The following is an 87,767-nucleotide window of genomic DNA, read 5'->3' as shown; positions in this document are numbered from 1 at the left end:
GCACTTGCACTCACCGCGCGTCCTCGTCGAACAGTCCGAACCATTTCGCTGCGGTATCCATATCCTTGTCGCCGCGACCGGACAGGTTCACCAGGATGACCGCGCCCTCGCCCAGTTCGCGGCCCAGGGTCAGCGCGCCCGCCACGGCGTGCGCGGATTCGACGGCCGGGATGATGCCCTCTCGGCGGGACAACAGCAGCAGCGCGTCCATCGCCTCGGTATCGGTGATGGGGCGGTACTCGGCGCGGCCGATGTCCTTGAGGTAGGCGTGCTCCGGGCCGACACCCGGATAGTCCAGCCCGGCGGAGATCGAGTGCGACTCGATCGTCTGCCCGTCCTCGTCCTGCAGCAGATACGAGTACGCGCCCTGGAACGCGCCCGGCGTGCCGCCGGTGAATGTGGCCGCGTGCCTTCCGGTTTCGACACCGTCACCGGCGGCCTCGTAACCGATCAGGCGTACGCCCGCATCGTCGATGAAGGGGTGGAAGATGCCGATCGCATTGGATCCGCCACCCACGCAGGCCGCGACAGCGTCGGGCAGACGCCCGGCCTGCGCCTGGATCTGTGCCCGCGCCTCGAGTCCGACCACGCGCTGGAAATCGCGCACCAGCAGCGGGAACGGGTGCGGACCGGCGGCGGTACCGAACGCGTAGTAGGTCTCGTCCGCGTTGGTGACCCAGTCGCGCAGCGCCTCGTTGATGGCGTCCTTGAGAGTTTGCGAACCGGTGGTCACCGAGACGACCTTCGCGCCGAGCAGCCGCATCCGGGCGACGTTGAGCGCCTGGCGTGCGGTGTCCACCGCGCCCATGTAGATGACGCAGTCCAGCCCCAGCAGGGCGCAGGCGGTCGCGGCGGCGACGCCGTGCTGACCCGCGCCGGTTTCGGCGATGACGCGGGTCTTGCCCATCCGCTGGGCCAGCAGGGCTTGGCCCAGCACATTGTTGATCTTGTGCGAGCCGGTGTGGTTCAGATCCTCGCGCTTGAGGAAAATGCGCGCTCCCCCGGCGAATTCGGCCAGGCGCACACATTCGAACAGTGGCGAGGGACGTCCGGCGTAGTCGCGCTGCAACCGGTCCAACTCACCGAGGAAATCCGGATCGATACGGCACTTGTCGTACTGGGCGGTGACCTCCTCGATCACGGCCATCAGCGCCTCTGGTACGTGCCGCCCGCCGTAGACCCCGAAATGCCCGCTCGCATCGGGTTCGTGGCTGCGCTGCGCCACGCCCTCGCTGGCCTGGGGCAACAGCGGTTCCTGGGTCCGGCTCATCGCGCCGCACCCCGGCGCAGCGGGCGCGGGCACGACGGGTGGGTTCCGGCGGTCGCCAGTTCGGATACGGCCGCACGCGGATCACCGCTGGTCACCAGGCTCTCGCCGACCAGGACGGCATCCGCGCCCGCACCGGCGTAGGCCAGCAGATCGGCGGTACCGTTGACACCGGACTCCGCGATGCGGATCACCTCGGTGGGCAGACCGGGCGCGATCCGCGCGAATACGTCGCGATCCACCTCGAGCGTCTTGAGATTGCGGGCGTTCACACCGATCACCGAGGCTCCCGCCTCGAGCGCGCGGTCGGCCTCCTCCTCGGTGTGCACCTCGACCAGCGCGGTCATCCCCAGCGATTCGGTGCGATCGATGAGCGAGGAGAGCACGTCCTGTTCCAGGGCGGCCACGATCAGCAGGATCACATCCGCGCCGTGCGCGCGCGCCTCATGGATCTGATAAGGGCCGACGACGAAATCCTTACGCAGGATGGGCAGGTCGACGACCGCGCGGACCGCGTCGAGGTCGTCCAGGGAGCCGTTGAACCGGCGGCCCTCGGTGAGCACGCTGATGATCCGCGCACCACCGTCCTCGTACGACTTGGCCAGGCTGGCGGGGTCCGGGATGGCGGCCAGATCACCTCTGGAGGGGCTGGACCGCTTCACCTCGGCGATCACTCCGACACCGTCCTGATGCAACGCGGCGAGCGCGTTGCGCGGGGACGGGGCCGCCGCGGCGGCCTTCTTGACGGCCTGGAAATCCAGGTGGGCTTCCCGTGCGGCCACATCCGCGCGGACCCCGTCGAGAATCGAGTCGAGTACCGTCATCTGGCTCGAATCCTTTCTGGGGAGACGGAGTTGATGCCTGAGAATCCCCCCAGGCCGTTGTCTCTCACCGAACTTGATAAAGAGTAAATGGCTATGTTCGCGACGCCGACGGCGGGGTGTTCCGCGTCGCACCTGGGCGGATATGACTCACCGGTCACGTTCGGCCCCGTCGTCGGTGGGGTCCGCGCCGGCGTCCAGCGCGTCCCACAGCACACGTTCGGACAAGGGCTCGTTCGAGGCGGAATCCGCTTGTGCGGAGCCGGTTTCCGTCGCCCCGGCCGAGGTGTACCCGGAAGTTGCGGACGCGGAGTCCGCGCCGACGCCGCGCTGCCGGGCGACCTGCTCGGCCGCGGCCGCTCGCCGGAACACCGGATTGTCGTACTTGCCGGACATCTTCGCCGTGGCCTCAGGCATCCGCGCGAGCAGCACCCCAGCGGCGAAGGCCAGCACCGCACCGATCAGGCTCAGCGCCGCGGGAAATGCCGCGGTGGTGACGTGATCGACGTGCGCGCGGGCCGGTAGCTGAGCCAGCGTGGCGGCGCGTTCGGCCGTTCTCCCGTGCTGGGTCAGCAAGGCGAAACCGGGCACCGCGGCCACCGCGGCCAGCAGGGCGACCACGACCCCGACCAGTCGCCGCAGCCAACCGCGGGTCGCGAAGACGGCCGCCACACCGGCCAGCAACACGAGCGCCACCGGGGTCAGCGCGCCGAACCACACGCCGCCGTCGAGCCGATGGGTGGCCGGATCGGTGAGCCCGTCGGAGGACACGATCGTCACCCACGTCATCCGCGACGCGGCCCACAGCGCCGCCGCCGCCGACACCAGCAACACCACCGGCCCGATCGGATTCTTCCGCCGCCCGGGTGCCTGCGGCTGCCAGGGAGCGTCGTCAGCCGAACGGTCGGCGCGCTCGGCGCCGGACGGGGCCGGCTCGACGCGGGTCTCGCCGGCCCCGGAGCGCACGCCGTCCGCACGGGCCTGCGCGGAGTCCGCTCGCGCCTCGGCCGCCTCCGCTCGCGCCTGCTGGGCGTCGGACCGCGCCTGCGCCGCATCGGCGTCCGCGCCGGACGCCGACGCGGAGTTTTCGGGGGCCGAATTCGACTGGGCCGGTTCGGATTCCGCGGAACTCATCTCAGCTCGCCGTGCCCTGTTCCGGGGCGAAGGCGCGGACCGTGCGGGCGGCCGCGACGGCCTTGAGCACCGCCATCGCCTTGTTGCGGGACTCGGTGTCCTCGTATTCGGGTTCGGAGTCGGCGACGATGCCACCGCCTGCCTGCACATAGGCGATGCCGTCCTTGAGCACCGCGGTGCGGATGGCGATCGCGGTATCGGCGTCACCGGCGAAGTCGAGATATCCCACCACGCCGGCGTACACCCCGCGACGCGTCGGCTCCAACTCCTCGATCAACTCCATCGCCCGCACCTTGGGCGCACCGGACAGCGTGCCCGCCGGGAAACACGCCTGCACCGCGTCCAGGGCGATACGGCCCTCGGCCAGCTGCGCGGAGACGGTGGAGACCAGATGCATCACGTGGCTGTACCGCTCGACGTGGCGATAATCGGTGACGCGGACCGTCCCGGGGCGGCACACCCGGCCCAGATCGTTGCGACCGAGGTCGACGAGCATGAGATGCTCCGCATTCTCCTTCTCGTCGGCCAGCAGATCCTTCTCGAGCAGCAGATCCTCCTCGGTGGTGGCCCCGCGCCACCGGGTGCCCGCGATCGGGTGGGTGGTCGCGACACCGTCCTTGACGGTCACCAGCGCTTCCGGGCTCGACCCCACGATCGTGAACGCGGTCTCACCCGAAGCGTCCGGAACGTGCATCAGATACATATACGGGCTCGGATTCGATGCCCGCAGCATCCGGTACAGATCCAGCGGTTTGCCGTCGTAGTCCATCTCGAACCGCTGCGAGAGCACCACCTGGAACGCCTCGCCGGCCTCGATCTCCTTGACCAGCCGCCGCACGCCGGCATGATGTTCCGCGCTGCTGCGCTGACGCCGGAACTCCGGTTCCGGACGGTCGAACACCGAGACCGTGGATTCGGCCGGTTCGGCCAGGGCGACGGTCATCCGGTCCAGCCGGGCGACCGCGTCGTCGTACGCCTCGTCGACGCGCTCGTCGGTGCCGTTCCAGTTGACCGCGTTGGCGATCAGGGTGATCGCGCCCTCGTGGTGGTCGAAGGCCGCCAGGTCGGTGGCCAGCAACATCACCATCTCCGGAACGTGCAGATCGTCGGTAGCCAGCGAGGGCAGCCGCTCCAGCCGGCGCACGATGTCATAGCCGAGGTAGCCGACCAACCCGCCGGTCAGCGGCGGCAGATCCGGGAACCGTTCGGTGCGCAGCAGCTCGAGCGTGTCCCGCAGGGCGCGCAGCGGATCACCGCCGGACGGGGCGTCGGCGGGGGTCGCGCCGTACCACGCCGCCTCGCCGTCCACGACCGTCAGCGCGGCCGGACTGCCGGCGCCGATGAAGGACCATCGCGACCATGATCTCCCGTTCTCGGCGGACTCGAGCAGGAAGGTGCCCGCCCGGTCGCCGGCCAGCTTGCGGTAGGCCGAGAGCGGAGTCTCCGAGTCCGCCAGCACCTTTCGAGTCACCGGTACCACACGGTGCTCGGCCGCGAGCGCACGGAAGTGTTCGCGGGTGGTGGTGGTCGATGTCCCCGGACGATCGGTTGCGCCGTGCATACCGTCCATCATTTCAGGGACGGGCAACCGAGATTCCCGCGGCCCATGTGCGGACTGCCCGGTTCGCACCCTACGCGGGCGTCCCGGGCGTTACCCTTACGAACGCCGTTCGCGGCCGAACGAGGTCATCGGCGGCGGATGCGCCGAACCCGCACCCCACGAAGTCCGCTCGCCGAGCTCTTCCGGGCGGGCCATCGGACGCAGTCGAACCCTGGGCAGCACCGAGTTCCAGGAAATGCTCTACCGGACCGGGCCGATCGGCGATCGATGCCGAGAGGCTCCCGGCCCCGTTCCACCAGCAGCTAGACCAAGCGGATATTTCATGCCCTGCGCGATGCGCGAGCCTGATCAGCGCTGCGCGGCAGGGCACACGAGACAGAGCGGAGTTCGTAGACCGATGTACCCCTCGCAACCGATCGCACCGGAGGCCCCCCGGTACCCGTCGCAGCCGCTGGGCGCAATGCCCGGCCAGGCGCCTCGGACGATGCCGCGCAGCCCGCAGACCGGCGGTACCCGGTCCGACGCCCTGGCTTCCTTCGTCACCTACGCCAAGGCTCTGGAGAGCCTGGACCGTCGCAAATTCCCGGACGAATACGCCGAGCACGCCGATCGCATCAAGGAACTCAGGCCGTTCCTGAAGGCGCACGGCATCCTGGACGTCATGCAGATCAAGAATCCGGAAGTGGCCACGCTGCTCGGAGTCTGACCGGCTTTTCGTACCGGGCGTGTGCCGCGCCCGGTACTTCGGCAAATTCCACCTACGCTGGTCATATGACCTCGCAAAGTGCGGAGCAATCATCCAGCACCAACACGTGGCGAAATCGGATCATCGGCATTGCCGCCGTGATCGTGGCGCTGGTCGCGGCCTATTTCATTCTGGCCTCATTCATTCCGCGCTGGTGGGCGCAGCGCATCGCGAGCATGTCCGGGCACGGCAGTTTCGCCAAGGGCATCTGGTCCGGGCTGGGGCTGGGCTTCTTCTGTACGGCGATCCCGCTGTTCCTGCTGATGGCCGCCGTCGCGGTCTGGCGGCGCAAGGGCGGGCGGTTCATGGCCGGATGTGCGGCCGTGCTGGCACTCGTGGTGGCACTGCCCAATCTGATGACGCTCACCATCGTCTGGGGCGGCAGCGGCGCGGCCCATGCCGGGGAGCGCGTGCTGGACGTCCAGGCGCCGGGTTTTCGAGGCGCTACATTGATCGGCGCCATCGTCGCCGCGATCCTGTTCCTTCTCGCGTTGTTCCTGCGGATGCGCGGGCGCTGGCGCACGCGCCGCGCCGGGCGGCATCGCAAGACTCCCAGCTCACCGCCACCCCCGGCCCAGCCCGCCGACGTGGAGCGCAACGGGTGAGAGATGTCACGTCATTCACAACACTCGTGACCATCGAGCGAAATCATGGCAAACTACGAGTCTGCAGGTGACCGTGGATTGACCGTTCAAGACCAACCAGTTTCGCTAACCAGATCACGTCACTTGGCTGCAAGAAAGGCTCGAAGTGACGAAGTGGCTGAACCCCACCGAACAGCGAGCGTGGCGAATTCTGGTCGCGCTCACAACCCGGCTGCCCGCCGCCATGGATACGCAGATGCAGCGCGAATCGGGCGTCACCCACTTCGAGTACTTCGTCCTCGAGCTACTGGCCGCCGAACCCGAACGCCGACTTCAGCTCAGCGAACTGGCCTCACGGGCAAACGCCTCGCTATCTCGCCTGTCCCATGTGGTGACCAAATTGGAGCGGCTCGGCTGGGCCGAGCGGGAGACTTCCACGGGTCGTCGGGGCGCGGACGCGGTACTCACCGAAACCGGATATCTGAAGGTGCAGCAGGCCACCCCCGGCTATCTGGAGGCCGTACGCGGACTGGTCCTGGACGGACTCGACGAGCAGCAGACCGAACAGCTCGCGGAACTCGGCGAGGCCATGGTCGCGCAACTAGAGAAGGGGCTCACCCGCGGGCTCGGGCGAACCAACGGACGCCCGTCGGCGGTCGAGCACAGCGAACCCGCCCCGGAGTGAGACTCGCTTCGCCCGGACGAGCCTGGGACCGGCTCAGCTCTGATCGCTGAGCAGGACGTCCGAGTCCCAGCAGGTGTGCGTACCGGTGTGGCAGGCCGCGCCCTCCTGATCGACGATCAGCAGCACGGTGTCACCATCGCAGTCCAGACGCACCTCGTGTACGTACTGGGTGTGCCCGGAGGTCTCGCCCTTGACCCAGTACTGCTGACGCGAGCGCGAATAGTAGGTGGCCTTGCGGGTCGCAAGAGTGCGGGCCAGGGCCTCGTCGTCCATCCACGCCAGCATCAGCACATCGCCACTGCCCCGCTCCTGCGCGACGGCGGCGACCAGTCCGGCCTCGTTGCGTTTGAGGCGGGCGGCGATGGCGGGATCCAGACTCACACTCACCACGCTAGCGGACGGTGATGCCCTCGCCGCGCATGGCGTCCTTGACCTGTCCGATGGTGAGATCGCCGAAGTGGAATACGCTCGCGGCCAATACCGCATCGGCGCCGGCCCGCACCGCAGGCGCGAAATCCGCCACCTTGCCCGCACCGCCGCTGGCGATGACCGGAACCGAGACCGCGGCACGCACCGCCCGCAGCATCCGCAGATCGAAACCCGCCTTGGTGCCGTCGGCGTCCATCGAATTCAGCAGGATCTCCCCGACACCCAGTTCGGCGCCGCGCACGGCCCACTCGACCGCGTCGATCCCGGTGCCGCGCTTACCCCCGTGCGTGGTGACCTCCCAGCCCGAGGGGGTGGGTTCGGTGCCTTCGGGCACCGTCCGGGCATCCACCGACAGCACGATGCACTGCGAGCCGAACCGCTCGGACATCTGCCGCAGGATCTCCGGATTGGCGATGGCGGCGGTGTTCACCGACACCTTGTCCGCGCCGGCGCGCAGCAGCCGATCCACATCGTCGACGGTGCGCACACCGCCACCCACGGTGAGCGGGATGAAGATCTGCTCGGCGGTGCGGGTCACCACATCGATCATGGTGCCGCGATCGCCGGTGGAGGCGGTGACGTCCAGGAAGGTCAGCTCGTCCGCGCCCTGGGCGTCATAGGCGGCGGCCAGTTCCACGGGATCGCCCGCGTCGCGCAGGTTCTCGAAGTTCACGCCCTTCACGACGCGTCCGGCGTCGACATCCAGGCACGGAATCACTCGTACGGCCAGCGTCATCGGTTCGCCTCCCCGGCGGCCTCGTCGACCGCGGTATTGATCATCTCCAGCAATTCCTCGTGCACCCCCGGCGCGGCCGCGAGCACCGACCGCGAGGTGAGGGTCCACGCCTGGCCGCGCAGGTCGGTCACCACTCCCCCCGCGGCACGCACCAGTGCGACCCCGGCGGCGTTGTCCCACGGATGATGTCCGAATACGACGGCGCCGCCCAGTACCCCGGATGCGGTGAAGGCCAGATCGATTCCGGTGGAGCCGTGCATGCGCACCCGGCCGGACAACCGGCTCAGCGCACCCAGCAGGTCGAAGCGGAATCGGCCCGGAATGCGCCCCCGCGAGTCCACGTTGAACGCGCCGAAACCGATCATCGATTCGGCGAGGGTCCCGGATGCCAAGGGGGGCATCGGTTTTCCGTCCAGCAGTAGTGGGCCGTCGATCGCGGCGGCATAGCGGCGGCCCAGTAGCGGCAGCCAGGTCAGGCCGAGCACCGGCGTCCCCTCGTGCACCAGCGACAGCAGGATGCCCGAGAGCGGATGCCCCGCGGAGTAATTGAACGTCCCGTCGATCGGGTCCAGCACCCACGCGGTACCCGATTCGAGTGAGGGGCCGCCGAATTCCTCACCGTGCACACCGATTCCGGTGCGCTCGAGCAGTGCGTCGGACAGCGTCCGCTCGAGTTCCAGATCCAGCGCGGTGGCGAAATCGCCGCGCCCCTTCTCGACCGCGCTCGGTGCGCCGAGCCCCTGGACGAAACGCGGTGCGGCCGAATCCAATATCTCGCTCGCGGTGGCGAGCAGCGCCTGGCGGTCCGGTTGAGCGGTTACCACCTCAGTGTCCATCGGGCGTGCTCGTGCGGCCTACGTGGTGACGCTCCGTTACCGCCTCCGAACCCGGACCGCTCGCGCCGTGCACCGCGTGCAACGCCTCGGGCAGGGTGAATCGCCCGGCGTACAAGGCTTTTCCGACGATCGCGCCCTCGACCCCCTCGGTGACCAGGCCGGCGATAGCACGCAGATCGTCCAGGGTGGACACGCCACCGGAGGCGATCACCGGCGCATCGGTGGCCTGGCAAACCTCGCGCAGCAGATCCAGATTCGGTCCGGTGAGGGTGCCGTCCTTGGTGACGTCGGTGACGACGTAGCGCGTGCACCCGTCCCGCTCGAGCCGTTCGAGTACCTCCCACAGATCGCCGCCGTCGCTGACCCAGCCGCGCCCGCGCAGCCGGTATTCGCCCTCGGTCAGCCGCACATCCAGGCCGACGGCGATCCGGTCGCCGTATTCGCCGATCGCGCGGGCGGCCCATGCCGGATCCTCCAGCGCGGCGGTGCCCAGATTCACCCGGGCGCATCCGGTCGCCAGGACCGCCTTCAGCGATTCGTCGTCACGGATGCCGCCGGACAGTTCGACCTTCACATCGAGCTCACCGACAACCTGGGCGATCAGATCGCGATTGGAGCCGCGCCCGAAGGCCGCGTCCAGATCGACCAGATGGACCCATTCGGCCCCGGCCTGCTGCCAGGACAGCGCGGCCTCGCGCGGCGATCCGTAACTCGTTTCACTGCCCGCCTCCCCTTGGACCAGGCGAACGGCCTCACCATTGGCGACATCGACGGCGGGGAGCAGCACAAGATTCACGGCAGTAGCCTACTGGGCAACCCCGCCGCTCCCGGCCCCGGCCCGGACCCGCCGCAGGCCCGGGGCACCGAGCGGACCCCGCGCCCGGACCGGAACGCCCCGCGCGACGGCGGGGCACTCGACGCGGCGGGCCGATGTCCGCGAACCGGACGACACGCCCGCGCGGCAAATAGGACCGGCGATCAGGTTTGCCGAGCCGTCCATTGGGCAATATGAAATGGGCGCGTGTCATTGCATGCGCGAGATCCGCACCAACGGTCGGATCTCGTGCGCCGGGGGCGAGGACACGGGTTCCGCAAACCATCGTCGAGCAACAAGGGGTGCGGTCATGTCCCGGAAAACGCTGCGACACAGGTGCCTGCCGCGCCCGGCAACGGGTATCGGCATGGTCGCGCTGGCCGCGTCGGGTATCGGCGTGATTCCCGTCGGCGGCCTACTGGCCGGACCTGCCGCCGCCGATGCGACCGATCCGGCGCAGATGGCCGCCTGCGAATTCGGCCGCCAGCTCACGACCTACACCTTCACCGATTACGACGCATACAACCAGCGCGTCCTGGACAACTCGACCGGCACGTTCCACGACGAGTTCCAGAACTCCAGCACGGACCGGCGCAATCGCGTGCTCGGGACGCACACCAGCTCCGATGTGCTGTCGATCGAGTGCAGCACACAGACCTCCGACCCTGCCCACGCTCAGATCGTGGTGTCGGTGGACCAGACCACGCGCAGCGACGCGACCCTCGGCCTGCCCCGCCCCGAACGCACCGTGATGCACGTGAGCCTGGACAACGTCGACGGCCACTGGCTGGCCGAACGCGTCGATCCGGTACCGCCGCGCTGAGCCGGATCCGCTAACTGGACCCGGCCGCCGCCGAACCCGAGGCCGAACCGCTCAGCAGCGGAATCCCCGCCGAGCCGGTGTTGATGTAGCCCAGCCACATCGGCAGGTCGAGTGCCGTGGCCAGGATGTTCACGACGCCACCACGCTCATGCCGGAAACGCTCTCGAGATCACTCACAGCAGCCCCTTTCGCCACATGGGTCCCCGACCGATTCCGACCCTAACCGGAGTCGGTCGGCGAACCTACGAACCGGACCGGGGATTACAGCGAGTTCACCCAGTTGCGCAGCAGTTGTGCGCCGGCGTCACCGGATTTCTCCGGATGGAACTGCGTCGCGCTGAGCGGCCCGTTCTCGACCGCGGCCAGGAATGGGCCGCCGTGCTCGGCCCAGGTGAGCTTCGCGGCGGGAATCGCGCTGTCCGCATCGTTCCAGGCCCACTTCTGGGCGGCATAGGAGTGCACGAAGTAGAACCGGGTCTGCTCGTCCATACCCGCGAACAGCACACTGTCCGCGGGGGTGCGTACGGTGTTCCAGCCCATGTGCGGCAGCACCGGGGCGGCCAACCGCTCGACCGTGCCGGGCCATTGGCCGCAGCCCTCGGTCTCCACGCCGAATTCCACGCCGCGTTCGAACAGGATCTGCATTCCGACGCAGATACCCAGCACCGGACGACCGCCGGCGAGACGCTTGCCGATGATCCGTTCACCGCGCACCGCGTGCAGTCCGGCCATGCAGGCGGCGAATGCGCCGACTCCCGGCACCACCAAACCGTCTGCGGCCAAGGCGGTTTCGGCATCGACTGTGACGGTGACCTCGGCGCCGGCGCGGATCAGGGCACGGTTGGCCGAATGCAGATTGCCCGAACCGTAGTCCAGGAGCACGACACTGGGCGCGCGGCGGCCCGAAGAACTCGTCACAGCGTCCCCTTCGTCGAGGGCACACCGCTGACCCGCGCGTCCAATTCGACCGCGGCGCGCAAAGCCCGTGCCACAGCCTTGAATTCGGCCTCGGTGACGTGATGTTGATCGCGGCCGTACAGCACCCGCACGTGCAGAGCGATGCGCGCGTTGAGCGCGATGGATTCGAACACGTGACGATTCAGCACCGTGGAATACGGTGCACCGGGGCGCGGCGCCGAACCCGCCGCACCGGCGGTCGCCGAACCGGGAATGATCGTGTGCAGCAGGTGATCCGGCTCACCGGTGTGCACACAGTACGGCCGGCCGGACACGTCCACCACCGCATGCGCCAGCGTCTCGTCCATCGGGATGTACGCGTCGCCGAACCGGCGGATGCCCTTCTTGTCGCCCAGCGCCTGCCCGAGCGCCTGCCCGAGCACGATCGCGGTGTCCTCGACGGTGTGGTGCGCCTCGATCTCGATATCGCCCTGCGAGCGCACGGTGAGATCGAAACTGGCGTGCGCGCCCAGCGCGGTCAGCATGTGGTCGTAGAAGGGGACGCCCGTGGATATCTCGGTGCGGCCGGTGCCGTCCAGATCCAGCTCGACGACGATGCTGGACTCCTTGGTGGTGCGCTCCACCCGCGCGGTTCGGTGCATACTCGCTCTCGCCTCGGGACTGAGATCCGCCGACGTATCGGCGGCCGGATCGGTATTCACGGTCACCGGATCACCCGCTCGGTGTCCGCCAGAATCGCACTGACGCGCAGGAATTCGTCGTTCTCGGCAGTGAGACCGATGGTGACGCGCAGATGTGCGGGAATGCCGACATCGCGAATCAGCACGCCCTCGTCCAGATACCGCTGCCAGGCGCGCGGCGCATCGGCGAACGAACCGAACAGCAGGAAGTTGGCATCGCTCGGCGCGACCCGGAAGCCCATCTCCCCCAGGGCTTTCGCGACCCGGTCGCGCTGTACCGCCAACCGCGCGACACTGGCCAGGGTTTCGTCCGCATGCCGCAGCGCGGCCCGCGCGGCCGCCTGGGTGACCACCGACAGGTGGTAGGGCAGGCGTACCAGCAGCATCGCGTCGATGACCGCGGGTGCGGCGGCCAGATAGCCGAGACGGCCACCGGCGAAGGCGAACGCCTTGGACATCGTCCGGCTGACCACCAGCTTGGCCGGGAACCGATCGATCAGCTCGATCGCGCTGGGAGCACTGGAGAATTCGGCGTACGCCTCGTCCACGATGACGATGCCCGGCGCCGCCTCGAGGATCCGGACCAGATCACCCTGGACGATGCTGTGCCCGGTCGGATTGTTCGGACTCGTCACGAACACCACATCGGGACGACGTTCGGCGATGTGCGCGACCGCGTAGTCGACGTCGAGGGTGAAGTCGGCGTCGCGCTTTGCCTCCACCCATTCGGTGTCGATGCCCTCGGAGATGATCGGGTGCATCGAATACGACGGCACGAAACCCATTGCGGTGCGGCCGGGTCCGCCGAATGCCTGCAGCAACTGCTGCAGGACCTCGTTGGAACCGTTGGCGGCCCACACATTCGACACGTCCAGGGCGACACCGGTCTGCCGGGTCAGATAGGCGGCCAGGTCGGTGCGCAGCGCGACCGCGTCGCGGTCGGGGTAGCGATGCAGATCCGCGGCCGCGGCCCGGATCGATTCGGCCACGTCGTCGACCAGCGCCCGGCTCGGCGGATGCGGGTTCTCATTGGTGTTCAGCTGGACCGGCACGGTCAACTGCGGTGCGCCGTAAGGGGATTTACCGCGCAGGTTCTCCCGCAGCGGCAGATCGTCCAGGGATACGGCCGAACCCGGGATGTTCGCCACACTCGTCATGACAACGCCTCGAATCGAACCTGCACGGCCTGTCCGTGTGCGGGCAGATCCTCGGCCTTGGACAGCGCGACCACATGGCCCGCGACATCTTTCAGCGCGGCCTCGGAGTACTCCACGACGTGGATGCCGCGCAGGAAGGTCTGCACGCTCAAACCCGAGGAGTGCCGGGCGCATCCGGCCGTCGGCAGGACGTGATTGGATCCGGCGCAGTAGTCGCCCAGGCTCACCGGCGACCACGCGCCGACGAAAATCGCTCCGGCACTGCGCACTCGGGCCGCCACCGCGGGCGCGTCGGCGGTCTGGATCTCGAGGTGTTCGGCGGCGTAGGCGTCCACCACGCGCAGGCCCTGATCGATATCGTCGACCAGCACGATGCCGGACTGCCTGCCCGACAACGCCTCTCCCACCCGCTGGTGGTGCTTGACGACCTCGAGCTGCGCGTTCACCGCGGCCTCGACCGCATCGGCCAGCGCGGCGCTGTCGGTGACCAGCACGCTGGCGGCCAGCACGTCGTGTTCGGCCTGGCTGATCAGATCGGCGGCCACGTGCACCGGATCGGCGGTGGCGTCGGCCAGGATCGCGATCTCGGTGGGGCCGGCCTCGGCATCGATGCCGACCAGGCCGCGGCACAGGCGTTTGGCGGCGGTGACGTAGATGTTGCCGGGGCCGGTGATCATATCGACCGGTTCCAGCTCGGATCCGGTGGTATCGGTGCCGCCGTAGGACAACAGGGCCACGGCCTGAGCGCCACCCACGGCCCAGACCTCCTGCACGCCCAGCAGTTTCGCCGCGGCCAGGATGGTCGGATGCGGCAGCCCGCCGAACTGTGCCTGCGGCGGCGAGGACACGACGAGCGAGCCGACCCCCGCGGCCTGGGCGGGCACCACGTTCATCACGACGCTGGAGGGATAGACGGCGTTGCCGCCGGGTACGTACAGCCCGACGCGTTCGACCGGAACCCAGCGCTCGGTGACGGTGCCGCCGGGCACCACCTCGGTCGTGGTGTCGGTGCGGCGCTGATCGGCGTGGACCTTGCGGGTCCGCTCGATGGCGACCTCCAGCGCGGCGCGCACGGCCGGATCCAGTTCGGCCAGCGCCCGGTCCAGTTCCTGCGCGGGCACCCGGATCGAGGCGGGCGCCACACCGTCGAACTTCTCGCTGAACTCCTGGGCCGCCTCGACACCCCGATCGCGGATCGCCGCCACGACCGGACGCACATGATGCAACACCGAGTCGACGTCGACTCCCCCGCGCGGCAGCGCGGTGCGCAGCTCGGCGGCGGTGGGAGTACGACCGCGCAGATCGACGCGGGCGAGCTCGATGCGGGATGTCATAGCGGTGTGGAATCCTTGTCTGTGCTGGTCATCACACCCGGGGCAGAATGGCCCCGGACCACACCAGACTATCGGGTCCGCCCCGCGAGCCATCCGCCGCCCGACCGGCCGGTTGTGCGCGGGCATAGTCGAGCGCCCCGCGCGGTTCGATTCGGACGTACACCGCACACTCCCGAACGAAAGAGGGACGATGGTCGAAATCCCCGAGAAGGCCCGCGACCTGCTGGAGCGGCCGATCTTCGCGAGCCTGGGCACCACCCGGCCCGACGGAGCGCCGCAGGTCAACCCGATGTGGTTCGTCTGGGACGGCGAATTCGTCTGGTTCACCCACACCAACGCCCGGCAGAAGTTCCGGAATCTCGCCGCCGAGCCGCGGGTGTCGGTCTCGATCTTCGATCCGGACAAGCCCTACCGGTACATCGAGATTCGCGGGGTGGTCGACCATGTCGACCCCGATCCCGAGGGTTCGCTCTACACCAGCCTGTCCCAGCGCTACGGCGGCGGTCCGATCGTGCCGCCGGATGCGAAGGATCGGGTCAAGCTGGCGGTCCGCCCGACGCACGTCTCGGGATACGCGGTCACCCGGGACTGAACGTCGCCGGTGCCCGGCCGCCGGGCGACCGGGCACAGTACGCACTCGGTAACAACGCCATCGCGGGCGGGCCGGCGCCTCACCCGTGACGCAGGCGCAGGATCGGGACTCCGTCGCCGGTCAGGTCGTCGAGGGCGACGCTGCGGCCGACCATGGCCAGAGCCAGGGCCTCGCCGGGACCGCTGACCTCCGGGCCGACGCCGCGAGACCATTCCACGTCGGTCGCGACGAATCGCAGACCGCTGGTGAATCGGCCCGGGCGGGCGAAGGGGTCGGGGTGAGCGAGTACCGCCCGCAGTCGTTCGGCGGGCACGGTGCGGTGGTAGCCGAGGGGCCGGCGAATGTCCTGCTGGTGGACGAACATATCCGCGAGCCCGACCTTCGGGACAAGCCGCGTGATGTGTTCACGGTTGTGCTCGAGCCGGTCCAGCAACTGCTCGGTGGACAAGGCCCTCGACCGGTCGACCAGAGTGTTGTTGACCCGGTCCGGAGAGAATCCGCAACGCACACTTGCCATCGCGTACTCCGGCAACGGAGTCGCGTCGTACAGCAGATGCCCCACCACGTCGCGCACCCGCCACCCCGCACACAGCGATGGCGACTCCCACTCCTGCTCACTCAGCGTATGCAGGAGCGCAACCAATTCGGCGCGCTCCTCTCTGAGCATCTGCCGTATATCCACAGTGGAAGGCTAACCGGGGCAACGAATACGGCAAAACTGCTCGACGGCACAATTACGAACAGCCACCGATTACCCCAGAAGCCCGTCGATCAGCGATATCCCACGCAGCCGCAGCATCGGGGCCGGTCATGGTGCAATCGTGGGAACTATGGTGTCACCGAGGGGCGCGGGTGGTGTTGTCCGTCTCCGGTTCGAGGACAGTGGGCTCGAGAAGGTAGCTGGCGGTGCGGGCGGTCTCGTCCACTTCTTCCATTCGGTGTCGAACAATATGCACGCTAGCAGTGTGGTCACTGGCTATTTCTTCCATCTTCCGCGCCCAGTTCATGCCAGCTCACTCTTTGCGTCGGTTTCATCGGAATGGTTGGTTTCCTCGGGCTCGGACTCGGCCGCCGGGGGAACATAACGGATGGTTGTCCGATGCTCGGACTCGTTCTCGCTACGGGACTGAGGAAGCGATGCGTTACCGAAGAAGCTCGACGGTGTCGTTGACGTCGTCGTGGTCGATGACCCGAGATTGAAGGGTTGATATCCCGAGGATGTGGTTGTGGTGTCGTTCTGCGAGCCACTCACCGGCACGGACTGGCCTGCGGTCTGGGAGGATTGGCTGCCGGCCTGGCTGGCGTTCGCGCCACTGTCGCTCTGACTCTGCGTCCCGCTCGTCTGGTTCGTGTTATCGCCGGCCGACTTACTTGCCGCGTCGGTGCTGTGGTCGGCACCGGAAGTATCGCTCGATGCGCTGGCGGCAGTCGGATGGATATGGTGCTCAACCATCGCGTCGATCTTCTGCGCGGCATCCACGCCCTCTTTGACCAAACCGGTGATCCCATCCTGCCCGACGACATCCTTGAACGCACTACCGAGATCTTGCACCACCGTTCCCCCGGCGGTCAGGACGCCCGCGATGTCTGCGGGCTTCCAGGTTCCACTATCCGAGGTTGGGGTATTCGCAGCGGGAGTAGGGCTGGCTGGACTGCCGCCGCTGGCCGCGGCGGATTGCCCGGCACCACTGTTCGAAGCTTTCGCGGAGGCGTTGCTCGCCCCGGTGCCCGCTGTGGTATCGGCAGCGATGTAGCTTGCAGTGTTCTGCGGGGACGAAGCAGTCGACGCCGTACCGGTGCTCGCAGCGGTGGCAGCGGCGCTCGTTCCTGTGCCGGCGTCGGTTGCGGCGGGAGCGGTGGACGCCTGGTTCGACTGCTGTGAATTCGACTGTGCAGGAGCCTGATCCGAGGCCGATGCACTGACACTGGCCGGAGCGGTGGCGGTATTGCTCTGGAAGAGAGTCTGGGCCGCAACGAACGTTCCGGAGGGTGTACTCGCCGAGTTGGTGTCAGCGAGTGCGGTGGTCGCGGACCGCTGGCCGCCAGGCGAGATGTACGGCGTGGAATTCACACTCTCCAGCGCCTGACTCAACTGGTCGTACACATTCTTCACCGCAGTATCCGTCGCATCGGTCAACGTGGTGAACGCGGCGACCTTGCCCTCCATTGCGGGCTTGAAAACCTTGTCGAGCCACTGTGCGCAATACGACGTGGCGTCCGAACCGGACGGAATATCCGAAAGTACCTTCCGAACCAGCTGCACCTTGGCGTCGGCATCACCGACCTCGCCGAGGCCCCCATGTGCGTAGGCAATGATCTGATCGATTTGCTCGGCACTCTTCCCCGCGATGTTCTGAGCGGTCAGATCAGTGCGGATCGCATCAGCCTTGGTATGCACGATCTGCTCGAGGGTGTCTGCCGCAGTCGACACAGCCTTCTGAATTCCCGATAGCGAGTCATGTTCCCCGCCAACCTGTTTACTCAGCGCCTGAACGAAACTGGCGGCCTGGTCGGCAGCGGGCGAACCACTCCACCGCGCCGGCAACTCGCTATGGCGGGCCTGCTGGGTTTTGACCTGGTCAGCGACACTACCGAACAACTCCTTGCCGAGCGCAGTAGCGAAGGTGCGCAGCGGCTCCACATCCATTCCACTCTGCTGCTCATACTTCGTGGTCAGCGAATTCACGCTCTCGCCACTGGGATCCGACCCGGTCCACGTCCGATACCGAGGCAGAAAAGTCGTGAAATATCCCAGACCACTCCTGCCGGTTTCGAGAATCTTATCGATCCCCGTTCCCGCCTGCGCCGTCGCGTTCATGTGAGAGTCTCCCCCAAGTTGTTCAAGCTTGCCGCCGTCGAGTGGTCCACTCCGACGTTCGTGGTCACGGCCTTCCCGAGCACCCCCGCCAGATCATGAGTGCAATTCGCCCATCCGTACAAGTGGGCGGCCACCTCACTGAGCGCCCGGCTGACCCGGTCCCCCTGAGAGCGGTAGTCCGTCCCCGCAGCGGCAGCATCGAATCCCTGTCCTGCCTTGGCAATCTGCTGAGCGGACACGTTCACCGCCTGCGCCGACCTCTGCAGATCATCCTCGATGCTACGCACCGCGGCAACGTCCAAATCCATACTGCCAACCCCCGAATCATGCCCATCAACATCGAACCGCGCCAGACCACCCCTCGACGCGATCCACGCCACTGATGCTACACAGAAAACACCAAACAGCAAGCCGTAGAAGATATTTGAATAACATACGCAAATTGGCCGGAGACGAGAACATCACTGAGCACCTCAAAACTGGCCCCACGGCCTGGTCTGCGCGCCGAAGGCGCGTGGACCAGCAGGTTTCGGGCACGGGGTAACCGCTGGTCTGCCCAGCATTTCCATGCGAGTCTCGGTTCGGGCCGTTTTGGGCCGGAGTGGTCAGATGCTGTCGGGTTGTGGTGGTGTGTAACCGATTATGTTGTGCCACAACGTGAGCCATGCATCAGCCCAGGGCCAGTGACGGAGCAAGTACAGGATGGGACGTCGTTGGGGGCGGGCCAGGCGGGCGGAAATGTTGACGAGTCAGGTGGAGCAGAGCTGCCGTAGTCCGAAGCTGGGAAAGCCGGTCACATGGCAACGGCCGCAGTGGCTTCAAGGATGGACGAAGCTGCAATGCTGAATGATGTGCCACCGATGATCGGACGAGACTGCCGAGGAAATCCTCTACTCGCTCGCTATGCATCGCCTGAATTTCCGACAAAAGAAACTAGAATAACTAATGATACGCGACATACATCGAACCCGATGGGCCGGAGCGTCGTTGAAATCTACTCCGGCCCATCTGTCATTACATCTCCGACAGCAGATAAGTCAGTTCGTGCCAGGGTTATTTGCTGCAATGCATGCTGCACTCGCAATATCCGCAGGCCGCGATGCCGGTGGAGCCTTTAGTATGCTCTCACATTTTTGAATATCATTGACACCCACTTTGCAGGCATTTAGTTCGACCGCTGAAACTCCGCCGTTGTTCGACAGATTCAGAGTGCAGGTGGTTACGCCGGCGTGTGCAGCACCACTAACTGCGACCGAAAAAAGACCCAGCGCTCCAGCAGTTACACCGACAGCAGCTGCGCGACGACCTACACTGATCACTCGAGAGATCATTGAGATATCCTCCCCTATATTATTTTGAATTTTCATGTTCGAAGAAGGAACCTATCGATCAACATCTCGATTGTCAACAAGACGAACTCGAACAACCGATCACCGCGTAAATGAGATAGCTGCTGTCGCGCCAATCGATGAGTTGCTCCGACAGCGTCAAGTGCTTCAGCAGCAATACCACGCCGCCGGTCATAGCCAGTACGCCGATGTACCTACCTGCGGAAGGCCCCCAGGTGCCAGACGTCGCACCGAGTCCCCGTGCTTGCGGTCGGTGTAACCGCAGGGCCCGCAGTTGAACTGCACCGTCCCCGACTCGACGCCCACCGGTCGCGAAGACAGCGTCCGGTCCGGACACCCGGGGCGCTGAAAAATTCAGGATCATAATTGTCAACAGCAGTGGGCATTGCCGCTGGACAAGGTCGCAGCGTCAAAAAAAAACCAGACGCACGGATGGTGTCTAAGAAAGGAAATGGGGTTTGCCCTACTCCATCGCGAGATTGCATCTCAGGGTAATCTCTTATGGCGTTGCACAAAACTTTCGCTCCGCCTGAAAGCTGGATCAGGCACAACTTTCGTAATCAAGTGGAATCGTCAAGTGAGCTCGATCCTCAGTCACTGCACCTGGTGACGCTGATTCACCAATTCCCGGAGACCGGCCTCATAGCGACAGCCAGCGACGGAACCCGCAGACATGTCGTGGGCATTCGTCAGCCCACTACAGTTGATTTATTCCAATCTGGCCGCTATCCGCGACGAAACCCGAGGCACGGGCCCCGGCCGCTGGTGGGGCGGCGCATACAGAGATTGCGCCGGTTCGCGATTTCATGACATGCAGTAATCACCTGGCGTGCCAGGTACCAGGCCCACGGGATCGCTAGGCCGCGCGATGAGGACTGGTCGGGTCTGCTGCGAGCCCTGGACAGGGACAAGCTGATTACCACGACGGCGAGCGCCGTCGCCACACAAATACGCTGTCACGCACTAGAGTTCGCGCCTTCTGGCCGATCATCCGGGATCGCACTAACCTGCACTAGCCTGGATTTTCCGCGAAAGTCCGCTGATAGGGTCGTGTGAAGTGCGAAAGTGCCTGTCCTGCAAGGCATAATGGGACTTCTCTCGGGTTCCATAATGCTGGCTGGAAGGCACTTCGCAGGTGAAGAATATCGCAACGCTTGGCCGGGTACGAATCTCTGCGGACGGCCACGGTGTCGTGTCGCATGCCGGGATGGGCATGGTGCGTGAACTCTCCGACCTGACCACACTGTCGGTGCAGGTCACCGCCGTGCTGGCCGACACATACAAGGGTCCGTGGGTGTACGAGCCGGGCGCGGTGTTCGCTGATCTGGCCGCGGCGGTGGCCGACGGCGCGGACTGCATCGACGGTGTCGCGCGATCCGTCGGCGACCGTGAGCACGTGTTCGGTCCGGTGGCGTCGACGACCACGATGTGGCGGCTGCTCGACGAACGCATCGACGCCGCGCACCTGCCCGGGATCCGCGCTGCTCGCGCGGCTGCCAGGGCCGCGGCATGGGCGGCCGGGGCCGCGCCCGACCGGGGTGGGTGGCTGCACATCGATGTCGATGCCACCCTCACGATCGACCATTCGGACAACAAGGAGAACGCGGCCGCAACCTGGAAGAAAGCCTACGGGTATCACCCGCTTCTGGTGTTCCTGGACCGCCCCGGCATCGCCGGCGGTGAAGCCCTGGCCGGGTTGCTGCGCCCCGGCAACGCGGGATCCAATACCGCCGCCGATCACATCACCGTGCTCGGATGGGCGCTGGACTCCCTGCCCAGCCATATCGGCCGGACACGAATGATACTGGCGCGCAAAAGATCCTGGTGCGGTCCGACTCGGCCGGGGCCACTCACCGCTTCGCCGCCCAATGCCGCAAGAGCGGGGCCGGGTTCTCCTTCGGGTTCGCCGTCGATGCCCGAGTGCGCGACGCCGCGGAGATCCTGAACAAGACCGAATCCTGGTATCCGGCCATCGATTCCGGTGGCGGCATCCGCGACGGCGCGTGGATCGCCGAGGCCACCGGCCTGGCCGACCTCGGAAAATGGCCTACCGGAACACGATTGGCCCTTCGCAAGGAGCGGCCACATCCCGGCGCGCAGTTGCGGTTCACCGATTCGGACGGGTTACGGATCACCGCGTTCATCACCGACACACCGGCCGGCGTCATCGACGGGCAACTCGCCGGCCTGGAACTACGCCACCGCCAGCACGCCCGCGTCGAGGACCGCATCCGCCAAGCCAAAGCCACCGGGCTGCGCAACCTACCCTGCCACGCATTCGACGCCAACGCCGCCTGGATCGAAATCATCCTTGCTGCAACAGATCTCATCGCCTGGACCAAACTCATCGGCTTCACCAGCCACCCCGAACTTGCGACCTGCGAGATCGAGACCTTCCGCTACAGAGTCCTGCACGTCGCCGCCCGCATCACCCGCAGCGCCCGGCAAACCCGCCTGCGCCTCGACAAACCTGGCACTGGGCCGCCGCCATCGCCACCGCCTGGCAGCGCATCCGCACCGCATTCACCTGACCCCCACCCCACCATCGGCTCGACCCGAAAGACCAACCGGCCCTGGAAAGCCCGCCCCACCTGGCGACACAGGCGACTTCGTCGCGCCCTACCACCCGAAATCAGGCACCACCAGCCAGCCCTGCCCGATCACCAGCAACAGACCCACCGGTACGCAAAATCGAGGTTAGTGCCCGACCACGTCGAACAGCCATACATAAAAGTCGCACCCGCGCAAGGCTGCTCGACGACAGGCAAAGAGACCTACGGGCTCTTGGTGTTGCTGTCGATCAACGGGGTTCCACTGCGGTCGTTCACCAAACGCAGTGTCACCGAACGGCTCTCGCCGCCGAAGGTCACACTCGAGACAGTCACCTTTACCGAGCCGTCGGCATTGGCACTCCCGGACTGGGCAACCGACTTGTAGGTTGTCACCGGTGAATTCGTCCAGAATTTCTGAAACGCGCTTTCACTTCCGTACACCTGCTGGGCGGCCGGGGTCAACATCTCCCAGGCACTGGAGAGATTCTGCTGGTTCGGCGTCAGATACCGGTAGAAGTGATCCACCTGATTGATAGCGTCACTGGATTCGACCGTGCCGTTGCTCTTGGTCTGCCCGAGGGCCTCGGTCGAGGCCTCGGTCGTCTGCGCCGCAGCACTCGTCGAGGTCGAATTCGCCTGGGCGGACGAGGATTGTGGCGGCGAGCCGCCGAACAACAGGTACAGCGCGACACCGACGATCACCAGGCCCGCGACGAAACCACCGACGAAAAGCAGGGTCCGGCGGTTGCCCGGCTCCTCCGGCTGCGGGGCCACCGCCGCATGCGACCGGGTGGGGTGTCCGTTGTTCCGGGCCGGGCGCACGGGCGGCAGGCTCGGCTCCGACGGGGGCTCCTGCGCCATCATCTCGGCCGTGGAGATCTCGGCCTGCTCGGCACGGCGATCCAGGGTGCGGGTGGCCTGGCGGCGGGACGCGGGGCGATGCGTGGCCAGCATCCGGGTCGGCACGGCGTCATCGGCCATATCGGCGAATTCGGCCAGCTGATCGCGGACCTCGACCATGCTCGGCCGGTCCTCGGGCTCGAAGCTGAGCAGATCCAGCAGCAGGTCGGTCAGCTGTCCGGCATTGCGCGGCTGACTGAGCTGACCATTGGCCGCCGCGTACAGCAGAGCCAGCGGATTGGGGTTGCTGCCGTACGGCGGCTCGCCCTCCAGGGCGTGGAAAAGCGTTGCGCCCAAGGCGAAGACGTCGGCGGCGGGCGTCGGATCGGTGCCGCGGGCCACCTCGGGGGCGAGGTAGGCGGCGGTACCGGAGATCAGGCCGGTCGCGGTCAGCGCGACATCACCCTTGGCCTTGGAGATGCCGAAGTCGGTGATCTTCACGGTGCCGTTCTCACCGAGCAGGATATTGCCCGGCTTCACGTCGCGGTGCACGATCCCGGCCCGATGCGCGGCAACCAGCGCCGAGGCCACCTGCTCACCGATCCGCGCCACCTGCGCCAGCGGCAGTGTGCCCTGCGAGGACAGCACCATCGCCAGACTCTGCGACTGCAGATATTCCATGACCAGGCAGGGGTCACCCTCGTGATCGGTGATGTCGAAAACCACGATCGCGTTCGGGTGCTGGAACCGGGCCGCGTTCCGCGCCTCGCGCGAAGCACGCGCGCGCACGATCTCCTTCTCACCCGGAGGCAGGCTGGGCTGGGTGAGGATCTGCTTGATCGCCACCGACCGTTCGAGCCGCTCGTCGACGGCGCGCCACACGACGCCTGTGCCGCCGCTACCAATCCGCTCGACCAGGCGGTAATGCCCTGCGATCACTTGGCCGGTTTCGATGGCACTACTCCGAATTCTCCGCGATCCATGACTTACCTTGCGCAGTCACCCGCGCGTGTTCCCGCACGAGTGTAGCGGGCCGCGCGGACGACGCCGACGCCGGAGCGTGATCCGGCTGAAATATGAGGAGCCGCTGTGCGATGCGCACGAGATCACCCCGAGACCGGAGCGAGATCATCGGTGGCTCAGCTCACCTCACGCTGGTCGTCGCGCCGCATCCGGTCCCGATCACACCGGCTCGCGGCGGCGCGCACAACGGGCGTACATATCGTCGGTCTCACCGAGCCGCACCCGCTAGTATTCGCCCATGCGTTCGATCGATGCCGCACAGCGGCGCGCACGCCTGGCCGTACGGCACCGGCTCGCCGCCACGGCCAGGGTGGACGACGCCGCCACGATCACCCGCTCACTGGTGGTACTGCACGCCACCGATCCCGCGACGGTCTTCCTGTCCGTCGCCGCGCGCAGCCACGAACTCGAACCCGCGCAGGTCGAGAAGGCCCTCTACACGGACCGGACCCTGCTGCGAATGCTGGCGATGCGGCGGACCATGTTCGTCGCGCCGATCGACCTGGTGCCCGCGCTCCAGGCCTCGTGCGCCGAGGCGCAGGCGATCAAACAGCGCCGCACCTATGCGCGTCATCTCGCCCAGGTCGTCGACGGGAATATCGGCGCCTGGCTCGCGGAGGTCGAGGAGCAAACCCACCGTGAACTGCTCACCCGCGGCAGCGCGACCGGCGCACAGCTCGGCGCGGCGGTGCCGCGCCTGCGCACGCAGGTCGACACCGCCCCCGGCAAGCCGTACTCCAAACCCACCGCCATCACCACCTGGATCCTGCTGATCCTGGGATGTGAGGGCCGGATCGTGCGTGGCCGCCCCAACGGCAGCTGGGCCAGTACGCAATACGTCTGGGAGCCGATCGAATCCTGGTTGCCCGCAGGCGTGCCCACGATGTCGCCCGAGGCCGCCCGCGCCGAGATCGTGCGACGCTGGTTGTACGCGTTCGGCCCGGCGCCGGTCGCGGACCTGAAGTGGTGGACGGGCTGGACGCTCGGTGAGGTCCGAAAGACCCTGGCGCAGCTGGATATCGCCGAGGTCGATCTCGACGGCAGCACCGGCGTCGCGCTCGCCGAGGATCTCGACCCGATTCCCGAACCCGAGCCCGGCCCGGCGCTGTTGCCCGCGCTCGACCCGACGCCGATGGGCTGGCAGGACCGCGAATGGTTTCTCGGCGCGCACCGCGACGCGCTGTTCGACGGCAACGGCAACGTCGGTCCGACCGTCTGGTGGGGCGGGCGCGTCGTCGGCGGCTGGGCTCAGCGCGCCGACGGCGAGATCGTCTGGCGCGCACTGGAGGACATCGGCCGCGAGGCGACCGAAGGCATCGCCGCGGAGGCTTCCCGGATCGAGGCGTGGTACGGCGATGTCCGCGCGATTCCACGATTCCGCACGCCTCTGGAACGCGAACTGATCGGGTAGCTCAGGTATTTCGCGCACGATCCGGTCCGCGAACCAACACAGCGCGGTTCTCCGGCCACCGTAGCCGCCCATCCGTGCAGCGCCCGCCGGGTGGCCTCGCGCCCGCCCGCGAGGATCCGCGCCACCGCGAGGTCCCCCGAGGCGCGCCGATCGGCTCGGCCAAGCCGGTCGGCGCGGGGTGTGATCGGCGGGTTGCGGTAGCGACTGGGCGAGACATTCGTACAGCCGGGCGGCCTGATCGGGACTGTCGTCGGCGATATCGAGATCGGCCAGGACGTCCGGTGACCGCCCGGCTCGGCTACATGTCCAGGCCGAGGTCGAGGACGCGAACGGAGTGGGTCAGTGCGCCGACGGCGAGGTAGTCCACGCCGGTGGCGGCGTATTCGGCGGCCGTCTCGAGCGAAAGCCCGCCCGAGGATTCGAGTTTCGTCCGCGGGGCGCGGTCGTTGCGGCGCTGCACGGCGGCCTGGGTGGCCCACAGCGGGAAGTTGTCCAGCAGAACGAGTTCCACGTCGTGCTCCAGGATGGCGTCGAGTTGTTCGAGGGTGTCCACCTCGACCTCGCAAGGAATATCGGGGGCCAGCGCGCGGACCGCCTGCAGGGCCGCCACCACCGATCCGGCGGCGACCACGTGGTTGTCCTTGATCAGCGCCGCGTCACCGAGGCCCATCCGGTGGTTGACCCCGCCACCGGCGCGCACCGCGTACTTCTGCAGGGAACGCATGCCCGGCAAGGTCTTCCGGCTGTCGCGGATGCGGCATTCGGTGCCCGAGACAGCGTCCACCCAGGCGGCGGTCGCGGTGGCGATGCCGGACAGGTGGGTCACCAGATTGAGCATGGTGCGCTCGGCGGTGAGCAGGCCGCGGGTCGGGGCGACCACGCTCAGCACGGTGTCACCGGGCGCGACCCGGGTGCCGTCGAGCACCCGGTCGGTGACCTCGTAGTTCGCCGCACCGATCACCTCGTCCAGAACCAGCAGTCCGACATCGATACCGGCGACGGTGCCCGACTGGCGCGAGGACATCGCCGCCTTCACCACGGCCTGTTCGGGAACCGTTGCGGCCGTGGTGATATCGGGCCCGTACCGCAGGTCCTCGTCCAGCGCGGTGCGGATCAGGGTGCGGATCTCCTCGCGATCGAGTCCGGGATCCAAGGTCATCGGTGTACTCCTGCATTCGTATCGTATGGCCGATCGATCCGCCCGGCGTCCAGCCGGTCGACGACCTGCCGGCCCGGCGTCCGCGCGCCCGGTGTCATGACGCCCTCGGCACCGGCGCGCCCCACTCGGTGTCGAGCTCGGCGCCGGCGGCGACCAGCTGCGGACGGCCGTCCGGGCCCAGGCGCACCGGAATGCAGCGTCGGAGGTCGTCGCGGGTATCGGGATGATCGGACCGGGTGTGGCAACCGCGGCTCTCGGTGCGAGCGCCCGCCGCGAGCAGCATGGCGCGGGCGGTGAGGGTCAGGGCGGCATCCTCGATATGCGTGACGACTCCGCTGACGTCGTGAGTCTCCACCGGGTCGCTGACGAGCTCCGGAAGATCCGCGGGCAGGGCGCGAATCCCGCCATCGCGCTCGTTCAGCAGATGCAGCAGCCGCAGCACGGCCCCGCGCAGGCCGTCACCGTCGCGCACCACTCCGGCGTTCTCGGTCATCAACTCCTGCAACAACTTCCGGTCGGCGTACGGAAGCTCCCAGTCACCGATGTCACCGACGCGCCCCGGTTCGCCGAGCCGCTCCGCGGCCGCAGCGCCGGCGCGCTCGCCCACGACCAGCCCCTCGAGCAGGCTGTTGGATGCCAGCCGATTGGCTCCGTGCAGGCCGGTGCGGGCGACCTCGCCCGCGGCGTAGAGGCCGGGCACGGTTGTGCGGCCGTGGGTGTCGGTGACGATCCCGCCGCACTGGTAGTGCGCGGCCGGTGCGACCGGAATCAGATCCGCGCTCGGATCGATTCCGGCCGCGAGGCACGAGGCCGTGATCGTCGGAAACCGTTGCGGGAAACCGCCGATCGCGCGGGCGTCGAGGAACACGTGATCGGTTCCCAGCGCACGCAACCGGGCCGCGATCGCCCGTGAGACCACATCACGAGGCGCGAGATCGCCGCGCGGATGCACGCCTTCGGTCACCGAATCCCCCAGGGAATCGACGAGTTTCGCACCCTCGCCGCGCACGGCCTCGCTGATCAGCGGTCGCCGTCCCAGACCGCCCCGGGTGAACAGGACGGTCGGATGGAACTGGACGAATTCCAGGTCCGCGACGGTGGCACCGGCCCGCAGGGCCAGCGCGATCCCATCGGCGGTAGCGCCGGGCGGATTGGTGCTGCAGGCGTACAACTGCCCGAGGCCACCGGTGGCCAGCAGTACCGCGGGCGCGTGCACGACACCGAACCCCTTGTCCGACACCGCGACAACGCCCTGAACCCCGCGCATACCGGTGACGATCCGCACCGCGGCCGCACCGAACAGCACGGGCAGACCCGCCGCATTCAACGCGCGCTGCACCTCCGCACCGGTGGCATCACCACCGGCGTGAATGATGCGCCGGGTGCTGTGCCCGCCCTCGCGGGTGCGCGACACCTCGCCGTCCCGGCCGAGATCGAAGACCGCGCCCAGATCGGTCAGCGCCGCCACGGCACCGCGGCCGCCCTCGACGATCGACCGCACCGCCTCGGGATCGCACAGGCCCACACCGGCCACGACCGTGTCCTCGACGTGGGATTCCACCGAATCCCCGTGCGGCGCGACGACGGCGATGCCGCCCTGCGCGTACTGGGTGGAGGTGTCCGAGGGCCCGCCCTTGCTCAGGGTGAGCACCCGCAGTCCGCACAGTGAGGCGGTGCGGGCCGCGGTCAGGCCCGCGACGCCGCCACCGATCACCACCAGATCCGCCTCGGCCTCCCACCGGATCACCGGGCCGCTCATCGGGGTTGTCCACTCTCGGGATCGGGGACACTCACTCCCCACCGCCCGGATTGCCGATGGCGATCATGCGCAACACCGAATCACGGCCCGCCGCAGCGGTTTCCGGGTCGACGTGCACTTCGTCACGATTCTCGACCAGGCAGCGCAGCAGCGCCGCCGGGGTGATCATCTTCATGTACTTGCACGAGGCGCGATCGTTCACGGCCTGGAAATCGACGCCGGGCGCGGCCTTGCGCAGCTGATGCAGCATGCCGATCTCGGTGGCGACCAGCACCTCGCGCGAGGTCGCGGCCTTCGCGGCATCGATCATGCCGCCGGTGGACAGGATGTGCACCCGATCGGCCGGGAAGGCGCCCTCGCCCGCGAGGTACAACGCCGATGTGGCACAACCGCATTCGGGATGCACGAACAGTTCCGCGTCCGGGTGGGTGCGGGCCTGTTCGGTCAGCTCGTCACCGTTGATGCCCGCGTGCACGTGGCATTCGCCCGCCCAGATGTGCATGTTCTCCCGGCCGGTCACGCGCTTGACGTGTGCGCCGAGGAACTGGTCGGGCAGGAACAGCACCTCGCGGTCCGGATCGATGGAGGCGACCACGTCGACGGCGTTCGACGAGGTGCAGCAGATATCGGTGAGCGCCTTCACCGCGGCGGTGGTGTTCACATACGAAACCACCAGCGCCCCAGGGTGTTCGGCCTTCCATTCGCGTAGTTCATCGGCCGAGATGGAATCGGCCAGTGAGCAGCCCGCACGCTGATCCGGGATCAGCACGGTCTTGTCCGGGCTCAGGATCTTCGCGGTCTCGGCCATGAAGTGCACGCCGCAGAACACGATCGTGTCCTCGGGCGCCTCGGCGGCAATGCGGGACAGCGCCAGCGAGTCACCGACGTGATCGGCGACGTCCTGGATCTCGGGCAGCTGGTAGTTGTGCGCCAGGATCGTCGCGTTGCGCTCGCGTGCGAGTCGCTTGATCTCCGCCGCCCACTCCGGGGTCGCCTCGACACCCGTGAATCCCGACGGGCCGTCCGCGACCCGCCCGGTCAACGTCATCGTCGCCATGGCATGGCTCCTCACTCTCGCGCCATCGGCGTTCGCGCCGATTTCGCATCCAACCGGTTTTCGACTTATAATCGAAAACGTGCCCCATAGTAGCACCATTCACGAATCGCTTACCGCGGTGTTCCAAGTTCGTCGCTTCCGCGACACCGTCACCGCAGGTCAGGCCAGCAACGAGCCGGTCGACCCCGATGCGCCCCGATCGGCATCCGGCTGGCACACCGAACTCGGGGTACTGCTGTGGCAACGGGCGATGGAACCGCAGACCGGCACCTGGTCACTGCCGGGCGGGCGGTTGCGCGACGACGAGGACCTGGATTTCTCGGCCCGCCGCCAGCTCGCGGAGAAGGTCGACGTGCGTGAGGTTTCCCATCTCGAGCAGGTCTGGGTGTTCAGCGACCCGAACCGGGTGCCGCCGCCGCGGCGCATCGCCTCGGCTTACCTCGGCCTGGTGCCGCTGACCGCCGACCCGCAGCTGCCGGACGATACCCGCTGGTATCCGGTCTCGGCCCTGCCCGCGATGTCCTTCGATCACGGCACCGTCGTGCGGCACGCCCGCACACGCCTGGCCGCCAAGCTGTCCTACACCAATATCGCCTTCGCCCTTGCCCCGGCACGTTTCACCATGTCCACCCTGCGCGAAATCTATTGCGCGGCACTGGGTTACGAAGTCGATACGACGAATCTGCAACGAGTCCTGAGCCGCCGCAAGGTGATCACCCCGACGGGCGCCACCTCCACCCCCGGCAAATCCGGCGGCCGCCCCGCCGCCCTGTACCGCTTCACCGACGACGGACTGCGCGTCACCGACGAGTTCGCCGCCCTGCGCCCGCCCACCTGAGCAAACCCGGTATCGATATATCCGCAACCGGTAAGCAATCGTTTGGCTATCGGTTGCGTTTCCACGATGCGAGCGGGGCCACGCACCCCGCCCGCCCTCCGGCGGCGCTCGCGCCCCTCCGGCCGCACCGGCATATCCGCTGTCCACGGTCCGGGTGAATGCGGGCATCCACCGCGCGGCGAGCGGCCGGTGACGTCAACTCCACCGCTGCGATCGCCGATCGTCCGAATGGGCGAATTGTCCTGTTGCGTGCCGCACGGTGCGCTTCCGCGGCCGGGTACCGTTGCCCACATGAACTCGCTGATGCAGCGGATCCTGGAGATCGCACCGGTATGGGTCTATCTGACCGTGGGTTTGCTGGTGTTCGCCGAGGACGCCATCTTCGTCGGTTTCGTCATTCCGGGCGAGACGGCGGCGGTGCTGGGCGGGGTCGCGGCCAGTCAGGGGCATGTGCAGCTGTGGGCGATGATCGTGCTGGTGATCGTGGCCGCCATCGTCGGAGACAGTGTGGGGTATGAGGTCGGCAAGCATTTCGGCACGCGACTGCTGGGGATGTCGATGCTGGATCGCTACCGGGGACGACTCGATCGCGCCCAGGACTTCCTGGCTCGCCGCGGCGGCTGGGCGGTGTTCCTGGGCCGGTTCACGGCGTTCTTCCGCGCGGTGATGCCCGCGCTGGTCGGCACCTCCCGGATGCCCTATGGCCGGTTCCTCGCCTACAACGCCACCGGCGGCATCGTCTGGGGCGCCACATTCGTGGTGCTCGGATATCTCGCGGGTCAGTCCTACGAGAAACTCGCCTCGACCGTGGGCCGCGGCATGACCATCGCGGTGGTGGCCATCGTGATCATCGGCCTGATCGTGTGGAAGGTGCGCGAGCGGCGCCACGCCAAGGTGATCGAGGCGGAGTACGAGACCACCCATGAGGGGTCCGCGCACGAACCGCATTGAGCGCGCCGGCCACCCGAGTCGGTCGAGTGCCGAATCGGTTGTCGCTCAGTTGTTTCCGTCGAGTTGATCGATGGTCGCGATCGACGGCGCGTGGGTGCGCCGCAGTTCGCGGGCGACGTCCTCGGCATCGCGTAGCACTCGAACGGCGTTGTGCCAGGTGAGTTTTCCCAGATCGGACGTCGACCAACCGCGTTCGAGCAGTTCGGCGATCAGGTTCGGATATCCGGATACATCGTCCAGACCCGCTGTGACGAAGGCGATTCCGTCGAAATCCCCGCCGAGGCCGACATGGTCGAGCCCGGCCGCCTCCCGCACATGATCGACGTGGTCGGCCACATCGGCCACCGTCGGCACCGGGCGCGGGTTCGCGGCCTCGAACGCCCGCTGACAGGCCATCGCGGCCGGGCCGGTATCGAGCGGGTGGAAACCGTTCGCACGCATATTCGCGTCCGCGTTCACGACCCATCGAGTCGCGGCGGGCAGGACGAACTGCGGAACGAAGGTCACCATCGCCACGCCGCCGTTGGCGGACAACGATTTCAGCACATCGTCGGGAATGTTGCGCGGGTGATCGCACAGCGCCCGCGCCGACGAATGGGAGAAGATCACCGGCGCTCGTGATATCGCGAGCGTGGCGCGCATGGTGTCGCCCGAGACGTGGGACAGGTCGACCAGCATGCCGAGCCGATTCATCTCGCGCACCACCTCCTGCCCGAATCGGGTGAGCCCGTGCGCCTTGGGCTCATCGGTGGCCGAATCCGCCCACGGCACATTGTCGTTGTGGGTCAACGTCAGGTACCGCACACCCAGCAGATACAGCGACCGCAAGGTAGCCAGCGAACAGTCGATGCTGTGCCCGCCCTCGGCGCCCATCAGGGAGGCGATCCTCCCCTGCGCCCGCGCGGCTTCCATATCCTCCGCGCCGAACGCCGCCCGCAACCGCTCCGGATACCGGGCGATCAACGCCCGAACGAAGTCGATCTGCTCGAGCGTCGCACTCACCGCCCGCTCCCCCGCCAGGCTCGACGGCACATACACCGACCAGAACTGGGCACCGACCCCACCGGCCCGCAGCCTGTTCAGATCGGTGTGCAGAACCCCGGACCGGTCCGCTGCCAGATCCAGCGCGTCCAGGTCGTAACGCACATGCGAGCGCATCGCCCACGGCAGGTCGTTGTGCCCGTCCACCACGGGCGCGTCCCGGAGCACCGCACGAGCACGATCGAGCAGATCATCGGCCATTCAACAGTTCTATACCTCCGCGTGCTCCGACCTGCCGATCCCACCCGGACACGCGGACGGACTCCGGCCGCGTCACCGATACCGGGATCTCCCCATCCGCTCCGCAGCGGTAGGCCGCCCGGAATGGGGTCGATCGCCTCGGCCGGTGCGGGGCGCCGACCTCTGCCCGGCCGACAGGCATCGGGACGATGCGCCGGCCCGCGCGCGTTCGGGAGCGATCGAAATAGTCTCCGCCGCCGAGCCACCCGGACACCTGTCGGTCAGCGCTCTGCATCCCGCTTGCGGTGCTTGGTCGTGCGACGGTAGGCGCGCTTGCTCGCAATCGGTTGCGCGGCACTGGATCTGCGCAGTTCGTGGCGGGCGCGCCAGGCGGTGAGGTCGGCGCGTTCGGCAGGGCGTTCGGTCGCCTGGTCCGCCGAGCGGGCGTGATCGCGAGTGTTGTTCATCACCGACCTCCTTTCCACTCGTTGTCGGCCTTCGTTTTCACGGTAACCGCCGACATGCGGGAGGGCCATCGAATTCCCTGCGGACAGGGTGCTCCGAGGCCGAAGGATCGCGACGAGATGTTCGGGCCACACGACACGGGCATCAGGATCGTCGAGTCGCGAACAGCGCAATGCCGGTCTGAATTACCCGGCAAGCATCGGCCAGCGGTTGTTCAGCGGTCGGCGCCCTCGAACGGACCGGTGCGATCCAGGGAGACGCTGCTGTTGGACACCGGCGTGCCATAGGGGCCGTAGGAGATGCCGGAGGTGTAGGCGCGGTCGTCGGCCGGCTCGGCCGGTCCGCCCACACCGAGATCTTCGGAGGTACTCAGGGCGGCCAGGAGCAGGATCACCAGGGCCGCGAACAACGGCTGAACCATGACGACCGTCCACGCGCCCGCGGAGAGGTCGGAGTGGATCCAGTGAGCGATGAGGGTGCGCCAGCCGTCGACCGCGGGCGGCATCGCGACGATGGTGTGCAGGGGCGGGTTCGACGAGTGCGGATGCATCCACCGTGCCACCAGTTCACCGGACCAGGACATCAGCTCCGCGCCGGCCAGTGAACCGAACAGCAAGGCGCACTGCGCGATCGGACCGCGCACCCGGCGCAACCGCCACACCGCCGCGGCGGTCAGCACCCCGGCCACCATGGCGATGCAAACGAACAGGGCGATCGCGTCGAAGCGGTGACCGCTCTCCCCCGTCAGCGCCGCACCGCGTCCGGGCTGTACCACGAGAACCCGTTCGGTCGGGGCCAGCGCCGCCCACACCGCGCCGCCGAGCGCGCTGACCAGCAGCACCGCGAGCACGACCCAGAGCGCGGCGCGCACCTCGCGCCGTCGCGAGGTGGACGGTTCGGCGGCACCCTGCTGGACCATCAGCGATGGTCCAGGGATTTCGAATCGAGCACACCGTGCCGGGAACACTTGGCCCACCAGCCCTCGGGATGGACCTGCACGATCATCCGGCGTCCGCACTGCTCACAGAATCGCGGCGGCTCGAGGCCCAGCGCGGCGGCCGCGGGCACCGGATCGTCCACGCCCGTGACGATTCGCTTACCCGTGAACGGGTTGTAGCGCTCTTCCATATCGACGACCACTTCTGCGAAACCCCTCGATGAAGTGCAGCGGCAGGGCTGCTCGACAATACCTTCACCGTACCGGCGGACGACGCCCGGCTCGGCCATTGCGATCAGAGGGTTTCGTTGAGCGCCTTGATCGGCATCTTCAGCTCGCCCAGCAGGTCGAGGTCCGCCTCGGCGGGGCGGCCCAGCGTGGTCAGGTAATTACCGACGATGACGGCGTTGATACCACCGAGGATGCCCTGTTTGGCCCCCAGATCACCGAGGGTGATCTCACGGCCGCCCGCGAAGCGCAGGATGGTGCGCGGCAGAGCGAGCCGGAAGGCGGCCACGGCCTTGAGCGCCTCGGCCGCGGGCAGCACCTCGAGATCCCCGAACGGGGTGCCCGGACGCGGGTTCAGGAAGTTCAGCGGCACCTCGTCGGGCTCCAATTCGGCCAACTGCGCGGCGAATTCGGCACGCTGCTCGATGGTCTCCCCCATACCGAGGATGCCGCCGCAGCACACCTCCATACCGGCCTCGCGCACCATGCGCAGGGTGCCCCAGCGCTCTTCCCAGGTGTGCGTGGTGACCACGTTCGGGAAGTGCGACTTGGAGGTCTCCAGGTTGTGGTTGTAGCGGTGCACGCCCATCGCGGCCAGCTGATCGACCTGCTCCTGGTTCAGCATGCCCAGCGAGCAGGCGACCTGGATGTCGACCTCGTTGCGGATGGCCTCCACGCCGGCGGCGACCTGCGCCATCAGGCGCTCGTCCGGGCCGCGCACTGCCGCGACGATGCAGAATTCGGTCGCACCGGTCTTGGCGGTCTGCTTGGCGGCCTCCACCAGCGAGGGGATGTCCAGCCAGGCCGCGCGCACCGGTGACTGGAACAGACCCGACTGCGAGCAGAAGTGGCAGTCCTCGGGGCATCCGCCGGTCTTGAGCGAGATGATGCCCTCGACCTCGACCTCCGGACCGCACCAGCGCATCCGCACCTCGTGCGCAAGGCCGAGCAATTCCTCGAGCCGATCGTCCCCGAGCCGCAGCACCTGAACGGTCTGCTCCTGTGTGAGCCCGACGCCGCGCTCGAGCACCTGCTCGCGAGCGGTCGCCAGAATGTCGGCTTCGGTCCTGACGGGCGCCTGGGCCGACCGGGGCGGTGAGGCGGGGGTATGCGTTGGCACTGCACGATTCCCTTCGTCCGGCCGGGGCGGCCGCGCAACGTGAACGGTGTACTTGAACGGTGTTCAGGCTAAGGTAACCCCAGACCGGAAGTCAAAGCCGGGACAAATGAAGGTCGTCAGAAAGGGCCAGCCGTGCAGCTGCACCGCACCGACGTCGTCGACGGAGCCGTCGCCATTCTCGACCAGTACGGATTAGCCGATCTGACGATGCGTCGGCTGGCGACCTCCCTGCACGTCCAGCCCGGGGCGTTGTACTGGCACTTCCCCAACAAACAGGCGCTGCTCGGCGCGGTGGCCGACCGGATTCTCGCGCCGATGGAGGACACCGTCGACGCGGACGACTGGTCCGGACAGGTCACCGAACTCGCCCATCGGCTGCGTTCGTGCCTGCTGGCCTATCGCGACGGGGCGGAGGTCGTCTCGGCCACCTACGCCTCGCGCCTGACCACCAGCAAGGGCCGGGAACGGTTGGCCGGGGCGCTGATTCGCGGCGGGATGACCCGCGAGGAGGCCGATCGGGCCGCCTACACGCTGCTGTACTACGTCCTGGGCGGGACGGTGGACGAGCAGTCGCGCATGCAGATGGATTCCGCGGGCGCGTTGGACGAGCAGGCCTCGCCGGTGCACGAATCCCTCACCGGCAGCGAAATCCCCAGCGCCACCGATCGTTTCGAATTCGGCCTGCAACTGTTCCTCGGCGGCGTACGGCATCTGCTGGGCAGCCGGGTGCGCTGAACACTCGACGGCCGACGATCGAGCCGACACTATCGTGCGGATCAGGCGCCACCGATGATCAGATCGCGAGATAACGCTCGGACCAGGCGGGCACGAACCAACCCGGCGCAGCCTCGGCGAAACGCTCCGGAGCCCAACGCCCAGCACCCTCCGGAATACTGCCGACCAGGTCCACACCGGTGACCGCGGGCAGATCGGCGCGATTGCACTGCGAGGCCAGATCCGGTGCCACAGGCCAGGAACCGACGACGAGCCCCGCGCAGTGCACCCCGGCGGCGGCCAGCGCGCGGGTGGTGAGCTCACTGTGGTTCAGGGTGCCCAGGCCGGCGGCCGCGACCACCAGCACCGGCGCGTTCATCTTCTGCGCCAGGTCCAGCAGCGTGAAATCGCCCATCCGGACCAGCAATCCGCCGGCGCCCTCCACCAGGGTGAGATCGGCGTCCGCGAGCGATTCCACGCCCGCGGCCGTCTCGGCCAGGGTCAGCAGCGGGCTGCCGCAGCGGCGGGCGGCGGTGTCGGGGGCGAGCGGGTCCGGGTAGCGGGCCAATTCCAGTGTGCGCGTGACACCGGCGAGCCGAGCGATCTCCGCGAGATCGCCGGGCTCGTCCGGCCGTACGCCGGTCTGGGCCGGTTTGCAGACCGCGACCGAACGCCCGGCCGTGCGCGCCGCGGCCGCCAGCGCCGCGGTGACGACCGTCTTGCCCACGTCGGTCGACGTGCCGGTCACGATCAGAACACTCACGAAATCCTCACTCCCACAACAGGAAACAATTTCACGACGCGGACGCGCCGGCGGGCAGGACCGCCGGGCGCGGATCGGCCGACCCGGCTCGCGCCTGCGTCAGAACCTCACCCAGAACCGTTGCGATGATGTCCATCTCGGCGTCGGTGAGGTCGGCTCGCGCGGTCAGCCGCAGCCGCGAGGTGCCCTCGGGCACCGACGGCGGCCGGAAGCATCCGACGTTCAGTCCCCGCGCCCGGCATTCACCGGCGGCATCGTAGGCGACCTGCGCCTTGCCCAGCACCACCGACACCACCGCCGAATCCGGCTGTGACACACCGGCGATGCGGGCGATCTGCGCCGCGCGGGTGAGCACCCGCCCACCCATGTCCGGATCGCGGCGCAGCAGTCCCAGCGCCGCGCGGGCCGCACCGACGGCCGCCGGAGCCAGGCCGGTGTCGAAGATGAACGTGCGCGCGGAATCGATCAGATGCGCCCGAACGCGCTCACTGGACAACACCGCGCCACCTTGGGCGGCAAGGGCTTTGGACAGTGTCGCGGTGACGATCAGATCGGGCAGTCCGGCCAGGCCCACCTCGTGCACCAGCCCGCGCCCGCCCTCGCCGCGCACGCCGATACCGTGTGCCTCGTCGACGATCAACACCGCGCCGTTGGCGTTGACCACCCGGTGCAGATCGGTCAGCGGCGCGAGATCGCCGTCGGCACTGAACACCGAATCGGTGAGCACCAGCGCCCGCTCCTCGCTGCGCCCGGCCAGTAGCCGGTCCACAGCCTCGACGTCGCAGTGCGGGGCGATTTCGACCCGGGCCCGCGACAATCGGCAGGCATCGACCAGCGATGCGTGACTGCCCGCGTCGGACACCACCAGCGATCCGCGCCCGGCCAGTGCCGTGACCACGCCGAGGTTGGCGGCGTATCCGGTGGCGAACACCAATCCCGCTTCCGCGCCGACGAATTCGGCCAGTTCGGCCTCGAAGTGCTCGTGCGCGGCCGTCGTCCCGGTCACCAGGCGCGACCCGGTCGATCCGGCCCCCCAGGTGCGCACGGCATCGACCGCGGCGGCGATCACCTCGGGATGCCGGGACAGGCCCAGATAGTCGTTGGATGCCAGATCGATCGCCGTGGATCGCGGCTGCCGCGCCCGCAGCTCCCGCCGCAGTCCGGCGCTCACTCGTGCGGCGGCCCGCTCGTCCAACCAGCTCAACGGATCAATGGTCACAGGAGGGAAGCATACTTGAACGCCGTTCAGGAGCAATACCCGACTCAACTCGCGGCCGCGGCGACCACTGCGGCGGTGATCCGGGCGATATCGTCCGGGCTGCTGATGAACGGGGGCATCGTGTAGACGAGGTTACGGAACGGCCGCAGCCAGACCCCGGCGTCCACCGCGGCGTGGGTGGCCTTGCGCATATCGACCGGATGATCGAGTTCGACGACACCGATCGCGCCCTGCACCCGCACCTCCACCACGCCCGGGACCTCCTGTGCCGCAGCCAAACCGGCGGTGAGCCGGGCCTCGATCCCGGCGACCTCGCCGTACCAGTCGCGGGAGAGCAGCAGTTCGATCGAAGCGACCGCGACCGCGCAGGCCAGCGGATTGCCCATGAAGGTCGGCCCGTGCATGAGCCCGCCGTGCCCGGCGCTGATCGTCTCGGCGATCCGCGAAGTGCACAGGGCCGCGGCCAGGGTGAGGTATCCGCCCGTGAGGGCCTTGCCCACGCACATCACATCGGGCCGCACGCCGACCCGGTCCGCCGCGAAAAACGTTCCGGTGCGGCCGAATCCGGTGGCGATCTCGTCGAATACCAGCAGGACGCCGTATTCGTCGCAGAGGCGGCGCAGATCTTTCAGATAGTCCGGATGATGGAAGCGCATACCGCCCGCCCCCTGCACGATCGGCTCCACGATCACCGCCGCGGTCTCCCCGGCATGCGCGGCCAGCAGACGTTCCAGTTCGCGGACGTACTCCGGCTCGTACTCCTTCGGCGGCACGGGAGCGAAGATCTGCTCGGCGAGCACGTCGGTCCACAGCGAATGCATGCCGCCCTCGGGATCGCACACACTCATCGGAGTGAAGGTGTCGCCGTGATAACCGCCGCGCCAGGTGAACAGCCGACGCTTGTCCGGCTTGCCCAGCGCCCGCCAGTACTGCAGGCACATCTTGGCCGCCACCTCGACCGACACCGATCCCGAATCGCACAGGAACACCTTGTCCAGTCCGTCCGGGGTGTGTTCGACCAGCAGCTGACACAGCCGCGCCGCTGGTTCGTGGGTCAGGCCGCCGAACATGACGTGACTCATTCGCTGCGCCTGCTCGGTCAGCGCCGCGTCCAGCACTGGATGCCGGTAACCGTGCACCGCCGCCCACCAGGAGCTCATCCCGTCGACCAGTTCGCGACCGTCGGCCAGGGTGAGCCGGGTTCCGGCAGCGGAGGCGACGACCAGCGGATCGGTCGCAGCCGGAAAGCCGCCGTAGGGATGCCATACGTGGGCGGCATCCAGCGCGGCGATCTCGTCGGGGGTCAATGCCACGGCAATCCTTCGCGAGGGCGTCCTTGAACGTCGTTCAAGTTACCATCGGCGACCTGCCCGCTCACATCCGCTCGTGAAAATCGTCCACATCGAGAGGCCCGTCGAGCTATCTTTTGACGCAGTCAAAGAATATTCTGACCATGTCAAAGACAAGCGAACCGGAAGCGGAGGCTCATGAACACCGCCCTCACGAGTGCCGACGTCGACACCGAGCACATCCACGCCGTCCGCGAATTCAATCGCCGCTACACGCGATTGATCGGCGTCCTGCACGAACACCTCGTCGACACCGACTACTCACTGACCGAGGCGCGCATCCTGTTCGAACTGGCCCACACCGACACCGCGGACGTGGTCGAACTGCGCCGGGGCCTGGACCTGGACCCCGGCTATCTCAGCCGCATCCTGGCCCGCTTCGAGCAGGACGGGCTCGTCGAGCGGCGCCGTAGCGATCAGGACGCCCGGCGCCAGCAGGTGCGGCTGACCGACCGGGGCCGCACCGTCTTCGCCGACCTGGACGAGCGCTCCAGCCGCGGCATCGCCGACCTGCTCGCGGACCGTCCCGCGGCCGACCACACCCGCCTGGTCGAGGCCATGCACACCATCGAGACCATCCTCGACGGCCGCGACGCACCGGTGCGCATCCGCGATCCGCGTCCCGGGGACTTCGGCTGGGTGATCGCGCGCAACGCCGCCCTCTACGCCGCCGAATACGGCTGGGACGGCAGTTACGAAACCCTCGTCGCGCGGATCGTGACCGGCTTCCTGGAATCGCACGATCCGCACACCGAGCGCGCCTGGATCGCCGAAGCCGGCGGCGAGCGACTCGGCGCGGTGTTCTGCATGCGCGAGGACGACAGCACCGCACGCCTGCGGTTGCTCCTGGTGGAACCGTCCGCACGCGGCCGGGGCGTGGGCACCGCGCTGGTCGGGCAATGCCTGGAATTCGCCACCGCCGCCGGATACCGCGACATGGTGTTGTGGACCAACGACGTGCTGACCTCGGCCCGGCACGTCTACCAGCGGGCCGGATTCGAACTGGTCGAGTCCGAACCGCACCACAGTTTCGGCAAGGATCTGATCGGGCAGACCTGGCGGCGGGCACTGCGCTGAGCCCCGTCCGGCGCGACCGCCAGGTGCGCCGTAGGCCACATCTCGACGCCCACCCGCGCCGGGTCCACAGGAACGCCCGTTACTGTCGGAGGCATGGTTCCACCCGACGCACTCGGTGAAGTCGCGCCGCTCGGCATCTGGCCGGGCACCGCCTACCCGTTGGGCGCCACCTACGACGGAGCCGGTACCAACTTCTCCCTCTTCTCCGAGGTCGCCGAGCGGGTGGAATTGTGCCTGATCGGGCGGGACGGGACGGAGATCCGCATTCCGCTCGAAGAGGTCGACGGCTACGTGTGGCACGCGTACGTGCCCGCGGTCGGCCCCGGACAGCGGTACGGCTTCCGGGTACACGGCCCGTTCGAACCCGAGCGCGGACTGCGCTGCGATCCGAGCAAACTGTTGCTCGATCCGTACGGCAAGGCGTTCACCGGCGAGTTCGGCAACGATCCGTCGCTGTACACCGTGGGCCGGGATTCGCTGGGGCACACCATGACCGGCGTCGTGATCAACCCGTACTTCGACTGGGCCGACGACCGCGCGCCACGGCGGCCCTATCATGAGACGGTCATCTACGAGGCGCACGTCAAGGGTATGACGATGACGCATCCGCAGGTGCCGCCCGAGCTACGCGGAACCTACGCCGGGATGGCACATCCCGCGATCATCGAACATCTCATCGGACTGGGCGTGACCGCGGTCGAGCTGATGCCGGTGCACCAATTCGTGCACGACCGGCTGCTGCTGGACAAAGGGCTGCGAAATTACTGGGGGTACAACAGTTTCGGCTATCTGGCCCCGCATCACGAATACGCCGCCGATCCGCGCGCCGGCGCCGCGGTCACCGAATTCAAGGCCATGGTGCGCGCCCTGCACGCCGGGGGAATCGAGGTGATTCTCGATGTGGTCTACAACCACACCGGCGAGGGCAATCACCTGGGGCCGACGCTGTGTCTGCGCGGTATCGACAACGCGGCGTACTACCGTCTGGCACAGGATGATCCGCAGCACTACGTCGACTACACCGGCACCGGCAACAGCCTCAACGTCCGGCATCCGCACACCCTGCAGTTGATCATGGATTCGCTGCGCTACTGGGTGCTGGAGATGCACGTCGACGGATTCCGCTTCGATCTGGCGGCCACCCTGGCCCGCGAACTGCACGACGTGGACCGGCTGTCCACCTTCTTCGATCTCGTCCAGCAGGATCCGGTGGTCAGTCAGGTCAAATTGATCGCCGAACCCTGGGACGTCGGCGAGGGCGGCTATCAGGTCGGCAACTTCCCGAGCCTGTGGACCGAGTGGAACGGCAAATACCGTGACACCGTGCGCGATTACTGGCGCGGCGAACCGGCGACACTGGGCGAGTTCGCCTCTCGGCTGACCGGCTCGTCGGATTTGTACGAGGCCACCGGGCGCCGCCCCGGCGCCAGTATCAACTTCGTCACCGCGCACGACGGGTTCACGCTGCAAGATCTGGTGTCGTACAACGACAAACACAACCAGGACAACGGCGAGGACAATCACGACGGCGAGAGCCACAACCGATCCTGGAACTGCGGCGTCGAGGGCCCGACCGACGATCCGCAGGTTTTGGCTCTGCGAGATCGCCAGACGCGCAATATGATCGCCACCCTCGCACTCTCCCAGGGCACCCCGATGCTGCTGCACGGTGACGAGATGGGCCGCACCCAGCACGGCAACAACAATGCCTACTGCCAGGACTCGTCGCTGTCCTGGGTGGATTGGTCTCTGGCACAGAAAAACTCGGACCTGCTGCAGTTCACCCGCGCCGCCCTGGCGCTGCGAGCCGAACACCCGGTGTTCCGCCGCCGCCGTTTCTTCGACGGCCGCCCCGGCGCCGACGACGACCGCGACGGTCGCCTCGACGCACCCGATATCGCCTGGCTGACCCCATCCGGCGCCGAGATGACCGCCGCGGACTGGGATTCCGGATTCGGCCGCTCCCTGGCGGTTTTCCTGAACGGCTCACGGATCAACGAGCCGGGCCCGCGCGGTGAGCGCATCCGGGACGACTCGTTCCTGCTGTGCTTCAACGCCCACGACGCGCCCATCGAGTTCACCTTGCCGGGACCGGATTTCGGCACCCGGTGGTCCGTGGCCCTGGATTGTTCGACCCCCACCGGACACGCACCGATCGACTACGACACGCCGGCCATGGTCGAGGTGCCGGACCGTTGTCTGCTGGTATTGCACCGGACGGACCGGCCCGATGCACCGGAACCGGTGTGGGCGAGGATGTAGGGCCGCAGGCACGCCATGATGAAATCAAGACAGAGATGACAGAATTCGCTTCCACCGAGTCACACACCACACCGGTGCTCCGGCAGACGAACGTCCGCAGCACCTATCGGTTGCAGCTGCGACCGGACGCGCTGACCTTCGCCGATGCCCGCGCGATCGCGGAATATCTGCAGCAACTGGGCATCTCGCATCTGTATCTGTCCCCCGTCATGAGTGCGATGCGCGGCTCCACGCACGGCTACGACGTCACCGATCCGACGACGGTGTCCGCCGCGCTGGGCGGCCCGGCCGGGCTCAAGGCGCTCTCGGACGAGTTACGCAGTCGCGGAATGGGATTGATCATCGATCTGGTGCCGAACCACGTCGGGGTGAGCGATCCGCGACAGAACCCGTGGTGGTGGGATGTGTTGTGCCACGGCCGCAAATCCCAGTTCGCGCACTTCTTCGACATCGACTGGAGTTCGAGCAACGGCGCGGGCGGTCGCCTGGCGCTGCCGGTGCTGCAGAACGAGAACGATCCGGCCGCGCTGACCGTCGATCGCAGCGGTCCGGAACCGATGCTGGCACTGCACGATCTACGTTTCCCCATCGCCCCCGGTACCGACGGGGAGAACGCGCTGCGAATCCACGACAAACAGCATTATCGGCTGGTCAGCTGGAAGGCCGGGATCTGTACCTACCGCCGATTCTTCTCGGTGTCGAGCCTGGCGGCGATCCGGCAGGAGGATCCGGCGGTCTTCGAGATCACCCACCGCGAACTGTCCGCCTGGTGTGAGCACGATCTGATCGACGGTGTGCGCGTGGATCATCCGGACGGGCTGGCCCATCCCGCCGCCTATCTGGCCCGCTTGCGCCGGCTGATCGGTCCGCGCCGGCTGCTGGTGGTGGAGAAGGTGCTGTCCAATCGCGAACCGCTGGACGCGATGCTGCCCATCGACGGCACCACCGGTTACGACGCGCTCGCGGATCTGGGCGGAGTGCTCATCGATCCGGACGGCGAGAAGGCCCTGACCGAACTGTCGCGCAAGTACTGCGGGCACGGCAGCAACGGCGCGTGGATCGGCAACAACGAACATCGCATCAAACGCGCTGTGGCCGAGACGATGCTGGTTCCCGAGATCCGCAGGCTCGTCGCCGCGATCAAGCGGGATGCGGGGGTCAGCGGCATCGACACCGTGCCGATCAGCGATATGGCGCTGACCAACGCCACCATCGAGGTGCTCTCGTTCATGCCGGTGTACCGCACCGACTACGCGCCGCTGGCGGGCATGATCACCGCGGTGGTGCAGAAGGTGTGCAAGCGCAACAGTGAACTGACCGCGCCGCTGTCGGTGCTGGTCACCGCGCTGGCCGCGAACGGAGAGGCGGCCGTGCGACTGTATCAGGTGTGCGGGGCGGTGACCGCCAAGGCCGTCGAGGACACCATGTACTACCAGGGCGCGCGACTGGTCTCACTGCAGGAGGTGGGCGGTAATCCGGCCCGCTTCGGCCGGTCGGTGCTGGAATTCCATCTCGCCAATTCCGAACGCGCCCAACGCTGGCCCGCCACGATGACGACGCTCAGCACCCACGACACCAAACGCGGCGAGGACGTGCGCGCCCGGATCGGGGTGCTGTCCCAGGCCGCGGAGCTATGGTCCGAATCGGTGCCCCGCTGGTTCGAGAACACCCCGCCGCCGGACGAGGCGACGGCATTGTTCCTGTTGCAGAACATGTTCGGGATGTGGCCGAACGACGGGCGGCCCGCCGCGACGGTCGCCGGCCTGCGCGAGCGGCTCCACCTGTTCGCGGAGAAGGCCGCTCGTGAGGCGGGCACGAAAACCTCCTGGGAGGAACCGGATCTGGAGTTCGAGTCCGCGCTGCACCAGTGGATCGACGCGGTGATCGACGGCCAGGTCGGCGGCGGACTGTCCGAGACGGTGATCAAGCTCGCGCCACACGCATGGTCGGATGCGCTGTCGCAGAAGCTGCTTCAGCTCTGCGGCCCCGGCATCCCCGATATCTACCAGGGCTGCGAAATCTGGGAGGATTCGCTCGTCGATCCGGACAACCGCCGCCCGGTCGATTTCGGCCACCGCCTGTCGATGCTGCAATCGCTCACCGGCACACCGGAACTGGATTCCAGCGGCGCTGCCAAGATGTGGATCGTGGCCTACGCGCTGTGGCTGCGGCGCGAACGTCCCGAATGTTTCGTCGGCGGCGCGTACACGCCGCTGTTCGCCGCGGGCGACCGCGCCGGACATCTGATCGCCTATGCCCGCGGCCGGGTCGACGAACCGCCACAGGTGATCGTGGCCGCCACCCGCCACAGCCTCCGGTTGAGCGAAACCGGTTGGGGCGATGCGGCATTGGATCTGCCGCAGGGCACCTGGACCGATCGCCTCACCGGGCACACCTTCACCACCCGCGTCCGCCTGGAGAAGCTGTTCACCAGGCTCCCGGTCGCACTGCTGGTGCGGTAGAGAGCGCGGCGAAGCTCAGGCCGGGATTCCCTCCTGCGCCTCGGAATCGGCCGGGTGCGCCGGATGCGCGGTCTGCTCGACGGGGACGTTGTCGCCGCACTCCTGTGACCAGCGGCGCAGGTTCGGCGGGTCGTAGTCGCCATGCGGTTTCGCGCAGGAGGCCAGGAACACTCGCTTGTCCTCGGGTGCGCACAGCCGCCGCCAGGCGTCCCGGTAGAACCTCGGGTTACCCGGGCGCAGCAGCGTCCCGATCAGGTTCGTGAATCGGTAGGCCCAGGTCAGCGAATTGCTCGGATGTACAGGGCCGGAGGCGGATTCGCCGTGTTCGAGGATCTTGGCCAGCAGGTCGTCGTCGAATTCCAGACCCTGTTCCCGCGCCTCGCGCACCATCCAGCGCAGCGTCCGATCGGAGAGCCTGCTGTCGGGCATACCGCCGCCGATATCGGTGTGACAGCCCTCGAACCACACCTGTTTGACGCGATCGGGCCGCTGCTGGACGACCCCTTCCTCGTCGGTGACCTCCCACAGGCAGGGCTGGTAGATGCGCCGGCGCTCGTCGACGGCCAGCGCCTGACGCGCGGTGTGCACGCCCGGCGACAGCCGCAGATCGTGGAATCGGTAACGCCACGAGGTGATCCCGGGAACGCCCATCGCACCGACCGTGTCGAAGACGCCCACGAATTTGATCGGCACCGGATACTGACAGTGCCGGGCGCGGAATTCGACCCACTCGTCCGGATCGGGGTCGTCCGGATCGTCCTTGCGCTGCCGGAAGATCCGCATCGCCTCGGGATACCGGCCTTCGATCATCGCCTCGGCGGTCAGCAGACCGATCCGGGCGATCAGACCGGTGAGACTGCGGGCTGTGTAGGCGCCGCGACTGAAACCGAAGACGAAGATCTCGTCGCCGGGCTCCCAGTTCAGCGCCAGCTGCCAGTACATGGTGGACAGCCCGGCATCAAGGCCGAGCCCGAAGGCGCCGCCGAGGTATTTGTCGAGCAGGTATCCGCGCGAGCCGGGCCCGTCGGTGTAGAACACCCGCTGCCCGACCGAACCCCCGGCTGCCGCCGTGGTGTCCAGCCGGACCGATTCCGCGATCTTGACGACATTGGACACCGACGGATTGCTCGCCGTTCCCCAGGTGCCGTCACAGCACACAATCAGACGTTTCATAAGTGGATCCTCCCGCCCCACGCATAACCCTTGCGCGCGTAGCCGACTACCCGAATCGTCTTCGGGCGTCTCGCGCACAGCCTCATCATTCCCCCAAATCACCTCCGCCACACCCGGGTTTCGGGTGTTGGGCATCCGCACAGCGATCGGGTCGACACGATCGGACCGCTATCACATGCGCTTTCGCACCGACCTCGGCCCACCTCCCGGATTCCTGTCGTACCCGGGGCATAATCTCTAGCCGTGTCAGCCTCGGGATTCGTTCACCTCCACAACCACACCGAGTACTCGATGCTCGACGGCGCGGCGAAGATAACGCCGCTGTTCAAGGAGGCCGAGCGGCTCGGCATGACCGCCGTCGGCATGACCGACCACGGCAATATGTTCGGCGCCTCGGAGTTCTACAACTCGGCCAAGAAGCAGGGCATCAAGCCGATCATCGGCATCGAGGCGTACATCGCGCCCGAGTCGCGGTTCAACACCAAACGTGTCCAGTGGGGTGATCCGAGCCAGAAGGGCGACGACGTCTCGGGTTCGGGTGCGTACACCCACATGACGATGGTCGCGGAGAACGCGACGGGTTTGCGCAACCTGTTCAAGCTGTCCTCGCTGGCCTCGATCGAGGGCCAGCTCGGCAAGTGGTCCCGGATGGACGCCGAGATCATCGCCGAGCACGCCGAGGGCATCATCGCCACCACCGGCTGCCCCTCGGGCGAGGTGCAGACCCGGTTGCGCCTCGGTCATGAGCGCGAGGCGCTCGAGGCCGCGGCCAAGTGGCAGGAGATCTTCGGCAAGGACAACTTCTTCCTCGAGGTGATGGACCACGGCCTGTCCATCGAGACGCGGGTGCGCCAGGGTCTGCTGGAGGTCGGCAAGAAGCTCGGCATCCCCGCGCTGGCCACCAACGACTGCCACTACGTGCACGAGTCCGACTCCACGAACCACGAAGCGCTGCTGTGCATTCAGACCGGCAAGACGCTCTCGGACCCGACCCGCTTCAAATTCGACGGCAGCGGCTACTACCTCAAATCCGCCGACGAGATGCGCGCCATCTGGGATGCCGAGGTGCCCGGGGCGTGCGACAACACGGTCCTGATCGGCGAGCGGGTGCAGCCCTACGAGGACGTGTGGACCCATCGGGACCGGATGCCGATCTTCCCCGTGCCCGAAGGGCACACCCAGGCCAGCTGGCTGCGCGAGGAGGTGCGCCGCGGCCTGGACCGCCGGTTCCCCGATGGTCCGCCGCAGAAATACATCGACCAGGTCGAGTACGAGATCGGCGTCATCCTGGAGATGGGCTTCCCGGCCTACTTCCTCGTCGTCGGTGACCTGATCAACCATGCCCGCGAGGTCGGCATCCGGGTCGGGCCGGGCCGTGGTTCGGCGGCCGGTTCGCTGGTCGCCTACGCGCTGGGCATCACCAATATCGACCCGCTGCCGCACGGTCTGTTGTTCGAGCGGTTCCTGAACCCCGAGCGCGTGTCGATGCCGGATATCGATATCGACTTCGACGATCGCCGTCGCGGTGAGATGGTGCGCTACGCCTCGGAGAAGTGGGGCAGCGATCGGGTCGCCCAGGTCATCACCTTCGGCACCATCAAAACCAAGGCCGCACTGAAGGATTCGGCCCGAGTCCTGCACGGTCAGCCCGGTTTCGCCATCGCCGACCAGATCACCAAGGCGCTGCCGCCGCCGATCATGGCCAAGGACATCTCGGTCTCGGGAATCACCGATCCCGAACACGAGCGGTACAAGGAGGCTGCCGAGGTCCGCACCCTGATCGAGACCAATCCGGAGATCGCCAAGATCTACGAGACGGCCAAGGGGCTCGAGGGCCTGATCCGCAATGCGGGCGTACACGCCTGCGCGGTCATCATGTCCAGCGAGCCGCTCACCGACGCGATCCCGGTGTGGAAGCGCGCGCAGGACGGCGCGATCATCACCGGCTGGGACTATCCGTCGTGTGAGGCCATCGGCCTGTTGAAGATGGATTTCCTGGGCCTGCGCAACCTGACGGTGATCGGCGACGCGCTGGACAACATCAAGGCCAACCGCGGCATCGACCTGGATATGGACACGCTGCCGCTGGACGATCCGGCCACCTTCGAATTGCTTTCGCGCGGTGACACTCTCGGCGTGTTCCAGCTCGATGGTGGACCCATGCGAGATCTGCTGCGCCGCATGCAGCCCAACGCGTTCGAGGACATCGTGGCGGTCGGCGCGCTGTACCGCCCCGGCCCGATGGGCATGAACGCGCACAACGACTACGCCGACCGCAAGAACAACCGGCAAGAGGTCAAACCGATCCATCCGGAGCTCGAGGAGCCGCTGAAGGACATCCTCGGCGAGACGTTCGGCCTGATCGTCTACCAAGAGCAGATCATGCACGTCGCGCAGAAGGTGGCCGGATACTCGCTCGGCCGAGCGGACATTCTGCGCCGCGCGATGGGTAAGAAGAAGGCCGAGGTCCTCGAGGCCGAGTTCGAGGGCTTCGAGAAGGGCATGCTGGAGAACGGATTCTCCAAGGCCTCGATCAAGGCGCTGTGGGACACCATCCTTCCGTTCGCCGGATACGCGTTCAACAAATCGCACGCCGCCGCCTACGGCCTGGTCTCCTACTGGACCGCCTACCTGAAGGCGAACTATCCGGCCGAATACATGGCCGCGTTGCTCACCAGCGTCGGCGACGACAAGGACAAGGCCGCGGTCTATCTGTCCGACTGCCGCCGCCTGGGGATCACCGTGCTGCCGCCGGATGTGAACGAGTCCGAGCACAACTTCGCCTCGGTCGGCGCGGATATCCGTTTCGGGCTGGGTGCGGTGCGCAACGTCGGCGCGAACGTGGTGTCCTCGATCATCGCAGCCCGCAAGGAGAAGTCGAAGTACACCGATTTCTCCGACTATCTCAACAAGATCGACACCGTCGCCTGCACCAAGAAAGTCACCGAATCCCTCATCAAGGCAGGGGCTTTCGACTCGCTCGGCCATCCCCGCAAGGGTCTGCTGCTGGTGCACTCCGATGCCATCGACGCGGTGATGTCCACCAAGAAGGCCGAGGCGATCGGCCAGTTCGACCTGTTCGGCGGGCTGGACGACAGCGACGAATCGATGGCCTCGGTCTTCGATGTAAAGGTTCCCGACGAGGAGTGGGAGTCCAAGCACAAGCTCGCGCTGGAGCGGGAGATGCTGGGCCTGTACGTGTCCGGGCATCCGCTCAACGGGGTCGAGCATGTGCTTGCGGCACAGGCGGATACCCCCATTCCGTCGATTCTGCAGGGTGATGTGAAGGACGGCGCCCAGGTCACCATCGGCGGCATCCTGGCCTCGGTGAACCGCCGTGTCAACAAGAACGGCCTGCCCTGGGCCTCGGCCCAGCTCGAGGATCTCACCGGTGGGATCGAGGTGCTGTTCTTCCCGCAGTCCTATTCGGTGTACGGCATGGACGTCGTCGACGATGCGGTCGTGCTGGTCAAGGCCCGCGTCTCGCTCCGCGACGACCGCATTTCGCTGATCGCCAACGATCTCGTGGTGCCGGACCTGTCCGCGATCGGCGTGGAGAAACCACTCGCCGTCACCATCCCGACCCGCCTGTGCACCCCCGACAAGGTCAGCGCCCTCAAACGCGTCCTGTCCAGCCACCCCGGCACCGCCGACGTCCACATCCGCCACGTCGGTTCCCGAGAGAAAACCACCCTGCTCAAGGTCGCCGACAACCTGCGAGTTTCGCCGTCCTCGGCGTTGATGGGCGATCTCAAGGCGCTCCTGGGACCGGGGTGCCTGGCGAGTTAGCGGGCCGGGACACGTTCGAAGGCCGCATCGGCAACCGGGCTCCTCGCGCAGTCCGACTTCATCGGAGTCGCGTTCTGCGCCAACCGTTCCCAGGCTCGGGGCCATCCGAGTCCCGAGCCGGATCGGACCGGCGCTACCGTGCGGGCGGGGCGGTGCTTTCGCGGACGACGAGAGTGGGGACCACCGGCGGTGGTTCGGGGACGTCGGTGTCGGATTCGAGGAGTTGCAACAGCAGTTGCATGCTGCGGCGGCCGACCTCGTCGAAGTCCTGGCGCATGGTGGTCAGGGGCGGGGTCAGGTAGGCGGCCTCGGGGATGTCGTCGAAGCCGACCACCGAAACGTCTTCGGGGACACGGATCCCGCGTTCGGCGAACGCACGCAGCAGGCCCAGGGCCATCTGGTCGTTGGCGGCGAAGACCGCGGTGACCCCGGATTGGGCGGCCAGCACCAGGCCCGCCTCGTAGCCCGAGCGGGCGCTCCAATCGCCGCCGATCAGCGGTGGGATCTCCGCACCGGCCGCCTCCAGCGCGCGCCGCCAGCCCTCGGCACGATCGCGCGCCTCGAGCCAACCGGCCGGGCCGGAGACGTGCCAGACCGTGCGATGCCCGAGGTCGAGCAGGTGTTGCACGGCCAGGCGAGTGCCCTCGAACTGGTCCACGGCGGCGGCGGGCAGTCCGGCGTCCTGACCGGCCTCGACGGCGACCACGACCAGTTGGCGGGGCATCGAGTGCAACGCGGCCGCGGTGGTCTGCTGCGGCGCGATGACGATCACGCCGTCGACGCCTTGATCGGCGAGGGTGTTGACCGCGGCCAGCACACTGGGCCGGTCCACGGTCTCCAAGGTGGCGATACTGACGCCGTAACCGGCCGCGCGCGCCGCCCTTTCGATACCCAGCATCATCGATGCCGGACCGAACAGCACGGTGTCGAAGGTGACCACGCCGAGGACCTTCGAACGCCGGCTGACCAGGCCGCGGGCCATCGCGTTGGGGCGATATCCCAGCGCTTCGACGGCGGCCAGGACGCGTTCGCGCGTTTCGGCGCGCACCTGCGGGCTGTCGTTCAGCACGCGCGAGACGGTCTGATGCGACACACCGGCCAGCTTGGCCACGTCCGTCATCACCGCCGGACGGCCTGGCTTACCCGGGGAACGCCCGCTACGGTCCTTCACATCCCCACCTTCCGTGCCGGACTACCGGCGTCGATCCATGACTCAGGTTAGCGCCCGCATGCATCCGTACCGCTGCCCGCCCGGCTCGGAGTGAAACACCATGCGCCTCAAGCGATGCCGGAGGCACTGGTTCTCCCGTCGCCACGAGGGGAATTCCGGACGGATGAATGTTAGCGATCACAGCTCCGCTGATCGCGGAACCTCGCAAACGGAATCAGGGAAGGCTCGAAAAACACTGCGCCACAGTCGATCTCATTCACACTTCAGATAGTCGCGGCGTTTCGCCGGCACGACGAACCGTCCGCGAGACGACCCGCTCGACCATCCGGTCGCGTCGAATCAGCCGAGCGGCGGCGCAAACCGCCACCCCGCGCATGTCCGAACCCGCCCACCTATAGGCCCCGGGACCATGGCCTGCGATCACCGCGAGTCCGCGCATACGCGCGTCATGCCGCGTTCCTGCGGCGTAGCATTCGGCGAACCGGAGGATGCGAAGTAAACCCCGGCCGACGAGCCGAAGTCAGGAGACCGGGCGAACCAGATGACCGACCGCGGCGACTGTCCAGCGCAGCGCGGCCACCGTTGCGGCGACGAGCACGGCGACCTGCACGGATCCGGTGACCAGCCCCAATACCAGACCGACGAACAACCCCGAGGCCAACGCCTCGAGCTTGTACAGCGGCCACTGCGCACCGGCGATATCGACCGTCCGCGCGCCGCGGTGGACGGTTCGCTCAGGGTTCACCACTGCCATCTCGTCAGGGTACACGGAACTCCAAGTTCGGTCTACCGAACTTCCATGCGGAAACACTGCTCGCCTGTGCACCCCGGCGTGTACGGCCGCACTCGCGCAGCGCTGCGCGATCCCGGAGCGGACGAATATCCGCCCAGGTCACCGCGGTTTCGGAGATTCGGCGCTGCCGCCCCTGCGCAGCCGATGGGCGCACGTCACACCGGTTCGGGGCCCGGATAGCATGTTCGGGTGTCCGAACCGCTTGATGTCGCAGAGAAGTTGTCCGGTCCGCTGCCCGAACTGAGCGCGGACGAGATCGATGCTGCCGCCAAGCGAATTTCCGACATCATCGAGCCCACCCCACTACAGCGGATCGAGCGGCTCTCGGCGCTGTCCGGCGCGGAGGTCTACGTCAAGCGCGAAGACCTCACGGCCGTGCGCTCCTACAAACTGCGCGGCGCCTACAACCTGATCGTCCAACTCACCGACGCCGAACGGGCAGCCGGGGTGGTGACCGCCAGCGCCGGAAATCATGCCCAGGGCGTCGCATTCGCCTGCCGCGCGATGGGTATCACCGGCCGCATCTACGTGCCGAGGACCACCCCGAAGCAGAAGCGCGATCGAATCCGCGCGCACGGCGGCGAATTCGTGGAACTGATCGCGGTCGGCGACACTTTCGACGCCGCGGCCGCGGAGGCCGCCGCCGACGTCGCACGCACCGGCGCGACGATGGTGCCGCCCTTCGACGATCCCCGCACCGCCGCCGGGCAGGGCACCATCGCCGCCGAAATCCTCGAACAACTCGGCCGCACACCGGATCTGGTGATCGTCCCGGTCGGCGGCGGTGGCTGCCTGGCCGGAATCGGCACGTATCTGCGCGAACGTTCGCCCGCCACGGCGATTCTCGCGGTCGAACCCGCGGGCGCGGCCTCGATGACCGCGGCGCTGGTGGCCGGTGGACCGGTGACGCTGCCCGAGGTCGACCCCTTCGTCGACGGCGCCGCGGTGCGGCGGATCGGCGATCTGCCCTACGCCGCGGTCACGAGTTTCGGCGGCCGGGTCGTCTCGCACGCCTCCCTCCCACTGCTCACCGCGACCGAATCCCCCAGGGGCGCAGGTTCTTTCCGGATGATGCTGGTCGACGAGGGTGCGATCTGCACGGCCATGCTGGAGCTGTACCAGAACGAGGGCATCATCGCCGAACCGGCGGGCGCACTGTCGGTGGCCGCGCTCGCCGAGATCGACATCACTCCCGGCTCGACGGTGGTGTGCCTGATCTCCGGCGGCAACAACGACGTCTCACGCTACGGCGAGGTCATCGAGCGTTCCCTCGTCCATCAGGGCCTGAAACACTATTTCCTGGTGGACTTCCCCCAGGAGCCCGGCGCCCTGCGCCGCTTCCTGGACCAGGTCCTGGGCCCCGACGACGACATCACCCTCTTCGAATACGTCAAACGCAACAACCGCGAAACGGGCGCGGCCCTGGTGGGCGTCCAACTGGGCTCCCCGGACGCCCTGCAACCCCTCCTGGTCCGCATGCACGCCTCCCCGCTGCAATGCGAACGGCTGGACCCCAACTCCCCGGTCTACCGCTACCTCACCTGATACGCGGCAACCTGCCGCCCGCCCTCGGCTCACGCTTCAACCGGAGCCCGGAACGCAACACCTCGAGCCGCGGGCGGGGCCGGCTCGCGTCGTCGACCGATCAACCGCACCTGACACCACAGTGAACGAAATCGCCAGTGTCGCAACGGCGGTGGCGGGAACCAGCGGGATCGGCCGGCTCGGATACCTGCTGCTCCGGCAAGGCCCGGCCGAACTCGCCAACGGGTTGGCCCAGCTCTTCTGCACGCTCCTGGCCGTACCGGTCGCACTCTTCACCCGGAACGAGCCCCGGCGAGCCGCCGCCATGACGATGCTTGGACACGACTACCCGAGCAGAAACAGGTACCCCAGCCAGCCAACGCCAGCGAAACCCCACCAAGCACTCCCGCACCCCCGGCGAAACCCCTGACTCCGACAGAACCAGCCCCTCAGTTCGAGAGGAGCCCGACGCCCGCAGTCGAGAGCCCTGCTCCCACCACGGTTTCCGACACGATTGATCGACACCACACGGGGCAACCGAGCAGGAGTTCCTCGTGATCACGGGCAGATGTCGTGAAACCGATCATTATCGAGACAGTTCGAAAGAGGCTGTGGGCGACGAGTCGGGCGTCCAGTTCGCGCAGCGCGACGGAATCGCGTGGTTACTTGTCGTCGAGTTGCAGGATCATGCTGCGTATGGTCGCGTAGGGGACCAGGTTGTTGGTGACGTCTTGGGCTGTCTGCTGGCCGATGTCGGATCCGAATGCGGCGCCGAGGGCGCCGATGTCGTCCCAGTCGAGCATGGCGACGAGGTAGTAGGGTTCGCCGATCACCGGTGTGGCGTTGTGGCTGGTGGTGTATCGCCGCAGCCCGGGTAGTTGGTTGGCCAGGGGGATGTGGACCTCGCGGTAGTGGCGTTCGAATGCCTCGATGTCCGACGGCGTGTCATACATCACGATGAATCGTGCAGTCTTTTTGGTGGCCTTGTGGGCTTCTGCTGGCGTGCTCACGGGTTCAACTCCTGTGGTCGTGGCGGGACCGGCCGCAGTGTGTTCGGTCGGCTCGGTAAACCGACGAACGGCGGACAACGGTATCGACAATGGTCCAGGGATCGGTTCTGTTCAGTCGATGCGGCGCAGCACGATCATCGGAATCTGCCGGGTGGTGACCTGCCGGTATTCCGATGCTGCCGGGTTGAGCCGGGCCATCTCCTCGAACAACCGGTCCCGTTCGCCGCCTTCGGTATCGATCGCCTGGACCTGGAAGGATTCCGGCCCTACCCGCACGCTGGCAGTCCCTGCCGCCATCAGGTTGTGATACCACGCCGGATTGACCGGGGCACCGGACTTGGACGCCATCACCACGTAGTCCGCACCCTCACGCAGGTAGGTGAGCGGCGTTGTCCGGGCCCGGCCGGTCTTCGCGCCGACGGTGGTGAGCAGCAGCACTGGCACGTGTTCGAACAGTCCTGTCAGTCGGCCGTTGTTGGCCAGGTACTGCGCAATCAGCAGCTGATTGAACTTCTCCATGGCGAGAGGGTCGGTGCGTGCCAAGTGGGGGGAAATGTCGGGAAGTGTGTGGCTGGACATGGGAATCGCTCCTGTCGTCATCGGGATCTGTCACTGTCCGACGTCCGGTGACCGCGCCGATCGACACCACGGCGACATAAATATTGGTGGCGCCCGTAGCGGACCCGACTCCGATGCCAGATGCCGCTTCTCAGGCCTCCTATAGCCAGACAAGGTTCCGAGACTCGATGACCTGCCGCTTCGCCGCCACGCGGCACATACGCGAGTCTGTCTCGAATCCAAGGTTTCAAGACTGTCAGGCATGAGCGCCGGGACGGTTCCGGGTGTCAGGCTGGAGGAGGGACCGCCGATGGGAGAGGAGTGTGTGATGTCGAAACCGAAGATCTTGTTCATCGTGAGCGGGGCCACGTACTGGGTGCTCAAGGACGGTACGCGGTATGCGACCGGTTACTGGGCCGAGGAGTTCGCCAACCCGTACAAGATGCTCACCGACGCAGGCTACGAAGTCGTTGTCGCCACTCCGGGCGGTACTACACCGAACGTCGACATGATGAGCCTTCGTCCTTCGATGGCGGGAGGCGAGCAGGGCGCGCTGGACCTGGAGGCGATCATCCGCGACGCGGAGGCGATGCGGCGGCCGCTCGCGCTGTCGAACGTGCGCCTGGAGGACTATGTGGCGGTCTACCTGCCCGGCGGCCACGGCCCCATGGCCGATCTGGCGTTCGATGCCGATGCGGGTCGGTTGCTTACGGCGCAGCTGGAGTCGGGCAACCCGCTGTTCATCGTCTGCCACGCGCCGTCCGCGATGCTGGCCACCAGGATCCACGGCGTGTCGCCGTTCCAGGGCTACAACGTCACCGGTTTCTCCAATGAGGAGGAAGAGGCCGTCGGCCTCGCCTCGCGGGCCACGTGGCTGCTGGAGACGGATCTGAAGGAGAAGGTCAAGGTCAATTACAGCCGCGGCCCCATCTGGGAGCCGTACATGGTCGAGGACCGCAACCTCGTCACCGGCCAGAACCCCCACTCCGCTGCGGTTCTGGGAAACCGGATGCTGGAAATCCTCAAGTAGGAACGCGAACGGCCACTCCAGCACAGAAGACCCGACGACAGCCGCCACCGACTGGAAACTCGATCTCGTGCACTTCCCCACACGATTGATCGACAGCGAAGTGAACGACCGACCTGAGAGTCAACACATCGGCGGGCGGTGTCGCGAAACCGATCGATTCTCGACACTGCATAGCTCCCGGTTGGGGAGTAAGTGCATTACGCCGTCGGGCAACGGATCTGGCGGAGGCAGCCTATCGTTCGAGTATGTCGCTGTATGCCGTGTGGGGGTGCGTTGGCGCGGCCGTCAACTGCGGAGTGGTATTCGTCGAAGCCACTAGACGTGCAAAAGGCTGGCCATGGGCGCGACCGAAGGGCCCGGGTGGTGGTCCCTATGCCGCCTCGGTTGTAGTGCAGCTCGGCATTGGAGCGGCGACCGCGTCCGTCGTGGTCGGTAGTGGGCTGATCGCCGCGAATGTTGCCGCGAGTGGCCTAGCCTTCGGGATCGGTACAGCCACTCCGGTCGTCGTCAAGAAGCTCAGTCAATACGTCGAATCACTCCTGCCTGGGGAAGACGATGACGGGGAGAGGCCAAAGCCATGAGCACTCGACGCTTTGGCCGCCAACTAGTGGCGGCGCTGGCTGGATCGACTCCGGCCTTCACCGCAGTCGCGAGTAAAGAACCACGAAGCATCGTGCGTCGATTTTTGGCGGCGCTGGCTGGATCGACTCCGGCATTCGTATCAGGCCATCCTGATGAATATCGAGGAAGCAGCGGCACACCGCCTCTCGCCGCCCCTAGGGAGCTGCCCACTGGCGAGCCCAGCGCGGATCCCGCTCAAGCAGAATCGGTCGAGGTCAACCTCACCGATAAGGATCTGAACGGCGCGGACCTGGCGAATGTGGATCTGAACGGCGCGGACCTGAACCGCGCTAACCTGCGCGGCGCGAACCTGACCTGGGCGGACCTGCACGGCGCGAACCTGACTGGCGCGGACGTGGTCAGTGCGAACCTGCACGGCGCGGACCTGAACCGCGCGAACCTGGAGAACGCGAACCTGGGGAACGCGAACCTGACCCGGGCGGACCTGACCCTTGCGAAACTGACCTGGGCGAACCTGCGCGGCGCGAACCTAGTCGGCGCGAACCTGACCTGGGCGAACCTGCGCGGCGCGAACCTAGTCGGCGCGAACCTGACCTGGGCGAACCTGCGCGGCGCGAACCTAGTCGGCGCGAACCTGGAGAACGCGAACCTTTTCGGCGCGAATCTGGAAAACGCGAATCTACCGAGAATAGAAGTCCTCACGGCTGTGACATGGTCGAGTAGCACGAGGTGGGGCCTCAATACCAACGAGATTCGTGCGCACTCGATCGAGCAAGAAGATGGGGTCTACATCTTGAACCCCGCCACCGGACGGAGTGCAAGCGCTCTGCTCGAGTACTGACCACCAACCAGGTTCACTTATCCGAGGCAAGTCTGGTCAGCTCCACGGTGCTGGGGGTTCCGGTAGTAATCGCCGAAAAAACAACTGATATGAGCTTGGCGCCTGGTGAGGTCAGACTCGCTGGGGTTCCCCTGCGGGGCAGGGCGAACACGAAAACCCGCCTGTACCAGCGCACTACGTCATATCCGCCCCAAAATTCGGCCGATACTACGGCGACCCGTTTTGATCGACCCACCTAACGGCCCCCGAACACGCCACCTAGCGACCCACCTGAAGCTCTGGGGACCTCACCAGTCCGGACCCCGGAGCAGGGGCCGCTACCGGGAACCCCAACCGGCGAAATCAGTCGCGAAGCGAGGTGACCAGCATCGCAATCCCGGCCCCGGTGAACAGGACAGTGACCCCCGCCAGAACGAAGAACCCGAAATTCGGCTCCGCCCCGTTGGCAAGCAGGGTCGGCACGAACACTACGAGCGGCACGGCTCCGGCGAAAGACCACGCGAACAGCCGGAAAGCCCCCATGAACACCCCCACCGTCTCGAACCCCCCTGCCAGCGCCACCCCAACCCCCACGAACGCCAGCCACAGCCACCACCCCAGCCGCCCGGTCTGACGCGGGTCGTACGAATCAGACTGCCCGTCGACGACGATTCCGACGACCTGCCCCTCCCACATCCGCAGCGTCGCCTGCCCACCTTCCCGGGCCTTCCCGAAAAGCTCGCCGTTCACGTCGTGCGAGTGCTTCTCCCCGTCGCGTACCCAACTGATCTCGAGGTGATTCGTCGTGCTCGTGCTGGTGGTCCCATCGCTGTTGTGCTGGGTGGAAGTCGTTGTGTACGTACGCCTCTCGGTTATGGTGACGACCTCTTCGTCGAAGCAGCTCCCTACGCGCTTCTCACACGCCACCTGATGCCGATACTCCCGCGTCTGATGAAACGGATCCACCGCATGCACCAGCGCGAACACCGCCAGCCCGCCTCCGACCAGGAACACCAGCACCCGACCAACCATCGCCCCTCCGACCAGCTTCCGATGACGAGCCTGCAGCAAGTTCGATCCGCGCTTCCCCGAAGAGCCTCCAACACTACTACCGCGGGCTCTCCGACATGCCGGAGTCCCTTACCCCAAGCAAGGATCGACGACTGGGCCGACCCGTTCGGCAAACTGCTCCTGCAAACCCTCAAGGAATACGCCGTCGAACGGAACGCCACCTATGCCGGGCTGGTGAACCACCTCGACACCCGGCTCGTGCAGCCGGGGAGAACGGAATGATCATCATGGACGGCGCGGCACCGAAACGTCCTACTACAACGCCCACCGCGACCTCAAGCTCAGCGCACGGAACCTGCTCGAGGACCCGCTGTTCGTTCCGGCTCACCGATCTGCCTGGGTGCAGATGGCAGACTTCGTTGCCTGGACGACCTACTATCAAAGCCTGCAGCGACATCCGGGAAAGCAGTTCACATGGAACTGGTACGACCGATACCTGCGGCCCTGCGACGTCAACGGCGGCCCTCTGGAGGTCTGAAGCCTCCAAAAAAGCTAGACCCGCCAATCCACCATTGATGAACAGGGCTCAGTTGGCGAATCGGGCGACGGCTTCGAGGACGGCTGTTGCCATGGCGGGGCTGCCGGTGTGCCCGGAGTCGTCGATGATCCGCAGTTCTGCGTCGGGCCAGGCTCGAGCGAGTTCCCAGGCGGTGAGCAGCGGTCCGGACAGGTCGAGACGACCGTGGATGAGAATCCCTGGAATCCCGGCGAGGCGGTGCGCGTCACGGAGCAACCGGCCGTCGTCGAGCCAGGCGGCGTGGGCGAAATAGTGGGTGCAGATCCGGACGAACGCCAACCGGTCCGCATCCGGTTTGGCGCTGTATTGGCCTGGTGTGCCGAGGGTTTCGTGCGCGATCACCGCGTCTTCCCACGCGCACCATTCCCGCGCGGCCGTCTCGCGCACGGCCGGATCCGGGTGCTCCATCAGTCGCCGGTACGCCTCGACCAGATTCCCTTCCTGGTCCGCGGTCGGCACCGCGTTGCGGAATCGCTCCCATTCGACCGGTAGCAGCAACCGCAGGCCGTGGTAGAGCCAGTCGATCTCGCGTGGCCTGGTCATGGTCACTCCGACCAGCACGATCCCGATCACCCGGTCCGGGTGACGCTGGGCGTAGGCAAGGATCAGGGTGGATGCCCACGAGCCACCGTAGAGCAGCCAGCGTTCGATACCGAGGTGTTCGCGCAGCAGTTCCATGTCGGCCAGGAGGTGCTCGGTGGTGTTGTGCGCCATATCGACGCTGGGATCGGAGGCATGCGGCATGCTCTCACCGCATCCGCGCTGATCGAACAGCACAATCCGGAAGGCGTTCGGGTCGAACGTTTTGCGCGCCCCGCGCCGGCCACCGCTGCCGGGGCCTCCGTGGACCACCAGAGCGGGTCGGCCATGCGGGTTGCCGCTGGTTTCCCAGTAAATTCGGTTGTCGTCACCGACATCCAGCAGCCCCGACTCATATGGCTGGATCTCGGGAAACGGTTGTCGCGCTTCGGAAACAGACACAACCCGCAACGGTAGTCGTGCCGGATCGTGTACTGCACCGCTTGTCAGGCCACACGGCGATGACACTGCCGCCGATGGACGCCGAGCAGCGGATCCATACAAGTGCGGGCATCAGTGCACAGGACATCGAACATCGACAACGGGTTTGCCTGCGTTCGGAAAACGACCGTCTACCGAACGCGCACTACGCCATAGGTCCAACCTGACGTTTCCGCAGGATCGAGTGTTCGGAAACCCGTTCGTTTCCGGGTACCGTCCTCCCCGGTTGTCGAACACCTTTACTGAACGCTCGGAGGCCCGCAGATGGCGCTCGTCGGGCTCGTGCGAGTGAGCACAAGCAAGCAGGAAACCCAACGCCAGCACGACGATCTCGACGAGATCTGCGTGCGGGTGTTCGAGGAGAAAATCAGCAAACGCCGCGCGATCCTCGCACGGCACGCCGAAGGCCAATCGTTGCGCGAGATCGCCCGCGGAGTCGGCGTCAGCCTGGCCGTAGTGCACGGCGAGGTGAAGCTCGCCCAGTCAGCGGAATCCGCAGGTCAGCTCTGACATCCTCATGCGGCATGCACTGACAATTCGGTGGCGAAAACTACTGACACCGAGTGGCGAAACCGCTGGTCAGCTACTGACATCCTGATGGCGAGACGCAACGCTGGTAACGCACCCCGGCCGATGTGCCCACGCCCGCCGCCCCTATCCGGCGACAGCCGCCGAATCCCGGGTGTCTCATAATGAGATTTGCGTCACAAGATTTCCGGGTAGCGTGGGTATCGCGGGGATAAAGTCGAGGTAACAGATGGTGAGCAACGTGGACACCAGCACGCGCCTGCTGCAGGCAAGGGACGAATTTCTGACCTCGGGCTCCGTCGACGATGGATTGATTTCGGGCACTGTCCGCGATTCCTGGCAACGCTCGCGTGAGCTTCGCGTGCATCCCGATCGAGTGGACCTGCCGTTCGTGCGAGAACCGGATCTCGATTCTCCGCTGGTCATCGCGGCGTCGCCGATCGTGCACCGGCTGGGCGACGATCTGGCGGCTCAATCGGTCAGCATCATTCTCACCTCGGCGGACGGATTGGTCCTGGACCGCGCCGCGCCCGATGCCAATATCCGGGCCGCCCTCGACGAAGTGCGACTGGCGTGCGGATACAGCTACGCCGAGAAGTTCGTCGGCACGAACGGCATCGGCACCACGGCCGAGACCGGGCGTCCGACCTTCATCCAAGGCGGGGAACACTATCTCGGCACCCTCGGACGGCTCGCCTGCGCCGGGGCTCCCATCCGAGATCCGCTCTCGGGCCGCGTAGCCGGGATTCTCGACCTCACGTGCTGGGCACGGAAATCGGATCCGCTGCTGGTCACTCTCGCCAAGACCGCCGGCGCGCAGATCGAGGATCGTCTGCGGGCGCAGGCCACCGAGAGCGAAGCCGCCCTGCTCGAGACGTATCTGCGGCAGTGCCGTCGCTATCCCACCGGGGTCCTCGCCGTCGGCGACGATATCGTGCTGATGAACCGCTATCTGCGGGAATCCTTGGACGCGCTCGACCAGCATGCGCTGCTCGGGCACGCGGCGGATCTTCAGCGCTCGCTGTCCACCACGGCCGGCGCCGTACTACCCAGTGGCTATTTCGCCAAAGTCACAGTTGCCGAACGACTTACCCTCCGCAGTGGCCGCACGCACATCGTGACCCACGTCGCATTGACCGACAGCGCCGTCAGCAACACGCGGCTCGTGACTCGCCCCCCGCTGATACCCGGACTCGCGGGAAGCAGTAGTTCCTGGGGCAGGAGCTGTCAGCAGGTCGAACGATGTTGCGTCGATCGAAACTGGGTAGTGCTCGACGGAGAGCGCGGATCGGGTCGTGCCAAGCTGGCCGAAATGGTCGCCCACCACGTTCATCCGGACCGGACGATCCGCGTACTGCGCCTGGGCCGGTGCCGCGACGTCGAGCAGGCTCTCACCGCCCTCGAGGCCGAGATCCTCAGGGACGACTTCGATATCGTCCTCACCAACATCGATGAATTGCCCGAGGAGCTCATCGAGCCGTTGTCCACCGTGCTGCAGTCCTGCGCGGGCCGCGGTTGGATCGCCGCAACGATGAACTCGGCCGATCCGTCCCCTGTGGTGGAGGCCCAGCTACTGCCGCTGTTCATGCACACTGTCCCCGTTCCGGCCCTGCGGCATCGCATCGAGGATCTCGACGATCTGGTGCCGTCTCTGCTCCGGGAACTCACCAGAGGCGCCGACATCACGATGTCCCCCGCCGCGCTTCGGCAACTCGCCAAACTGTCATGGCCCGGAAATATCGCTCAACTCCGTCAGGTGCTCGCCGAAACACTCACCCGGCAACGTTCCGGCGTCATCACACCCGACAAACTCCCACCCGAATGCCATTCGCTGATCCGGCGCACGCTCACCCCCATGGAGGCGCTGGAACGCGATGCGATCGTGCGAAGCCTCCTCGATCACGACGGCGACAAGCAGGCCGCCGCCGCCGACCTGGGTATCTCCCGCGCCACCATGTATCGCAAGATCAGGCAGTACGGCATCACATAACTTCCGCCGCCGGCGCCCGGCCATCCACCCACCACGGTGATGCATATCTCACATTGAGACGCCAGAGGCGTAGGTCACAGTATCCAATGGATTCAGCAAACATCGCGCACTCGCCGGATCGGCCGACTGTCGGTCCCAGAGGCGCATATGAGCGAACTACCCACTACCGCTCGAGGACACTCATGAATCCACAGAACCGCCGTCGAGGTGATCCCACGGCGATGCAGAACCCTCGTTCGTCCCCGGCCCGGCCGCTGTACGCGCGTGCCCAGGAATCGAACACCACCACCGGCATGAACTACGGCGTGACCTGGGTTCGGTCCTCGCTGAGCCAGTTGAACTTCCTGCGATCCACTCGATCGGTGGATGCGGACGCGGGGTCGGCGATCGAATTCGCGATCCGCTGGGCGCCTTTCGGCGGGGCAGGCCACGGCGACCTGCTCATCGCATTCGGTGTCAGCCGTCGGCGATTCGTGGAGATGCTGCACGAAGGTCTCCGGGCTCGTCGAATGGACAACAAGGAGGTGCGATGGGTCAAGGGCGCTCTGCTGGCAGCGCTGATGTCGGTGTGGCGAAACGAGGCTGCGCCACAGCCGACACGTGGCCGCCGATGACATCTGTCGAGACGCAGAACCATTTTCTCGGGTGAAAGTGCAAGACGCTATCGCTATACCGGCAACGGTGCCGGTGGTAGTTCACAACGAAGTGGACCCGGGAGACGTCTCGTCGGCATCGACCGACCGAAGCCGGAATCTCTCAGAAGCCGCGACCCGGATTCAGTATTCCGGTGGGGTCGAAGACGGCTTTGAGCTGACTCATCAACTCCGTCTGCACCGACCCGACCATGGATTCCAGATAGGGGCGCTTGAGATTTCCGACGCCGTGCTCGCCCGTGATCGACCCGCCCAGCGCCAGGCACTCACCGACCATCTCCTCGAATGCACGTGAAGCTCGTTCCACGGCAACGGGATCGGCCGCGTCGAACACGATCGTGGGATGCAGATTCCCGTCGGCCGCGTGCCCGAACGTACCGATGACGAGCTGGTGACGTTCGGCGATTTCCCGGATGGCACCGAGCATTTCGTGCAGCCTCGGCACCGGTACCGCGAGATCGTCGAGCAGTGTGCTGCCGCGGCGTTCGAGAGCCGGCAGCGCCATACTCCGGGCCTGCATGAGCGCCGCGCTTTCGGCCGCGTCAGCGCTCAGGTAGACCTCGGTGGCCGCGGCGGCTCGGCACGCGTGCGCGCACCGCTGCGCTTCCGCCGCGGCGGCCTCACCGTCACATTGGATCAGCAACAGGGCCTCGGCCGTCTCGTCCAGGCCCATTCGGGTCATCGCATTGATCGCGGAAATCGTTGTGCGGTCCATGAATTCGCACAAACTGGGATCGGCCACGGCTCGGGCGGCGAGTACCGCGTCCACCGCCTCGACCGAGGCGCCGAAGGCCGCCACCACCGTGGCGGTGTGCGAGGCCCGGGTACGCAGCCGCATCGTCGCCTCCACGATGACCGCCAGGGTCCCCTCGGATCCGACCAGTAGCTGGGTCAGGTTGTATCCCGCGACGTTCTTGCGGGTTTCGGACCCGGTATGGATTATCCGGCCGTCCGCGAGCACGGCTTTGATCCGTACGGCATGGTCGCCGGTGACACCGTACTTCGCGCAACACGGACCACCGGCATTGGTCGCGAGATTTCCGCCGATGGTCGAGATGGCCCGGCTCCCGGGATCGGGTACGTACCAGAGTCCTCGTTCGGCCGCGGCGGATGCGAGGTCGCCGTTGACGACTCCGCATTCGACGCTGGCCGTCCGCGCTCGTTCATCGATCTCGATGATCCGGTTCATCCGCTCGGTGCTGAGCACGATGCAGCCATCGATCGCATTGGCGCCGCCGGCCAGGCCGGTGCCGGCGCCCCTGGTCACGACCGGAACGCGATACCGGTGCGCGATCCGCAGCGTCGTGACCACATGATCCACGCTCCGGGCGCGGACCACCGCCATCGGGTGGCCCGCCGGCGAGAGTAGCGATTGATCGCGGGTGTAGCCGAGCATCGCGTCGCGGTCGGTGACCACGACATCACCCAGCGATGCAGTCAGTTCCGCGACGGGACTTGTCATCGCCACGGTCGTCCCATCTTCATACCTTTTCCGTTGTCACCCGATACTCGCGGCTAGGTGGCGATTTCCAGCTCGCCCATCCGCGACCACTCCACGCCGGGAATCTCGGTATTGATGATGTGCGGGGTCTCCCGCAGCGCCGGGCGCATCGCCGCCAAGCCCTGTCGGAAATGGTCGGAGCCGACGTGATCGGCACCGGCCGAACCGTCCCGGAACGCTTCCACCAGAACGAATTCCGCGGGGTCCGTCGTGCTGCGACTCCAGTCGAACCAGAGATTTCCCGGTTCCGCTCGGGTCGCTTCGGTGAACTCGCGGGTGATCAGCATCCACTGATCCTGGAATTCGGCACGCACCTTGAATTTCACGACGATGAAAATCACGCTCGTCCTCCTGCTCAGTAGATGTTCGACGGCCGGACCATGCCCTCGGCGAGATCGCCGAAGCCGGGAGCGATGATCGCGCCGGGGTTGACCTCGACCTCTTCCACGATGGCCGTCTCGGTCGTGATCAGCAGTGCCGCGATCGACGCAGCGCTTTCCAGCGCCGCGCGGGTGACCTTGAACGGATCGATCACACCGTCCTCGAACATGTCGCCGTACGTACCGCCCAGGGCGTTGAACCCGTGCCCGACCGGGAGTTCGGCGACAACCCGGACCACCTCGTCACCGTCGAAACCGGCGTTGATCGCGATCCAGCGCAGCGGCTCGGCGAGGGCCCGCAGCACGATGTCGCGGCCGGTGGCCTCGTCGCCGGAGAGGTCGAGATCGGCCAGGACCCGATGCGACTGCGCGAGTGCGGTACCACCGCCGGGGACGATGCCGTCCTCGACCGCGGCGCGAGTCGCCGCGAGCGCGTCCTCGACGCGCAACATGCGCTCCTTCAGCTCGACGCTGGTGGCGCCTCCGACGCGGATCACCGCGACTCGTCCGGTGAGCCTGGCGATGCGCAGTTCGATGCTGTCGCGGTCGGCGTCGATCCGCGCGCGGTCGAACTGGGCCCGCAGCTGTGCGACGCGGGCGTCGAGCAGTCGCTGATCACCACGCCCGCCGACGATCGTCGTGCGGTTCTCGGTCACCGTGATGCGATCGCACGACCCCAGGTGCTCGAGGGTCACCTCGGACAGTTCGATACCGGTGTCCTTGGCCACGACATGTCCACCCAGCGCGACCGCGAGATCCTCGAGTTCGGCGACGCGGCGGTGCCCGAACCCGGGGGCGCGAACCACCACCGAAGCCATCGTGTGGTGCATATTGCCGCCGACGAGCAGTTGCAGGGCCGGTCCGTCGACGTCCTCGGCGAGAACGACCAGCGGCCGGTCGGCTCGCTTGGCCGCCTCGATGCTGGGCATGATGTCCTGCACCCGGGTGATCTTCTTGTTGGTCAACAGAATCAGCGGCTCGGCGTGCACCGCCTCCATCCGCTCCGGATCGGTGACCATGTAGCCGGAGGTGTAGCCGTGATCGAATTCGATGCCGTCGACGATGTCGACGGACAGCCCGAGCCCCTCACCCTCCTCGGTGGTGACAACCCCGGACCTGCCGACGTAATCGACGGCCTCGGCCACGGCCACGCCGATCGTGTCGTCGTCACTGGCCGCGAGTGTCGCGATGCGCTGCAGGTCGCTGCGCCCGCTGACCTCGCAGACCTGCTCTCGCAGTGCGTCGACGACCGTGGACACCGCGCGTTCGATTCCGCGGCGCACGCGCATCGGATTGGCGCCGGCCTCCACGGCCCGCAGGCCCTCGCGAACCATGGCCTGCGCGAGGACGGTGGCCGTGGTGGTTCCGTCGCCCACCACCCCGTTGGTCTTCATCGCCACCTCCTTGACCAGCTGCGCACCCATATTGGCGAACGGCTCACGCAACTGGATTTCGCGGGCGATCGTCACGCCGTCGTTGGTGATGGTGGGCGGACCCGTGAGTTTCTCCAGAACCGCGTTGCGCCCCTTGGGGCCGAGGGTCACCTTGACCGCGTCGGCGAGGGCGTTGACTCCCTGCTCGAGCCTCGAGCGGGCGTCGGTGTTGTAGCGCAGTTGCTTTGCCATGGTTGGTGCTTCCTTTCGAGCGGATGCGGTTTCGCGGTGGGTTTCGGCCGCCGTCGCAGGGCTAGGGGACGAGAATCGCCCGGCCGCGCACCCGCCCGGCATCGAGATCGTCGAGTGCCTGCTGGAAGTTCGCGAGTGGGTAGGTGGTCGTGTGCAACGTGACCTTGCCCTGGGCGGCGAGGGTCATCAGTTCCTGCAGGTCGTTGTAGGAGCCGACGAGATTTCCGATGAAGTTGATCTCCGTGGAGATGACGTCGATCGTCGGGACATCGATGTTCTCGCCGTACCCGACGACGTAGTAGTTCCCCGCGCGGCGCAGCATCGCGATTCCCTCCCGGGTCGCGCCGCCCTCGCCGACGAAATCGACCACGGCCTCCGCGCCGTGCCCGCCGGTCAGGTCCAGCACTCGGTCGATATGCCGGCCGTCGGCCACGATGCCGTGGTCGGCGCCGATCTTCACGGCGAGATCCACGGCGTCGGGATTGCGATCGATGACCACGACCGTCACCGCCGAGATCGCCTTCAGCACCTGAATGCCGATATGACCGAGCCCACCGGCGCCGATCACCACGCACACATCGCCGGGACGAGTCGTCCGCGCGACCTTCGCCACCGCGTGATACGCGGTCAATCCGGCGTCGGCGAGCGCCGCGACGTCCGCGGGCTCGAGCGAATCGTCGATCCGGACCACGCTGCGCGCGGTGGTGCGCAGGTATTCGGCGTAGCCGCCGTCGACATCGATGCCGGGGAATTTACTTGCCTGGCAATGGACGTCGTCGCCGGAGCGGCAGGCGCGGCACAGACCGCAGGTGATCAGCGGATGCAGGATCACCTTGTCTCCGACCGCGACGTTGGTGACCGCGTCGCCTACGGCGTGGACCCATCCCGCGTTCTCGTGACCGATCGTATATGGCAGTGCGACACCGCTTTTGGCCTCCCACTGCCCTTCGAGGATGTGCAGGTCGGTGCGGCACACACCGGCGCCGCCGATCCGCACGATCACATCCAGAGGACCTTCGATGGTGGGTTCGGGGATTTCGGTGAGCTGCAATCCGGTGTGGTATCCCACCACCTGGACAGCCTTCATCGCGGGCTCCTGACTGTTCTGAGATCGGTGATGTGCGGTGTCCCGCAAACTGTTTCGTTGTCGGCGTAGCGGGTGGCGAGCAGGCCGCGGCAGAAGTGCGCGTTACCCTCCATCGAGATGCGCACCGACTTGGCGAATCGCAGGCGCATCGGGACCGCCTCGGGCGGAACACGTTTCCCGTGCTCGTCGACGAACACCCGGCTGGCCGGGCAGATGCTCAGCCCGATATCCATACGACGGCGCAGCAGCGCCTCCTTGTCCTTCCCGGGTGGCAGGTCGCTCAGCGTGAGTCGATAGATTTCGTTGGCGCCCAACCCGGTTCGCTTCAGGAACGCCTCTACGCACCGTTCCATCGCCGCCGTGTGCGCCTTCGTCCGGAAGGTTCGGCGCAGTTCGTCCAGGCTCTCCTGCGCCTCGACGCCGAAGGTGCCGACATAGCCCGCGTCGGCGGCCAGGCCGGCGTTGATCTTGTCGCTGTCGTGATGGTCGTCCAGGTATACCCGCACCTCGCCGATGCCCTCGACCAGGCGAAGTGCGTCCCGTGCATCGGAGGCCATCAGATAGGCGAAGTTGGGCGAGCAGAAGGCGGTGGGCAAACGCAGATGGACGGTGACGCCGACATCCTCGAGCAGTACCGACCGCACGAAGCCCAGTTCGGTGATCGGCTCGTCCAATTCGGGGTCGACGACCGTCGAAAGTGCCTCGAGAACAGCTTGTTCGGTGGATATCGCGGCGGTCGTCACGACGCCACCGGTGCCTGTGCCCCGGCCGCGACACCGTTGGCAGCCGGTTCGCTCACCCGCAGTTCGGCCGGGACGTCGATGTCGTACAGGGCCGCCGCGTTGAGCCCGAGGATCTTCTTCTTCTCCTCGACCGTGATCGGGTCGTATTCGCCCTGCATATCCTCGGGGATCTGGAAGTCGACGAACTTCTCGATCAGCCACTTCGGCGACCACAGCGCGTAATCGCTGCCGAACAAGATCTTGTCCTCGCCCAGCCAGTAGAGGAGTTCACCGATGATCTGGGCGAAATACCGTGGCCGCGTGTGGATGAAGGGCAGCGCCACCGCCAGGCCGCCGTAGACGTTCGATTCCTGGGTGCCGATCCAGCAGAAGTCCTCGAGTCGCGGCAGGCCGACGTGCTCGACGACGAAATTCAGTTCGAGGTAGTCGGTGGCGACCTTGTCGACATCCGCGACATCGAAAGCGTCGCGGTCCAGCGGGCGGATCGTGGGCCCCTTGTGCACGTGAATGTTCTTGATGCCCAGCTCGATACATTCCTCGAGGTAGCGCCGCGACCACGGCTCGTCGAGTTTGTATCCGCGTGAGTCGCCGTGCCATTCGGCGGTGTACAGCTTGACGCCCCGCAGATTCATCCGCTCCGCGTCCCTGCGCAGCTGTTCGAGTCCGGCCTGCTCGTAACGCGGATCGTAGGCGTGGTTGTAGGTGAGCTTGCCGGGATGCTTGCCGACCAGGGCCAGCGCTTCCTCGGTCTGCCCGAATCCGGTGCGGTAGAAGTCACTCAGCAGGGTTGCCTGGAAGATCGCGTGATCGACGTAGCCCACACCGAAGATGTCGCGCTCGAAACGCTCACTCCCGTAATACGTATAGGTGTCGTAATCCCACAGGTATTCCTCCGGGCTGAGGTTCTTGTGGTAGTCGTAGAAGCAGTCGATGAACTGCTTGCCGTGCACATTCTTCTGATTCGACTCGCGTGCGTCCCAGATGTGCACATGTCCGTCGACGATGAAGTACTTGTCGCCATTCTTCTCGTACATGCTGAATACTCCGATAATTGGGCTGTGGGGTGGTGCGGCGCCGTCGGCCGGCGGGATCGGCGACGGCGCCGCACACGGAGACTGCGGGAGGGACGGGGTCAGTGGACGGTGAGGTCGAATCCGATGTATTCGGCGGCGTCCTCGGGGCTGGCGAACAGCAGGGTCTTGTCGTCGAGGTGGACCATGCGCCCGTAGTGGGTGGAGCTGATCTCCTCGAAGGTGGAGCCGTCGAACTCCTGGCCCAGGGCGTCGGTGAGCTCGTCGTAGTCGAAATCGAGCAGGCGCTGGCCGTCGACGCGGATCATCGACGGGTACTCCGTCAGCTCCACGCCGTCCTTCGCGCCCATCACCTCGGCCACCACACGGCCGATGGGGGTGTTCATCAGGGTGACGCCACACATGTTCGAGAACTCGGTGGACGATCCGAATTGCATGCTCACTTGTCCAACTCCTTGGGGATGTCCAGCCCGAGGTCCTCGAGCAGGGAACGGAACTTCTCGATCGCGGTGTCCAGGCTCGAGGCGAAGGTGACCGCCTTCTCGGCCGGCTGCGACCAGATCGGTTGCAGGGCACGGGCGGCCTCCAGGCAGCGCGGCACCCAGGTCTGCAGCCAGGTGCCGAACAGCTCCTTGTTCGACTCCCCGAATTCGGCGTCGCGAGTGAGCAATCGGTACAGATTGCGGGTGTAGGCGAGATCGCGGGCGTAGTCGTGCTCGCCGGTACCGACGATCGTGGGCGTGATGTAATCGCCGTTCCCGGCGGCGATCTGCATGACCAGCTCGCTGCGGAACAGCGAACCGACCAGCTGCTCGAACACGATATTGGCGCCGAACAGCAACTCACACCAGTCCGGTACCGCGGTCAGCCGCTCGACGACCTCACGCGTGGGCTGCCACTCGGGCGCGGACTGCCACACCTGCTTGTGCACGGCGCCGTCGAAAGCGTCGCTGGCCTCGGACAGGTCGAGGTTGAACAACGCCAGGTCCTGAGCGAACCGCATCTTGTGCGCGGCGTTGACCGCAACCGCCGTGTTGATCATGTTCGTCGGGCAGGACCGCTGCACGGAGGTGAAAACATGCAGGGCCAGACCGTTTTCCGCATGCATCCACGCGCCCAGATTGCGAGCGATGAAATTCAGCCACGAGGCGTTCCAGCCGTCGTACACGCGAGCGCGCTTGGCATTGGCCAGGCACAGGTCGACCTGGTGCACGACCTTGGAATTGTTGCGGTAGATGGTCTGGTCCCATTCCTCGTTCGGGTCGAGGAACGCGTGCCAGTTCGAGGATTTCGCGGCGGTCCACTCTTTCGGATAACCGCCGGGACCGTCGGCGAAGCCATAGATCCATCCCTGGGACAGGTGCCGTTCGGGATCCGGCTGTACGTCGACGGTCACGTCCTCGTACATCGTCGAGCGCAGTTTGGCCGGCTTGTAGTAGTTGTAGGAACGGCTCTTGGAGCCGGGAAATTCCAGCGCTCCGGCCTCGGAATCGGTGAATTCGATTGTGGGAAAGCTGCGTTGCTTCGCCCCGGTACTTGTGCTCATCTCGTTTCTCAGTTCTGTGTCGGGTGAAAGGAGGGTTCCTGCGATTACTGGTCGAAGGCCGGACTGGTGAACTTGTCGTAGAAGATCTGGTCCTTGGGGGTGCCGCCGGACTCGAGCAGTTCGAGCGCGGCATCGACCATCGGAGGCGGGCCGCACAGGTACACCTCGGACTTGCCGATGCCCGGTTCGCGACGACGCACGACGTCGGTGACATTCCCTTCCTCGACGGTGATCGAGTCCGGAACCCCTTGCGGATCCATCGATTCCGAGAGGCAGGCCACGAATTCGAAACCGGCCAGGTTCGCGCCCAGCCCGAGAATCTCGTCCAGGTAGAACAGGTCATGCGGGGTGCGGGCCCCGTAGTAGAAGTGCACCTGGCGGGTGTTGCCGGTCTCGCTCATGTGCCGGAGCAGCGAGAGAATCGGAGCCATCCCCGCCCCGCCTCCGATGAAGACCAGCGGCAGGACGTGCCCCTCCTTCAGGGTGAAAGACCCGTATGGGCCGGTCAGAGAAATCTCGTCGCCCACCGAGATCCCGTCCTCGAGTAGTCCGGCGAACCGGCCGCCGGGATACTTCTTGATGAGGAACTCGATATGTTCCGATGTCGACTGGGTCGTCGCCATGGAAAAGGACCGATGATCCTCGGTCCCGGGGATCCGCAGATCGGAGTATTGGCCCGATTTGTACTCGTACGCCGCGGGCTCGACGGGTCGCAGCCGCAGCGAAACGATGTCCTTGGTCACCGGCTCGATCGCGACCACCTGGGTGCGCACATCCTGAATCGCGATACCGCTGAGGAGTTCGTCCTCGTCGAAGTTGAGCAGTTCGATGGTGCAGTCGCTGAAAGCATGTGAGCGGCAGAGCAATACGAAGCCCTCTTCCACCTCGGCGTCGTTACACGCGAAGGTCGAATAGTTCTCCATCTGGATATCGCCGTCGAGGACGTAGGACTTGCAGGCCGAACACCGCCCCTCGCGGCAGCCGTGCATGAGGTGAATTCCCTGCCGGAATGCGGCATCGAGGATATTCTCCTGCTCGCCGACTTCCATCTCGATGTCGACGGGCTCGAAGTTGATCCGGTGGTTGTCGGCCACGGGTATATCTCCTGGGCTCGGAAAACAGTGGTGGAAAGCGGGTGACGCCGAATCCGGCGTCACCCACCGAACCCGGTCAGGCCGGGACGCCGCCCGCGCGGTACGCGGCGACATGTGCTTCACGCTCGGCGTCGGACATCTGGTTCAGCAGCACGTTCGGGCTGTTGAACGTGTTTCCCCGGACGTCGTCGAGGGTCCACATCTTCTTCGGGTCGTCCAGATTCAGATGCGGCTGTCCCACAAGGGTTTTGCCGTCGTCGCGGACGTAGCCGAGGTCGGCGACGATATCGGCGAGGTCCTTGCCGTGGTGCAGGGTCTCCCATTCGCGGAATCCGGTGAGCCGGCCCATGTTCGGGGTCGGGCGGCCCTGGTACTCACCGCGGAAGGCGACCGCGTCGGTCCAGTGGCAGGTCTCCGAGCAGTAGGTCCGCCACTGGTCGTCGACCTTGTCCACGACCATGTCCTCGCGAATCAGGCACGGCACCATGCAGGTCCAGCACCGGTGCGGGTACTGGTACCCGACCTCCTCGAACGCGATGGGCTTGTTACGGCCGGGGTAGGCCAGGCGGTTGTACTCCTCCCACCACTTGCCGTACTTCGAGTACCAGCCCGGGTACTTGTGCTCGAACCACTCGAAGTCCTTGTCCGTCATCGCATCGATCCGCCAGTAGTTCACCGGCCAGCCGGTCGCGAAGAACTGGGCGACCTTGTGCACGTAGCCCTTGTCGACGATGCGCGACCACGACTCCTCGACCAGATCGTGCGGAATCTCCAGCCCGTACTTCTCCAGCGGGATGAGGTAGCTGCGGTAGTAGTCGTCATAGATCCACCGCCGCCACATCTCGGCATAGCTCTCCCGGTCCTTGCGGCGGTCCTTCGTGCCGTACTCGATGAAGGTGCCGATGGCCGCGTCGACCACGCAGTGGTTGTTCCACCACGCGTACCGCAGATCCCGTTCCAGCAGCGGACGATTCCGCTCGTCGGCCAGCGCCATGAGCAGAATCGAGTAGCCGTTGGAGATGTGCCGCGACTCGTCGGACTGCACCGAGTGGAACACCGTCGGCAGCAGGTAGTCGCCGTTCGCCGCGGCCTCGTCGGGCATGGCCACGAAAAGCGTGTTCGTGAAGGCGGTTTCGGCGACGACGGTCAGGTAGATGTTCGCCGCGGTGATCGCGTCACCGGTGATGAACCCTTCACCGAACTGCCTGCCGATGGTGCCCGCGTAGTTGTTCGCGAACGCCTTCTCGGTGATATCGAACCCGGCGGGATCGATGTAGTTGTTCATGTACAGCTTCTTGAGATTCATCTGAATCGTCGAGTGCCGCACCTCGTCGATCATCTGCACCGCCAACCCGTTGTGGATCTCCGGGTTGGGCACGGCGTCGATGGCCATCGGCATCGCCCGCGCGGCGGAGATCTCCGGGAACGGAATGATCGACAGGAACAGCTTCTGCCATTCCAGCCACCGCTGCTGCACCTGCCGGAACATGTTGCCGCGGATGGCTCCGTCCATCGCGCCGTAGACGCGGTTGTCCTTCTCCTCCTCCATCGGGAAGTAGGACCGCATGATCTGCTTGAGCGGGTCCTTCTTCGGGGCCTTCTCGAAGGTGTAGTCGGTACCGAAACGAGTGGCCGGCGTCGCGAAGGTTGGTTCCCACGACAACTCGGTGATCTTCGCATGGGCCTTCGTCAGGCTTTGCCTACTCAATGTGCGCCTCCTGGATCAGAGTCAGCCGGATTGCCGACTACGGGGACGAGGTCCGACTCATCACACCGCGTGATCCAGATCGCAGGCGTCTCAGTATGAGACGACAGTCACAGTGGAACCCCCACGGCTCTCACCGCTCGCGACCACACCCGGGGCCGGCACAGAGAGAGGTGACTACTCGGGATGACCGGAGATCCAGCCGATGACGCGAGCGCAGTTACCGGGAAAGGATCTACCCGCTCGTGAAAGAGCTTGCCGCCGAAAGGATTACCATGACAGTGACATGCCGGTGCTCGCAGCCGAGGTCGCGGGGAGGCGAAGTGCTATGCGGCTCCGCGGGATTCGCGGACCTCGCGGAGTCGCGGGACCGCACGGGCGCCCTGGACGACCAGGGGAAGGATCCAGGTGGAGGCGATCTGGTCCCAGGCGAAGCGGCTCATGTGCAGCCGGTTGTGCACGAAACCGACGGACAGGCCCTGCTGGGGATCGGTCCAGCCGAACGAACCGCCCAGGCCGATGTGGCCGAAGCCGGTGCGGGAGCCGGTGGTCGGCATGGAGTGGTAGCCCAGATGCCACATCATCGGCAGGTAGAACAGGGTGCGGTCCAAGCGGTACGTCTGCACCTCGCGCAGAGCGCGGACCGTGCGCGCGGACAGATACCTGCGGCCGTCGATCATGCCGTCGCCGAGCGCACCGTACAGCGTGGCCAGCGCGGGCGCCGTGCACACCCCGTTGCCCGCGCCCATCTCGGTGCCGAGGATCAGCGGATCCTCGCCCTCGAGAATGGTCTCCACACCCGGCAGGAACAGTGATCGCGTGGCCGCGCCGAGGCTGCCCGGAATCCCGTGCGCGTGGCCGAGGAACAGTGCGCCGAGCGGTGCGCGAACTCCTGATAACAGCGAACCACGCAGTGCCGCAACGGTTGTTGTCGAACCTTGCGGAGGCCGGCCCAGATGGATGCCGTCGACGCCGAGCGGTTCGGCGACCTCGGTGCGGAACAGTTCGGCCATGCGGCGGCCGGTGATCGCGCGGGCCAGTCCGGCCACCAGCCAGCCGAAGGTGAGCGCGTGATACGCCGGGACGCCCAGCAGCCGGTCGGGCGAGGCCGCCGCCAGCCGCTGCTCCATCAACTCATGATCGAGCACATCGTCGATCCCGACGGCTATCGACGGCAGCGAGGAGAGCCCGGCGCGATGGGACAGCAAGCGGCGCACCGTAATTCGCTCTTTACCGGCGACGCCGAAATCCGGCCAGTATTCCGCGACGGGCGCGTCGTAATCCAACAGGCCACGATCGGCGAGCCGGTGCACGACCGTTGCGGCGACGCCTTTGGTGGCCGAGAAGACGATAGCGCCGGTATCGCGCGACCACTCGGTGCCGGGCGACGCCTGCCCGGTCCAGATATCCACGAGAGGTTCGCCGTGCCGCATGACGGTCAGACCGCCTCCCGCACCGGGACGGCCGCCTACGAAGGTCGCGAAGGCGCGCACCAGCGGTGCGAATCCGGCAGCGGCGGATCCGTGCACCCCGTCGGGCAGCACCGCGAGGCCGGAAGAGAAAGCGTCATTGCTCACATATCCACCATATCCACGGTAGGGGCCGTGTGTCCGGCCGGTTACCCTGAGTTATGCGATCGTTGCAGGTCCTGGCGCTGATTTTGCTGATCGCGGCAGCAGCGTGCGCGCCCCCGTCCCGACGGCCCGAGACAGCGGCGACCGAGGACGCGCTTGCGGGTGACTGGACCGGGACGCTGGCGATCCCCGGGCAGTCGCCGGCACTGGGCCTCACTCTCGACGGCGACAGCGCGACCCTCTCGATCCCGACCCAGAGCCTGTTCGCGCACCCGCTCGCACAGGTGCACACCTCGCCGGAGAAGGTCGCCTTCACCGTCCCCGGGCTACCCGGTGCACCCGCCTTCGACGGCCGCTACGACCCCGCGCGGGCGGTGATCACCGGGACGTTCACCCAGTAGCGCATCGGTTTGCTCGGCCACGGCGAGGGCGGCTACATCGCCCCCCTGGTCGCCTCCCGGCCGGAGAACCGGATCGCATTCGTGATCATGGTGGCCGGTCCCGCGGCATCCGGTAAGGAGGTTCTGCTCGCACAGAACCGGGCGCTACTGGCCGTGCGCAACGCATCCGCCGATGAGGTCGCCGCGCAGATCGGCTTCGTCGACACCCTCGCCACGCTGCTGCTCAACGGCGATCCGGACCAGGCCCGGCAATACGCGATCGAGCACGACGCCGCCCTCCCGCCGGAGCCACGGCAGCCCGGGTCCGTGATGGACCGGTTCATCAACACGAACTTCACCTCGTTCCTCGGCTACGATCCGGCCGCGGCGCTGGAATCACTGCGCATACCCGTTTCGGCGATCTTCGGCTCGAAGGATCTGCAGGTACCGGTCGATCAGAACGCCCCGCTCGCCCGCACGCTCCTGGCCTCGGACCCGGATGCGGATGTGCACGTCTTCGATGGCTCAACCACCTCATACCGCCTGCCACCACGGGCAGCCCGAACGAGTACGGGCAGATCCGGACCACTATCGCGCCGGAGGTGCTCGAATATCTCACCGGCCGGCTGCGCCAGCGCGTACCACCGGGAGCACACCGATAGCGGCCAACCGTCCGTGCGCGTTATCGCGACCGGCGTTTCGCCACCGCACAGCTGATGGATCCCGTTGCGATCCCCGGCGGCCCCCACAGCATTCCGGTCCGGACATGCCTACCGGCGAGCGGATTCCGAATCACGCCCAGTGCGATGCGCGCTGTCGGTATCGGTCAGGAGAGCGAACGAGTGCGCGGGGAGCGTCGTGTGTGACCCGGTTCTACGTATGGGATCCCAGACCAGCAGCGGATCGCCGGTGATCGGCAACTCGACCGGATGCTCGGACAGGTTACAAGCGAGGTGGATTTCGTTGCGGTGCACGATGATCCATCGATCGCTCTCGTCGTGTTCGACGGTGAGCTGATCGAGGCGGGGGTCCGCCAGGCCGGGGTGGGTGCGTCGCAGCGCCAGTAGTGCGCGGTAGCAGTTCAGCAGACGGGCGTTCGCGGGACTTTCCAGCTCGGACCAGTCGAGTTTCGAGCGGTGGAAGGTGGCCGGGTCCTGCGGGTCGGGAATTTCGATGGCGGGCCAGCCGTGGTCCGCGAATTCGGCTCTGCGGCCTTCCGCGACCGCCGCCGCCAGCTCCGGTTCGGGGTGAGAGGTGAAGAACTGGAACGGAGTTCGAGCGCCCCACTCCTCACCCATGAACAGCATCGGGGTGTACGGCGAGGTGAGGATCAGCGCCGCTTTCACCGCGAGCTGACCGTCGGTGAGATAGGCCGACGGGCGGTCGCCGAGGGCTCGATTGCCGATCTGGTCGTGGGTGCAGGTGTACCCCAGCAGGGCACTGCCCGGTACAGTGCGACTGTCCAAGGGGCGGCCGTGGGTTCTGCCGCGGAAGCTGGAATAGGTTGCGGCGTGAAAGAATCCGTTTCGCAGGGTGTCCGCCAGACAGCGCATCGAGCCGAAATCGGCGTAGTACCCCTGTCTTTCGCCCGAAACCGCAGCGTGTACGGCGTGGTGCAGATCATCGCTCCACTGCCCATGCAAGCCGAAACCGCCTGCCGCACGGGGGGTTATCAGGCGAGGATCGTTCAGATCGCTCTCCGCGATCAGGGTCAGCGGTCGGCCCAACCGGGCGGACAACGCGGCGGTCTCGGCGGCCAGTTCTTCCAGCAGGCCGATCGCCCGGTGATCCACGAGGGCATGCACCGCGTCCAAGCGCAGTGCGTCGATGTGGAATTCGGCGAACCAGCGCAGCGCATTGCCGATGATGTAGCGGCGCACCTCGTCCGATTCGGGACCATCCAGATTCAGGCGCTGCCCCCAGGTGTTCGATTCCCGGCCGAGATAGGGCCCGAACCTGGGCAGGTAGTTGCCCGAAGGTCCGAGGTGGTTGTAGACGACATCCAGCGCGACCGCCAGACCCGCGCCGTGGCAGGCGTTCACGAAACGTTGCAGCCCATCCGGGCCGCCGTACGGTTCGTGCACCGCATACCAGAGCACACCGTCGTATCCCCAGTTCCACACCCCGTTGAAGGCGTTGACCGGCATCAGCTCGACCATCGTCACCCCCAGGGCGACCAGGTGATCGAGGCGCTCGATCGCCGCATCGAACGTGCCCTGCGGAGTGAACGTCCCGATATGCAGTTCGTAGCACACCGCACCGGCCAATTGTCTTCCGGCCCAGCCGGAATCGGTCCATCCCGTCGGCTCGAGGGTGTGCCGGGCCGACCGGCCGTGCACGCCCTCCGGCTGCCGCGGCGATCGCGGGTCCGGCAACACCGTCGGATCATGGTCGAGCAGGAAGCCGTACCGCGCTCCCGGACCGGCGTCGACCTCGGCCGACCACCACCCCCCGGCATCGGCGCGCATCGGATGAACCATCCCGTCCACCTCGACCCGCACCCGCTCCACCTCCGGCGCCCACACCTCGAACCGGCTCACACCCTCACCTCTCCCTCGGCCCCGGGGACCGCTCGCGATCCACGATGCCACGCGATCGCCGCCCGGCAACCGTGCCCGACTGCGTCGGCGGATATCGCGTCTCGGACGATCCGCCCATGTTCGCGCGCGGACCGGACGGTGACCTCCGGACGACGCGGGCATCCATGTCGAGGGCGTGCACGCTCTACTCGCGGCACGTCACGCTGCGCATCTCGGCAAGGTGCCCACACAGCAGCTCTATCACGTCGGGGCTGGTCAGGTGATCGATCCGGATCTCCACCCCGGTCACGCTACCCACGATCCGGCATGACCGCGCAGCCATCCGGCACACGAGCGCTCACACCCGGCCGAGTGGTGGCAGAGTCGGGGTATGGGCATCTACAGCGAACAAGTACTGCCGCGAATCGTCGACATCGCGTGCGGGCGGGCGCAGCACGACTCGCTTCGTCAACGGACGGTCGCGGGGCTGCGCGGGCGGGTTGTGGAGATCGGATTCGGGTCCGGGCGCAACGTGCCGTTCTATCCCGAGGCGGTGGAATCGGTGAGTGCGGTCGAACCGGCCGATCTCGGGTGGCGGCTCGCACGCGAGCGGCTGGCCGCGGCGGCGGTGCCGGTGCAGCGGGCCGGACTGGATGGCCAGTCGCTGCCCTTCGCGGACAACAGTTTCGATACGGCACTGTCGACATGGACGATGTGCACGATTCCGGATGTCGCTGCGGCACTTCAGGAATTGCGCCGGGTGCTGGTGCCGGGCGGAACATTGCATTTCGTGGAGCACGGCCTGGCGCCGGATACCTCGGTGCAGACCTGGCAGCATCGCCTCGATCCGGTGCAGCGCACACTGTTCGGGGGATGTCACCTGAACCGCGACATCCGCGGCACGATCGAGCGCGCCGGTTTCCGGATCCAGGACATCGACTGCTTCTACGAACAGCCGGGGCCGAAATTCCTTGCCGCGTTGACCCTGGGGATCGCCGTATCGGCGTGACCGCACACCGTCATCTCCCCGCGCCGGAACCGCCGACCGCGACGTACTCCTGTTCCGGGCGGCCGGTGCTGCCGTATCGCAGCTGCATGCGCAGTGCGCCGACGCCCACGAGTGTGGCCAGATAGCGTTGGGCGGTGGCGCGGGAGACGCCGGTCGCGGCCGAGACCTCCGCCGCGGACAGGGGTTCCGGTGCGTCACGTACTGCTCGCAGCACCAGATCCTTTGTCGGAGAGGGGGAAACGGCCGAAGCTCCGGAAGAGGAGGTGCCGGGCGGACCGGTGGGACGCAGCGCCTCGAGGGCCATATCGATGTCCCGGGGCGTGACCACGGGCACGGACAGCAGCTTGCGGTATCGCGCGTATCCGGCCAGGCGCGCAGCCAGAGCCGCATGGTCGAAGGGTTTCACCAGATAGGCCAGCACGCCCGCGGACAGCGCCGCGCGGACCGTGCCGGATTCGGCGGCGGCGGTGAGCATCATTGCGTCACAAGAGATCTCACGCACCAGATCGATACCGGAACCGTCGGGCAGATACACGTCGATCAGCGTCAGATCGTACTGCGAGGCCGCGATCGCCGACCGCGCCGCCGCCAGACTGTGCACGGTGGCGCCGACCGTGAAACCCGGTAGCGCCGAGACGATTCCGGCATGCAGATTGGCCACCCGGAAATCGTCGTCGACGACCAGGACCCGAAATTCCGTACTCATAGCCCGCCTGTCTCCTCCAATACCCCGGGCAATCGGGCGATGAATTCCGCGCCGGGCAGGGCGCCGTCGCCGCCGACCGGACTCGCCAGCACCATATCCCCGCCCAGCGCCCGCGCCACCTGCCGCGACAACGCCAACCCCACGCCGCGCCCGCCGGGCGCCCCGTTGTCCGGTCGAGTCGAAACACCCTCGGTGAAAATCGAATCCACCATCTCCGCGGGAACGCCGGTCCCGCTGTCGGCGACGGTGATGTGCAGCGTCGCCCCCTCCTGGACGAGCTCGACCTCCACCTGCAGCGGCGCGGCGGGCGGCGAACCGGCCGCGCGATCCGTTCCGGCGCTGTCCGGCATCGTCCGGTCCACAGCTGCCGGCCCGGGGATACTCACCTGCTCGGCCGGGGACGTCTCGGTGAGATGAACGCCCACCGCGGCCCGCGACGCGGTGGGTCGCATTGCGGCGGATTCGACCGCGACTCCATCGCCCACCCGGGCCGCCTCGATGGCGTTATCGAGCAGATTGCCCAGAATCGTCGTGACATCCACTGGCACAGCGAGATTCGCATCGACCCAGGTATTGGGGCCCAGTCGCAGTTCGACACCGCTCTCGCGAGCGTGGGCGGCCTTGGCGGCCAGGAACGCTTGCAGGTAGGGGTCGCGCAGGGCGTCCATCCCCGGGAGCGCGGCGCCGAGCGGTCCGGAGCCCAGCAGCTCCTCGAGGTACTGCGCCGCCTCCTCCGGACGACCACCGTGCAGCAGACCGCTGAGCAGATGCAGGCGATTGGCGAATTCGTGACGCTGAGCCCGCAACACCGTACTCATCGACCGCACGGCATCGAGCTGCCTGGTCAGCGATTCGACATCGGTGCGGTCGCGCACACTCAGCACCGCACCCAGCGCCCGCCCCTCGCGGCTGACGGTGCGGGCGGTGACGACGAGCAGCCGGTCCCCGGCCGCCGCGGGCACCGGAAGGGCCTGGGCCGCCCGGAACACCTCGACGATCCGTGGCGTCAACCCGATCTCGTCCACACTCACCCCGGGCGCACCGTCGATACCGAGCAGCCGTCGCGCCTCGTCGTTGACAACGGTTGTGCGCCAACCGGTATCGACCGCGACCACACCTTCGCCGATACCGTGCAGCACCGCCGCCTGCTCGCGCACCAAGTCAGCGAGTTCCGGCGGTTGCAGACCCAAGGTCAGCTCGTGCCAGCGCCGAGCCAGCAGCACCGACCCGATAACGCCCGCGAACAACGCGACACCGGCGAGCAGGCCCGCGCGCCGCAGATCCCGCAGCAACTGATCGTGCACGGCCGCGGTGGAGATGCCGACACTCACCTCCCCCACGACCTTGTTCCCATCGGGTTGCAGCACAGGCACTTTCGCACGCACCGACTCACCGAGCGTGCCGCGTTCCTGGATCACCACCTCGACGCCGTGCAATGCCGCCGTCGGGTCGGTACTCACCATCTCACCCAGCCGGTCACGGGTGGGGTGCGCCAACCGGATCCCCTTGTCGTCGGTGACGACCACGTACAACGCGCCGGTTCGAGTCCGGGTCTGTTCCGCGATCCGCTCGAGCCGGCCCCCGGCCAGCTCGCCGTCCGTCTCCGGGCCGTTCGGCACGGTAGCCGCAGAGTAACTGCTCACTTCGTCCCGGACCACCGAGTCCGCCGCCACGGTACGCGCGATCGCCAGCGCCCGCTGCCCGTACTCTCCGGACAACCGCTGATCACTCACATACGCGAACACGCCGAACGCGATACCGAGCGTCAGCGCGACGAGCACCACTTGCAGTAACACGATCTGCGTCCGCAACCGCACACCGCGGCCGAACACGAACATCGCCCATGTCATACCACTGTGCGCAAAACGAGCACAAGATCCGCAGCCGGCGGGCCTACAGTTCGCCCGCGGATAACAAGCCGCCCCGTCGGCCGCCCGAACTTTCCCACAGGTCCCACCCCGGCCGCACGAGCCGATCTCCGTCGGCACCGAGATAAGCGAACTTCCGGCCGCACCGCCGGACGCCACCCGCGTTCGGGCCCGAGCCGCCCGCCACCCGGCCCCATCCACGTTGCAGCAGGCCCCACTACGACGCCTGCTCTCGAACCGAGAAGTTCGCGGCCGTCGGCCATGCGAAGGGTCCCGGCACGGCACGTACGGCGAACTCGCCGACCCCGGGGGTGCGGAGTTCATCGAAGCGGACATCCCGCGCCAGATGCCGAAGGGTCGGACGCGGTTCGCTGAGCCTCGCCGGGCGCGCTCAGAAGTTGTTCCCGTCCCGACTCTCATCGCGATCCGCCTGATCGATCGTCGGCCGGAAGTCCGATAGGGGGCGCGGGCGTCCGCGAATAAGCGCGGACCTCATCGTGAGACACGGCGGAGTAGAACCGGCAGCCCTGAGCACAACGAGCACAATGCGGGAATTGCAGGTTGCGCGGCTTGTGCGCACAAACGGGTGAGGTGTGACCGAGAGCACTTATGGTCGTGCGGTCGCACGTGAGGTGCGGCGAGAGTGTTTCAGGAGTAGGCCATGACCAACCCTGTCATCGAGTTCCGGGGCGCAACCAAGCGCTTTCCCGGAACCGGCGGTGGTATCCACACGGCGGTGCGAAATCTGCGCTTCACCGTGGACCCGGGCGAGTTCGTCGCCGTGGTCGGACCGACCGGCTGCGGGAAGTCGACCACGCTGTCGCTGGTGTCCGGCCTCGAGCGCACCTCGGCGGGGCGAACCCTGGTGCGCGGCAAGGACGTCGACGGAATTCCCGAGGGTATCGGGTACATGTTCCAGCAGGACGCGGTGCTGCCGTGGCGCACGGTGCTGGACAACGTCGCGTTCGGACCGCGGCTGCGGGGCGCGTCGAAATCGCAGGCGCGCGAACGAGCTTCGCAATGGGTCCGCACGGTCGGGCTGGCCGGATTCGAGAAGTACTATCCGCATCAGCTTTCCGGCGGGATGCGCAAACGCGTCGCGCTGGCCCAGACCCTGGTGAACGATCCCGAGATCATCCTCATGGACGAGCCGTTCAGCGCCCTGGACGTGCAGACCCGCCAACTCATGCAGGACGAACTGCTGCGCGTGTGGTCCGGAACCGGTGCCGCCGTGGTATTCGTGACCCACGATCTGGAGGAGGCCATCGCACTGGCCGATCGGGTGGTGGTGATGACCGCGAGCCCCGCGACGGTGTGTGGTGATTACCGGGTCGACCTCGAGCGCCCGCGCAATGTCGAGGAGGTCCGCCTGACCGACGCCTTCCGAACCCTGTACACCGAGATCTGGGGCACGCTGCGCGATCAGGTCGAGGCCGCCCGCGCGAAGGGAGCCGACCGTGTCGCTTGATATCACCGAAACCGGCTTGCCAGCAGAGGAATTCGAGGCCGAGTCCGAGGAGCAGATCCTCGCCGCCGCCCGCCGCCGCGCGCTGGTGTCCCGGCTGCGCACGTGGGGACTGCGGGTCGCGATCATCGTGCTGTGGCTGGGAGCGTGGCAGCTGACCGCGACGCTGTGGATCGATCCGTTCTTCTACTCCAAACCGTCGCTGATCTGGGGCCGGCTGGTCGAATGGTTCAGCAGCGGAACGCAGTTCGGGTCGATCTGGCTGCAGATCCTGACCACCGTCCAGGAGGCCGTGGTCGGGTTCGTGATCGGCGCGGTCGCCGGTGTGGTGCTGGGTGTGCTGCTGGGCCGCAGCCGCTACTGGGCCGAGGTCACCTCGCCGTTCATCAAGGCGCTCAACGCCGTTCCGCGCATCGTGCTGGCCTCGCTGTTCATCATCTGGTTCGGGCTGGGGCTGGAGTCGAAGGTGGCCACGGTCGTCGTGCTGACCTTCTTCGCGGTGTTCTTCAACGCCTTCACCGGCGCGCGCGAGGTGGACGGAAACGTCATCGACAACGCCCGCATTCTCGGCGCGAGCCGCCGGCAGGTGCTCTATCGGATCGTGCTGCCCAGCGCGACCACCTGGATTCTGTCCAGTCTGCACACCGCCTTCGGCTTCGCGCTGATCGGCGCGGTGGTCGGTGAGTACGCGGGCGCGAGCAAAGGCCTCGGCCTGCTGATCTCCAACGCGCAGAACACCTTCGACGCCGCGGGCATCTATGCGGGCATGATCATCATCACCGTGGTGGCACTGGTGGCGGAATGGGCGATCGGATTCGCCGAAGGCAGATTGCTGAAATGGCGTCCGTCGCAGGCGCAGTCGGCGCGCGAGGTGTGAGAGATGAGATATCGCAAGCACATCGCCGTGGCGATGCTCGCCGTCTGCTCGCTGCTGCTGGTGACCGGATGCCGTGATTCGCGGGTCATCCCCACGAAGAACGGGCGGCCGCAGATCACCATCATGATCGGCGGCATCGACAAGGTGATCTACCTGCCCGCGATGCTGGCTCAGCGGCTGAACTACTTCGCGGACAACGACATCGACGTGCGACTGCTCGACCAGCAGTCCGGCGCCACCGCGGAGACGACGCTGCTGACCGGGGACGTGCAAGCGGTGGTCGGCTTCTACGACCACACCATCGACCTGCAGTCCAAGGATCAGTGCCTGCGCACGGTGGCACAACTCTCCGACGTTCCGGGTGAGGTCGAACTCGTCGCGAAGGCGCAGAGCGAAAAGATCAACTCGCCCAGGGATTTCGCGGGTAAGAAGCTGGGCATCACGTCACTGGGCTCGTCCACCGACTTCATCACCCAGGCCCTGGCCGGACAGGCCGGGCTCGGAACGTCACAGTACGACCGCGTGAAAGTCGGTGCGGGACAGACGTTCATCGCCGGAATGAACCACGGCGGCATCGATGCGGGCATGACCACCGATCCGACGGTCGCGCAGATGGTGCAGGCCGGAACCGCCCGGGTCATGCTGGACATGCGCACCGAGGCCGGTACCCGGGCGGCGTTGGGCGGGCTGTATCCGGCCTCGTCGCTGTATATGCGCTGCGACACCGTGCGGGCACATCCGGAGATCGTGCAGAAGCTGGTCAACGCCTTCGTCGAGGCCCTGCGCTGGATCAAGGCGCACACCCCGGAACAGATCGCGGCCAGGATGCCCCCGCAGTACGCCGCGGGCGGCAAGGATCTGTACGTCCGGTCCATCCGCGATTCGATCGGCATGTTCAACGGCGACGGCCTGATGAAATCCGAAGGCGCACAGAATGTGCTGAAGATTCTCGGCAGGTACTCGGCCAATGTGCGGCCGGTGCACGACCGCATCGATCTGGCGAAGACCTACACCAATGACTTCGCCCGGCGGGTGCCCGCGGGCACTCCGTGACCCGGTACGGGCCGCACCACGGATGAGGGGTGGCGCGGCCCGTACCGCAACCGAATCACGGTGTGCGGCGGTAACTCTCACCTACGATTCGGACCAGCCGCCGTACGGGACGGTCAGGAGTTCGAGTGCATGGCCGCTGGGGTCGAAGAAGTACACACCCCGGCCGCCGTCGTTATGGTTGATCTCACCCTCGTGCTGCCCGTGCGGATCGGCCCAATACCGCAGGCCTCGCTCCTGGATTTTGGCGAACCCCGCGTCGAAGTCCTCCTCGGACACCAGGAATGCGTAGTGCGCCACCGGAATATCGGTCACCGTGGACGGAACCTGGGCGAAGTCGAAGGTGACCCCGTTGTCGACCGTGACCGGTATGAACGGACCATACTGCGCACCGACCTCGAGCCCCAGCATGTCGGCCCAGAACCGGGCGCTCGCGGCGGGGTCGTGACTGGCGACGATGGTGTGGTTGAAGTGTATGGACAAGATCGCTCCCCTACAGAGTGACGACGCCGACCCCGGACCGGTACGAGTCGGCCTACGGGAGCATCGTCATTACCGAACCTAGCCGCGATCACCGGACCGCCGCAACGACTCGGCGGCCGGGGCAACCGTCACCGCACTGCCGTTCGCGCGACGTCTGCGCAGCGCGTCGCCGGTGAAGACCACCAGCGCCAGCCAGATCAGACCGAATCCGGCCCACCGCGAGGCGGGCATCGGCTCGTGCCCGACCAATACGCCCCAGGCCATTTGCAGTGCGGGAGTGAGGTATTGCAGGATTCCCATCGTCGACAGCGGCGTCCGGGAGGCGGCGAGCGCGAACAGCAGCAGCGGGATCAGGGTGACCGGACCTGCCGCGACGAGCAAGGCCGAATGCCCCACGCCGTGGCCGAAGGCCGCATGTCCGGTGACGCCTAGCGCGACCACGCCCGCCAGCGCGAACGGCGCGGACACCAGTCCCTCCGCGGCGACACTGCGCAGCGGGTCCAGCCGGATCACCTTCTTGACCAGGCCGTAGGTGGCGAACGAGCAGGCCAGGACGAGCGCGATCACCGGCGGGCGGCCGTAGTCGACGGTCAGTACCAGCACCGCCAGCACGCCCAGCGCGAGGGCGATCCACTGCGGCCAGACCAGCCGCTCACGAAAGAGCACCACCCCGAACAGCACGGTCACCAGCGGATTGATGAAGTAGCCGAGTGCGCACTCGACGACGTGCCCGGAGGTCACCCCGTACACGTACACACCCCAGTTGATCGCGATGGCCAGCGCGGCCACCGCCGCGAGCTGCCAGGTCCGCCGATCGATCGCGAGCAGTTCGCGGATCCGCCCCGCCACCAACAGGACGATCAACACCACCACCAGCGTCCACAGGATTCGCTCGACCAGGATCTCGACCGGGTTGGTGAACTCCAGCAGGCCGAAGAACGCCGGGAACGATCCCCACAGCATGTAGGCGGCGGCCCCGAACACGGCACCGCCGCTCCCCCACCGTGCCCGCCGGCCGCCGGAACCATCGGATTCGGAATCCACCGCTGTCTCGGACCGTCGCACACGCACGCCAGAACGGTACTTCCGTGCGGTAATAGTGTCGAGCGGATATCGGCCGTCGCATCGGGCCCTCACAACCTTGGGGCGGCACTGGTGAGCCCACGGCAATTCGCCTGCCATGCACGGTAATCGGCCCGCGACAGCGGACTAACCGAGCGGCAACAGCTCGCTGATGTCCTTGGAACATGCGAATTCCCTCACTCTTCAAATCCAAGACCACCACACCGGAGCCGCCCATCTACGAGAAGATCGGCGGACACGAGGCGCTCGAGACGGTTGTCGAGGACTTCTACGTCCGAGTGCTCGCCGACGACGAGCTGAAGGGTTTCTTCACCGGGACGAACATGTCCCGGCTCAAGGGCCGTCAGGTCGAGTTCTTCGCCGCCGCCCTCGGCGGCCCCGACCCCTACACGGGTGCGCCGATGAAGCAGGTGCACCAGGGCCGCGGCATCATGATGAAGCACTTCAACCTGGTCGCGGGCCATCTGACCGATTCCCTGAAGGCCGCGGGCGTACCGGACGACATCGTCGCCCAGATCATCGGCGCCGTCGCTCCCCTGGCCGACGACATCGCCTCCGACGCGGCCACCGCCTGATTCTCCGGGCAACCTGGTCGGCACAGCCCCCGGCCATTCACGAATCGGAGCGAAGCGGAGGCCGCAGGCACCAAGCCGAGTGCCCGAGAAGGGAAAACATCCCAGGGCCGCGAATCAGGAGCGAAAGCCCCCTGATTCGCGGCCCTTCTCGCTGTTCGCCCCGCCGCCACCACCGAACGCAGCTACCGCACACCCCGTACCGCCGACAACCGACACCTGGTTCGCCCCCGGACCCACAATCACCCAGCGCGACCACCTCCTGACACGCTCAGCGACGAATCATCTCCGCACCGCCGGGAGTCGCCCGCGAAGCGAAAGGCTCAGCAACGCCAGCGCCGAGGTTTTCGGCGCGAGCTCGTCGTTCAGCCCTCGCACGACCCTCGAAGCCCACGGCCGAAGCCCGAGTCGCAGCCGCACAACGACACCCCTTCGAGCACGAAACCCGACCGAAGCGGAGCGAGGCGAAGGCCGACGCGCACAGCGGCGAAGCGTCTCCGTCCCGCTGGAAATCGCCCGCGAAGCGAAAGGCTCAGCAACGCCAGCACCA

General features: G+C 66.7%; 76 protein-coding genes and 4 pseudogenes. 28 read left to right on the top strand and 52 right to left on the bottom strand.

From position 1 onward, the window contains the following. Window positions 1-10 precede the first annotated feature (10 nt). The 4 genes from trpB to NV1_RS17210 all read right to left on the bottom strand — a co-directional run bounded on the left by trpB (window position 11) and on the right by NV1_RS17210 (window position 4,795). The gene (trpB, locus tag NV1_RS17225) at window positions 11-1,270 is read right to left on the bottom strand and encodes a tryptophan synthase subunit beta (protein ID WP_067892438.1); all 1,260 of its coding nucleotides are present in this window, start codon (window positions 1,268-1,270) and stop codon (window positions 11-13) included. Beyond that, complete coding sequence (gene trpC / locus NV1_RS17220) at window positions 1,267-2,091, bottom strand: indole-3-glycerol phosphate synthase TrpC (protein WP_067892403.1); 825 nt, start codon at window positions 2,089-2,091, stop codon at window positions 1,267-1,269. Before trpC ends, trpB begins: the two co-directional genes overlap by 4 nt. Window positions 2,092-2,238: 147 nt before the next feature. Next, entirely contained in the window at window positions 2,239-3,222 is a 984-nt protein-coding gene (locus tag NV1_RS17215) for a Trp biosynthesis-associated membrane protein (protein ID WP_084525473.1), read from the bottom strand. 1 nt (window position 3,223) lies between these two features. Beyond that, a complete protein-coding gene (locus NV1_RS17210; RefSeq protein WP_373864621.1) occupies window positions 3,224-4,795 on the bottom strand; it encodes an anthranilate synthase component I in 1,572 nt (523 codons plus the stop codon). A gap of 472 nt (window positions 4,796-5,267) precedes the next feature. Here NV1_RS17210 and NV1_RS17205 point away from each other — a divergent pair, with 472 nt between their 5' ends. The 3 genes from NV1_RS17205 to NV1_RS17195 all read left to right on the top strand — a co-directional run bounded on the left by NV1_RS17205 (window position 5,268) and on the right by NV1_RS17195 (window position 6,797). Continuing rightward, on the top strand, window positions 5,268-5,489 hold the full coding sequence (locus NV1_RS17205; protein WP_245713765.1) for a hypothetical protein: 222 nt from the start codon (window positions 5,268-5,270) through the stop codon (window positions 5,487-5,489). A gap of 65 nt (window positions 5,490-5,554) precedes the next feature. Next, a complete protein-coding gene (locus NV1_RS17200) occupies window positions 5,555-6,133 on the top strand; it encodes a permease (protein WP_067892399.1) in 579 nt (192 codons plus the stop codon). Between the two features lie 145 nt (window positions 6,134-6,278). Next, a complete protein-coding gene (locus tag NV1_RS17195) occupies window positions 6,279-6,797 on the top strand; it encodes a MarR family winged helix-turn-helix transcriptional regulator (protein ID WP_245713764.1) in 519 nt (172 codons plus the stop codon). A 33-nt stretch (window positions 6,798-6,830) separates the two neighbouring features. Here the strand turns inward: NV1_RS17195 and hisI are convergent, their stop codons facing one another. The 4 genes and pseudogenes from hisI to priA form a co-directional block, all read right to left on the bottom strand. Further along, entirely contained in the window at window positions 6,831-7,178 is a 348-nt protein-coding gene (gene hisI / locus NV1_RS17190; protein ID WP_067892432.1) for a phosphoribosyl-AMP cyclohydrolase, read from the bottom strand. Between the two features lie 10 nt (window positions 7,179-7,188). Beyond that, entirely contained in the window at window positions 7,189-7,962 is a 774-nt protein-coding gene (gene hisF / locus NV1_RS17185) for an imidazole glycerol phosphate synthase subunit HisF (protein ID WP_067892395.1), read from the bottom strand. Continuing rightward, complete coding sequence (locus NV1_RS17180; protein ID WP_067892392.1) at window positions 7,959-8,798, bottom strand: inositol monophosphatase family protein; 840 nt, start codon at window positions 8,796-8,798, stop codon at window positions 7,959-7,961. Before NV1_RS17180 ends, hisF begins: the two co-directional genes overlap by 4 nt. A gap of 70 nt (window positions 8,799-8,868) precedes the next feature. Further along, a pseudogene (gene priA / locus NV1_RS17175) lies at window positions 8,869-9,594 on the bottom strand (bifunctional 1-(5-phosphoribosyl)-5-((5-phosphoribosylamino)methylideneamino)imidazole-4-carboxamide isomerase/phosphoribosylanthranilate isomerase PriA); the annotation flags it as partial. Window positions 9,595-9,922: 328 nt separating this feature from the next. On the opposite strand from priA, the gene NV1_RS17170 reads away from it, so the two are divergent. Continuing rightward, window positions 9,923-10,435 carry a hypothetical protein gene (locus tag NV1_RS17170; protein WP_157117064.1) on the top strand — a complete coding sequence of 171 codons (513 nt, stop codon included), beginning with the start codon at window positions 9,923-9,925 and terminating at the stop codon, window positions 10,433-10,435. 10 nt (window positions 10,436-10,445) lie between these two features. Here the strand turns inward: NV1_RS17170 and NV1_RS46380 are convergent, their stop codons facing one another. The 5 genes from NV1_RS46380 to hisD all read right to left on the bottom strand — a co-directional run bounded on the left by NV1_RS46380 (window position 10,446) and on the right by hisD (window position 14,524). After that, complete coding sequence (locus NV1_RS46380) at window positions 10,446-10,568, bottom strand: hypothetical protein (protein WP_281181837.1); 123 nt, start codon at window positions 10,566-10,568, stop codon at window positions 10,446-10,448. A gap of 128 nt (window positions 10,569-10,696) precedes the next feature. Further along, entirely contained in the window at window positions 10,697-11,353 is a 657-nt protein-coding gene (gene hisH / locus NV1_RS17165) for an imidazole glycerol phosphate synthase subunit HisH (RefSeq protein WP_067892388.1), read from the bottom strand. Further along, entirely contained in the window at window positions 11,350-11,994 is a 645-nt protein-coding gene (hisB, locus tag NV1_RS17160; protein ID WP_067892430.1) for an imidazoleglycerol-phosphate dehydratase HisB, read from the bottom strand. Before hisB ends, hisH begins: the two co-directional genes overlap by 4 nt. A 62-nt stretch (window positions 11,995-12,056) precedes the next feature. Further along, window positions 12,057-13,190: a histidinol-phosphate transaminase gene (locus NV1_RS17155; protein WP_067892386.1), complete on the bottom strand. Its 1,134-nt coding sequence runs from the start codon at window positions 13,188-13,190 to the stop codon at window positions 12,057-12,059. Continuing rightward, on the bottom strand, window positions 13,187-14,524 hold the full coding sequence (hisD, locus tag NV1_RS17150) for a histidinol dehydrogenase (RefSeq protein ID WP_067892384.1): 1,338 nt from the start codon (window positions 14,522-14,524) through the stop codon (window positions 13,187-13,189). The genes NV1_RS17155 and hisD overlap by 4 nt, the downstream gene beginning before the upstream one ends. A 190-nt stretch (window positions 14,525-14,714) precedes the next feature. On the opposite strand from hisD, the gene NV1_RS17145 reads away from it, so the two are divergent. Next, entirely contained in the window at window positions 14,715-15,116 is a 402-nt protein-coding gene (locus tag NV1_RS17145; RefSeq protein WP_067892382.1) for a PPOX class F420-dependent oxidoreductase, read from the top strand. Between the two features lie 79 nt (window positions 15,117-15,195). On the opposite strand, the gene NV1_RS17140 is transcribed toward NV1_RS17145, so the two are convergent. From NV1_RS17140 to NV1_RS43590, 4 genes and pseudogenes are all read right to left on the bottom strand, one after another. After that, window positions 15,196-15,783, bottom strand: a complete 588-nt coding sequence (locus tag NV1_RS17140; RefSeq protein WP_067892428.1) for a maleylpyruvate isomerase family mycothiol-dependent enzyme — start codon at window positions 15,781-15,783, stop codon at window positions 15,196-15,198. 336 nt (window positions 15,784-16,119) lie between these two features. After that, complete coding sequence (locus NV1_RS17135; protein ID WP_067892380.1) at window positions 16,120-17,934, bottom strand: RodZ family helix-turn-helix domain-containing protein; 1,815 nt, start codon at window positions 17,932-17,934, stop codon at window positions 16,120-16,122. Then, window positions 17,931-18,242 carry a hypothetical protein gene (locus NV1_RS17130; protein WP_067892378.1) on the bottom strand — a complete coding sequence of 104 codons (312 nt, stop codon included), beginning with the start codon at window positions 18,240-18,242 and terminating at the stop codon, window positions 17,931-17,933. Before NV1_RS17130 ends, NV1_RS17135 begins: the two co-directional genes overlap by 4 nt. A 297-nt stretch (window positions 18,243-18,539) precedes the next feature. Continuing rightward, window positions 18,540-18,683: pseudogene (locus tag NV1_RS43590) on the bottom strand (IS1380 family transposase); the annotation flags it as partial. A gap of 1,735 nt (window positions 18,684-20,418) precedes the next feature. On the opposite strand from NV1_RS43590, the pseudogene NV1_RS17125 reads away from it, so the two are divergent. Further along, window positions 20,419-21,814, top strand: a pseudogene (locus tag NV1_RS17125) (IS1380 family transposase). A gap of 243 nt (window positions 21,815-22,057) precedes the next feature. Here the strand turns inward: NV1_RS17125 and NV1_RS17120 are convergent. Then, the gene (locus NV1_RS17120) at window positions 22,058-23,614 is read right to left on the bottom strand and encodes a serine/threonine-protein kinase (protein WP_067892376.1); all 1,557 of its coding nucleotides are present in this window, start codon (window positions 23,612-23,614) and stop codon (window positions 22,058-22,060) included. 322 nt (window positions 23,615-23,936) lie between these two features. Between NV1_RS17120 and NV1_RS17115 the strand changes: the two genes are divergently transcribed. Further along, window positions 23,937-25,109 (top strand): winged helix DNA-binding domain-containing protein, encoded by a 1,173-nt coding sequence (locus NV1_RS17115; RefSeq protein ID WP_067892375.1) that lies wholly within the window; start codon window positions 23,937-23,939, stop codon window positions 25,107-25,109. Between the two features lie 298 nt (window positions 25,110-25,407). On the opposite strand, the gene nadC is transcribed toward NV1_RS17115, so the two are convergent. The 3 genes from nadC to nadA form a co-directional block, all read right to left on the bottom strand. Beyond that, entirely contained in the window at window positions 25,408-26,268 is an 861-nt protein-coding gene (gene nadC / locus NV1_RS17110; protein ID WP_067892373.1) for a carboxylating nicotinate-nucleotide diphosphorylase, read from the bottom strand. A gap of 94 nt (window positions 26,269-26,362) precedes the next feature. Next, a complete protein-coding gene (locus NV1_RS17105; RefSeq protein WP_067892371.1) occupies window positions 26,363-28,027 on the bottom strand; it encodes an L-aspartate oxidase in 1,665 nt (554 codons plus the stop codon). A gap of 31 nt (window positions 28,028-28,058) precedes the next feature. Further along, window positions 28,059-29,084: a quinolinate synthase NadA gene (nadA, locus tag NV1_RS17100; RefSeq protein WP_067892369.1), complete on the bottom strand. Its 1,026-nt coding sequence runs from the start codon at window positions 29,082-29,084 to the stop codon at window positions 28,059-28,061. A gap of 79 nt (window positions 29,085-29,163) precedes the next feature. Between nadA and NV1_RS17095 the strand changes: the two genes are divergently transcribed. After that, window positions 29,164-29,922 carry an NUDIX hydrolase gene (locus tag NV1_RS17095; protein WP_067892426.1) on the top strand — a complete coding sequence of 253 codons (759 nt, stop codon included), beginning with the start codon at window positions 29,164-29,166 and terminating at the stop codon, window positions 29,920-29,922. 291 nt (window positions 29,923-30,213) lie between these two features. After that, the gene (locus NV1_RS17090; protein WP_067892424.1) at window positions 30,214-30,873 is read left to right on the top strand and encodes a DedA family protein; all 660 of its coding nucleotides are present in this window, start codon (window positions 30,214-30,216) and stop codon (window positions 30,871-30,873) included. Between the two features lie 45 nt (window positions 30,874-30,918). Here NV1_RS17090 and NV1_RS17085 read toward each other — a convergent pair whose 3' ends face one another. The 5 genes from NV1_RS17085 to bioB all read right to left on the bottom strand — a co-directional run bounded on the left by NV1_RS17085 (window position 30,919) and on the right by bioB (window position 34,844). Then, window positions 30,919-32,115: a dipeptidase gene (locus NV1_RS17085; protein WP_067892367.1), complete on the bottom strand. Its 1,197-nt coding sequence runs from the start codon at window positions 32,113-32,115 to the stop codon at window positions 30,919-30,921. Window positions 32,116-32,375: 260 nt separating this feature from the next. Then, window positions 32,376-32,561 (bottom strand): hypothetical protein, encoded by a 186-nt coding sequence (locus NV1_RS17080; RefSeq protein WP_067892365.1) that lies wholly within the window; start codon window positions 32,559-32,561, stop codon window positions 32,376-32,378. A gap of 212 nt (window positions 32,562-32,773) precedes the next feature. Continuing rightward, window positions 32,774-33,478: a DUF2567 domain-containing protein gene (locus NV1_RS17075; protein WP_067892363.1), complete on the bottom strand. Its 705-nt coding sequence runs from the start codon at window positions 33,476-33,478 to the stop codon at window positions 32,774-32,776. After that, complete coding sequence (bsaP, locus tag NV1_RS17070; protein ID WP_067892422.1) at window positions 33,478-33,687, bottom strand: biotin synthase auxiliary protein BsaP; 210 nt, start codon at window positions 33,685-33,687, stop codon at window positions 33,478-33,480. Before bsaP ends, NV1_RS17075 begins: the two co-directional genes overlap by 1 nt. A 104-nt stretch (window positions 33,688-33,791) precedes the next feature. Then, window positions 33,792-34,844, bottom strand: a complete 1,053-nt coding sequence (bioB, locus tag NV1_RS17065; RefSeq protein ID WP_067892361.1) for a biotin synthase BioB — start codon at window positions 34,842-34,844, stop codon at window positions 33,792-33,794. Between the two features lie 132 nt (window positions 34,845-34,976). On the opposite strand from bioB, the gene NV1_RS17060 reads away from it, so the two are divergent. Continuing rightward, window positions 34,977-35,579, top strand: a complete 603-nt coding sequence (locus NV1_RS17060) for a TetR/AcrR family transcriptional regulator C-terminal domain-containing protein (protein ID WP_067892360.1) — start codon at window positions 34,977-34,979, stop codon at window positions 35,577-35,579. 58 nt (window positions 35,580-35,637) lie between these two features. Here NV1_RS17060 and bioD read toward each other — a convergent pair whose 3' ends face one another. Genes bioD through NV1_RS17045 form a run of 3 tightly spaced genes read right to left on the bottom strand, consistent with a single transcriptional unit; the run spans window position 35,638 to window position 38,853 of the window. Beyond that, window positions 35,638-36,321: a dethiobiotin synthase gene (gene bioD / locus NV1_RS17055; RefSeq protein ID WP_067892358.1), complete on the bottom strand. Its 684-nt coding sequence runs from the start codon at window positions 36,319-36,321 to the stop codon at window positions 35,638-35,640. Between the two features lie 31 nt (window positions 36,322-36,352). Next, window positions 36,353-37,540: an 8-amino-7-oxononanoate synthase gene (locus NV1_RS17050; RefSeq protein WP_067892356.1), complete on the bottom strand. Its 1,188-nt coding sequence runs from the start codon at window positions 37,538-37,540 to the stop codon at window positions 36,353-36,355. A 44-nt stretch (window positions 37,541-37,584) separates the two neighbouring features. Continuing rightward, the gene (locus NV1_RS17045; protein WP_084525471.1) at window positions 37,585-38,853 is read right to left on the bottom strand and encodes an adenosylmethionine--8-amino-7-oxononanoate transaminase; all 1,269 of its coding nucleotides are present in this window, start codon (window positions 38,851-38,853) and stop codon (window positions 37,585-37,587) included. A gap of 174 nt (window positions 38,854-39,027) precedes the next feature. Here NV1_RS17045 and NV1_RS17040 point away from each other — a divergent pair, with 174 nt between their 5' ends. The 3 genes from NV1_RS17040 (at window position 39,028) to treY (ending at window position 44,690) form a co-directional block, all read left to right on the top strand. Further along, window positions 39,028-39,966 carry a bifunctional helix-turn-helix transcriptional regulator/GNAT family N-acetyltransferase gene (locus NV1_RS17040; protein WP_067892353.1) on the top strand — a complete coding sequence of 313 codons (939 nt, stop codon included), beginning with the start codon at window positions 39,028-39,030 and terminating at the stop codon, window positions 39,964-39,966. A 93-nt stretch (window positions 39,967-40,059) separates the two neighbouring features. After that, window positions 40,060-42,228 carry a glycogen debranching protein GlgX gene (gene glgX, locus NV1_RS17035; RefSeq protein WP_067892351.1) on the top strand — a complete coding sequence of 723 codons (2,169 nt, stop codon included), beginning with the start codon at window positions 40,060-40,062 and terminating at the stop codon, window positions 42,226-42,228. 35 nt (window positions 42,229-42,263) lie between these two features. Next, entirely contained in the window at window positions 42,264-44,690 is a 2,427-nt protein-coding gene (gene treY, locus NV1_RS17030; RefSeq protein ID WP_067892420.1) for a malto-oligosyltrehalose synthase, read from the top strand. Window positions 44,691-44,705: 15 nt separating this feature from the next. Here treY and NV1_RS17025 read toward each other — a convergent pair whose 3' ends face one another. Then, window positions 44,706-45,863 (bottom strand): T6SS phospholipase effector Tle1-like catalytic domain-containing protein, encoded by a 1,158-nt coding sequence (locus NV1_RS17025; protein WP_067892349.1) that lies wholly within the window; start codon window positions 45,861-45,863, stop codon window positions 44,706-44,708. Between the two features lie 243 nt (window positions 45,864-46,106). Here NV1_RS17025 and dnaE point away from each other — a divergent pair, with 243 nt between their 5' ends. Next, window positions 46,107-49,652 (top strand): DNA polymerase III subunit alpha, encoded by a 3,546-nt coding sequence (dnaE, locus tag NV1_RS17020; protein WP_281181836.1) that lies wholly within the window; start codon window positions 46,107-46,109, stop codon window positions 49,650-49,652. A gap of 133 nt (window positions 49,653-49,785) precedes the next feature. Here the strand turns inward: dnaE and NV1_RS17015 are convergent, their stop codons facing one another. Together NV1_RS17015 and NV1_RS17010 are read right to left on the bottom strand one after the other, a co-directional pair. Then, window positions 49,786-50,823, bottom strand: coding sequence for a LacI family DNA-binding transcriptional regulator (locus tag NV1_RS17015; RefSeq protein ID WP_245713763.1), 1,038 nt, complete (start codon window positions 50,821-50,823; stop codon window positions 49,786-49,788). Window positions 50,824-51,343: 520 nt separating this feature from the next. Further along, window positions 51,344-51,577, bottom strand: a complete 234-nt coding sequence (locus NV1_RS17010; RefSeq protein WP_067892345.1) for a hypothetical protein — start codon at window positions 51,575-51,577, stop codon at window positions 51,344-51,346. A gap of 228 nt (window positions 51,578-51,805) precedes the next feature. Here NV1_RS17010 and ilvA point away from each other — a divergent pair, with 228 nt between their 5' ends. Beyond that, complete coding sequence (gene ilvA / locus NV1_RS17005; RefSeq protein WP_067892343.1) at window positions 51,806-53,161, top strand: threonine ammonia-lyase IlvA; 1,356 nt, start codon at window positions 51,806-51,808, stop codon at window positions 53,159-53,161. A gap of 641 nt (window positions 53,162-53,802) precedes the next feature. Here the strand turns inward: ilvA and NV1_RS16995 are convergent. Beyond that, a complete protein-coding gene (locus NV1_RS16995) occupies window positions 53,803-54,150 on the bottom strand; it encodes an EthD family reductase (RefSeq protein ID WP_245713762.1) in 348 nt (115 codons plus the stop codon). A gap of 111 nt (window positions 54,151-54,261) precedes the next feature. Next, window positions 54,262-54,729, bottom strand: a complete 468-nt coding sequence (locus NV1_RS16990; RefSeq protein WP_169813339.1) for a nitroreductase family deazaflavin-dependent oxidoreductase — start codon at window positions 54,727-54,729, stop codon at window positions 54,262-54,264. Between the two features lie 307 nt (window positions 54,730-55,036). Here NV1_RS16990 and NV1_RS16985 point away from each other — a divergent pair, with 307 nt between their 5' ends. Beyond that, entirely contained in the window at window positions 55,037-55,738 is a 702-nt protein-coding gene (locus tag NV1_RS16985) for a type 1 glutamine amidotransferase domain-containing protein (RefSeq protein WP_067892416.1), read from the top strand. A 577-nt stretch (window positions 55,739-56,315) separates the two neighbouring features. Beyond that, on the top strand, window positions 56,316-57,161 hold the full coding sequence (locus NV1_RS42185; protein WP_084525469.1) for a pentapeptide repeat-containing protein: 846 nt from the start codon (window positions 56,316-56,318) through the stop codon (window positions 57,159-57,161). Between the two features lie 342 nt (window positions 57,162-57,503). Here the strand turns inward: NV1_RS42185 and NV1_RS16975 are convergent, their stop codons facing one another. Next, window positions 57,504-58,160 (bottom strand): hypothetical protein, encoded by a 657-nt coding sequence (locus NV1_RS16975; RefSeq protein ID WP_157117061.1) that lies wholly within the window; start codon window positions 58,158-58,160, stop codon window positions 57,504-57,506. Window positions 58,161-58,470: 310 nt separating this feature from the next. On the opposite strand from NV1_RS16975, the pseudogene NV1_RS46810 reads away from it, so the two are divergent. Then, window positions 58,471-58,689: pseudogene (locus tag NV1_RS46810) on the top strand (DUF3800 domain-containing protein); the annotation flags it as partial. 48 nt (window positions 58,690-58,737) lie between these two features. Here the strand turns inward: NV1_RS46810 and pip are convergent. Next, window positions 58,738-59,709 (bottom strand): prolyl aminopeptidase, encoded by a 972-nt coding sequence (gene pip / locus NV1_RS16970; protein ID WP_067892332.1) that lies wholly within the window; start codon window positions 59,707-59,709, stop codon window positions 58,738-58,740. A gap of 303 nt (window positions 59,710-60,012) precedes the next feature. Between pip and NV1_RS16965 the strand changes: the two genes are divergently transcribed. The 3 genes from NV1_RS16965 to NV1_RS16955 all read left to right on the top strand — a co-directional run bounded on the left by NV1_RS16965 (window position 60,013) and on the right by NV1_RS16955 (window position 62,880). Next, window positions 60,013-60,258 carry an ECF-type sigma factor gene (locus tag NV1_RS16965; protein WP_067892330.1) on the top strand — a complete coding sequence of 82 codons (246 nt, stop codon included), beginning with the start codon at window positions 60,013-60,015 and terminating at the stop codon, window positions 60,256-60,258. 247 nt (window positions 60,259-60,505) lie between these two features. After that, the gene (locus tag NV1_RS16960; protein ID WP_067892328.1) at window positions 60,506-62,266 is read left to right on the top strand and encodes a sigma-54-dependent Fis family transcriptional regulator; all 1,761 of its coding nucleotides are present in this window, start codon (window positions 60,506-60,508) and stop codon (window positions 62,264-62,266) included. Between the two features lie 221 nt (window positions 62,267-62,487). Beyond that, entirely contained in the window at window positions 62,488-62,880 is a 393-nt protein-coding gene (locus tag NV1_RS16955; protein ID WP_157117059.1) for a hypothetical protein, read from the top strand. Window positions 62,881-63,022: 142 nt separating this feature from the next. Here NV1_RS16955 and NV1_RS16950 read toward each other — a convergent pair whose 3' ends face one another. The 11 genes from NV1_RS16950 to NV1_RS16900 form a co-directional block, all read right to left on the bottom strand. Continuing rightward, window positions 63,023-64,381 carry an FAD-binding oxidoreductase gene (locus tag NV1_RS16950; protein ID WP_067892412.1) on the bottom strand — a complete coding sequence of 453 codons (1,359 nt, stop codon included), beginning with the start codon at window positions 64,379-64,381 and terminating at the stop codon, window positions 63,023-63,025. 53 nt (window positions 64,382-64,434) lie between these two features. Beyond that, window positions 64,435-64,761 carry a putative quinol monooxygenase gene (locus NV1_RS16945; RefSeq protein WP_067892326.1) on the bottom strand — a complete coding sequence of 109 codons (327 nt, stop codon included), beginning with the start codon at window positions 64,759-64,761 and terminating at the stop codon, window positions 64,435-64,437. 14 nt (window positions 64,762-64,775) lie between these two features. Then, window positions 64,776-66,425 carry a chaperonin GroEL gene (groL, locus tag NV1_RS16940; RefSeq protein WP_067892324.1) on the bottom strand — a complete coding sequence of 550 codons (1,650 nt, stop codon included), beginning with the start codon at window positions 66,423-66,425 and terminating at the stop codon, window positions 64,776-64,778. 61 nt (window positions 66,426-66,486) lie between these two features. Next, window positions 66,487-67,512 carry an NAD(P)-dependent alcohol dehydrogenase gene (locus NV1_RS16935; RefSeq protein ID WP_067892322.1) on the bottom strand — a complete coding sequence of 342 codons (1,026 nt, stop codon included), beginning with the start codon at window positions 67,510-67,512 and terminating at the stop codon, window positions 66,487-66,489. Next, window positions 67,509-68,255 carry an iron-sulfur cluster assembly protein gene (locus tag NV1_RS16930; protein WP_067892320.1) on the bottom strand — a complete coding sequence of 249 codons (747 nt, stop codon included), beginning with the start codon at window positions 68,253-68,255 and terminating at the stop codon, window positions 67,509-67,511. The genes NV1_RS16935 and NV1_RS16930 overlap by 4 nt, the downstream gene beginning before the upstream one ends. Further along, complete coding sequence (locus NV1_RS16925; protein WP_067892318.1) at window positions 68,252-69,289, bottom strand: amidohydrolase family protein; 1,038 nt, start codon at window positions 69,287-69,289, stop codon at window positions 68,252-68,254. Before NV1_RS16925 ends, NV1_RS16930 begins: the two co-directional genes overlap by 4 nt. A 98-nt stretch (window positions 69,290-69,387) precedes the next feature. After that, window positions 69,388-69,729, bottom strand: a complete 342-nt coding sequence (gene mimD, locus NV1_RS16920; RefSeq protein ID WP_067892316.1) for a propane 2-monooxygenase effector subunit MimD — start codon at window positions 69,727-69,729, stop codon at window positions 69,388-69,390. After that, the gene (locus NV1_RS16915; RefSeq protein ID WP_067892314.1) at window positions 69,726-70,832 is read right to left on the bottom strand and encodes an aromatic/alkene monooxygenase hydroxylase subunit beta; all 1,107 of its coding nucleotides are present in this window, start codon (window positions 70,830-70,832) and stop codon (window positions 69,726-69,728) included. Before NV1_RS16915 ends, mimD begins: the two co-directional genes overlap by 4 nt. Before the next feature lie 44 nt (window positions 70,833-70,876). Continuing rightward, the gene (locus tag NV1_RS16910) at window positions 70,877-71,926 is read right to left on the bottom strand and encodes a 2Fe-2S iron-sulfur cluster-binding protein (RefSeq protein WP_067892312.1); all 1,050 of its coding nucleotides are present in this window, start codon (window positions 71,924-71,926) and stop codon (window positions 70,877-70,879) included. Window positions 71,927-72,002: 76 nt separating this feature from the next. Next, on the bottom strand, window positions 72,003-73,634 hold the full coding sequence (locus tag NV1_RS16905; protein ID WP_067892310.1) for an aromatic/alkene/methane monooxygenase hydroxylase/oxygenase subunit alpha: 1,632 nt from the start codon (window positions 73,632-73,634) through the stop codon (window positions 72,003-72,005). Between the two features lie 323 nt (window positions 73,635-73,957). Beyond that, window positions 73,958-75,208: a serine hydrolase domain-containing protein gene (locus NV1_RS16900; RefSeq protein ID WP_084525467.1), complete on the bottom strand. Its 1,251-nt coding sequence runs from the start codon at window positions 75,206-75,208 to the stop codon at window positions 73,958-73,960. 53 nt (window positions 75,209-75,261) lie between these two features. On the opposite strand from NV1_RS16900, the gene NV1_RS16895 reads away from it, so the two are divergent. Both NV1_RS16895 and NV1_RS16890 read left to right on the top strand, forming a co-directional pair. Then, window positions 75,262-75,606 (top strand): hypothetical protein, encoded by a 345-nt coding sequence (locus tag NV1_RS16895; protein WP_067892308.1) that lies wholly within the window; start codon window positions 75,262-75,264, stop codon window positions 75,604-75,606. Window positions 75,607-75,615: 9 nt separating this feature from the next. Next, window positions 75,616-76,302 carry an alpha/beta fold hydrolase gene (locus NV1_RS16890; RefSeq protein ID WP_067892306.1) on the top strand — a complete coding sequence of 229 codons (687 nt, stop codon included), beginning with the start codon at window positions 75,616-75,618 and terminating at the stop codon, window positions 76,300-76,302. A 53-nt stretch (window positions 76,303-76,355) separates the two neighbouring features. On the opposite strand, the gene treZ is transcribed toward NV1_RS16890, so the two are convergent. Further along, window positions 76,356-78,125, bottom strand: a complete 1,770-nt coding sequence (treZ, locus tag NV1_RS16885; RefSeq protein ID WP_157117057.1) for a malto-oligosyltrehalose trehalohydrolase — start codon at window positions 78,123-78,125, stop codon at window positions 76,356-76,358. Window positions 78,126-78,495: 370 nt separating this feature from the next. Between treZ and NV1_RS16880 the strand changes: the two genes are divergently transcribed. Beyond that, window positions 78,496-79,113: a class I SAM-dependent methyltransferase gene (locus tag NV1_RS16880; RefSeq protein ID WP_067892304.1), complete on the top strand. Its 618-nt coding sequence runs from the start codon at window positions 78,496-78,498 to the stop codon at window positions 79,111-79,113. Window positions 79,114-79,123: 10 nt separating this feature from the next. Here the strand turns inward: NV1_RS16880 and NV1_RS16875 are convergent, their stop codons facing one another. Beyond that, window positions 79,124-79,819 (bottom strand): response regulator, encoded by a 696-nt coding sequence (locus NV1_RS16875; protein WP_067892302.1) that lies wholly within the window; start codon window positions 79,817-79,819, stop codon window positions 79,124-79,126. Continuing rightward, on the bottom strand, window positions 79,816-81,657 hold the full coding sequence (locus NV1_RS16870; RefSeq protein ID WP_174557454.1) for an ATP-binding protein: 1,842 nt from the start codon (window positions 81,655-81,657) through the stop codon (window positions 79,816-79,818). The genes NV1_RS16875 and NV1_RS16870 overlap by 4 nt, the downstream gene beginning before the upstream one ends. A gap of 691 nt (window positions 81,658-82,348) precedes the next feature. On the opposite strand from NV1_RS16870, the gene NV1_RS16865 reads away from it, so the two are divergent. Genes NV1_RS16865 through NV1_RS16855 form a run of 3 tightly spaced genes read left to right on the top strand, consistent with a single transcriptional unit; the run spans window position 82,349 to window position 85,082 of the window. After that, a complete protein-coding gene (locus NV1_RS16865) occupies window positions 82,349-83,155 on the top strand; it encodes an ABC transporter ATP-binding protein (protein WP_067892298.1) in 807 nt (268 codons plus the stop codon). Beyond that, the gene (locus tag NV1_RS16860; RefSeq protein WP_157117055.1) at window positions 83,145-84,029 is read left to right on the top strand and encodes an ABC transporter permease; all 885 of its coding nucleotides are present in this window, start codon (window positions 83,145-83,147) and stop codon (window positions 84,027-84,029) included. Before NV1_RS16865 ends, NV1_RS16860 begins: the two co-directional genes overlap by 11 nt. Before the next feature lie 3 nt (window positions 84,030-84,032). Continuing rightward, window positions 84,033-85,082: an ABC transporter substrate-binding protein gene (locus NV1_RS16855; protein WP_067892295.1), complete on the top strand. Its 1,050-nt coding sequence runs from the start codon at window positions 84,033-84,035 to the stop codon at window positions 85,080-85,082. Window positions 85,083-85,163: 81 nt separating this feature from the next. Here NV1_RS16855 and NV1_RS16850 read toward each other — a convergent pair whose 3' ends face one another. Both NV1_RS16850 and rarD read right to left on the bottom strand, forming a co-directional pair. Next, window positions 85,164-85,562, bottom strand: a complete 399-nt coding sequence (locus NV1_RS16850; RefSeq protein ID WP_067892293.1) for a VOC family protein — start codon at window positions 85,560-85,562, stop codon at window positions 85,164-85,166. Between the two features lie 78 nt (window positions 85,563-85,640). Next, on the bottom strand, window positions 85,641-86,606 hold the full coding sequence (rarD, locus tag NV1_RS16845; RefSeq protein WP_067892405.1) for an EamA family transporter RarD: 966 nt from the start codon (window positions 86,604-86,606) through the stop codon (window positions 85,641-85,643). A gap of 203 nt (window positions 86,607-86,809) precedes the next feature. Between rarD and NV1_RS16840 the strand changes: the two genes are divergently transcribed. Continuing rightward, the gene (locus tag NV1_RS16840) at window positions 86,810-87,220 is read left to right on the top strand and encodes a group I truncated hemoglobin (protein ID WP_067892290.1); all 411 of its coding nucleotides are present in this window, start codon (window positions 86,810-86,812) and stop codon (window positions 87,218-87,220) included. Window positions 87,221-87,767: the final 547 nt, after the last annotated feature.

The organism is Nocardia vaccinii NBRC 15922 (genome assembly GCF_001613305.1).
GTDB classification, from domain to species: Bacteria; Actinomycetota; Actinomycetes; order Mycobacteriales; family Mycobacteriaceae; genus Nocardia; species Nocardia vaccinii.
The sequence above is the reverse complement of the archived record's forward strand: the minus strand, read 5'-3'. Positions and strand labels throughout refer to the sequence as shown.

Coding starts and splice junctions, on each gene's coding strand:
- trpB (WP_067892438.1), bottom strand. CDS start 1,270: ATGAGCCGGACCCAGGAACCGCTGTTGCCCCAGGCCAGCGAGGGCGTG.
- trpC (WP_067892403.1), bottom strand. CDS start 2,091: ATGACGGTACTCGACTCGATTCTCGACGGGGTCCGCGCGGATGTGGCC.
- NV1_RS17215 (WP_084525473.1), bottom strand. CDS start 3,222: ATGAGTTCCGCGGAATCCGAACCGGCCCAGTCGAATTCGGCCCCCGAA.
- NV1_RS17210 (WP_373864621.1), bottom strand. CDS start 4,795: ATGATGGACGGTATGCACGGCGCAACCGATCGTCCGGGGACATCGACC.
- NV1_RS17205 (WP_245713765.1), top strand. CDS start 5,268: ATGCCGCGCAGCCCGCAGACCGGCGGTACCCGGTCCGACGCCCTGGCT.
- NV1_RS17200 (WP_067892399.1), top strand. CDS start 5,555: ATGACCTCGCAAAGTGCGGAGCAATCATCCAGCACCAACACGTGGCGA.
- hisF (WP_067892395.1), bottom strand. CDS start 7,962: ATGACGCTGGCCGTACGAGTGATTCCGTGCCTGGATGTCGACGCCGGA.
- NV1_RS17180 (WP_067892392.1), bottom strand. CDS start 8,798: ATGGACACTGAGGTGGTAACCGCTCAACCGGACCGCCAGGCGCTGCTC.
- NV1_RS17170 (WP_157117064.1), top strand. CDS start 9,923: ATGTCCCGGAAAACGCTGCGACACAGGTGCCTGCCGCGCCCGGCAACG.
- hisB (WP_067892430.1), bottom strand. CDS start 11,994: ATGCACCGAACCGCGCGGGTGGAGCGCACCACCAAGGAGTCCAGCATC.
- NV1_RS17155 (WP_067892386.1), bottom strand. CDS start 13,190: ATGACGAGTGTGGCGAACATCCCGGGTTCGGCCGTATCCCTGGACGAT.
- hisD (WP_067892384.1), bottom strand. CDS start 14,524: ATGACATCCCGCATCGAGCTCGCCCGCGTCGATCTGCGCGGTCGTACT.
- NV1_RS17145 (WP_067892382.1), top strand. CDS start 14,715: ATGGTCGAAATCCCCGAGAAGGCCCGCGACCTGCTGGAGCGGCCGATC.
- NV1_RS17140 (WP_067892428.1), bottom strand. CDS start 15,783: ATGCTCAGAGAGGAGCGCGCCGAATTGGTTGCGCTCCTGCATACGCTG.
- NV1_RS17135 (WP_067892380.1), bottom strand. CDS start 17,934: ATGAACGCGACGGCGCAGGCGGGAACGGGGATCGATAAGATTCTCGAA.
- NV1_RS17130 (WP_067892378.1), bottom strand. CDS start 18,242: ATGGATTTGGACGTTGCCGCGGTGCGTAGCATCGAGGATGATCTGCAG.
- NV1_RS17115 (WP_067892375.1), top strand. CDS start 23,937: ATGCGTTCGATCGATGCCGCACAGCGGCGCGCACGCCTGGCCGTACGG.
- nadC (WP_067892373.1), bottom strand. CDS start 26,268: ATGACCTTGGATCCCGGACTCGATCGCGAGGAGATCCGCACCCTGATC.
- NV1_RS17105 (WP_067892371.1), bottom strand. CDS start 28,027: ATGAGCGGCCCGGTGATCCGGTGGGAGGCCGAGGCGGATCTGGTGGTG.
- nadA (WP_067892369.1), bottom strand. CDS start 29,084: ATGGCGACGATGACGTTGACCGGGCGGGTCGCGGACGGCCCGTCGGGA.
- NV1_RS17090 (WP_067892424.1), top strand. CDS start 30,214: ATGAACTCGCTGATGCAGCGGATCCTGGAGATCGCACCGGTATGGGTC.
- NV1_RS17085 (WP_067892367.1), bottom strand. CDS start 32,115: ATGGCCGATGATCTGCTCGATCGTGCTCGTGCGGTGCTCCGGGACGCG.
- NV1_RS17080 (WP_067892365.1), bottom strand. CDS start 32,561: ATGAACAACACTCGCGATCACGCCCGCTCGGCGGACCAGGCGACCGAA.
- NV1_RS17075 (WP_067892363.1), bottom strand. CDS start 33,478: ATGGTCCAGCAGGGTGCCGCCGAACCGTCCACCTCGCGACGGCGCGAG.
- bsaP (WP_067892422.1), bottom strand. CDS start 33,687: ATGGAAGAGCGCTACAACCCGTTCACGGGTAAGCGAATCGTCACGGGC.
- NV1_RS17040 (WP_067892353.1), top strand. CDS start 39,028: ATGAACACCGCCCTCACGAGTGCCGACGTCGACACCGAGCACATCCAC.
- glgX (WP_067892351.1), top strand. CDS start 40,060: ATGGTTCCACCCGACGCACTCGGTGAAGTCGCGCCGCTCGGCATCTGG.
- treY (WP_067892420.1), top strand. CDS start 42,264: ATGACAGAATTCGCTTCCACCGAGTCACACACCACACCGGTGCTCCGG.
- NV1_RS17025 (WP_067892349.1), bottom strand. CDS start 45,863: ATGAAACGTCTGATTGTGTGCTGTGACGGCACCTGGGGAACGGCGAGC.
- NV1_RS17010 (WP_067892345.1), bottom strand. CDS start 51,577: ATGGCAGTGGTGAACCCTGAGCGAACCGTCCACCGCGGCGCGCGGACG.
- NV1_RS16990 (WP_169813339.1), bottom strand. CDS start 54,729: ATGTCCAGCCACACACTTCCCGACATTTCCCCCCACTTGGCACGCACC.
- NV1_RS16985 (WP_067892416.1), top strand. CDS start 55,037: ATGTCGAAACCGAAGATCTTGTTCATCGTGAGCGGGGCCACGTACTGG.
- NV1_RS42185 (WP_084525469.1), top strand. CDS start 56,316: ATGAGCACTCGACGCTTTGGCCGCCAACTAGTGGCGGCGCTGGCTGGA.
- NV1_RS16965 (WP_067892330.1), top strand. CDS start 60,013: ATGGCGCTCGTCGGGCTCGTGCGAGTGAGCACAAGCAAGCAGGAAACC.
- NV1_RS16960 (WP_067892328.1), top strand. CDS start 60,506: ATGGTGAGCAACGTGGACACCAGCACGCGCCTGCTGCAGGCAAGGGAC.
- NV1_RS16955 (WP_157117059.1), top strand. CDS start 62,488: ATGCAGAACCCTCGTTCGTCCCCGGCCCGGCCGCTGTACGCGCGTGCC.
- NV1_RS16950 (WP_067892412.1), bottom strand. CDS start 64,381: ATGACAAGTCCCGTCGCGGAACTGACTGCATCGCTGGGTGATGTCGTG.
- groL (WP_067892324.1), bottom strand. CDS start 66,425: ATGGCAAAGCAACTGCGCTACAACACCGACGCCCGCTCGAGGCTCGAG.
- NV1_RS16935 (WP_067892322.1), bottom strand. CDS start 67,512: ATGAAGGCTGTCCAGGTGGTGGGATACCACACCGGATTGCAGCTCACC.
- NV1_RS16925 (WP_067892318.1), bottom strand. CDS start 69,289: ATGTACGAGAAGAATGGCGACAAGTACTTCATCGTCGACGGACATGTG.
- NV1_RS16915 (WP_067892314.1), bottom strand. CDS start 70,832: ATGAGCACAAGTACCGGGGCGAAGCAACGCAGCTTTCCCACAATCGAA.
- NV1_RS16895 (WP_067892308.1), top strand. CDS start 75,262: ATGCGATCGTTGCAGGTCCTGGCGCTGATTTTGCTGATCGCGGCAGCA.
- NV1_RS16880 (WP_067892304.1), top strand. CDS start 78,496: ATGGGCATCTACAGCGAACAAGTACTGCCGCGAATCGTCGACATCGCG.
- NV1_RS16875 (WP_067892302.1), bottom strand. CDS start 79,819: ATGAGTACGGAATTTCGGGTCCTGGTCGTCGACGACGATTTCCGGGTG.
- NV1_RS16870 (WP_174557454.1), bottom strand. CDS start 81,657: ATGTTCGTGTTCGGCCGCGGTGTGCGGTTGCGGACGCAGATCGTGTTA.
- NV1_RS16865 (WP_067892298.1), top strand. CDS start 82,349: ATGACCAACCCTGTCATCGAGTTCCGGGGCGCAACCAAGCGCTTTCCC.
- NV1_RS16855 (WP_067892295.1), top strand. CDS start 84,033: ATGAGATATCGCAAGCACATCGCCGTGGCGATGCTCGCCGTCTGCTCG.
- NV1_RS16840 (WP_067892290.1), top strand. CDS start 86,810: ATGCGAATTCCCTCACTCTTCAAATCCAAGACCACCACACCGGAGCCG.